General features: G+C 68.1%; 104 protein-coding genes (1 of these 104 cut by a window edge). 64 read left to right on the top strand and 40 right to left on the bottom strand.

Annotated features, from left to right (window positions below):
* On the top strand, positions 1 to 580 hold the 3' portion of the coding sequence (locus FHS97_RS10345) for a glycosyltransferase family 4 protein (RefSeq protein WP_184036848.1). 518 nt of this gene lie to the left of the window's left edge; the window shows 580 of its 1,098 coding nt (coding positions 519-1,098); the start codon falls outside the window, past its left edge; it ends in the stop codon at positions 578 to 580.
* 24 nt (positions 581 to 604) lie between these two features.
* Here the strand turns inward: FHS97_RS10345 and FHS97_RS10340 are convergent, their stop codons facing one another.
* Positions 605 to 1,561, bottom strand: coding sequence for a UDP-glucuronic acid decarboxylase family protein (locus tag FHS97_RS10340; RefSeq protein WP_184036846.1), 957 nt, complete (start codon positions 1,559 to 1,561; stop codon positions 605 to 607).
* Between the two features lie 123 nt (positions 1,562 to 1,684).
* Here FHS97_RS10340 and FHS97_RS10335 point away from each other — a divergent pair, with 123 nt between their 5' ends.
* Entirely contained in the window at positions 1,685 to 2,659 is a 975-nt protein-coding gene (locus FHS97_RS10335) for an acyltransferase family protein (RefSeq protein WP_184036843.1), read from the top strand.
* Here the strand turns inward: FHS97_RS10335 and FHS97_RS10330 are convergent.
* A complete protein-coding gene (locus tag FHS97_RS10330; RefSeq protein WP_184036840.1) occupies positions 2,656 to 3,831 on the bottom strand; it encodes a glycosyltransferase family 2 protein in 1,176 nt (391 codons plus the stop codon). The genes FHS97_RS10335 and FHS97_RS10330 overlap by 4 nt on opposite strands.
* 256 nt (positions 3,832 to 4,087) lie before the next feature.
* On the opposite strand from FHS97_RS10330, the gene xrtV reads away from it, so the two are divergent.
* Both xrtV and epsI read left to right on the top strand, forming a co-directional pair.
* The gene (xrtV, locus tag FHS97_RS10325) at positions 4,088 to 5,014 is read left to right on the top strand and encodes an exosortase V (protein WP_184036836.1); all 927 of its coding nucleotides are present in this window, start codon (positions 4,088 to 4,090) and stop codon (positions 5,012 to 5,014) included.
* Positions 5,001 to 5,702, top strand: coding sequence for an exosortase-associated protein EpsI, V-type (epsI, locus tag FHS97_RS10320; protein WP_184036831.1), 702 nt, complete (start codon positions 5,001 to 5,003; stop codon positions 5,700 to 5,702). Before xrtV ends, epsI begins: the two co-directional genes overlap by 14 nt.
* Before the next feature lie 19 nt (positions 5,703 to 5,721).
* Here epsI and FHS97_RS10315 read toward each other — a convergent pair whose 3' ends face one another.
* On the bottom strand, positions 5,722 to 5,970 hold the full coding sequence (locus FHS97_RS10315; protein ID WP_184036828.1) for an XrtV sorting system accessory protein: 249 nt from the start codon (positions 5,968 to 5,970) through the stop codon (positions 5,722 to 5,724).
* A gap of 93 nt (positions 5,971 to 6,063) precedes the next feature.
* Here FHS97_RS10315 and FHS97_RS10310 point away from each other — a divergent pair, with 93 nt between their 5' ends.
* Entirely contained in the window at positions 6,064 to 6,915 is an 852-nt protein-coding gene (locus tag FHS97_RS10310; protein ID WP_184036825.1) for a SurA N-terminal domain-containing protein, read from the top strand.
* A gap of 98 nt (positions 6,916 to 7,013) precedes the next feature.
* A complete protein-coding gene (locus FHS97_RS10305; RefSeq protein ID WP_246346607.1) occupies positions 7,014 to 8,096 on the top strand; it encodes a DUF5694 domain-containing protein in 1,083 nt (360 codons plus the stop codon).
* A 36-nt stretch (positions 8,097 to 8,132) separates the two neighbouring features.
* Here FHS97_RS10305 and FHS97_RS10300 read toward each other — a convergent pair whose 3' ends face one another.
* Genes FHS97_RS10300 through FHS97_RS10285 form a run of 4 tightly spaced genes read right to left on the bottom strand, consistent with a single transcriptional unit; the run spans position 8,133 to position 12,209 of the window.
* Positions 8,133 to 8,933 (bottom strand): CpsD/CapB family tyrosine-protein kinase, encoded by an 801-nt coding sequence (locus FHS97_RS10300; RefSeq protein ID WP_184036818.1) that lies wholly within the window; start codon positions 8,931 to 8,933, stop codon positions 8,133 to 8,135.
* Entirely contained in the window at positions 8,933 to 10,408 is a 1,476-nt protein-coding gene (locus tag FHS97_RS10295) for a Wzz/FepE/Etk N-terminal domain-containing protein (RefSeq protein ID WP_184036815.1), read from the bottom strand. The genes FHS97_RS10300 and FHS97_RS10295 overlap by 1 nt, the downstream gene beginning before the upstream one ends.
* Complete coding sequence (locus FHS97_RS10290; protein ID WP_184036813.1) at positions 10,405 to 11,613, bottom strand: hypothetical protein; 1,209 nt, start codon at positions 11,611 to 11,613, stop codon at positions 10,405 to 10,407. Before FHS97_RS10290 ends, FHS97_RS10295 begins: the two co-directional genes overlap by 4 nt.
* Before the next feature lie 14 nt (positions 11,614 to 11,627).
* Entirely contained in the window at positions 11,628 to 12,209 is a 582-nt protein-coding gene (locus FHS97_RS10285) for a polysaccharide biosynthesis/export family protein (protein WP_246346588.1), read from the bottom strand.
* Between the two features lie 244 nt (positions 12,210 to 12,453).
* On the opposite strand from FHS97_RS10285, the gene FHS97_RS10280 reads away from it, so the two are divergent.
* The 12 genes from FHS97_RS10280 to FHS97_RS10225 all read left to right on the top strand — a co-directional run bounded on the left by FHS97_RS10280 (position 12,454) and on the right by FHS97_RS10225 (position 24,807).
* Positions 12,454 to 13,869 carry a tetratricopeptide repeat protein gene (locus tag FHS97_RS10280; protein ID WP_184036810.1) on the top strand — a complete coding sequence of 472 codons (1,416 nt, stop codon included), beginning with the start codon at positions 12,454 to 12,456 and terminating at the stop codon, positions 13,867 to 13,869.
* Positions 13,870 to 13,910: 41 nt separating this feature from the next.
* Complete coding sequence (locus FHS97_RS10275) at positions 13,911 to 15,350, top strand: undecaprenyl-phosphate glucose phosphotransferase (protein ID WP_343053426.1); 1,440 nt, start codon at positions 13,911 to 13,913, stop codon at positions 15,348 to 15,350.
* A gap of 13 nt (positions 15,351 to 15,363) precedes the next feature.
* The gene (locus FHS97_RS10270) at positions 15,364 to 16,119 is read left to right on the top strand and encodes a WecB/TagA/CpsF family glycosyltransferase (RefSeq protein WP_343053425.1); all 756 of its coding nucleotides are present in this window, start codon (positions 15,364 to 15,366) and stop codon (positions 16,117 to 16,119) included.
* Between the two features lie 35 nt (positions 16,120 to 16,154).
* Entirely contained in the window at positions 16,155 to 16,673 is a 519-nt protein-coding gene (locus FHS97_RS10265) for a hypothetical protein (RefSeq protein ID WP_184036789.1), read from the top strand.
* 349 nt (positions 16,674 to 17,022) lie between these two features.
* Entirely contained in the window at positions 17,023 to 17,556 is a 534-nt protein-coding gene (locus tag FHS97_RS10260; RefSeq protein ID WP_184036786.1) for an FxDxF family PEP-CTERM protein, read from the top strand.
* A 170-nt stretch (positions 17,557 to 17,726) separates the two neighbouring features.
* Positions 17,727 to 18,683 carry a beta-1,6-N-acetylglucosaminyltransferase gene (locus FHS97_RS10255; protein ID WP_184036783.1) on the top strand — a complete coding sequence of 319 codons (957 nt, stop codon included), beginning with the start codon at positions 17,727 to 17,729 and terminating at the stop codon, positions 18,681 to 18,683.
* A gap of 15 nt (positions 18,684 to 18,698) precedes the next feature.
* Positions 18,699 to 19,469: a metallophosphoesterase gene (locus tag FHS97_RS10250; RefSeq protein ID WP_184036779.1), complete on the top strand. Its 771-nt coding sequence runs from the start codon at positions 18,699 to 18,701 to the stop codon at positions 19,467 to 19,469.
* A 43-nt stretch (positions 19,470 to 19,512) separates the two neighbouring features.
* Positions 19,513 to 19,980: a dihydrofolate reductase gene (locus FHS97_RS10245; RefSeq protein ID WP_184036776.1), complete on the top strand. Its 468-nt coding sequence runs from the start codon at positions 19,513 to 19,515 to the stop codon at positions 19,978 to 19,980.
* 24 nt (positions 19,981 to 20,004) lie between these two features.
* A complete protein-coding gene (locus tag FHS97_RS10240) occupies positions 20,005 to 20,931 on the top strand; it encodes a bifunctional riboflavin kinase/FAD synthetase (RefSeq protein ID WP_184036772.1) in 927 nt (308 codons plus the stop codon).
* A 24-nt stretch (positions 20,932 to 20,955) separates the two neighbouring features.
* Positions 20,956 to 23,829, top strand: coding sequence for an isoleucine--tRNA ligase (gene ileS / locus FHS97_RS10235; RefSeq protein WP_184036769.1), 2,874 nt, complete (start codon positions 20,956 to 20,958; stop codon positions 23,827 to 23,829).
* Positions 23,826 to 24,329, top strand: coding sequence for a signal peptidase II (lspA, locus tag FHS97_RS10230; protein ID WP_343053424.1), 504 nt, complete (start codon positions 23,826 to 23,828; stop codon positions 24,327 to 24,329). Before ileS ends, lspA begins: the two co-directional genes overlap by 4 nt.
* A complete protein-coding gene (locus FHS97_RS10225; RefSeq protein WP_184036764.1) occupies positions 24,322 to 24,807 on the top strand; it encodes a DUF3035 domain-containing protein in 486 nt (161 codons plus the stop codon). Before lspA ends, FHS97_RS10225 begins: the two co-directional genes overlap by 8 nt.
* Before the next feature lie 171 nt (positions 24,808 to 24,978).
* Here the strand turns inward: FHS97_RS10225 and FHS97_RS10220 are convergent, their stop codons facing one another.
* Genes FHS97_RS10220 through FHS97_RS10210 form a run of 3 tightly spaced genes read right to left on the bottom strand, consistent with a single transcriptional unit; the run spans position 24,979 to position 28,288 of the window.
* Positions 24,979 to 26,253, bottom strand: a complete 1,275-nt coding sequence (locus FHS97_RS10220) for a mechanosensitive ion channel family protein (RefSeq protein WP_343053423.1) — start codon at positions 26,251 to 26,253, stop codon at positions 24,979 to 24,981.
* Positions 26,250 to 27,443, bottom strand: a complete 1,194-nt coding sequence (gene metC, locus FHS97_RS10215) for a cystathionine beta-lyase (RefSeq protein ID WP_184036762.1) — start codon at positions 27,441 to 27,443, stop codon at positions 26,250 to 26,252. Before metC ends, FHS97_RS10220 begins: the two co-directional genes overlap by 4 nt.
* Positions 27,440 to 28,288: a sulfurtransferase gene (locus tag FHS97_RS10210; RefSeq protein ID WP_184036760.1), complete on the bottom strand. Its 849-nt coding sequence runs from the start codon at positions 28,286 to 28,288 to the stop codon at positions 27,440 to 27,442. The genes metC and FHS97_RS10210 overlap by 4 nt, the downstream gene beginning before the upstream one ends.
* A 75-nt stretch (positions 28,289 to 28,363) precedes the next feature.
* On the opposite strand from FHS97_RS10210, the gene queF reads away from it, so the two are divergent.
* The 3 genes from queF (at position 28,364) to FHS97_RS10195 (ending at position 32,537) form a co-directional block, all read left to right on the top strand.
* Positions 28,364 to 28,810, top strand: a complete 447-nt coding sequence (gene queF / locus FHS97_RS10205; protein WP_184036758.1) for a preQ(1) synthase — start codon at positions 28,364 to 28,366, stop codon at positions 28,808 to 28,810.
* Between the two features lie 126 nt (positions 28,811 to 28,936).
* A complete protein-coding gene (locus tag FHS97_RS10200; protein ID WP_184036756.1) occupies positions 28,937 to 31,210 on the top strand; it encodes a glycosyltransferase family 4 protein in 2,274 nt (757 codons plus the stop codon).
* 46 nt (positions 31,211 to 31,256) lie between these two features.
* The gene (locus FHS97_RS10195; RefSeq protein WP_184036754.1) at positions 31,257 to 32,537 is read left to right on the top strand and encodes a glycoside hydrolase family 130 protein; all 1,281 of its coding nucleotides are present in this window, start codon (positions 31,257 to 31,259) and stop codon (positions 32,535 to 32,537) included.
* A 234-nt stretch (positions 32,538 to 32,771) separates the two neighbouring features.
* Here FHS97_RS10195 and topA read toward each other — a convergent pair whose 3' ends face one another.
* On the bottom strand, positions 32,772 to 35,339 hold the full coding sequence (topA, locus tag FHS97_RS10190; RefSeq protein ID WP_184036751.1) for a type I DNA topoisomerase: 2,568 nt from the start codon (positions 35,337 to 35,339) through the stop codon (positions 32,772 to 32,774).
* A gap of 84 nt (positions 35,340 to 35,423) precedes the next feature.
* Between topA and FHS97_RS10185 the strand changes: the two genes are divergently transcribed.
* Positions 35,424 to 36,005 carry a hypothetical protein gene (locus FHS97_RS10185; RefSeq protein WP_184036748.1) on the top strand — a complete coding sequence of 194 codons (582 nt, stop codon included), beginning with the start codon at positions 35,424 to 35,426 and terminating at the stop codon, positions 36,003 to 36,005.
* Here the strand turns inward: FHS97_RS10185 and dprA are convergent.
* Positions 36,002 to 37,096, bottom strand: coding sequence for a DNA-processing protein DprA (gene dprA, locus FHS97_RS10180; protein ID WP_184036744.1), 1,095 nt, complete (start codon positions 37,094 to 37,096; stop codon positions 36,002 to 36,004). The genes FHS97_RS10185 and dprA overlap by 4 nt on opposite strands.
* A complete protein-coding gene (gene plsY, locus FHS97_RS10175; protein WP_184036731.1) occupies positions 37,077 to 37,775 on the bottom strand; it encodes a glycerol-3-phosphate 1-O-acyltransferase PlsY in 699 nt (232 codons plus the stop codon). Before plsY ends, dprA begins: the two co-directional genes overlap by 20 nt.
* Before the next feature lie 57 nt (positions 37,776 to 37,832).
* Here plsY and murI point away from each other — a divergent pair, with 57 nt between their 5' ends.
* Entirely contained in the window at positions 37,833 to 38,618 is a 786-nt protein-coding gene (gene murI / locus FHS97_RS10170; RefSeq protein WP_184036728.1) for a glutamate racemase, read from the top strand.
* A gap of 102 nt (positions 38,619 to 38,720) precedes the next feature.
* Entirely contained in the window at positions 38,721 to 39,965 is a 1,245-nt protein-coding gene (hemA, locus tag FHS97_RS10165) for a 5-aminolevulinate synthase (RefSeq protein ID WP_184036725.1), read from the top strand.
* 134 nt (positions 39,966 to 40,099) lie between these two features.
* Here hemA and FHS97_RS10160 read toward each other — a convergent pair whose 3' ends face one another.
* The 3 genes from FHS97_RS10160 to FHS97_RS10150 are packed head-to-tail and all read right to left on the bottom strand — an operon-like array spanning position 40,100 to position 44,108.
* The gene (locus FHS97_RS10160) at positions 40,100 to 41,041 is read right to left on the bottom strand and encodes a M48 family metallopeptidase (protein WP_184036722.1); all 942 of its coding nucleotides are present in this window, start codon (positions 41,039 to 41,041) and stop codon (positions 40,100 to 40,102) included.
* Between the two features lie 8 nt (positions 41,042 to 41,049).
* Entirely contained in the window at positions 41,050 to 42,381 is a 1,332-nt protein-coding gene (locus FHS97_RS10155) for a sigma-54-dependent transcriptional regulator (protein ID WP_184036719.1), read from the bottom strand.
* The gene (locus tag FHS97_RS10150; RefSeq protein ID WP_184036716.1) at positions 42,378 to 44,108 is read right to left on the bottom strand and encodes a sensor histidine kinase; all 1,731 of its coding nucleotides are present in this window, start codon (positions 44,106 to 44,108) and stop codon (positions 42,378 to 42,380) included. Before FHS97_RS10150 ends, FHS97_RS10155 begins: the two co-directional genes overlap by 4 nt.
* A gap of 192 nt (positions 44,109 to 44,300) precedes the next feature.
* Between FHS97_RS10150 and FHS97_RS10145 the strand changes: the two genes are divergently transcribed.
* From FHS97_RS10145 to pal, 11 genes are all read left to right on the top strand, one after another.
* Positions 44,301 to 45,833: an alginate export family protein gene (locus FHS97_RS10145; RefSeq protein ID WP_184036713.1), complete on the top strand. Its 1,533-nt coding sequence runs from the start codon at positions 44,301 to 44,303 to the stop codon at positions 45,831 to 45,833.
* Between the two features lie 19 nt (positions 45,834 to 45,852).
* Positions 45,853 to 47,139: an MFS transporter gene (locus tag FHS97_RS10140; protein WP_184036710.1), complete on the top strand. Its 1,287-nt coding sequence runs from the start codon at positions 45,853 to 45,855 to the stop codon at positions 47,137 to 47,139.
* Between the two features lie 185 nt (positions 47,140 to 47,324).
* Complete coding sequence (locus tag FHS97_RS10135) at positions 47,325 to 49,361, top strand: M3 family metallopeptidase (RefSeq protein ID WP_184036707.1); 2,037 nt, start codon at positions 47,325 to 47,327, stop codon at positions 49,359 to 49,361.
* Entirely contained in the window at positions 49,358 to 49,843 is a 486-nt protein-coding gene (locus FHS97_RS10130) for an asparaginase domain-containing protein (protein ID WP_184036704.1), read from the top strand. Before FHS97_RS10135 ends, FHS97_RS10130 begins: the two co-directional genes overlap by 4 nt.
* Positions 49,840 to 50,889 carry a PLP-dependent cysteine synthase family protein gene (locus FHS97_RS10125; protein WP_184036701.1) on the top strand — a complete coding sequence of 350 codons (1,050 nt, stop codon included), beginning with the start codon at positions 49,840 to 49,842 and terminating at the stop codon, positions 50,887 to 50,889. The genes FHS97_RS10130 and FHS97_RS10125 overlap by 4 nt, the downstream gene beginning before the upstream one ends.
* A 178-nt stretch (positions 50,890 to 51,067) precedes the next feature.
* Complete coding sequence (ybgC, locus tag FHS97_RS10120; RefSeq protein WP_184036698.1) at positions 51,068 to 51,529, top strand: tol-pal system-associated acyl-CoA thioesterase; 462 nt, start codon at positions 51,068 to 51,070, stop codon at positions 51,527 to 51,529.
* A 50-nt stretch (positions 51,530 to 51,579) separates the two neighbouring features.
* Complete coding sequence (gene tolQ / locus FHS97_RS10115) at positions 51,580 to 52,218, top strand: protein TolQ (RefSeq protein WP_184037249.1); 639 nt, start codon at positions 51,580 to 51,582, stop codon at positions 52,216 to 52,218.
* Entirely contained in the window at positions 52,218 to 52,649 is a 432-nt protein-coding gene (gene tolR / locus FHS97_RS10110; RefSeq protein WP_184036695.1) for a protein TolR, read from the top strand. Before tolQ ends, tolR begins: the two co-directional genes overlap by 1 nt.
* Before the next feature lies 1 nt (position 52,650).
* Positions 52,651 to 53,622: a cell envelope biogenesis protein TolA gene (locus tag FHS97_RS10105; protein WP_184036691.1), complete on the top strand. Its 972-nt coding sequence runs from the start codon at positions 52,651 to 52,653 to the stop codon at positions 53,620 to 53,622.
* Positions 53,622 to 55,001, top strand: a complete 1,380-nt coding sequence (tolB, locus tag FHS97_RS10100) for a Tol-Pal system beta propeller repeat protein TolB (protein WP_184037246.1) — start codon at positions 53,622 to 53,624, stop codon at positions 54,999 to 55,001. Before FHS97_RS10105 ends, tolB begins: the two co-directional genes overlap by 1 nt.
* Positions 55,002 to 55,031: 30 nt before the next feature.
* Positions 55,032 to 55,553, top strand: coding sequence for a peptidoglycan-associated lipoprotein Pal (gene pal / locus FHS97_RS10095; protein ID WP_184036688.1), 522 nt, complete (start codon positions 55,032 to 55,034; stop codon positions 55,551 to 55,553).
* 132 nt (positions 55,554 to 55,685) lie between these two features.
* Here the strand turns inward: pal and FHS97_RS10090 are convergent, their stop codons facing one another.
* The 5 genes from FHS97_RS10090 to FHS97_RS10070 form a co-directional block, all read right to left on the bottom strand.
* Positions 55,686 to 57,395, bottom strand: a complete 1,710-nt coding sequence (locus FHS97_RS10090) for an AMP-binding protein (RefSeq protein WP_246346587.1) — start codon at positions 57,393 to 57,395, stop codon at positions 55,686 to 55,688.
* Between the two features lie 40 nt (positions 57,396 to 57,435).
* A complete protein-coding gene (locus tag FHS97_RS10085) occupies positions 57,436 to 57,663 on the bottom strand; it encodes a hypothetical protein (RefSeq protein ID WP_184036685.1) in 228 nt (75 codons plus the stop codon).
* Positions 57,664 to 57,760: 97 nt separating this feature from the next.
* Complete coding sequence (locus FHS97_RS10080) at positions 57,761 to 59,380, bottom strand: diguanylate cyclase domain-containing protein (RefSeq protein WP_184036683.1); 1,620 nt, start codon at positions 59,378 to 59,380, stop codon at positions 57,761 to 57,763.
* A 229-nt stretch (positions 59,381 to 59,609) separates the two neighbouring features.
* Entirely contained in the window at positions 59,610 to 61,931 is a 2,322-nt protein-coding gene (clpA, locus tag FHS97_RS10075; RefSeq protein WP_184036680.1) for an ATP-dependent Clp protease ATP-binding subunit ClpA, read from the bottom strand.
* A 144-nt stretch (positions 61,932 to 62,075) separates the two neighbouring features.
* A complete protein-coding gene (locus FHS97_RS10070) occupies positions 62,076 to 62,273 on the bottom strand; it encodes a DUF1192 domain-containing protein (protein WP_184036678.1) in 198 nt (65 codons plus the stop codon).
* A gap of 73 nt (positions 62,274 to 62,346) precedes the next feature.
* Here FHS97_RS10070 and FHS97_RS10065 point away from each other — a divergent pair, with 73 nt between their 5' ends.
* Positions 62,347 to 63,348: an NAD(P)H-quinone oxidoreductase gene (locus FHS97_RS10065; RefSeq protein ID WP_184037238.1), complete on the top strand. Its 1,002-nt coding sequence runs from the start codon at positions 62,347 to 62,349 to the stop codon at positions 63,346 to 63,348.
* Positions 63,349 to 63,487: 139 nt separating this feature from the next.
* On the opposite strand, the gene FHS97_RS10060 is transcribed toward FHS97_RS10065, so the two are convergent.
* Positions 63,488 to 64,783, bottom strand: coding sequence for an amidohydrolase family protein (locus tag FHS97_RS10060; protein ID WP_184036676.1), 1,296 nt, complete (start codon positions 64,781 to 64,783; stop codon positions 63,488 to 63,490).
* Positions 64,780 to 66,198 (bottom strand): amidohydrolase, encoded by a 1,419-nt coding sequence (locus FHS97_RS10055; RefSeq protein ID WP_184036674.1) that lies wholly within the window; start codon positions 66,196 to 66,198, stop codon positions 64,780 to 64,782. The genes FHS97_RS10060 and FHS97_RS10055 overlap by 4 nt, the downstream gene beginning before the upstream one ends.
* Before the next feature lie 225 nt (positions 66,199 to 66,423).
* On the opposite strand from FHS97_RS10055, the gene FHS97_RS10050 reads away from it, so the two are divergent.
* The 4 genes from FHS97_RS10050 (at position 66,424) to FHS97_RS10035 (ending at position 69,951) form a co-directional block, all read left to right on the top strand.
* Positions 66,424 to 66,930 (top strand): Ros/MucR family transcriptional regulator, encoded by a 507-nt coding sequence (locus FHS97_RS10050; RefSeq protein ID WP_184036672.1) that lies wholly within the window; start codon positions 66,424 to 66,426, stop codon positions 66,928 to 66,930.
* A 29-nt stretch (positions 66,931 to 66,959) separates the two neighbouring features.
* Entirely contained in the window at positions 66,960 to 67,817 is an 858-nt protein-coding gene (locus FHS97_RS10045) for an oxygenase MpaB family protein (protein WP_246346586.1), read from the top strand.
* A 46-nt stretch (positions 67,818 to 67,863) separates the two neighbouring features.
* On the top strand, positions 67,864 to 68,295 hold the full coding sequence (locus FHS97_RS10040; protein ID WP_184036669.1) for a CoA-binding protein: 432 nt from the start codon (positions 67,864 to 67,866) through the stop codon (positions 68,293 to 68,295).
* A 264-nt stretch (positions 68,296 to 68,559) separates the two neighbouring features.
* The gene (locus tag FHS97_RS10035) at positions 68,560 to 69,951 is read left to right on the top strand and encodes an amino acid permease (protein ID WP_184036666.1); all 1,392 of its coding nucleotides are present in this window, start codon (positions 68,560 to 68,562) and stop codon (positions 69,949 to 69,951) included.
* A 120-nt stretch (positions 69,952 to 70,071) separates the two neighbouring features.
* Here FHS97_RS10035 and FHS97_RS10030 read toward each other — a convergent pair whose 3' ends face one another.
* Both FHS97_RS10030 and acnA read right to left on the bottom strand, forming a co-directional pair.
* Positions 70,072 to 70,374 (bottom strand): zinc ribbon domain-containing protein YjdM, encoded by a 303-nt coding sequence (locus tag FHS97_RS10030; RefSeq protein WP_184036663.1) that lies wholly within the window; start codon positions 70,372 to 70,374, stop codon positions 70,072 to 70,074.
* Between the two features lie 67 nt (positions 70,375 to 70,441).
* Complete coding sequence (gene acnA, locus FHS97_RS10025) at positions 70,442 to 73,129, bottom strand: aconitate hydratase AcnA (RefSeq protein WP_184036660.1); 2,688 nt, start codon at positions 73,127 to 73,129, stop codon at positions 70,442 to 70,444.
* A gap of 236 nt (positions 73,130 to 73,365) precedes the next feature.
* Between acnA and FHS97_RS10020 the strand changes: the two genes are divergently transcribed.
* Entirely contained in the window at positions 73,366 to 73,881 is a 516-nt protein-coding gene (locus tag FHS97_RS10020; protein ID WP_184036657.1) for a hypothetical protein, read from the top strand.
* A gap of 341 nt (positions 73,882 to 74,222) precedes the next feature.
* On the opposite strand, the gene FHS97_RS17270 is transcribed toward FHS97_RS10020, so the two are convergent.
* Positions 74,223 to 74,414, bottom strand: coding sequence for a tRNA-specific adenosine deaminase (locus FHS97_RS17270; RefSeq protein ID WP_343053432.1), 192 nt, complete (start codon positions 74,412 to 74,414; stop codon positions 74,223 to 74,225).
* Positions 74,415 to 74,580: 166 nt separating this feature from the next.
* Here FHS97_RS17270 and FHS97_RS10010 point away from each other — a divergent pair, with 166 nt between their 5' ends.
* Positions 74,581 to 75,099 (top strand): hypothetical protein, encoded by a 519-nt coding sequence (locus tag FHS97_RS10010; protein WP_184036654.1) that lies wholly within the window; start codon positions 74,581 to 74,583, stop codon positions 75,097 to 75,099.
* A 148-nt stretch (positions 75,100 to 75,247) separates the two neighbouring features.
* Here the strand turns inward: FHS97_RS10010 and FHS97_RS10005 are convergent, their stop codons facing one another.
* Both FHS97_RS10005 and FHS97_RS10000 read right to left on the bottom strand, forming a co-directional pair.
* Positions 75,248 to 76,369, bottom strand: coding sequence for a M14 family metallopeptidase (locus FHS97_RS10005; protein WP_184036651.1), 1,122 nt, complete (start codon positions 76,367 to 76,369; stop codon positions 75,248 to 75,250).
* On the bottom strand, positions 76,366 to 76,968 hold the full coding sequence (locus FHS97_RS10000) for a DUF4136 domain-containing protein (RefSeq protein WP_184036648.1): 603 nt from the start codon (positions 76,966 to 76,968) through the stop codon (positions 76,366 to 76,368). Before FHS97_RS10000 ends, FHS97_RS10005 begins: the two co-directional genes overlap by 4 nt.
* A gap of 126 nt (positions 76,969 to 77,094) precedes the next feature.
* On the opposite strand from FHS97_RS10000, the gene ykgO reads away from it, so the two are divergent.
* The 3 genes from ykgO (at position 77,095) to FHS97_RS09985 (ending at position 78,276) form a co-directional block, all read left to right on the top strand.
* Positions 77,095 to 77,220 (top strand): type B 50S ribosomal protein L36, encoded by a 126-nt coding sequence (gene ykgO, locus FHS97_RS09995; RefSeq protein ID WP_003046794.1) that lies wholly within the window; start codon positions 77,095 to 77,097, stop codon positions 77,218 to 77,220.
* Between the two features lie 8 nt (positions 77,221 to 77,228).
* Positions 77,229 to 77,840 carry an HAD-IA family hydrolase gene (locus FHS97_RS09990; protein ID WP_184036644.1) on the top strand — a complete coding sequence of 204 codons (612 nt, stop codon included), beginning with the start codon at positions 77,229 to 77,231 and terminating at the stop codon, positions 77,838 to 77,840.
* 61 nt (positions 77,841 to 77,901) lie between these two features.
* Complete coding sequence (locus FHS97_RS09985) at positions 77,902 to 78,276, top strand: DUF4440 domain-containing protein (RefSeq protein ID WP_184036639.1); 375 nt, start codon at positions 77,902 to 77,904, stop codon at positions 78,274 to 78,276.
* Between the two features lie 130 nt (positions 78,277 to 78,406).
* On the opposite strand, the gene FHS97_RS09980 is transcribed toward FHS97_RS09985, so the two are convergent.
* Positions 78,407 to 78,808: a hypothetical protein gene (locus tag FHS97_RS09980; RefSeq protein WP_184036636.1), complete on the bottom strand. Its 402-nt coding sequence runs from the start codon at positions 78,806 to 78,808 to the stop codon at positions 78,407 to 78,409.
* A gap of 164 nt (positions 78,809 to 78,972) precedes the next feature.
* Positions 78,973 to 80,451 (bottom strand): pyruvate kinase, encoded by a 1,479-nt coding sequence (gene pyk / locus FHS97_RS09975; protein WP_184036633.1) that lies wholly within the window; start codon positions 80,449 to 80,451, stop codon positions 78,973 to 78,975.
* Between the two features lie 66 nt (positions 80,452 to 80,517).
* Here pyk and FHS97_RS09970 point away from each other — a divergent pair, with 66 nt between their 5' ends.
* The 3 genes from FHS97_RS09970 (at position 80,518) to FHS97_RS09960 (ending at position 81,845) form a co-directional block, all read left to right on the top strand.
* Positions 80,518 to 80,808 (top strand): DUF1244 domain-containing protein, encoded by a 291-nt coding sequence (locus tag FHS97_RS09970; protein ID WP_184036628.1) that lies wholly within the window; start codon positions 80,518 to 80,520, stop codon positions 80,806 to 80,808.
* Between the two features lie 143 nt (positions 80,809 to 80,951).
* On the top strand, positions 80,952 to 81,218 hold the full coding sequence (locus tag FHS97_RS09965) for a DUF2312 domain-containing protein (RefSeq protein WP_184036625.1): 267 nt from the start codon (positions 80,952 to 80,954) through the stop codon (positions 81,216 to 81,218).
* A 96-nt stretch (positions 81,219 to 81,314) separates the two neighbouring features.
* Positions 81,315 to 81,845 carry a PilZ domain-containing protein gene (locus FHS97_RS09960; RefSeq protein WP_184036622.1) on the top strand — a complete coding sequence of 177 codons (531 nt, stop codon included), beginning with the start codon at positions 81,315 to 81,317 and terminating at the stop codon, positions 81,843 to 81,845.
* 141 nt (positions 81,846 to 81,986) lie between these two features.
* Here the strand turns inward: FHS97_RS09960 and FHS97_RS09955 are convergent, their stop codons facing one another.
* Positions 81,987 to 83,447, bottom strand: coding sequence for an ATP-binding protein (locus FHS97_RS09955; protein WP_184036618.1), 1,461 nt, complete (start codon positions 83,445 to 83,447; stop codon positions 81,987 to 81,989).
* A gap of 97 nt (positions 83,448 to 83,544) precedes the next feature.
* Here FHS97_RS09955 and FHS97_RS09950 point away from each other — a divergent pair, with 97 nt between their 5' ends.
* The 5 genes from FHS97_RS09950 (at position 83,545) to FHS97_RS09930 (ending at position 86,388) form a co-directional block, all read left to right on the top strand.
* Positions 83,545 to 84,087, top strand: a complete 543-nt coding sequence (locus FHS97_RS09950) for a DUF1003 domain-containing protein (protein WP_184036613.1) — start codon at positions 83,545 to 83,547, stop codon at positions 84,085 to 84,087.
* Between the two features lie 29 nt (positions 84,088 to 84,116).
* Entirely contained in the window at positions 84,117 to 84,860 is a 744-nt protein-coding gene (locus tag FHS97_RS09945; protein WP_184036610.1) for a YebC/PmpR family DNA-binding transcriptional regulator, read from the top strand.
* Between the two features lie 47 nt (positions 84,861 to 84,907).
* Positions 84,908 to 85,306, top strand: coding sequence for an endonuclease domain-containing protein (locus FHS97_RS09940; protein ID WP_343053422.1), 399 nt, complete (start codon positions 84,908 to 84,910; stop codon positions 85,304 to 85,306).
* Entirely contained in the window at positions 85,303 to 85,815 is a 513-nt protein-coding gene (gene ruvC / locus FHS97_RS09935) for a crossover junction endodeoxyribonuclease RuvC (protein ID WP_184036607.1), read from the top strand. The genes FHS97_RS09940 and ruvC overlap by 4 nt, the downstream gene beginning before the upstream one ends.
* A gap of 93 nt (positions 85,816 to 85,908) precedes the next feature.
* Positions 85,909 to 86,388 (top strand): hypothetical protein, encoded by a 480-nt coding sequence (locus FHS97_RS09930; RefSeq protein WP_184036604.1) that lies wholly within the window; start codon positions 85,909 to 85,911, stop codon positions 86,386 to 86,388.
* 53 nt (positions 86,389 to 86,441) lie between these two features.
* Here FHS97_RS09930 and FHS97_RS09925 read toward each other — a convergent pair whose 3' ends face one another.
* A complete protein-coding gene (locus tag FHS97_RS09925) occupies positions 86,442 to 88,715 on the bottom strand; it encodes an NADP-dependent malic enzyme (RefSeq protein WP_184036600.1) in 2,274 nt (757 codons plus the stop codon).
* Positions 88,716 to 88,758: 43 nt separating this feature from the next.
* Entirely contained in the window at positions 88,759 to 89,235 is a 477-nt protein-coding gene (locus tag FHS97_RS09920) for a methylated-DNA--[protein]-cysteine S-methyltransferase (protein WP_184036596.1), read from the bottom strand.
* Positions 89,236 to 89,334: 99 nt separating this feature from the next.
* Here FHS97_RS09920 and FHS97_RS09915 point away from each other — a divergent pair, with 99 nt between their 5' ends.
* From FHS97_RS09915 to FHS97_RS09900, 4 genes are all read left to right on the top strand, one after another.
* Positions 89,335 to 89,529, top strand: a complete 195-nt coding sequence (locus FHS97_RS09915; RefSeq protein WP_184036593.1) for an antitoxin — start codon at positions 89,335 to 89,337, stop codon at positions 89,527 to 89,529.
* Positions 89,516 to 89,788, top strand: a complete 273-nt coding sequence (locus FHS97_RS09910; protein WP_184036590.1) for a type II toxin-antitoxin system RelE/ParE family toxin — start codon at positions 89,516 to 89,518, stop codon at positions 89,786 to 89,788. The genes FHS97_RS09915 and FHS97_RS09910 overlap by 14 nt, the downstream gene beginning before the upstream one ends.
* Positions 89,789 to 89,824: 36 nt before the next feature.
* A complete protein-coding gene (gene mutS / locus FHS97_RS09905; RefSeq protein ID WP_184037229.1) occupies positions 89,825 to 92,398 on the top strand; it encodes a DNA mismatch repair protein MutS in 2,574 nt (857 codons plus the stop codon).
* 112 nt (positions 92,399 to 92,510) lie between these two features.
* Positions 92,511 to 93,071 carry a hypothetical protein gene (locus FHS97_RS09900; protein ID WP_184036587.1) on the top strand — a complete coding sequence of 187 codons (561 nt, stop codon included), beginning with the start codon at positions 92,511 to 92,513 and terminating at the stop codon, positions 93,069 to 93,071.
* Positions 93,072 to 93,155: 84 nt separating this feature from the next.
* Here the strand turns inward: FHS97_RS09900 and FHS97_RS09895 are convergent, their stop codons facing one another.
* On the bottom strand, positions 93,156 to 93,839 hold the full coding sequence (locus FHS97_RS09895) for a class I SAM-dependent methyltransferase (protein WP_184036584.1): 684 nt from the start codon (positions 93,837 to 93,839) through the stop codon (positions 93,156 to 93,158).
* 359 nt (positions 93,840 to 94,198) lie between these two features.
* Between FHS97_RS09895 and FHS97_RS09890 the strand changes: the two genes are divergently transcribed.
* Complete coding sequence (locus tag FHS97_RS09890; RefSeq protein ID WP_184036580.1) at positions 94,199 to 96,940, top strand: [protein-PII] uridylyltransferase; 2,742 nt, start codon at positions 94,199 to 94,201, stop codon at positions 96,938 to 96,940.
* Between the two features lie 239 nt (positions 96,941 to 97,179).
* On the top strand, positions 97,180 to 100,074 hold the full coding sequence (locus FHS97_RS09885; RefSeq protein ID WP_184036577.1) for a TonB-dependent receptor: 2,895 nt from the start codon (positions 97,180 to 97,182) through the stop codon (positions 100,072 to 100,074).
* Positions 100,075 to 100,162: 88 nt separating this feature from the next.
* Here the strand turns inward: FHS97_RS09885 and FHS97_RS09880 are convergent, their stop codons facing one another.
* Positions 100,163 to 101,227, bottom strand: coding sequence for a LacI family DNA-binding transcriptional regulator (locus FHS97_RS09880; protein WP_184036574.1), 1,065 nt, complete (start codon positions 101,225 to 101,227; stop codon positions 100,163 to 100,165).
* Between the two features lie 77 nt (positions 101,228 to 101,304).
* Here FHS97_RS09880 and FHS97_RS09875 point away from each other — a divergent pair, with 77 nt between their 5' ends.
* From FHS97_RS09875 to FHS97_RS09865, 3 genes are all read left to right on the top strand, one after another.
* A complete protein-coding gene (locus FHS97_RS09875; protein WP_184036571.1) occupies positions 101,305 to 103,104 on the top strand; it encodes an alpha-amylase family glycosyl hydrolase in 1,800 nt (599 codons plus the stop codon).
* Entirely contained in the window at positions 103,101 to 104,675 is a 1,575-nt protein-coding gene (locus FHS97_RS09870) for an alpha-glucosidase family protein (RefSeq protein WP_184036568.1), read from the top strand. Before FHS97_RS09875 ends, FHS97_RS09870 begins: the two co-directional genes overlap by 4 nt.
* 139 nt (positions 104,676 to 104,814) lie before the next feature.
* Positions 104,815 to 106,305, top strand: a complete 1,491-nt coding sequence (locus FHS97_RS09865; protein ID WP_184036565.1) for an MFS transporter — start codon at positions 104,815 to 104,817, stop codon at positions 106,303 to 106,305.
* 121 nt (positions 106,306 to 106,426) lie between these two features.
* Here FHS97_RS09865 and FHS97_RS09860 read toward each other — a convergent pair whose 3' ends face one another.
* From FHS97_RS09860 to FHS97_RS09845, 4 genes are read right to left on the bottom strand one after another with little or no spacing between them, the layout of a single operon-like run.
* On the bottom strand, positions 106,427 to 107,368 hold the full coding sequence (locus FHS97_RS09860; protein ID WP_184036562.1) for a Gfo/Idh/MocA family oxidoreductase: 942 nt from the start codon (positions 107,366 to 107,368) through the stop codon (positions 106,427 to 106,429).
* A complete protein-coding gene (araD1, locus tag FHS97_RS09855; protein ID WP_184036559.1) occupies positions 107,365 to 108,360 on the bottom strand; it encodes an AraD1 family protein in 996 nt (331 codons plus the stop codon). Before araD1 ends, FHS97_RS09860 begins: the two co-directional genes overlap by 4 nt.
* Positions 108,357 to 108,995: a 2-dehydro-3-deoxy-6-phosphogalactonate aldolase gene (locus tag FHS97_RS09850; RefSeq protein WP_184036556.1), complete on the bottom strand. Its 639-nt coding sequence runs from the start codon at positions 108,993 to 108,995 to the stop codon at positions 108,357 to 108,359. The genes araD1 and FHS97_RS09850 overlap by 4 nt, the downstream gene beginning before the upstream one ends.
* Positions 108,992 to 109,870 carry a 2-dehydro-3-deoxygalactonokinase gene (locus FHS97_RS09845; RefSeq protein ID WP_311770318.1) on the bottom strand — a complete coding sequence of 293 codons (879 nt, stop codon included), beginning with the start codon at positions 109,868 to 109,870 and terminating at the stop codon, positions 108,992 to 108,994. The genes FHS97_RS09850 and FHS97_RS09845 overlap by 4 nt, the downstream gene beginning before the upstream one ends.
* Positions 109,871 to 109,980: 110 nt before the next feature.
* Here FHS97_RS09845 and FHS97_RS09840 point away from each other — a divergent pair, with 110 nt between their 5' ends.
* Complete coding sequence (locus FHS97_RS09840; protein ID WP_184036550.1) at positions 109,981 to 110,853, top strand: SMP-30/gluconolactonase/LRE family protein; 873 nt, start codon at positions 109,981 to 109,983, stop codon at positions 110,851 to 110,853.
* Positions 110,854 to 110,942: 89 nt separating this feature from the next.
* On the opposite strand, the gene FHS97_RS09835 is transcribed toward FHS97_RS09840, so the two are convergent.
* Positions 110,943 to 112,268, bottom strand: coding sequence for a sugar MFS transporter (locus tag FHS97_RS09835; RefSeq protein ID WP_184036547.1), 1,326 nt, complete (start codon positions 112,266 to 112,268; stop codon positions 110,943 to 110,945).
* 154 nt (positions 112,269 to 112,422) lie between these two features.
* Between FHS97_RS09835 and FHS97_RS09830 the strand changes: the two genes are divergently transcribed.
* Positions 112,423 to 113,550, top strand: a complete 1,128-nt coding sequence (locus FHS97_RS09830) for an aldose epimerase family protein (protein WP_184036544.1) — start codon at positions 112,423 to 112,425, stop codon at positions 113,548 to 113,550.
* Positions 113,551 to 113,662 lie beyond the last annotated feature (112 nt).

Genomic DNA, 113,662 nt, shown 5'->3' with positions numbered 1-113,662 from the left:
CGCGACTCGCTTTACGCCGGGCGCGGCGGAACGCGCGCGGCTCGGGCTGCCCGAGCAGGGACCGATCGTGCTGATGGTCAGCGCGCTGATCCCGTCGAAGCGCGTGGAGGACGGCGTGCGCGCGGTCAGCCACATGCCCGGCGCGCAGCTCGTGGTCGCTGGTGACGGACCGGAGCGCGAGGCGGTCGACAAGCTGGCGGGCGAGCTGCTGCCGGGGCGCTTTCGCCGCCTGACGGTCGCGGCGACCGAAATGCCGGCGCTCTATCGCTCGGCGGACGTGTTCCTGCACCTGTCGAAGGAGGAGTCGTTCGGCAACGTCTATATCGAGGCGCTGGGATGCGGTGCGCCGGTGGTCGGGCATGATTCGGCACGGCTGCGCTGGATCGTCGGCGACGATGCGGTGCTGCTCGACACGACCGACCCGGTGGCGGTGGCGCGCGCGCTGGAACAAGCGATCGCGTCGCGCGAGACGCTGGTGCCGCGCGGCGTGGCACGGGCCGCGACGTTCGCGTGGCCGCGGGTCGCCGCGCAATATCGCGCGTTTCTGGCGGAGGTGATCGCCGCCGGGCGGCGGGCATAGCCGTTCGGCCATGCCCGCGCGCGATCAGTTCACGAAGTCGCGGAAATATTCGATCGTCCGCTCCAGACCCTCGCGGAGCTGCACCTTGGGCTCCCAGCCGAGCTTGTCGCGCGCGACGGCGATGTTGGGCTGGCGCTGCATCGGATCGTCCTGCGGCAGCGGGCGATAGTCGAGCGTCGAGCGCGAGCCGGTCAGCCCGATCACCAGCTCGGCCAGTTCGCGGATCGTGAATTCGTTGGGATTGCCGATGTTGACCGGCCCGGCAACGTCCGGCGCGGTATCCATCAGCCGCAGGAACCCTTCGACCAGATCGTCGCGATAGCAGAAGCTGCGCGTCTGCGATCCGTCGCCGTACATCGTGATCGGTTCGTCCCTGAGCGCCTGCATGATGAAATTGGAGACGACGCGCCCGTCGGCCGGATGCATCCGCGGGCCGTAGGTGTTGAAGATGCGCGCGACCTTCACCTCCAGCCCGAGCTGCCGGTGATAGTCGAAGAACAGCGTCTCGGCGCAACGCTTGCCCTCGTCATAGCAGGAGCGGATGCCGATCGGGTTGACGTTGCCCCAATAATCCTCGGTCTGCGGATGGACGTGCGGATCGCCGTAGACCTCGCTGGTCGACGCCTGGAAGATCTTGCACTTCAGCCGCTTCGCCAGCCCGAGCATGTTGATCGCGCCGATCACGCTGGTCTTGGTCGTCTGCACCGGGTCGTGCTGGTAATGGATCGGCGAGGCCGGGCAGGCGAGATTGTAGATCTCGTCGACCTCCACGTAGAGCGGGAAGCATACGTCGTGGCGCATGAACTCGAAGCGCGGGTTGCTGTGCAGATGCTCGATGTTGCGCTTGGCGCCGGTGAACAGATTGTCGACGCACACCACCTCGTCGCCGCGCTCCAGCAGCCGGTCGATCAGGTGCGAGCCGAGGAAACCGGCGCCGCCGGTCACCAGGATACGCTTACGTGACTGATAATTCCGCGCCATCCGGCCCTGATCCCCTGCTTGTCGCCTGTCCGCGAACGCCGGGCGGCGTCGCAGGCAAACCGTTAGTTCCCGGCTACTAAGGAGGCGTTACGCCTTGCGCAAACACTGTTATGGAACTTGGATATGCAGCGGATCCCGATCCTCGACGGCTGGCGCGCGCTCAGCATCCTGCTGGTGCTGGCCGGGCATCTGCTGCCGCTCGGGCCGCATCGCTGGGGTATGAACGCGGCGGTGGCGGGGACCGGGATGGCGCTGTTCTTCACGCTGTCGGGGTTCCTGATCACGCAGTTCATGCTGCATCGTCCCGACGTGCGCGCCTTTCTGATCCGGCGGCTGTTCCGGATCGTGCCGCTGGCGTGGCTGGCGATGCTGATCCTGACGATCGCGACGCGCGCCGACATGCAGACGATGCTCGCCAACCTGCTGTTCGTCGCCAACCTGCCGCCGGTGCGGCTGCTCCACGGCGGCGAGCATCTTTGGAGCCTGTGCGTCGAGGTGCAATTCTACCTGACGGTAGCGCTGATCGTCGCTGTTGGCGGTGCGCGCGGCCTGTGGGCGTTGCCGGTGCTGTGCGTCGCGGTGACGCTGGGGCGCGTCGCGGACGGCGCGTTGATGAGCAATTACACCTGGCAGCGAATCGACGAGATCCTGGCGGGAGCGACGCTGGCGCTGCTGCATGCGCGGCTGGTCGCGGCACCGGTGCGGCGCGCGTTGCCGGTGTGGCTGCCGCTGATGCTGCTGGCGCTGGCGCTGGCGGCGGCGAACGAGACGACCGGGGCGCTCAATTACCTCCGGCCGTATCTGGCCGCGGCGGCGATCGGCACGTCGATCGTCGCGGCGCCGCGCTGGATGCGCGCGCTCTTCGCCTCCCGGCCGGCGCGCTACATCGCCGAAGTGTCCTATGCGGTGTACGTGTTCCACGGGATGCTGTCGGCGACGTGGCTCGGCAGCGGCGACACGCTGGTGCGCTATGCCAAGCGTCCGCTGCTGTTCGCCGCGACCTTCGCCGCCGCGCATCTCTCGACCTTCCGGTTCGAGCATCCGATGATTGCGCTGGGCAAGCGCCTCGAACGGCGGCGTGTGCCGGCGGCGGTCTAGCGCCCGGCGCGCAGCCAGTCGGTCGGCCGCTTGCGCGCAAGCCCGAGGTAGAGCGGGATCTTCCACAGAATGTAGAGCGGCAGCCGCACCGCCGCTGCGCCGGACAGGAACGGCCGCCCGACCCGCGCCCAGGCCGCCACCAGCGCGGCAAGCGCGAGCAGCAGCAACGCGCCGAGCAGCAACGCCGGCCACGCCGCCGCGCCGATCAGCGCCAGGACGCCGAGCGCAATCAGCCCGAGCGCATCGAGCAGCAGCAGCAACGTCAGCGGCGGCACCGCAAGGCTGATCCCCGCCCAAATCGCGCGAAGATCGCCGCGGCGCAGCCCGGCGGCGATCGCGGGCAGCGCGTGGCGACGCGAGGTGGCGATGAAGCCGCCTTCCCAACGCGTGCGTTGCCTGAGCGTACCCTCGGCGCTGCTCGCGGCGCTCCACACGGTCGCGCCGGCGGCGAAGCGTGGCGGCGTGCCGCGCTGCGCGAGGTCGAGGCCGAGCGCGAGGTCCTCGACGATATCGTCGGTCGCCAGCGGCGCGTCGCGGAAGACTGGCCACGGGAACGCCATGCCGGTGCCGGTCAGGTTGACGCGACCGGCCAGCCGCTGGAGCCCGCGCTGGCGGACGAGATTTTTGATGGCGAAGGCGAAGTTCGACACCTGCACCATTGGCGCAGCGTCGCGTTCCGGGCGCATCAGGTAACTGGCCTGCGCGGGCGTGCGGCGCGCGGCGGCGGCCAGCGCGGTCAGCGAGGCGCGGTCGATCGTGCAATCGGCGTCGAGCACGATCGCCACCGCACACGGCGCGGGCTGCGCCGCGAGGTGATCGCGGGCGAAAGCGAGCGCGAAGCCCTTGCCGCGTTGCGAAGGATCGTCGCGCCGCAGCACCGCGGCGCCGGCCTGTTCGGCGAGCGTGGCGGTATCGTCGGTGCAATTGTCCGCCACCACCAGCACGCGAAACCCGTCGGGCAGCTCGGCGGCGAGCAGCGTCAGCGTGCGCGTGATGACCGCCGCCTCGTCGTTGGCGGGCATGACGATGACCACCGGTCCTTCGGCGCCAAGCGTCGCGGCGGGCGCGCGCAGCGTGCGCAGCCCGGCGATCACCTCGATCGCGAACGCCGCCGTCAGCACCACGAGCGGTACGGCGAGCGCCACCGCCACGATCGTCGCGATCACCTCCATTGCCGCACCCCTTCGTCTGCCCCAGATCCGCCGCCTCCGCGTGTAGGCGCTCGGGCGGTTCTCCGCCATGCCACGGCAACAGTTTACCGGACCTTGAGGAAGATAGCGCCATAACCGGGCGTCCCGCGACGGGAGGCGACGTCATGGCCGCCACGTCGCGTCGGTTGCAGCAAGGGGGCGGAATGTCTAGAAGGAGCAGGCCGGAAGGGGCGCCGGTGCCAGCCAGGATTGTGCCCGCGCGTCGGAAGCAGACAAGGTGAACAACGAAGCCGTCGGAACATGGGAGGCTGCGGACCGCAAGCCGTCGCGACGCCGCGCCGCGCCATTGCGGTGGCCGAAGCTGTCGGCGTCCGCCTGGCTGCTGATCGCCGGGATCGTCGCGCTCGGCATTCCCACCATGCTCACCGTCGCGCGCGTCAGCTGGTCCACCGAGCAGGGCGGGCATGGTCCGCTGGTGCTGGCGACCGGGCTGTGGCTGATGTGGCGCGAGGTGCCGGGGGCGCTGCGGCTGCGCGAGGCCGGCAATGCGTGGCTCGGTGGCGGGTTCGTCGCCTTGTGCCTGCTCGCTTATCTGTTCGCGCATATCACCGGCATCATCGAGGTCGAGGCCTTCGCCTTCTACGGCGCGCTGCTGGGGACCGGCTATCTGCTGTTCGGCGGGCCGGTGCTGCGCGAATTGTGGTTCCCGCTCTTCTATCTCGGCTTCGTCTTCCCGCCGCCCGATCAGGCGGTGGCGATCATCACCCAGCCGATCAAGATCGCGATCTCCGAACAGGCGGTGAACCTGCTCTATGCGCTCGGTTATCCGATCGGCAGCTCGGGCGTGTCGATTCAGATCGCGCAATATGACCTGCTGGTCGCGGCGGCCTGCGCGGGGCTGAACTCGATCATCAGCCTGACCGCCATCTGCTTGTTCTACATTTACGTCCGGCACCACGCCAACTGGCGCTACAGCGCGCTGTTGATGCTGACGATCATCCCGATCGCGGTGTTCGCCAATTTCGTCCGCGTGATCCTGTTGATCCTCATCACTTATTATTTCGGCGACGCCGCCGCTCAGGGCTTCGCGCACGATTTCGCGGGGCTGGTGATGTTCCTGATCTCGGTGCTGACGATCTTCGCGATCGACGGGCTGGCCGCGCCGCTGCGCCGCGCTTTGGGGAATGGCCATGACGACGACTGATCACGCGCACGACGCGCCCGTGCTGAGCCGGCGCCAGGCGATCCTCGGCGGTGCATTCCTGGTGACCGCCGGCACCGCGATCGCGCGCGTGCCGCACCACAACATCGACCTGTTGGGCGATCGCAAGATCGACAAGCTGATCCCGCAGAGGATCGGCGCGTGGGAATTCTATTCAAAGAGCGGGCTGGTCGTGCCGCCCGCCGATCAGCTCAAGGACGCGCTCTATTCGCAGCTCATGACGCGCGTCTATGTCGCGGCCGATGAGCTGCCGGTGATGCTGCTGATCGCGCAGAGCGGCGGGCAGACCGGTGTGTTGCAGGTGCACCGGCCGGAATATTGCTATCCCGCCGGCGGCTTCACGCTGGTGGGGCGCGACGTGCTGCCGGTCGCGCTGCCGGGCAGCCGGCTGGAGGCGACCGCGATCACCGCGACGGCCGACGACCGCACCGAGCAATTGCTCTACTGGACGCGGGTCGGCGAGGACATGCCGCTCACCTGGGTGCGGCAGCGCTGGTCGGTGGCGCGCGCCAATCTGAAGGGCGACGTGCCCGACGCGGTGCTGGTGCGCGTGTCGGCGCTGACCGCCGATCGCGAGGCGGGAATGGCGACGCTGACGCGTTTCGTGCAGGCGATGTTCGCCTCCGTCCCGCCCGACGTGCGGCGCTTCCTCGACATCGACGCGCGCTGAAAAGCGCCGCGCCGCGCGGTCAGGACCGGCGCGGCAGCTCGATCGGCTTGAGCACCAGCAGGATGAAGACGAGATTGGCGACGATCAGCAGGCTGGCCAGCAGGTCATGCCCGCCATTGCCAAGATAGTTGGCGAGCGCGCACATCGCGGCGCCGGCGAGATAGGCGATCATCGAATCCTGATGATCGTCCGCCATCGAACGCTGCAGGAACAGCACGACGAGGCCGGCGAAAATGGCCAGGGTGACCCAATCGTAAACCGTTTCCATGCAAGGTTCCCAATTACCGCCAAGAGGCACTACAGGATTTGTCCGGCGGGTGCTAGTAACGCTGCAATACCGAAGTGACACAGGGGGAATCAGATGTTTAAGCGTGGTTCATTGCTGGCCGTGACCGCCCTGGCGCTCGTCACCGCGGCCTGCGATCGCAAGCCGACCGGGCAAAGCGTCGCCGTGGTCAACGGCGAGGAGATTTCGGCCGGCGAGCTGAACGGCGAGTTGCAGATGGCCAACGTTCCGCCGAGCGCCGACCAGAAGCTGGCGCGTCAGCAACTGCTGCAGGGGCTGATCGACCGTCGCCTGCTCGCGCAGGCCGCGCGCAAGAACGGCGTCGACAAGTCGCCGGAGTTCCTGAGCCGTCAGCGCCGCCTGACCGACGAGCTGCTGATCGCGATGAACGCCGAGCGGCAGGCCGGCAGCCAGAAGCTGCCCGATCAGGCCGCGGTCGATGCCTTCATCGCGCAGAACCCGTATCAGTTCGGCCAGCGCCAGATCCTCGCGCTCCAGCAGATCGCGATCGAGGCGCCGTCCGATCCCAAGGCGCTGGCACCGCTGGCGGATGCGCATTCGCTCGACGCGGTGGCGGCGACGCTGACGCGGCTGAAGATCCCGTTCACGCGCACCAGCGGGCGCCTCGATACGGCCAGCGTGCCGGCCGACGCGCTGAAGCGCATCTTCGCGCTGCCCGCGACCGAGCCGTTCGTGCTGCCCGCCAATGGCAAGCTCTACGCCAACGTCATCGTCGGGCGTGAGCCGGTGCAGATGTCGCAGGACGACATGCGCAAGGCGGCGATGGCGGCGCTGCGTCAGCAGAACACCCGCAACGGGCTGGCGGCCGACGTGAAGCAGCTGCGCTCGACTGCGAAGATCGAATATCAGCCGGGCTATGCGCCGGTCGCGAATGCGACCCCGGCGGCGGGCGCGGCGAAGAAGTAAGCGGAACCGGGCCGGCAGCGATGCCGGCCCGTCTTCATGGCGGCTTGCCGCCATGCGTATGATCTGCATAATACACCTTGGATAATCCGGGGGACATGATGCGGATCGTGACGAGACTGACGCGCGGGATCACCGCGCTGGTGGCGGGCAGCGTCCCGATCGCTGCGGCGGCGCAGGATTATGCCCCGACCTTCCACCCGGAGCGGCGCAAGGGCCCGCCGCCCGGTCCGCTCAACCAGGTGCTGGTGCTCGGCACCACGCATCTCTCCTCGTTTCGGACGCTGCGCCGCGAGGCGCTCGTGCCGTTGCTCGACCGGCTCGCGACATGGCGGCCGGAGGTGATCGCGACCGAGGATCTGTCGGGGCTGCAATGCGATTCGCTGCGGCGCTACCCGTCGCGCTATGCCGACAGCGTCGAGACCTATTGTCCCGATCCCGCGGCATGGGGAAAGGCTTTGGGGCTCGACGTGCCGGCGGCCAATGCGGCGGCGGAGCAGATGCTCGCGACATGGCCGGCCACGCCGACCGCGGCGCAACGGCGACGGCTGGCGGCGCTGTTCCTTGCGGCGGGCGAGCCCGCTTCGGCTGCGGTGCAATGGCGGCGGTTGCCGGAGGACGAACGGCGCGCCGGGGACGGACTGGATGCCGCGATGCTCGCCGAACTCGCGCGGCGGTGGGCGCGGCCCGGCGAGACCGAATGGATCGGGGTCGCGCTGGCGGTGCGGCTCGGGCTGGAGCGGATTTACGGCGTCGACGATCACAGCGCCGACGCACCGGATGCACCCGGCTTCGGGGAGGTGATCGCGCGGGCGTGGGATAACCCCGCCGTGCGCGAGCGACAGGCGTTCACCGATCCGCTGGAAAAAGGCGTGGCACAGCCCGGCGGCGTGATGGCGCTGTACCGCGCGTACAATTCACCGCGGGCGCAGGAGCTTGCCTATCGCAGCGATTTCGGGGCGACCTTCCTCGAACCGTCCGCGCAGCGTTTCGGGCGCATGTATCTGGGCTATTGGGAGACGCGCAATCTGCGGATGGTCGCCAATATCCGCGACGTGCTGGGGCGGCAACCGGGCAAACGGCTGCTGGCGATCGTCGGCGCGTCGCACAAGGGCTATTACGAGGCCTATCTGAACCAGATGCACGACGTGCGGCTGGTCGACGCCGAGCAGGTGCTGCGATGAGCGGGGCGGGCGTCGCGCGGACGCCCGCCGACCGGCCTATTTGTTGTAATAGTCGCTATAGCCCGCGCCATAGCCATAGCCGTAATTGTCGGTCAGCAACCCGCCGTCGAAGCGGTTGAGCACGACGCCCGCGCACGGCGCCTGATCGAGGACGTGCAGCGCGTCCTGGATCTGCTTGCGCGTGGTGCGGCCTTCCTCGACGATCAGGATGAACGCATCGAGCTTGGTCGTCACGATCGTCGCATCGTCATTGGCGAACACCGGCGGCAGGTCGCACAGGAAGATGCTGTGCGTCGGGCGCGCACGCATCGCGGCGACCATCGCGTCCATCCGCGGCGACGACAGCAATTCGGCCGAGCGCGCCGGGGCGTTATCGGTCGGCAGGATCACCAGCCGCTCGCCCTCGGGGTGGACCGCGATGTCGCCGAGCGCGGGGATCGTGCCTTCGAGGAAATCGCGCATCCCGCGCTCGACGGTCAGCCCGAAATTGGCCGCGATCGATCCCCGGCGCAGGTCGAGGTCGACCAGCGTCGTGTCGATGCCGGGCGTGCGCGACAGCGCCGCCGAAAGATTGGTCGCGATGAACGACTTGCCCACCGCCGGGGTCGCCGAAACGATCCCGAACAGCCGCCAGCCCTTGTTCCGGTGCAGCTTGAGCAGCCGCGAGCGCAGCAGGTTGAACGGACGCGAGCGCACGTCGCGGCTGTCGAACCCGTAAATGCCGCGCTGCTTCGCCAGCGCAGCCGACCAGGCGAATTGCTGCGCCTCCTGCAAGGTCGGCAGCGGGGTTTCGGGGCGCAGGTCGCTGGCGATCTTGGTCATCACATTCTCGGTCATCACAGCGCCCCCTGCGGTTCGGCGTCGGCGCGCCGCCGCCGGCGCAGCGCCGGCAGGCGGAAGAAACCACGGCGCTTTTTCGCACCGGGCGGCAGGTCGGCGACGAAGGTCGGCACCAGCGCCAGCGGCTCCAGTCCCAGGCTCTGGATCTGCCCGACGCCGCGGATCGGGCGCAGCAGGAATTCGAGCACCAGCGCCAGCACCACGCCGAGCCCGAGACCACCCGCGATCCCGCCGCCGATCAGCAGCAGACGGTTCGGCGACACCGGCTTGTCGGGCGCGGAGGGCGGGTCGATCACCGACAGGCGCTCGCCCTTCTGCTCCTGCGCCATGCGCGCCGAATTCTGCGCGCGCAGCACGTTGCCCGACACCTCGCGAAGCTGGTCGCGCAGCGTCGTGGCGCGGGCCTCGAGCTGCGATACCTGTTCCTGCAACACCGGCGCGCGCGATTGCGCGGCCATCCCGGCCGCGGCACGGGCCTCGTCAGACGCGCGATATTGCTGGAGCTGGCCGATCTGCGCGTTGTTTGCCTGGATCTGGCTCTGGATCAGCGCGCTGTCCGAGCTGCCCCCCTGCGAGGCGGCGATTTCCTTGGCCTGTTGCAGCCGCGCCTTGGCGCGCACCACGTCCGGGTGGCTTTCCGCAAACACCGCACGCGCCGCGACCAGCGCCGATTCGGCCTGCTGGACCATCGGGTCCTTGCCGCCGCTGCGCTGGACCTGCGCCATCAACTGCCGGTTCTCGCCCTGCAACTGTGCGATCTGCGCGCTGTAGCTGCCGGTATTGGCGGGCATCACCATCCCGCCGCTGGCCAGCGTGCTGCCGTTGCGCGCCTTGATCGCGGTGATCTGGCCCTCGATCTGGTTGATCTGATCGGTCAGCTTGCGCGACTGATCCTGAAGGAAGTCGACCGTATTGTTCGCCTGCGCCGCCATGGTGGTGGCGTCGATCTCGAGGAAGCGGCTGACGAAGCTCTGCATCACCGCCTGCGCCTTGGCAGGATCGGCGTAATCGTAGCTCATCGTGAAAGCGATCGTATTGGTGCCGCCCTGTTGCGCGCCGCCGCCGATGTCGCCGCTGACCGCTCCGAGCTTGGTCGCTTCCTGCATCTGCGTCACGATCGACGACAGCGGCTTGGACCGACGCTCCTGCTCGTAGAGGTTGTTCTGCTCGATCAGCGCGATCAGATCGCCACGGCTGAGCACCTGCTCACGGATCTTGGCGATCCGCTGGTCGATGATCGAGTTGATCGGCGAGGTGACGAGCGTCGAGGGCAGTTCCTGCGATTCGACGAGCAGCGTCGCGCTGGACCGATAGATGCGCGGCAGCGCGAAGGCGGTCACGATCCCCGCGACCGACAGCAGCACGAACGGCACGATCACGAACCATTTGCGCTCCCACAGGATTCGCGGGATGTAGTTGATGAACCCGCCGCCGGCGGCGGGCTGGTCGTCGTTGTCTACGCTGTCACTCACCGGATGTCGCCCAGTCTGGTTCGCAGGAAAAGCCGGAATGTCACGTCGGACGGACTGCCGAAGCCGCGCCCGTTGGCGTGGCGGTAGCCCACCGACGCACCGGCGAAGATGCGGCGCGTGAAGCTGCGCTCATAGCTGGCCTGTCCGCTCACGAAGTCGGTCCGCGGCGCCTGCAGGGTGGTGTTGGAGGTGGTGTTCAGCCGCGAATATTCGATCGACGCCCGCACGACGTCGAACTCGCGCAGCTGATAGGAATAATCGGCCGCCGCCCCGTAACGCCGCGACACGTCGCCAAGCCCGGTCGGCTGCGCGTCGCTATAGGCGCGCAGGCATTGCACCGAGCGGCCGCCGTCGCGGCAGCCGTTGAAATTGGCCGACAGGCCGGTGGCGGTGACGGTGCCGGCCGGCGTGGTGGACGAGACGAAGACCGCCCCGAGACCGCCCGAGAGGTTCACCCGCGGGCTGAGCTGGTAGGTCAGCGTCCCCTGCGGCGCGTAAGTGTGGCCCGAATAGCCGGGATTGTCATAGTCGATCCACGTTCCCGACCCTTGCGCGCCGACGCTCAGCCGCTCCGACAGCGAACGGCTGTAGCCGATCGTGGCGGCGGCGGTCCGAGAAGAGAGCAGGAAGGCGTTGCCGCCGTCACCATAGCTGACGCGGTTGATGCTGACCTGCCCGGTGACGGTGTCCCGCGTGCTGAGGCGATAGTCGGCACCGAACGCCGCGGCGACCGCATTCTGGCGCTGGTTGAGCCCGATCAGCGAGATGTCCGGCGTGCCGAGATCGGGGCCGGGGATCGGATTGGGATTGACGGCGCCGACGAGACCCAGACCATTCTGCCCGATGATCGAACTGTCGTAGGAGACGTCCGCGCGCAGATTGAGCCGGGCGCTCATCGCGCGGCGCGCGAGCGCGCTGAAGCCATAGGCCTCCGCCGCGCTGTAGCGCGTCAGATAGTCGCTGCGGCGATAGCGCGCGACCAGCGACGCCTGGTTGCGTTCGTCGACGAAGCTGAGTTGCGGGGTGATCGCCAGCTCGGTCGAGGCCGCGCCCTCACCGCCGTCACGGACCAGAAACGGGTTGGTCGAATAGGCGCCGCCCGCGGTCACGTCGACCGCGACGCGCGTTTCCTGCGCGACCGCGGGCGCGAGCGGCAGCGCGACGGTCGTGGAGGCGAGCAGCAGCGCGGCGGCGCCGCGCGTCATGCTTTTGCCCGACATCACGGAACGATGACCGTGTCGCCGCCGCGCACCAGCGGCAGCGTCTCGTTGGTGACGTCGGCCACCTGTCCCTTCAGGATGTCGCTCAGCCGGACGCGGATCGCCTGTGCGCCGGTCGCGGTCTTGCGGATGATGACGACGTTGCTGAGCTGCGCAAACTCGGCGGGGCCGCCGGCGAAGCTGAGCGCCTCCAGCACGTTGACGTAGCGACCGGGGTTGAACGAGCCGGGGCTGCGCACCTTGCCGAGCACCGAGAATTGCAGGCCGGCGGGCGTCTTCACCGACACCGTGACCTGCGGCACCGCGGTGCGATACTGCGATTCCAGGCCTTTGGTGATGCGCGCTTCGATCTCGCCCGGCAGCGCGTTGAGCGCGTCGACCTTGCCGACCAGCGGGAAGGAGAAGGTGCCGTCGGGCAGCACGCGCTCGGTCCGTTGCAGCCGCTCCTCACCCCAGACGAAGATCTCGAGTTCGTCGCCGGGGTTGATGCGATACGGAACCAGCGCGCCGGGTGCGGCAGCAGCGCGCGCCGAGGCGGCGGCGGGCTGTTGCGCCAGCGCCGGCGTCGCCTGGAGCAGCAACAGCCCGATGCCGCAAAAAAAGCTTGGTCTTCATGTCGTTCCCCCATGCCGACGTGCCGGCGCCCGCGACGCTGCCGTGCACATGGCCGCTTCCATCGTTTGCCAGCCCGTCCCTTATCGGGTAAAGCGCTGACCGTCAGGTGCCTTACAGCATTTTCCTTACGAAGTACGTACGAGATTGTTGGGGATGGGCAGCATTCTTGTGCGGGGGGCATCGGTGAAGCGGACCCCGGTTCGACGGGCAATGAAAAGGCGGGCGATCGTCGCGGCGGCGATGGCGTTGACGCTGCTGGCCGGTTGCCGTTCGCGCGAGGAACGCGCGGCCAAATTCGCCGCGGTCTACGAGGCCGCGATGGCCAACAACGATCCCGTTATGGCACGACTGGCGATGCAGCAGGCGGTCGGCTTCGACGACTCGAACCCCGACTACTGGCAGCAGCTCGGCGGAGTCGAACTGGCGCTGGGCGACTATTCGGGGGCGTTCAACGCCTATCTGCGCGCCAACGAGCTGGACCATAGCCGCCCGGTGGTGTTGCAGGCGCTGGCCGATCTGGCGGTGATCGGCGGCCATGCCGAGGATGCGCAGCGTTATGCCAAGCAGGTGCTGCTGCTGCGCCCCGACGACCCCGCACCGCAAACGACGCTCGGCTTCGTCGCGCTGCGCAACCGCGATTATGATTCCGCGCTCAAACATGCCGATGCGGTGCTGGCGACGCGGGTCGACGATACCAATGCCACGATCCTGAAGGCGCGCGCGCTCGCCGGGCTGGGCAAGCCCGACGCCGCGCTGACGCTGTTGCGCGATTTCGTCACCGGCCATCCCAGCGACGCGACCGCGCTCGACGCGCTCGGCGACATGTCCGGACGGTTCGGCAATCTCGCCGGGCAGAAGGAAGCGCAAAGCCGCGAGCTGGCGATGCGCCCCAAGGACGTGGCGCTGCGCGTCAACTACGCGCGCACGCTTTACCGGCTCGGCGAGCGCGCGGCGGCGCACGAGCTGACCTATGCGCTGGCGAGCGGCGGAGGGCATGAGGGGCGGCTGATCGACATCCTCGGACTCTGGCTCCAGTACGAGCCGCGCGACGCGGCGGTGGCGGAGGTGCGGCAACTGGCGACGCAGGCATCGACCGCCGACAAGATGCGCTATGCCTATTTCCTGATGCTGGCGGGGCAGGCGGGCGAGGCGGAGGCGTTGGTCGCGCCGCTGGTGTCGCTGCCGGTCACCGCCGCCAACGCCGCGCCGCTGGCATTGCTGGCACAGGCGCAGGCGATGCAGGGGCGCGATGCCGAGGCGCTCAAGCTGCTAGACGCGGTGCTGGCGTTCGACGAGGGAAATATCATGGCGCTGCGCGCGCGCACCGATCTCTACCTGCGCACCGGGCGCGGGCGGCAGGCGGTGTTCGATGCGCAACGGCTGGTCGCCAGCAAGCCGCGCTCGGCCGACGATCGCGTGCGGCTCGCACGCGCCTATGCCCTCGCCGGACAGCCGCAACTGGCCGAGAACACCTATCGCGCCGGTATCCAGGCGATCGGAGGCGCGGACCCGGCGCTGTTCGACGGGCTGCGCGCGTTCCTCGTCAAGGCCGGGCGTTCGGACGAACTCGCGGATCTTCAGCAGCAATTTGTTGAGCAAAAGCGGTTAGCGCGGGCGCAATGGTAGCGCGGGGCGGCAACGACCCGAGGGAGTCGGGACGGCAACAGGTGGCGGGTTCGCGAACGGTGCAGGGACGACGCTTCACGTCGAACGTCATCCCCTCGATGGTGGTGGCGGTCGACCTGCTGTGCCTGCTCGTCAGCGCGCCGGTCGCGGTGATCCTCTATACCGTGATCGCTCAGCAGACGGTGGTGCCGGGGGTGCATACCGCGGCGGGCTTCATCGCGGGGGTCGCCTTTTTCCTGATCCGCCAGTCGCGCGGCGTCTACAGCCACTCGTTCGTGATCCTGCAATCCGGCGACACCGCGGTGGCGGTCGATTATCTGATGTCGGCGCTGCTCAGCAGCGCGATCGTCTGGCAATTCGGGCTGGTGGACGAATTTTCGCGCGGGCTGACGCTCGCGTATGTCGGTTCGGTGGTCGCGCTGCTGTTCGTCAGCCGCTTCGTGCTGCGCGCCGCGCTACGCCGGCTCGCCACGAACGGGCGGATCCGGCAGCGCGTCGTCCTGTACGGTGCGGATAAGGAGACGCTGACCCGCACCTGCCGGATGCTCGATCTGCAGGCGCTGCCGCAATTGCTGCTGGTCGGGGTGGCCGACGATTACAACCGCGACGCCGCGCCGGTGGTGGTGGACGACCTGCCGTTCATCGGCGGCTTTCCCGAACTGCTCGCGATGGCGCGCGACGGCGAGGTCGACCAGGTGCTGATCGCGCTGTCCGACATGACGCGCGAGCGGATCGAGCTCATCATCGAGAAGCTCAGCGAAGTGGCGGTCGACGTGTCGCTGATCCCGCGCGAGGCGATCGCGCTGGCGCCCGACTATCGGGTGAATTTCGTCGGGCAGATTCCGGTCCTGACGCTATGGCAGCGCCAGATGCGCGACGGCAATACGATCGTGAAGGACGTCGAGGATTTCATTATCGCGACGCTGGCGCTGGTGTTCCTGTCACCCTTGCTGCTGGTGACCGCCGCGGCGATCAAGCTGACCAGCCGCGGTCCGGTGATCTTCAAGCAGCCGCGCTTCGGGTTTAACAACCGCGAGATCATGGTCTGGAAATTCCGGTCGATGTACACCGACCGGCAGGACGTGAGCGGCGCGGCGCGCACCACCAAGGGCGATCCGCGCGTCACGCCGGTCGGGCGGGTGATCCGCAAGCTGAGCATCGACGAACTGCCGCAGATCTGGAACGTGCTGCGCGGCGAGATGTCGATCGTGGGCCCGCGCCCGCACGCCACGCACATGAAGGTCGGCGACCATTATTATTTCGACGCGGTGCGCGGCTATGCGGCGCGGCACCGCGTCAAGCCGGGGATCACCGGGCTGGCGCAGGTGCGCGGGCTGCGCGGCGAGATCCAGACGATCGATCGCGCCAAGCGCCGCGTCGAGCTGGACCGGTATTACATCGACAATTGGTCGCTGATGCTCGACCTGCGCATCATGGTCGAGACGGTCGTCAATCTGGCGTTCGACAAAAATGCCTATTGAGCCCGCCCCAGCCGTGCGCCGCCCGTTCATCGGCATCGACTTCGATCCGCTCGACACCGACGCCGCGGCGGCATGGCTGGCGCGGATCACGCCCGCGACCCCGTTCAGCTACGTCGTGACCCCGAACGTCGACCATCTCGTCCGGCTGGAGGCGCTCGGCGAGCGGGCGCCGCTCGGGCGCGAATTGTGGCAGGCCTATCGCGGCGCGGCGCTGACGCTGTGCGACAGCCGGGTGCTGGCGCGGCTCGCGCGCTTCTACGGTATCGCGCTGCCGCTCGCGCCGGGTAGCGACCTGACGGTGCGGCTGTTCGACGAGGTGGCGCAGCCGGGTGACCGGATCGCGATCATCGGCGGCGACGCCGCGCTGCTGGCGGCGCTGCGCGCGCGGTTCCCCGCGCTCGACCTCGTCCAGCATGTGCCGCCGATGGGCATGCTGCGCGACCCCACGGCGCTGGCGGCGGCGACGGCGTTCGGGCGCGATTCCGGCGCGCGCTTCCTTCTTCTGGCGGTCGGGTCGCCGCAGCAGGAGGTGCTCGCCGCGCGGATCGCTGCCGATGGCGGCGCGCACGGCTGCGCACTGTGCATCGGGGCGTCGCTCGACTTCATCACCGGGCGCCAACGCCGCGCGCCGCTGGCGGTGCAGAAGCTCGGCCTGGAATGGGCGCACCGCCTTGCGTCACAGCCCGGACGGCTGTGGCGGCGCTATCTGGTCGACGGACCGCGGATCTTCCGACTCGCGCACCGCTGGCACCGCGGTCAGCGGCGGTGAACCCGCGGTGGTCGCCGGGGATCGGTGATCCCAGCGTGATCGGCTGGGTAACGGTCGCGCTTTATCTGATCGCCGCGGCGATCTGCGCGGCGGTGGCGAGTCGCGAACGACGGCAGGCACGTGACGGATGGCGCTTCTGGGCGGGGGTCGCGCTTGCGATGCTGGCGCTGGGCATCAACAAGCAGCTCGACCTCCAGTCGCTGTTCACGCAGGTGATGCGCGACATGTCGCTACGGCTCGGTTGGTTCGCGGAGCGCCGCGTCCTTCAGCTAGCGTTCATCCTGGCCGTCGCCGCCGGTGGACTAATATTGGCCATGATAGCCATGCGCCGCTTGCCCGTGCTGCAACGCAACATGCGGCTTGCCGCTCTGGGTGTTTGCTTGGTCTATACTTACGTCATCATCCGTGCAGCTTCGTTTCATCACATCGACCGCTTCATCAACTCGGCGATACTGGGCGCGCGCTGGAACTGGGTTCTGGAAATCGGTGGGATCGGGATCGTGGCCGTGGGCGCGCTGCGCGTGCTTCTCGCCCGTGACCGCGCGCGGGTTTGAGCCGGAAATCCCTTGTCAAACCCGCCCTCCGGCGCGTTCGGCATTTTTGTTGTCCCATCTGACCCTTACGTCCCAAAAGTGGACTGCGACGCCGATGTTGCGACGCATCCAAAGCGAGTAGAAGCCGGTTTATCGGGTCGTATCGCTTGGTGTCGCCTTTCGGGCAGTGCAAAAGCAGCACAGCGCAAGGAAAGCGGGTCCCGATAAAAAGATGATGGTTTTCGCTTCGTTAAGGTGCGATACATCGAATCATCAGGTGGCCGGTAAAAACGGTTCACTACCGCCTGATCGGGCGGGTCGCGTGAGTGGTACGGACGGACGTCAACAGGGTGCAAGGGGAGTTTCGAGCATGAAGAAGATTTTCGCGGCCGCAATCGTCGCGGCAACGTTTGCAGTGTCGGCGCCGGCGATGGCAGCTGACATCTCGCTGACCGAGAGCAATGGCACGTACACCGGCGCGTTCGCGTCGCCCGCCAAGAGCGGTTCGTTCACCGACAGCTACACCTTCGAAGTCCCGACCTCGGGCTTCGTCGGCGCCAGCCTCATCACGCTGGCGTTCAACATCCCGGGCATGAACCCGATGGTGAACTTCGTTCTCGACAAGGTCACGCTGAACGGTACCGACCTGACGCTGACCACGTCGGGCCTGTACAACTACAAGGCTGAGTCGCTGGCGCCGATCGCGTCGCAGACCAACCCGCAGACGCTGGTCGTCTCGGGCACCGTCACCGGCGGCAGCGCGACCTACAGCGGCAACGTCGCGTTCCGCGCGGCACCGGCCGTGCCGGAGCCGGGCACCTGGGCGCTGATGATCCTGGGCTTCGGCGTCGTCGGTTACGCGATGCGTCGCCGTCCGTCGGTCCGCTTCGCGCAGGCGATCTGATCACGGCATCGCCGTCGGCGCACCGGCGCCGCGGCGATGACGAAAGGAAAGGCGGCGGCGTACCCAGCGGGTGCGCCGCCGTTTTTCTGTCAGGCGCCGGCGCGGCGGCCGATCGCCCGTCGACCGCGATGGTAGGGTTACGTTAGGATGATGGCACTATTTCGCCGTTCGTGACCGGAGTCAGTCCCCTGTCGAACCATCCGACCATCGGCTTCGTGATCCTGTCGCACCGCGATCCCGCGCAATTGCTGCGGCTCGTGGGTGCGCTCAACCGGCTGTACGACGATCCGCCGATCGCCTGTCATCACGACAGCGCGCAATGTCCGATCGATAAGGGGGCATTTCCCGGCAACGTGCGCTTCGTGGAGCCGTCGATCCGCACCGGCTGGGCGAAATGGTCGGTGGTGCGCGGCTTTTTCGCGGCGCTGCGGCTGTTGTACGATCATGCCGCGCCGGACTGGTTCGTGCTGATGAGCGCGTCCGACTATCCGATCCGCCGGGCGGAGGCGGTGCGCGCCGATCTGGCAGCGCTGGGGGCGGATGCACTGATCGACTATCGTCAGATCGGCGACACGGTCGAGAGCGCCGCCGCGCGCTTCGGGCCGCGCAATCCCGAGCTGGACCAGTTCGAGTCGAACGCCAATCGCCGCCTGAAGCGCAGCCATTATGAGGGCGCGGAAATCTGGCTGCCGATGCTGCGCTTCAATGACGGCGGACGGCGGGTGCGGCCGGGACGCTTTACGATCCACCTGCCGTTCGCGACGCCGTTCCGCCCCTTCTCGCGCGACTTCCCATGTTTCTACGGCGACCATTGGTTCACCGGCAACATGCGTGTCGCGCGCTTGCTGCTCAACCCGACGCCGCAGCATTTGAAGCTGCAAAAACATCTGACGATGCGAAGCTGCCCGGACGAGTGTTACTTCCAGACCGTGCTCTGCAACGAGCCGGGGTTGAAGCTGGTGCGCGACAATCATCGTTATGCGCAGTGGAATGGCGGCGGCGCGCATCCGCAATTGCTGACCGACGCCGATCTCGACGCGATCCGCGCCTCGAACGCGCATTTCGCGCGCAAGTTCGCGCAGGGCGCGCCGGTGCTCGACCGGATCGACGCCATGCTGTTCGACTGAGCGACGCGCGCCGCAATGGGACGATTACGCCAGCTGATCGGTTGGCCGCCGGCGCGGCGCGCGGCGGTGCCGGCCGGGATGCGCGTCTATGCGGTCGGCGACGTCCATGGTCGCGCCGATCTGCTCGAACCGCTGCTCGGCTGGATCGCGGAGGATCATGCCAGGCGTGGCGGCGAGGCGGCGCTGCAGATCGTGTTCCTCGGCGACCTGATCGACCGCGGCCCGGCTTCGGCGAAGGTCATCGACTTGGTCGCCAACGCCGGCCCGGCCGGCGCGCAGCAGCATGTCCTGAGCGGCAATCATGAAGAGATGCTGCTGGCGATCCTCGCGGGCGAAACCGAGGGGGTGGCGAGCTGGCTCGACCATGGCGGGGCCGAGACGCTGGAGAGCTATGGTGTCGATCCCGCACGCTTCTGGGCCGATCCCGAGGGCCTGCCGCGGGTGATGCGCGCCGCGATCCCGTCGCGGCACCTCGCCTTGCTGCGTGCGATGCTCGATCAGGTGCGGATCGGCGATTACCTCTTCGTTCATGCCGGCATCCGTCCCGGCGTGCCGATCGAGGACCAGGCGGCGCGCGATCTCCGCTGGATCCGCAAGGACTTCCTGACCAGCACCGCCGATCACGGACCGGTGGTGGTGCATGGCCATACGATCGTCCCGAAGGTCGATCATCGCCACAATCGCATCGCGATCGACACCGGCGCATATCGCACCGGACGGCTGACCGCGCTCGGGCTGGAGGGACAAGCGCGCTGGACGCTGACCAGCCGGCTCGATCAGGCGTGATGCGCGCTTTTCTCGCCGCCCATTCGCGCCTAGCGCGGCGCGGATGATGATCTTCGTTCTCGCGCGCGCCGACAATGGCGTCATCGGCGTCGGCGGTCGGCTGCCGTGGCGGCTGCCGGAGGATCTCAGGCGCTTCAAGGCGCTGACGATGGGCACGCCGATGGTGATGGGGCGCAAGACCTTTGAAAGCTTTCCTGCGCCACTACCCGGGCGGCGGCATATCGTCCTGACGCGCGATCGAACCTGGTCCGCCGCCGGGGCGGAGGTGGCGCATGATGTCGAGGCAGCGCTGGCGCTCACGGCGAATGGTGACGTTACGGTCGTCGGTGGCGCGGAAATCTACGCGTTGCTGCTCGACCGTGCCGACCGGATCGAGCTGACCGAGGTGCATTGCACACCCGACGGCGACGCGGTGGTGCCGGCGTTCACCGGCTGGCGCGAGGTGGCGCGCGAGTCGCGACCGGCCGAGGGCGAGCGGCCGGCCTATGATTTCGTAACGCTGGTACGGTGACGGTGCAGGCGCTAAGGGCGGCCGATGCAGCGGCTTGACGGCGGCGCGGCGGTGCCTGGCGCTTTGGCGGGCGCGATCGTCGCGCTGGGCAATTTCGACGGTTTTCACCTGGGGCATCAGGCGGTCGTCGCGCGGGCGGTCGAGCGCGCGCGCGCGGAGGGGCGGCCGGCATTGGTCGCGACCTTCGATCCGCATCCGGTCCGCCACTTCCGTCCCGAGACCGCGCCCTTCCGGCTGACCACGCTCGACCAGCGCGCGCGGCTGTTCGCGGCGGCGGGGGCGGACGGCATGGTGGTGTTCCAGTTCGACGCCGCGCTTGCCGCGCTGCCCGCCGAGGTGTTCATCGCCGAGCGGCTGATCGGGGCGCTCAAGGTCGGCGGCGTGGTGACGGGGGAGGATTTCACCTTCGGGCACGCCAAGAGCGGGAATATCGCGACGCTGCGCGCGGCGGGCGATCGCGCCGGCTTTTCGGCCGAGACGGTCGGCGCGGTGCTGCTGGACGGCGAGCCGGTCTCGTCGACACGCATCCGCGCGGCGCTGCGGGGCGGCGATCCGCGCGGCGCGGCGCGGTTGCTGACGCGACCGTTCTCGATCGAGGGAATCGTCCAGCACGGCGACAAGCTGGGGCGGACGATCGGCTATCCGACCGCGAACCTCGACATGGGGCCGTATCTGCGGCCGGCGTACGGCATCTATGCGGTGCGCGGGCGGCTGGCGGACGGACGCGTGCTCAAGGGGGCGGCGAACCTGGGCGTTCGCCCCACCTTCGATCCGCCCAAGGAGCTGCTCGAACCCTATTTCTTCGACTTCGCCGGCGACCTGTACGGGCAGCTGGTCGAGGTCGAGCTGATCGAGTGGCTGCGCGCCGAGGCGAAGTTCGACAGCCTCGACGCGCTGGTCGCACAGATGAACCTGGACTGCGCCCGCGCGCGCGAGTTGCTGGCGGGCTGACCCGCCGTTAAGGCTAAGAGACACATGGCCGACGCACCCGACACCCCGCGCGACTGGCGCGACACCGTATTCCTGCCGCAGACCGGCTTCCCGATGAAGGCCGGGCTGGCGCAGAAGGAACCCGCGATCCTCGACCGCTGGAAGCGGATCGGACTCTACCAGCAGCTGCGCCAGCAGCGGCTGGGGCGCGAGCGCTTCATCCTCCACGACGGCCCGCCCTATGCCAATGGCGACATCCATATGGGTCACGCCATGAACAAGGTGCTGAAGGACGTGATCGTCCGCAGCCGCTCGCTGATGGGCTATGACGCGCCCTACGTGCCGGGCTGGGACTGCCACGGGCTGCCGATCGAGTGGAAGGTCGAGGAAGCGTATCGCGCGAAGAAGCTCGACAAGGATCAGGTGCCGGTCGCGCAGTTCCGCGCCGAATGCCGTGCCTATGCCGAGAAGTGGGTGGCGGTGCAGCGCGACGAGTTCGAGCGGCTGGGCGTGATGGGCGATTGGGACGATCCCTATCTGACCATGAAGTTCGAGGCCGAGGCGACGATCGCGGGCGAGCTGCTCAAGTTCGCCGAGAGCGGCCAGCTGTATCGCGGTGCGAAGCCGGTGATGTGGAGCCCGGTCGAGAAGACCGCGCTGGCCGAGGCCGAGGTCGAATATGAGGACGTCGTCTCGACGCAGATCGACGTCGGGTTCGAGGTGATCGACTGCCCCGAATATCCGGGGCTGGCGGGCACGCTGGCGGTGATCTGGACGACGACGCCGTGGACGATCCCGGTCAACCAGGCGCTCGCTTACGGGTCGGCGATCGATTATCTGCAATTCGAGCATGATGGGCGGCGCTATCTGGTCGCCGAGCCGCTGATGCCCGCCTTCACCAAGCGCACCGGTATTCCGATGGGCAAGATCATCGCGCTCATCAAGGGCCCGGTGCTGGAGGGCGCGACCGCGCGGCACCCGATGCACCAGCTCGGCGGCTTCTTCGCGACGCCGCGTCCATTTCTCGAGGGCGCGTTCGTCACCACGGATGCCGGTACGGGGCTGGTCCATATGGCGCCCGACCATGGCGAGGACGATTTCCTGCTGTGCAAGCAGCATGGAATCGAGCCGGTGTTCGCGGTCGATGGCGCGGGGATGTACCGTGCCGACTGGGCGTGGCTCGGCGGGCAGGGCAGCGTCATCAACAAGAAGTTCGTCAGCGCAGAAGGGCCGATCTGTTCGGACCTGCGCGCAGCGGGCGGGCTGCTGGCGGCGAGCGACGATTTCGCACACAGCTATCCGCATTCGTGGCGGTCGAAGGCGAAGGTGATCTTCCGCGCGACCCCGCAATGGTTTATCCCGATGGACAATAAGCCCTCTCCCCTGCGGGGAGAGGGTTTGGGTGAGGGGATGGAGCCTCGCAGAGAGGTCGGTCTCGGTGAGACTTCAGCCCCTCACCCAACCCTCTCCCCCGAGGGGAGAGGGCTAAATGGGGCCACGCTCCGCGAACTCGCGCTCGACGCGATCTCGCGGACGCAATGGGTGCCGACGCGCGCCGAGAACCGCATCCGCGCGATGGTCGAGGGCCGTCCCGACTGGGTTATCAGCCGCCAGCGCGCATGGGGCGTGCCGATCGCGCTCTATGTTCATCGCCAGAGCGGGCAATATCTCAACGACCCGGCGGTCAACGCGCGGATCATCACCGCCTTCCGCGAGAGTGGTGCGGATGCGTGGTACACCGCCGATCATCAGGTGCTGCTCGGCGAGCGCTACGATCTCGCCGATTACGAGCCGGTCAACGACATCCTCGACGTGTGGTTCGACTCCGGGTCGACGCACGCCTTCGTCGTCGAGGCGCGTTATGGCGAGGGCACGCGCGCGAACCTGTACGTCGAGGGCTCGGACCAGCATCGCGGCTGGTTCCAGTCGTCGCTGCTGGAGAGCTGCGGGACGCGGGGACGCGCGCCCTATGACGCGGTGCTGACGCACGGCTTCGCGCTCGACGGGCAGGGCCGCAAGATGTCCAAGTCGCTCGGCAATGTCGTCGATCCGCTCAAGGTGATCGGCGAATCGGGTGCGGACATCCTGCGACTGTGGGCGGTGTCGACCGATTATTTCGACGACGTGCGGATCGGCAAGGAAGTGCTGGCGACCTCGTCGGATGCGTATCGCAAGCTGCGCAACACCTTCCGCTATCTGCTCGGCGCGCTCGACGGCTTCAGCGATGCCGAGCGCGTGCCGGTCGCGGAGATGCCGGAGCTGGAGCGCTATATGCTCCACCTGCTCCACTCGCTCGACCGCGAGCTGAAGGACGCGGCGACGTCCTATGAATTCAACCGCTACGTTCGGCGGCTGACCGACTTCTGCAACGAGGATCTGTCGGCGTTCTTCTTCGACGTGCGCAAGGACTCGCTCTATTGCGACGCGCCGACCGACGTGAAGCGTCGGGCGTATCGCACGATGCTCGACGTGTTGTTCCATGCGCTGGTCCGCTATGCCGCGCCGGTGCTGGTCTTCACCGCCGAGGAAGTGTGGCAGGCACGCTTTCCGGCCGACGACAGTTCGGTGCACTTCCTCGAATGGCCGACCTTGCCCGACGAGGCCGGGGAGGATGTCGCGCAACGCTGGCTGAAGGTGCGGGCGTTGCGCGAGCGCGTGACCGAGGCGATCGAGCCGCTGCGCCGCGAAAAGACGGTGCGCTCGAGCCTTGAGGCGGAGGTGACGGTTCCCGAACTGCCGCTGCCGGCCGAGGCGCTGGCGGAGCTGTTTATCGTCGCGAGGGTCAGCGAGGCGGCCACGGTCGATGTGGCGCGCACCGACTATCACAAATGCGGGCGCTGCTGGCGGCATCTGCCCGAGGTCGCGATCGACGGCGACCTGTGCGGGCGTTGCGCGGCCGTGACGGGGACGGCAGCGTGATCCCGCGCGCCGGATTGCTGCTGGCCGGAATCGTCTTCGCGGTCGACCAGTTCGTCAAATGGTGGGTCACCGGGCCGCTGCGGATCGATTTCCTCGGCGCGTATCGTACGTTGCTGCCGATCTTCGACCTGCGCTTTACCAAGAACGAGGGCGTGTCGCTGGGGATGTTGCGCGCGGAGACCGACACGACGCGCTGGCTGCTGGTCGCGTTCACCGCCGCGATCGCGATCGCGGTGGCGGTGTGGATGTTCCGCGAGCGCAAGCGTGCGGATCAGCTCGCGCTCGGGCTGGTGCTGGGCGGCGCGCTCGGCAATATCGTCGACCGCGTGCGGCTGGGCTATGTGGTCGATTTCGCGGATCTGCATTTCGGCGAATGGCGGCCGTTTCTGGTGTTTAACGTCGCGGATGCCGCGATCACGATCGGCGTGCTGATTCTGCTGGTGCGCGCGCTCCTGATCCGCGAGAAGCGCGACGATGTTTCGGAGAATGTCCATGCGTAAGTCTGTGGTGGTGGTGGCCGGGATGGCGGCGCTGGGGCTGCTCGCTGGCTGCGGCAAGCGCGGCTACGACCGCGCCCGCCCCGACGAGTTCGCGGTCGCGCGGCAGGCGCCGTTGATCATCCCGCCTGATTTCGCCTTGGTCCCGCCGCAGCCGGGTGCCGCGCGGACGCAGGGCAACAACCCGCAGGCGCAGGCCGTCGAGGCGCTGTTCGGCGGACCGGCGGCGCGCAGTGCGGGCGAGGCGGGCGTGGTCGAGCAGGCCGGCGGCGCGAGCGCGTCGACGCCAGGCATCCGCTCGGGGGTCGGCGATCCGGCGACCAACGTCGTCGACAAGGGCCAGACCACCAGCGACATCGTCGCCGCACCGCAGGGCGACGGGCAGGATGCGCGCGCTTCGGTGGGTGGGGCGGCTGCGACCGTGCCTGCACAGCCTGCTCCCGCACAGCCCGCTCCCGTGCAGCCGACGCCGCAGCAATAAGTCCAGCCGTCGCCCCTGCGAAGGCAGGGGCCTATGTCTGCTTCGTCCTGTCGGGCCATCTGACACAAACGCGTTGCGCCGTGTGTCAGATGGCCCTTTTGCATTCGACAGACATGGGTCCCTGCCTGCGCAGGGACGACGGTGATCCCGGGATCAACTCCGATGCGATGGTCAAGGCGTCGACGCATCCTGTCCCGGCCAGCTCCGCACATAGATGTCGCGTTGCGCGAACGGCATTCCGATCCCGGCATCGCGGAACATCGTCCACAAGCGATTGAGCACGTCCGACCGGACGTTGCCGACGCCGCTCTCGGGGTCGCTGATCCACGCCAGAATCTCATGTTCCGCGCCATCGGTGCCGAAGCCGGTGAGCCAGACGTTCGGCTTGGGGGTGTCGAGCACGCGCGGTGATTCGCGCGCGGCGCGCAGCATCAGCGCCTGCGCCGCCTGCAGGTCGCAATCATAAGGGACGCGCACCGGGATGCGGACGCGGACATTGCGGTCGGAATAGGACCAGTTCTCGACCTCGCGGGTCATCAGATCCTCGTTCGGGATCAGATGCTCCTTGCCGTCGCGCGTCACCACTGACACCGCGCGGACGCCGATCTTGTTGACCCAGCCGAAGCTGGTGCCGACCGCGATCACGTCGCCGGGCTTGATCGAGCGGTCCATCAGCAGGATGATCCCGGCGATCAGATTGCCGATCGTCTTCTGCATGCCAAAGCCGACCGCGAGCCCGAACGCGCCCGAGAAGACCGCGAAGGCGGTGAGGTCGATCCCGAGCAGGTCGATCCCGAACAGGAAGGCGAAGACCACGACGACGATCCCGGCGATCTTCTGCGCCAGCACCTTCTGCGTCGGGTCGAGCGCGCGGGCATGGGCGATGGTGTGCGCGGTCAGGCGGTTGGCGACGCGCACCGCCGCCATCAGCGCGACGACGATGACCAGCACCTCGATCAGCGAGAGCAAAGACAGGCGGCGGCTGCCGACCCGCACCCCGATCGCATCGAGCGTGGTGGTGATCGGCTCCAACCCGCCGACCGCATGGCTGAAAATGCCGGTGAAGACGACCAGCTCGACGACATAGGCCGCCCAGCGCGGGATGCCGACGCCGCGCATCAGCTGGTGCGCGGTCAGCGTCCCAGCCGCCGCCATCGCAAAGCCGATCGCCGCCGCCGCCAGCGGACCCCACGGCCAGACGGCGTAGATCAAGGCGAGCAGCAGCACGGCGGCGCCGTGGCGGATGATCGTCGCGATGCGCGGGCTCAGCCCCTCGACATGCGCGCCGACGCGCGCGCGCCACCAGGCGGCGGTGCGCGCGCCGACGATCCGCTGCGCCATGACGCCCAGCGCCAGCGCCGCGATTACCAGCGCGCCGGCCGCCGCCAGCTCGATCAGGTCGGCCTGCGCCGGCACCATCTCGAGCAGGGCGCCGACATCGGTCACGCCTGCGCCGCGCGCCACGCCGCCAGCCCGCGTTCGAGGTCGGCGATCAGGTCCTCGGGGTCTTCGAGCCCGATCTGCAACCGCACCAGCGGCCCGGCGAAGTCGGGGGTGGTGGCGGTGCGGTGGCGCTGCGGATCGACCGGCACCGCGAGGCTCTCGAATCCTCCCCAGCTATAGCCGATCCCGAACAGGTCGAGCGTGTCGATCAAGGCGCAGCGCGCCGCGTCGCCGCCGCCCGCGAGCACGAACGCGAACAAGCCTGCGGCGCCCTTGAAGTCGCGCTGCCACAGGTCGTGGCCGGGACAAGAGGGGAGCGCGGGATGGAGGACGCGCGCGACTTCGGGGCGGGCCGCGAGCCATTCGGCGATCCGCAGTGCGCTCGCCTCATGGCGCTCCAGCCGCACCCCCATGGTGCGCAGCCCGCGTGCGGCGAGATAGGCGTCGTCCGCGCCGATGACCTGCCCGAGCTGGAAGCTGGTATCGCGCAGCGCCGCGAACCGGCCCGGTCCGGCGGTCACCGAGCCCATCATCACGTCGGAATGGCCGGCGATATACTTGGTGCAGGCGAGGATCGAATAATCGACGCCCAGTTCAATCACCGGGAACAGCAACGGCGTCGCCCAGGTGTTGTCGATGACCGTCGCGACCCCGCGCGCCTGCGCGGCAGCGACGATCGCGGGGACGTCCTGCACCTCGAAGGTCAGGCTGCCGGGGCTTTCCATGAAGATCACGCGGGTGCGCTCGCCGATCAGTTCGGCGATGCCCGCGCCGATCAGCGGGTCGTAATAGCGGGTCGTCACCCCCATCCGCGCCAGCAATTTGTCGGCGAGCGCGCGGGTCGGGTCATAGGCGCTGTCGACCAGCAGCAGCTCGTCGCCGGGCGACAGCAGCGTCAGCAGGCACGCAGAGACCGCGGCGACGCCCGAGGGATAGAGGAACGTCCCCTCCGCGCCCGGCTCCAGCTCGGTCAGCGCATCGGCGAGGCTCCAGTGCGTCGGCGTACCGCGGCGACCGTAGAACAGCCGGTGGTGGGTGTCGCGCGCGCCGGTCGCGCGCAAATGCGCGACATCGTCGTAGAGGATCGTCGAGGCGCGCCAGACCGGCGTGTTGACCACCCCGCCGGTCCACTCCTTGCGCCGTCCGCCGGTGACCAGCCGCGTCGCCGGTCGGATGTCGTCGCGTGCGCTCATGCGTTCCCCGTCGCCTTGGGGGTGGCGGGATCGCCGCCCCATTCGGTCCAGCTGCCGTCATAGACCGCTGCCTCGCGCTCGAGCAGATGAGCGCCGAACGCGAGCACGCTGGCGGTGATCCCCGAGCCGCAGGTCATCGCCAGCGGGCGGTCGAGATCGACACCCGCGGTGGTAAAGGCGGCGGCGAGCGCCTCGCCCTGTTTCCACGTGCCGTCGGCGTTGAAGAGCTGCGGATAGGGCAGGTTGCGCGCGCCCGGTATATGTCCGGGCGCGACGCCGGGACGGGGATCGGGTTCCGCGCCGGTGAAGCGCGCCGTCGAGCGGGCGTCGACGATCTGCGCGCTGCCGTCCTGCTGGAGCGCGTGCATCGCGGCGAGATCGAGCAGGCCGATACCGGAAGCGGGCACCTCGACGATGGTCGGCGCGACCGGCGCTGCGCCTTGTTCAAGCGGACGTCCCTCGGCCTTCCATTTCGCCAGGCCGCCGTCGAGCAGCGCGACATCGGTGAAGCCGAACGCGCGCAGCATCACCCAGGCGCGCGCCGCGGTGCGGTGCGGTGCGTCGTCGTAGAGCACGATCCGGTCGTCCCTGCGCAACCCGAGCCGCCCCGCCCGCGCCGCGAAATGCGCGGCGTCCGGCATGGTGGAGGGCAGCGGTGCATCCGGCGCGTTGAAGCCGGCAAGGTCCATAAAGGTCGCGCCCGGGACGTGGCCGGCGGCGAACTCGGCGGCGGCGTCGCGTGGCGGTTCGCCGGGCAGGCCGACGTGATAGCTGGCGTCGAGGAGGCGCAGCCCCGGCGTGCCCGCGTGCGCGGCGAGCCATTCGGTGGAGACGAGAGCGGTCATGCGCCTCTCCATAGCGCCAGCGTGACGGCTTCGAACAGGTCGCAATTGCCCGCGTCACGCCTTATGTGCGCGCGCATGACTCCGATGCATCTTGGCCAGACCAGCACCTTGCCCGCTTCTCCCGAGGAAGCGGTGCTCGATTACGTCCCCAATCCGCGCCCGGCGCAGACCTATCTGGTGCGCTTCACCCAGCCCGAATTCACCTCGCTGTGCCCGGTGACCGGGCAGCCGGACTTTGCGCATCTGGTGATCGACTATGCGCCGGCCGAGACGATCGTCGAGTCCAAGTCGCTGAAACTGTTCCTTGGCTCCTTCCGCAACCATGCGGCGTTCCACGAGGATTGTACGGTCGGAATCGGCGAGCGGCTGTTCCGCGAGATGCAGCCGCAATGGTTGCGGATCGGCGGTTACTGGTATCCGCGCGGCGGGATGCCGATCGACGTCTTCTGGCAATCGGGGGCGGCACCCGCCGGGTTGTGGCTGCCGGATCAGGGCGTCGCACCTTACCGCGGGCGCGGGTAATTGACTTGGATCAGCCCGATGCGCCATGCTGCACTGCGGAATTCGGGCAACCTTTCGCCTAAATAACGGTTCATCATTGCGAACACGCGCGCATCGGGCGCCGTATCCATCGGCAAAGGTAAGGGGATGAAGCAGTCGACCGGAGCGCTGGACGTCGGACATATCGCGCTGATCGGTAATTTCCTGCCGCGAAAGTGCGGGATCGCGACCTTCACCACCGACACCTATCAGGCACTGCGGGCCCGCTTCCCCGAGATGCAGGTCGACGTCTATGCGATGGACGACCATCCCGGCCGCTACGATTATCCTGCGGCGGTGGTCGGCACGATCCCGCAGCACGATCGCGACGCCTATGTCTCGACCGCGCGCGCGATCGAGAACAGCGGTGCGCAGGTGCTGTGGCTCCAGCACGAATATGGCATCTTCGGCGGCGAGGCGGGCGGGCATATCCTTGCGCTGCTCGATCGTGTGTCGCTGCCGCTGATCGTGACGCTGCATACTGTGCTTGAAAAGCCGAGCACCGCCGAGCGGACGGTGCTCGAAGGGCTGTTGCGCCGCGCCGCCAAGGTGATCGTGATGGCCGAGCGCGGACGCGAGATCCTCGAGCGCGTTTATGGCGCCAACCCGAAGCAGATCGCGACGATCCCGCACGGCGTGCCCGACCGGCCGTTCGCCGAGCCAGACACGTTCAAGGCGCGTTTCGGCTGGGATGGCCGCCGCGTGATCCTGACCTTCGGGCTGCTCGCGCCGGGCAAGGGGATCGAGACGATCATCGAGGCGATGCCGTCGGTGGTCGAGCGGCACCCCGAGGCGATGTACGTCGTGCTCGGCGCGACCCATCCCAATCTGGTTGCGCATGAGGGCGAGAAGTATCGCGACTCGCTCAAGGCGCGTGCCGAAGAGCTGGGGGTCGGGGCGAACGTCGCGTTCATCGACGCCTTCGTCGATCACGACGACCTGATCGATTACCTGCAGGCGGCCGACATTTACGCGACACCGTATCTGAACCCCGCGCAGATCACGAGCGGGACGCTCAGCTATGCGGTCGGCGTCGGCAAGGCGGTGGTATCCACCCCGTACGTCCATGCCACCGAAATCCTTGCCGATGGACACGGCGTTCTGGTCGATTTCCGCGACCCCGCCGCGTTCGCACGCGAGATCAACGACCTGCTCGGCAGCGCGCGCAATCTCGCGCGGCTGTCGGCCCGGGCTTATGCGCGGGGCCGGACGATGATCTGGCCGCGCGTTGTGGAGAAGGCAATGGACGAACTGATGGCCAGCCTGTCGACCCGGACGCAGCGGCTTCCGCATTCCGGCAAGGCTGACAAACAGGTGTTGGCTCCCGATATCGCGGCCGTCGAGCGGATGAGCGATGCGACCGGGATGCTCCAGCATTCGATCTTCTCGGTCCCCGATCGTCGCCACGGCTATTGCATCGACGACAATGCGCGCGCGCTGATGCTGATGAGCGCTATTGACGACCTCGACGCCGAGACGCGTGACAAGTGGACGACGATCTATGCGTCGTTCGTGCAGTTCGCGTGGAACGCCGAGGCGCGGCGCTTCCGCAACTTCATGAACTTCGACCGGACGTGGTGCGAGGACGTCGGATCCGAGGATTCGAATGGGCGCGCGCTCTGGGCGCTGGGCGTGACGGCGCGCGACGCGCACGAGCCCAAGCACCGCGACTGGGCGACCGCGATGTTCGACAACACCGCCAGCCTCGCGCTCGAGCTCGGCAGCCCACGCGCGCAGGCGTTTGCGATGCTCGGCGCGGCGGCGATGCTGGAAGCGTCGCCGGGTCATGAGATGGCGTTGCAGATCCTGCGCCGCTTCCCCGACGAGCATCTCGCCTTGCTCGACGCGGCGCGTCGGCCGGAATGGTGCTGGTTCGAGATCGTGCTCGCCTATGACAATGCGCGGCTCCCCGAGGCGATGCTGCGCGCCGGGCTGGCGCTCAACCGTGCCGATCTGATCGCGTGCGGGCTCGATACGCTCGACTGGATCGTCGCACGCCAGACTGCGCCGGAGGGGCATTTCCGTGCGGTCGGGTCGGAGAGTTTCGGGCGCGTCTACGAGGATCCGTTGCCGTTCGACCAGCAGCCGCTGGAGGCACAGGCGACGATCGACGCCTGCGCCGCGGCGTTCGACGCGACCGGCGACGCGCGCTGGTATGCCGAGGCGAAGCGCGCCTATGACTGGTATCTCGGCGTCAACGACCTCGACCTGCCGCTGGCGACGCAGCGTGACGGCGGCTGTTTCGACGGGCTGATGCCGACCGGGCTCAACCGCAATCAAGGTGCCGAGTCGATCCTCGCGTTACAAATGGCGTCCTGTGCGATTTCGGGGCTTTCAAAGCGCGTCGGAAAAGTGGCAGGGACGGTGCGTGTCTCCGCCTGACGGCGGCGACGCTCGCGTTCGACGTCCCTAAAGACGAGGCTGGTCCTTGGAGCTGTTCAACCACCGGCTGCGTTTGCATGCCGACCCGTCGCGCGTCGTGGTGCGACCCTTCCACATCGGCTGGATCGCCAATGCCAACGGCGTCAGCCGTTCGCAGCGGCTCATCAGCGAGGTCATGGACATGTCTCCGCAAGAGGCGCGTGACCAGCTCGATCTGGTGCTGAAGGATTTCGAGGCGCGCCACTGGCAGACGCGGCGCGTGTTCATGACCCGCTATGACGAGATCGCGGCGGCGCACGATCTCGACGGCAGCTGCATCTCCGATGAGAAGCGGCAGTTGATCGGTGCCTATTTCTGCCACGAGTACAGTTATGCCGCCGCCGCGCTGATGAACCCCAGCGCGGTGCCGCATCCCGATCAGTCGGGGATGGAGGACGGGGCGCAGCGCATCGTCATGTCGCTGCGCGCGGTCGGCGAGGGGCATATCTCTTCGGTGGCGTTCCGCGAGGGGATCATCACCAGCGAGAACGAGCTGAAGCTGGCCCCTGAGCCGCCGTTCGCGACCGCGACCGACGCGACCGGCACCGACGAGGAAGCGCCGCCGAGCGGGCCGGTGACGGTCTACCGCCACCGCGACAGCACCCTGTCGGGCACGGTGATCTTCCCGATCACCGATGCGCAGTCCAAGGGGCTGGAGGATTTGCGGCTCGTGCACTTCACGCACGATGACGGGACGCAGGAATGGCTGGGCACCTATACCGCCTATAATGGTGCGACGATCCAGTCGGAGCTGTTGCGGACGCGCGATTTCCGGGCGTTCGACCTGATCCCGATGACCGGCAGCGCGGCGCGCAACAAGGGCATTGCGCTGTTCCCGCGCAAGGTCGGCGGCGAATATCTGTCGATCGGGCGGCAGGACGGCGAGAACCTCTACCTGCTGCGCAGTGACGATCTGACGCATTGGGACGATGGCGAGCTGATCCTCAAGCCGGTGTTTCCTTGGGAGTTCGTCCAGATCGGCAATTGCGGACCGCCGATCGAGATCGACGAAGGCTGGCTGCTGCTGACGCATGGCGTCGGCGCGATGCGCAAGTATTCGATCGGCGCGGCGTTGCTCGACAAGGACAATCCGGCACGGATCATCGGGCGCACGCGCTCGCCAATCCTCGCGGCGGCGGATCAGGACCGCGAGGGCTATGTGCCGAACGTCGTCTATACGTGCGGCGCGATGAAGCACGGCGATAAGCTTTTCATGCCCTACGGCATTGCTGATAGTTCGGTCGGGTTTGCGTTCGTGTCGATTAAGGAATTGCTGGCGAAGATGTGACCGGTCGCCGCCGCGGCTACGCCCGCGGCGGTGTGCGACCAAGCGGCCGCGCAGCGACCGGTCCGGCCGGCGGGTCGGCCTCGCCGAACCCGTCCGACGTGAGGCCGGCGGCTTTGCCGTCGGACTTTGTCCCTCCGTCATTGCGAGCGTAGCGAAGCAATCCAGCGACGGACCAGGACGCCCTGGATTGCTTCGCTACACTCGCAATGACGGTATGGGGCGACGAGTTGACGTCTACGCCTTTGCCGCGGCTTTCTTGGTAGGTGCCTTCTTTGCCGCGGGTTTCTTCTCCGTGGCGGGCTTCTTCGCCGCCGCCTTCTTTGCCGGCGCCTTCTTCTTCGCTTTCGACGGCCCTGCCGCCGCGCGGTCGTCGAGCAGTTGCGCGGCTTCCTCCAGCGTCAGCTGGTCCGGGGCGATCGTCTTCGGCAGCGTGGCATTGGTCGTGCCGTCCGTGACATAGGGACCGTAGCGGCCCTCCATCAGCTTGATCTCCGCCTCGGTGCGTGGGTGAGCCCCCAGCACCTTGAGCGGCGCCCGCGCCGCGCCACGGGCCGGGCGACCGCCCCCCGCCGCCGCCTCGGCCAGCTTGACCACCGCGGCGTTCATGCCGGTTTCGAACACCTCCGATGTTGACGAAAGTCGCGCATATTTGCCGTCGTGCACGAGGTACGGCCCATAGCGGCCGATGCTGGCATTGATGAGCAGACCCGTCTCCGGATGTTGCCCGATCGTGCGCGGAAGGTTCAACAAACGCAGCGCCATCTCGAAATCGAGTTCGCCGATGTCCTTGGGGATCGACGCGCGCTTCGCCTCCTTGCCCTCACCAAGCTGGATGTACGGGCCGAAACGCCCGCTCTTGCGCTCGACCGGCAGCCCGGTGTCGGGATCCTGCCCGAGCGTCTCCGGCCCGGCATCCTCCGCCGCCGCATCGCCGCCCTGCGCGAAGCGGCGCGTGAACTTGCAGTCGGGATAGTTGCTGCACGCGATGAACGCGCCGAACTTGCCGCCGCGCAACGCAAGCTGCCCGGCATGGCACGCCGGGCACAGCCGCGGGTCGCTGCCATCGGCCTTTTCGGGGAACAGGTATGGCGCGAGGAACTGGTCGAGCGCGGCGGTGACCTCGCTCGGCTTCTGCTCCATCACCTCGGCGGTGCGCGGCTTGAAGTCGCGCCAGAACGCCTCCAGCACCGCCTGCCATTGCGCGCGGCCGCCGGACACGTCGTCCAGCTCCTCCTCCAGCTCGGCGGTGAAGTCGAAGCCGACATATTTCTCGAAGAACCGCTCGAGGAACGCCGTCACCAGTCGCCCGCTCTCCTCGGCGAAGAAGCGGTTCTTCTCGACACGCACATAGGCGCGGTCCTTGAGCGTCTTGATGATCGAGGCATAGGTCGACGGGCGACCGATCCCCAATTCTTCCATCCGCTTGACCAGCGACGCTTCGGAAAAGCGCGGCGGCGGCTGGGTGAAATGCTGCTCGGCTACGATGTCCTTCTTGGCCGGGCTGTCGCCCTCGCGCATCCGCGGCAGGCGCTTGGCGTCCTCATCCTGCGAATCGTCCTGCCCTTCCTCGTAAAGCGCGAGATAGCCGGGGAAGAGCACGACCTGACCGGTCGCGCGCAGCACGTTGCGCCCGGTGCCGTCGGCCAGCTCGATCGTGGTGCGCTCCATCCGCGCCGAGGCCATCTGCGACGCGAGCGCGCGCTTCCACACCAGATCGTAGAGCCGGGCATGGTCGCCCGAGCCGACGCGGTCCTTCGAAAAATCGGTCGGGCGGATCGCCTCGTGCGCTTCCTGCGCATTCTTGGCCTTGGTCTGATACTGGCGCGGCTTGTCCGGCACATAGCCGCCGTCGTAGCGATCCGCGATCGCGGCACGCGCGGCGGAGATGGCGCTGCCGTCCATCTGCACGCCGTCGGTCCGCATATAGGTGATCGCGCCATCCTCGTAGAGCTGCTGCGCGATCCGCATCGTGTGATCGGCGGAGAAGCCGAGCTTGCGCGCCGCCTCCTGCTGGAGCGTCGAGGTGGTGAAGGGCGGCGGCGGGTTGCGCGTCGCGGGCTTGGTCTCGACCGACTGGACCGAGAAATTGCCGGCCTCGACATCGGCCTTGGCCTTGAGGGCGTCGCCCTCGTTGCCGATCGACAGGCGGTCGAGCTTCTTGCCCTGCCATTGCACCAGCCGCGCGGCGAACGGCGTGCCGTCCTGCTCCATGCTCGCGATGACCGACCAATATTCCTGCGCGCGGAACGCCTCGATCTCGCGTTCGCGATCGACGATCAGCCGCAGCGCCACCGACTGGACGCGCCCCGCCGACTTGGCGCCGGGCAGCTTGCGCCACAGCACCGGCGAGAGCGTGAAGCCGACCAGATAGTCGAGCGCGCGGCGCGCCCGGTATGCGTCGATCAGGTCGGTATCGAGATCGCGCGGCGCCTGCATCGCCTGCGTCACCGCCTGTTTGGTGATCGCGTTGAAGGTGACGCGCTGGACGTCCTTGGGCAGCGCCTTGCGCTTGGCGAGCACCTCCTGGACGTGCCACGAAATCGCCTCGCCCTCGCGATCGGGGTCGGTGGCGAGGATCAGGCGGTCGGCGGTCTTGGCGAGATCGGCGATCGCCTTGAGCTGCTTGGTCTTGTCGGCGTAGTTTTCCCACTCCATCGCGAACCCCTCGTCGGGGTTCACGGAGCCGTCGCGTGGCGGCAGGTCGCGGACGTGGCCGTAGCTGGCGAGGACGCGATAGTCCGAGCCGAGATACTTCTCGATGGTTTTGGCCTTGGCGGGCGATTCGACGATGACGAGCTGCATTGTGCCTAACTAGGAAGCCTCATACGTACGCACGAGGGTGGTTGGCGTTCGACGAAGCGTCAAGCGCTTCGGCAAGGGGGGAACATGTTCAGGATAGTGGCGGCCGTCGCGCTGATGACAGGCAGTGTCGCGATGTCGCAGGCAAGCAGCACGGAATGGCAGGGCGAATTTCTTGCGCCGACGGCCAACGCTGGAATGGTATTGGGGTGGATCAACCCGCGCGACCCAACCATGCGCGAATTCGTCCCGCGCGGAGAGAACGTCCAGAGCTGGACCCGGATGTTGACCGTGCAGACCTTGCCGTGGCGGATGGGACTCACGCCGACGGGCGTTTTGCGGATGCTCGCGAACGGGATGGAAGGCGCCTGCGCTGGAGCAACGTCCTCGCCGATCGAAGCGACACCTCTGGACGGACGTGACGGTGCGACGATTCGGGTCGATTGCCCCCGCAACCCGCAGACCGGCAAGGCGGAGACGATGTTCGCGCGCGCCGTGCAGGGGGATCGCTCGATCACGATGGTGCAGGCAGCGATGCGGCGGGTACCGGCCGCGGACGACATCGCATGGGCGACGAAGGCGCTGTCGTCGCTCTCCTTTTGCGGCGAAACCGATCAAAGCGGACGCTGTGGAACGCTGCGGGGCGGAGCGGTCGGCAAGCCTCTCTAGCGGCACGGCAGACTCACCCGTCCGCCCGCGTGGCGTTCGAGTCGGCCCGCGAGTTCGAGTTCCAGCAGCACCATCTGCACCACCGCCGGGGCGCAGCCGGACTGGCGGACCAGTTCGTCGACCGCGACCGGGACCGGGCCGAGCAGCGAATCGATGCGGGCGCGGTCCATATCGCTGGCGTCCTCGGGCGGGGGAGCGCCCCATGCCGGCGTATGCGCGCGAACCGCGGCGCGGGCGTCGATCGGGCGGAGCTGTTCGAGCACATCGGCGGCGTTCTGGATCAGCGTCGCGCCATCGCGGATCAATGCGTTGCAGCCCTGCGCGCGCGGATCGGACGGATGGCCCGGCACCGCCATCACCTCGCGACCTTGTTCGCCCGCCAGCCGCGCCGTGATGAGCGACCCCGATTGCGGCGCGGCCTCGACCACCACCGTCCCCAGCGCCAGTCCGGCGATGATGCGGTTGCGGTGTGGGAAGTGGCGTGCGCGCGGCTCGGTGCCGGGCGGCATTTCGGCGATCAGCAGCGCCTCGGTGGCGATTCGCTGCTGCAGCGCTTCGTTTTCCGGCGGATAGACGACGTCGATCCCGCCCGCGATCACCGCGATCGTCGCCGTGCCCGCGCCCTCGTGCGCCGCGGTGTCGATCCCGCGCGCCAGCCCGGAGACGACGCTTGCCCCCTCGCCGGCGAGGTCCTGCGCGAGCCCGCGCGCAAAGCGGCACGCCGCGGCCGAAGCGTTGCGCGCGCCGACCAACGCCACTGCCGTGCGCCGCACCAGCGACAGGTCGCCGCGCACGGTCAGCACCGCGGGGGCGTTGTCGACCTCGGCGAGCAGGGCGGGATAATCGGGGTCGCCGAGGAACAGCAGCCGCGCGCCGAGCCGCTCGACCAATTGCCGCTCGCGTTCGACCGCGGCAAGCGGCGGGGGGGGCGGCACGCGGCCGCCGCCACGCCGCGCGAGATCGGGCAAGGCATCGAGCGCCGCCGCCGCGCTGCCAAAGCGCGCGAGCAACTGGCGATAGCTGACCGGCCCGATCGACGGCGTGCGGATCAGCCGCAGCCGCGCGATCGTGTCATCCACCGATGCCGTCATCCACCGGCGTCCCCGCCGCATCGGCGTCGGCCGGTGCGGGCTTCGCGCCGCCGACGCGCGGCTCGGTACCGTCGACCAGCCGTGCGATATTGGCGCGGTGCTTCCACAGCACGATCGCGGCGAGCGCGAGCAGCAGCGGCACGAGATCGAAATCGCCGAGGATCGCGGCGGTGACCGGGGTGCTGATCGCCGCTGCCATCCCGGCCAGCGACGAAACGCGCGTCGCCGCGAGCAGCCCGAGCCACAGGATCGCGAACACCAGCCCGAGCGGCCAGCCGAGCCCGAGCGCGACGCCCATCAGCGTCGCGACGCCCTTGCCGCCGCGGAAGCGCAGCCAGACGGGATAACAATGGCCGATCAGCGCGCCGGCCGCCGCCAGCGGTTGTTCGCCGGGCCACAGCCACGCGACCAGCAGCACCGCCACCAGCCCCTTGGCGAGATCGAGCAGCAACGTCGCCGCCGCCAGCCCCTTGCGCCCGGTGCGCAGCACGTTGGTGGCGCCGATATTGCCCGAGCCGATCTGGCGCAGGTCGCCCGCACCGGTCAGCCGCGTCAGCACGACGCCGAACGGGATCGACCCCAGCAGATAGCCGATCAGCAAGGCCGCGGCCGGCGCAATCCAGATGATCTCGGTCGGCAGTGTTCGATTCCCCTCGAACTCGAGCTTTAGCCGAAACATTTCGGGTACGCCACCGGCAGCGTTGCCGTGCATCATCGATACGGACTAAGTGGCGGTGTGATTGAAACCGCACCGATCCTGTTCTTCGATTCCGGCGTCGGCGGGCTGTCGGTGGTCGCGCCGACGCGCGCGCTGCTGCCGGATGCGCCGATCGTCTACGCCGCCGATTCGGCCGGCTTCCCGTACGGCACGCGCAGCGAGGCGGAGATCGCGGCGCGGGTGCCGGCGCTGCTCGGGCGGCTGGTCGAGCGTTATCGACCGCGGCTGGTGGTGATCGCGTGCAACACCGCGTCGACGATCGCGCTGGCGGCGGTGCGCGCCGCCCTCGACGTCGGCGTGGTCGGCACGGTGCCGGCGATCAAGCCGGCGGCGGCGATGAGCCGGTCGCGGGTGATCGGCGTGCTGGGGACGGCGGCGACGGTGCGCCAGCCGTATGTCGACGATCTGGCGGCGCGGTTCGCTAGCGACTGCACGGTGCTGCGCCATGGCTCGGCGGCGCTGGTCGAGATCGCGGAGGCGAAGCTGGCGGGGACGCCGCCCGATCCGGCGGCGCTGGCGCGCGAGCTGGACGGGCTGTTCGCGCAGCCGCGCGGGGCGGCGATCGACGTGATCGTCAATGCCTGCACGCACTTCCCGTTGCTGGAGGCGGAGCTGGCGGCGGTCGCGCCGGACGGGGTGCGGTTCGTCGATGGCGGGCCCGGGATCGCGCGGCGGATCGTGCATCTCACCGAGGGACAGGCGTGGCCGGCGCAGGCGGACGACGTGCTGGTGTTCACGCGCCTCAGCGACGCCGAGCGGCGGCTGGCGGCAGGTCTGGGGTTCGCGGGGGTCGAGGCGCTGTAGGCACGAGGGCAAGGGGTGGGGCAATTTGTCCACCCTTTTCGATCAGAGAGAATGCGGTTCTGCGCTGGCCATCGCCGGTCGGAGGGAGTAATCGCGGGCACCATGAAGACGGAGAGCATCGAAGCGCGCGGCGTCGATTATTCGCGCGTGTTCACTCAGGCGATCGACCGGCTTCATGCCGAAGGCCGGTATCGCGTGTTCATCGACATCCTGCGCAACAAGGGCATGTTCCCCAATGCGCGGTGCTTCGCCGGGCATAACGGGCCGAAGCCGATCACCGTCTGGTGCTCGAACGACTATCTCGCGATGGGCCAGCATCCCAAGGTGATCGCGGCGATGGAGGAGGCGCTCCACGACGTCGGCGCGGGCTCGGGCGGGACGCGCAACATCGGCGGCAACACGCATTATCACGTCGATCTCGAGGGCGAGCTGGCCGATCTGCACGGCAAGCAGGCGGCGCTGCTGTTCACCTCCGGCTATGTCTCGAACGAGGCGACGCTGTCGACGCTCGCCAAGGTGCTGCCGAACTGCATCATCTATTCCGACGAGCTGAACCACGCCTCGATGATCGCGGGGATCCGCAACTCGGGGTGCGAGAAGCGCGTGTTCCGGCACAACGACCTCGCGCATCTCGAGGAACTGCTCGCCGCCGACGATGCGGCCGCGCCGAAGCTGATCGCGTTCGAGAGCGTCTATTCGATGGAGGGCGACATCGCGCCGATCGCGGCGATCTGCGACCTGGCGGACAAGTATAACGCGCTGACCTATCTCGACGAGGTCCATGCGGTCGGCATGTACGGCCCGCGCGGCGGCGGTATCTCGGAGCGCGACGGGGTCGCGCACCGGCTGACGATCATCGAGGGGACGCTGGGCAAGGCGTTCGGGGTGATGGGCGGCTATATCGCGGCCGACCGCACGATCGTCGACGTGATCCGCTCCTATGCGCCGGGGTTCATCTTCACGACCTCGCTGTCGCCGGTGCTGGTCGCGGGCGTGCTGGCGAGCGTGCGGCACCTCAAGCAGTCGAGCGCCGAGCGCGACGGGCAGCAGGCGGCGGCGGCGACGCTGAAGGCGATGCTGCGCGACGCGGGACTGCCGGTGATGGCGGGCGAGACGCATATCGTGCCGGTGATGGTCGGCGACCCGGTGAAGGCCAAGAAGATCAGCGACATCCTGCTCGCCGAATATGGCGTGTACGTGCAGCCGATCAATTACCCGACCGTGCCGCGCGGCGCCGAGCGGCTGCGCTTCACGCCGGGGCCGGCGCATAGCGAGGCGATGATGCGCGAACTGACCGACGCGTTGGTCGAGATCTGGGACCGGCTGGAATTGCGCGCGGCGGCGTGAGGGCCACACGTCATTGCTTCGCTGCGCTCGCAATGACGGCTTCATCGTCGCCCCGGACTTGATCCGGGGCCCCGCTTTCTTGTCGCGGGTCGAGGAAGAAGGGACGAGGCCCCGGATCAAGTCCGGCGCGACGGTTAGTTGAGGCCTTCGTCCCTTCGCGCCAACAGCGGCGGCTGGTACGGCAAGGGCGCATTCGCCGGCATCGTCGCCAGCTCGCGTTCGATCGCCGCCGCGCGATCCTTGGCGGACGGGTGGGTGCGGCTGTGGAACATGCCGCCGTCGATCTTGCTGCCGTATTCGCGCCAGAAACGTACCGCGAGATGCGGGTCCCAGCCGGCATTGCGGAGCAGGTAGGCGCCGAGCAGATCGGCCTCGGTCTCGGTCTGGCGAAACAGCCGCGCGTTGCGGCCGAATTCGGCCAGCAGCCCCCATTTGACCCCCGCCGCCTCCAGCCGGATGCGGTGGCGAAGGATCGCATGCGCCAGTTCGTGCGCGACGACGACCGCGATCTGGTCGTCGGCAAAGCGCTCGAACAGCGCCCCGCCGACCTGCACGACATGGCCGTCGGAGGACGCGCCGAGCTTGGCGCCGGTCAGCACCTCGAACTCGACGCGGCAGCCGGCATGCGGCTGGATCGTCACCTGTTTGACCGCACCGTCGCGCCGCACGGTCAGCGCGATCGGTGCGGCGACCGGCAGCGCCGCGATCCTCGCCTGCGCGGCGTCGCGGGTCGCACTGGTCATCGCGTCGCCCGTCGTCGCCGGTGGCAGCGGCTGCGCGTCGATCGCGACGACGCCGTCGTTGGCGAGCACCCCGGCCTGTGCGGCGGGCGCGCCGGGCACGACCAGCTCGATCGCGACCGGCGCGGCAAAGGCGCTGCGCAGCTCGGTCGGATATTGGTCGGCGGCGTGGAGCGTCGCGCCGATCACCGGCTGTTGCTCGCGGCACAGGGGCGCATTGGCGGTGGTCAGCCGCCACGCGATCGCCGCGAGTCGCTGGTCGACCTCCAGCAGGCTCGGCGCGGCGGCGGCGGGCAGCGCGACGAGCGCCAGCAGAACGGCCAGAAAACGGAACATCATACGCATCACTCGGGCGGGCGGGCAGTCGGGCGGAAGGCCGCGGGCTCGATGCCGTGGCGCTGCATGCGGTCGTACAGGCTGCGACGGGGCAACTGCAACTCCGCCGCCGCCGCGCCGACATCGCCGCGCACGCGCTCCAATGTGGCGCGGATCGCCGCCGCCTCAAAACGGTCGACGCGTTCCGACAGCGGGAGCTGATCGGCGGCCTCCGTCGCGCCGCCGTCGACGCCGAGCACCACACGCGCGGCGAAGTTGCGCAGCTCGCGGACGTTGCCCGCCCAGTCGTCGCTGACCAGCCGCGCCTCGACCGCGGCGTCGATCATCGGCCGCTCGCGTCCGAAGCGTTCGGCGGCTTCGCCGAGAAACCAGGCGAACAGCAGCGGCACGTCGGCGCGACGCTCGCGCAGCGGCGGGATGCGCAGTCGCACCGTCTCCAGCCGGTAGAGCAGATCGGCGCGGAAGCGGCCCTCTGCGGCGGCGGCGGACAGGTCGGTCTTGGCGGCGGCGACGACGCGCAGGTTGACGACCCGCGGTGCCGCGCCTGCTTGCGGCAGTTCGCGCTCCTCGACGACGCGCAGCAACTTGCCCTGCAAGGCCGGGGACATGCTGTCGATCTCGTCGAGGAACAGCGTCCCGCGATCGGCGTCGGCGATCCGCCCGGCCTGCGTGCGGGTGCCGAACAGCGCCTCGTCGGCGATCGCATCGGGAAGCGCCGCGCAATCGACCGCGACGAACTGCCGGGAGCGGCGGTGGCTCCAGCGGTGGAGCAGCAGCGCGACCAGTTCCTTGCCGGTGCCGGTCTCGCCCTCGATCAGCACGTCGACATCGACATCGGCCAATTGCCGGATCGTCTCGCGCAGCCGCACCATCACCGGCGTCTCGCCGATCAGCGGATAGTGGGTCTCGGCCTCGGCAGCGGCGACGCGCAGCCGGCGGTTTTCGAGCACCAGCCGCCGCACCTCCAAAGCGCGGCGGACGCTGGCGATCAGATGGTCGGCGGCGAAGGGCTTGGCGATGAAGTCCCACGCGCCTTTCTTGAGCGCGGCGACCGCGGTGGCGATGTCGCCATGGCCGGTCATCAAAATCACCGGCAATTCGGAGTCGCGCGCCGCGACCGCCTCGGCGAGCGCATGGCCGTCCATGCGCGGCATCCGGATGTCGCTGACCACCACGCCGGGAAAGTCGACGCCGAGCTGCGCCAGCGCGGCGCGCGCGTCGGCGAACGGCTCGACCGCGATCCCGGCGATCGCGAAACTGTCGGCGAGCGCGGTGCGCAGCCCGTCGTCATCGTCGATCAACAGCACGCGCAGCGCGGCGGTGGCGGGCGACTCGCTCATGCGCGTTTCACCGACGCCATGAACGCCGCGCCGCCGAGCGGCGACGGCACGATCCGCAGCGTGCCGTCGAACTGCGCCATGATGTCGCGCGCGATCCCCAGCCCGAGCCCGAGCCCGTCGGGCTTGCCGGTGACGAACGGGCTGAACACCTCCTCGCCGAGCGCGGGGTCGATCCCGCTGCCGTTATCGGCCACGATCAGGTCCACGCATGTCTCACGCTCCTCCACCAGCACAGCGATGCGCGGATCATCGCGCCCCGCCACCGCATCGACCGCATTGTTGAGCAGGTTGACGAGCACCTGCTCGAGCCGCACCCGCCCGGCGATCACCGCCGGCTGACCGCGCGTCGGCCAGTCGACCGCGACGTTCGCGCCGCGCAGCCGATCCCCGACCAGCAGCAAGGTGCCGTCGAGCACCGCGTCGAGCGCGACCGGCTCGATCCGCCCGCTGCCACGCCGCGCGAAGCGGCGCATCTCCTGCGTGATCGAGCCGATCCGCGCGGTCAGCGCCACCGCGCTGTCCAGCGTCGCGGCGACCCGATCGTTCCGCCCGGCGGCGAGATGGTGCTGCGCATTCTCGGCGAGCGTGCGGATCGTCGCGACCGGCTGGTTGATCTCATGCGCCAGCCCGGCGGTGATCGAACCCAGCGAGGCGAGGCGATTGGCCTGCGCCAGTTCCTCGCGCGCGGCGCGGAAGCGCTGGTCGGCATCGGCGCGGCGCTCCATTTCGGCGCTCAGCGCGGCGGTGCGCTCCGTCACGGCGGCCTGCAATTGCGTGCGCACCGCCGCGGCGCGGGTCAGCCGGGTGATGCGCCACAGCACCAGCGCCGCGAACAGCGTCAGCACCAGCGCGAAGGTCGCAGTCGCCAGCCGCGCCACGCCGGCCGCCTCGCGCAGCGCCCGCGCGATCGGCACGACCCGCACCAACTGCCAGCCGGGAACGTCGAGCGGGGTCGCGACGGTGAGCCGGGTCGGATCGCCGCCCGGACGGACATGGGTGAGCGGCAGCGGCTGCGCACCGAATTGCCCGCTGGCGCGGATCGCGGCGCGGGCGGCGGGCGAGAGCGGCCGCAGCGTGCGCAGCGCCTCCCGCGGGTCGGTGGTGGCGAGGACGATGCCGCGCCCGTCGACCAGCAAGGTGGTGCCGGGATCGTTGGCCCAGACGCGCGTCACCGCGTCGAACTCGACCTTCACCACCACCACGCCCGCCGGGCCGCGCGGACCGTCGATGCGGCGGCTGAGGAACAGTCCCGGCCGCCCGCTGACATTGCCGAGCGCGAAATATTCGGCGCTGCCGTTGCGCATCGCCAGCCGGTAATAGGGGCGGAAGCGGTAGAGGTGGCCGACGAAACTGTCCGGCTGCGCGGCGTTCGAGGCGGCGACGGTCATGCCGCGCGCGTCGATGGCGTAGATCACCGCCGCGCCGGTCCGCTGCGCGAGCGGGGCGAGCTTGCGGTCGAGCCGCTGCGCCGCCCCTGCCGCGGTCCCGCCCGCCAGTGCGTCGCGCAGGTCGCTGTATTCGCTGAGCACGATCGGCAGCAGCCGGTATTTGTTGAGCTCGCTGTCGAGCAGCCGCGCCTGCTGGCGCGCGGTGCCGAGCGCGGTGGCCCGCGCCTCGTCGCGCGCCCGCGCCGCGGTCCACGGCGCGACGAGCAAATAGAAGAGGAGCGTCAGCGCGAGCACGACCGCCGGCACGGTCAGCCGCAGGGAAAGACGCGCGGACGACATACGTGCAGGATATTGCAACGCCGGCAGGGAAGTCACGCGGGATTTCGCCAGCGGTGCACTGATCTGTCGCAAGGTTGCCGAAAAGTTACGAGTGTTTTCATGTTTTTAGCATACCGCCTCGCTGATTTTTGCGATTTCGCCTGCGCACGTCATGCTGTGCGCAAGCCGGGAAAGACGGCGAGAGAGGACCGAATGTACAGCAATTTCAATGGCGCACGGGCGAAGGTGACGCGTGGGGCAGCCATCCGTGGACTGCTGATCGGCGCATCGGCGCTACTCGCGACTCCCGCGCTCGCCGATCCTGCTGCCACGGCGCAGGTCACCGGCACAAAGGAGTCGCCCGCCACGCCGTCGGTGGTCGGCTATCCGGCGATCGGCAACGGCGAGGGCACCGTCTCGGGCAAGTACAACGTGTCGCGCTGGGCCGAGGACTGGCGGTCGATGCGCGACCCGGCGAAGCGCGACGACCCGCTCGACCGGCTAAAGTTCCTGCCGCTGACCACCGACGGCGACGTCTATCTGACGCTGTCGGGCGAGTTCCGCTTCCGGGTGCAGGAAACCACCAACCCCGATCTGCGCGACCGCCCGGCCCAGCGGCAGGACCGGACACGCGTCTATGCCGGCGCCGATCTGCATCTGGGCGAGCATGTCCGCTTCTACGGCGAGCTGGCGCATGCCGGGGTGAGCGGGGTCAACATCGGCACCCCGGCGGCGAACATCACCAACCAGCTGACGCTGCAACAGGGGTTCGGCGAGGTGAAGGGCCGGATCGGCGGCGCCGAGGTCGGCGTGCGCGGCGGGCGGCAGGAGTTCTCGGACGGTCCGAACCTGCTGACCTCGGTCCGCGACGACCCGACGCTGCACTTCGTGCTGGACGGCGTGCGCGGCTATGTGCGCGGCAAGCGCGTCCGCGCCGACCTGTTCGACCTGCGCTACGTCAATTACGGGCGCGAGGGGCTGGGCGACGATCGTACCGACGGGTCGCGGCGGTTCAGCGGCGTGACGTTCGGCTATGCGATCCCGAGCGACTTCCTCGGCACCTCCAAGCTGTTCTTCGATCCGTTCATCTGGCGGCTGCGCACCCGCGCCGCGGCCTGGGGCCGCCAGACCGGGCGCGAGGAGCGGATGTTCTACGGCCTGCACCTGTACGGCGACGTGGATCGCGCGACGATCGACTGGACGGTCAACCATCAGGGCGGCGACTTCAACGACCGCAAGATCGACGCATGGCAGGCGTTCCTCGCGCAGACGTGGAAAGTCGGAAAGTCGGCGACCGCACCGCGCGTCGGCGTCCATGTCGATTATGGCAGCGGCGGCGGCGGGGTGAGCGGGCAGGGTGACCTGCGCACCGCCAGCGGGCTGTACGGCAACAACATCTACTACAGCTACCAGCTATTCCTGACCCCGACCAACCTCTTGGCGATCTCGCCCAACATCACGGTGCAGCCGGTCAAGAATCTGCGCGTCACCGGCGAATATACGATGGCCTATCGCCCGAACGAGAATGAAGCGGTCTATCGCGCTTCGGGGGCGGCGTTCGCCAATACGCAGAATGTCGCCGGCAAGCATATCGCCGACCTGATCCGCCTGCAGGCGGTGTGGGCGCTGACCCCGCGCATTTCGCTGACCGGGCGCTACGAGCATCTGATGGTCAAGGATGCGCTGGCCAATGCCGGCTACCGGAACTCTGACTTCCTGGCGGGCTGGGCCAGCTTCCGCTTCTGACACAACAAGGAGAGACGCGATGGCGGAAACGCCGACGACCGACAATCGACTGAAATCCATTATCGGAGGATCGACCGGCAACCTGGTCGAATGGTTCGATTGGTACGTCTATTCGGCGTTCACGCTGTATTTCGCGCCGCATTTCTTCCCGTCGGGCGACCAGACCGCGCAATTGCTGAGCGCCGCCGCGGTGTTCGCGGTCGGCTTCGTCATGCGGCCGATCGGCGCGTGGATCATGGGCATCTATGCCGATCGCAAGGGGCGCAAGGCCGGGCTGACGCTGTCGGTGACGCTGATGTGCGCGGGATCGCTCATCATCGCCTGTACGCCGGGTTATGAGACGATCGGGATCGCCGCGCCGGCGCTGCTGGTGCTCGCGCGGCTGATGCAGGGGCTGTCGGTCGGCGGCGAATATGGCGCGAGCGCGACCTATCTCTCGGAGATGGCGGGCAAGGAGCGGCGCGGGTTCTTCTCGGCGTTCCAGTATGTCACGCTGATCTCCGGGCAATTGCTCGCGATCATGGTGCTGCTGATCCTGCAATCGGTGATGCCCAAGACCGAGCTGGAGGCATGGGGCTGGCGCATTCCGTTCGTAGTCGGTGCGTTCCTCGCGATCGTCGTCTTCTACCTGCGCCGCGGGCTGGCCGAGACGCAGAGCTTCAAGAACGCCCATGCCAACGCGGCGCCCAAGTCCGGCTTCGTCGCGCTGCTGAAGAACCATCCGCGCGAAACCGCTTTGGTGATGCTGCTGACCGCCGGGGGCACGCTCGCCTTCTACGCCTATTCGATTTACATGCAGAAGTTCCTGGTCAACACCTCGGGCTTCTCCAAGGAAGTCGCGACGCAGATCAACGCGGTCACGCTGTTCGTCTTCATGCTGCTCCAGCCGGTCGCGGGCGGACTGTCGGACCGGATCGGGCGCAAGCCGCTGATGGTTGCGTTCGGCATCGCGGGGGTGCTGTTCACCTATCCGATCTTCTCGGCGCTGGAAGCGACGCGCAATCCAGTCACCGCCGGGCTGCTGGTGATGGCGTCGCTGATCATCGTCACCGGCTATACGTCGATCAACGCGGTGGTGAAGGCGGAGCTGTTCCCCGCACACATCCGCGCTTTGGGCGTCGCCCTCCCGTACGCCTTGGCCAATACGCTGTTCGGCGGGACCGCCGAATATGTCGCGCTCAGCTTCAAAAGTCATGGGTGGGAGCAGGGCTTCTACTGGTATGTCACGGTGATGATCGGCATCTCGCTGCTGGTCTACCTGCGGATGCGCGACACCGGGCGCAACAGCCTGATCAGCGAGGATTGAGAGCCAGCCGTCGCTCCTGCGCAGGCAGGAGCCTATGTCTGTCGAATGTTGCGACACGCCTGACACACGGTCGTCGTCACTGTGTCAGCCGCGCCGACGCACGAGACAGACATGGGTCCCTGCCTGCGCAGGGACGACGGTGTCGGTGGTTCCCCTTCCGCCAGCGGATCGCTACATCGGCGCGCATGACCGATACGCTGCTCGACCCGCTCGTCCTCCCCGATTTCGCCGCCCTGACGCCGGAGGCGATCGCGCCGGCGCTCGACGCCGCGATCGCGCGCCATGCCGAGGCGGTCGAGATCGTCACGCGCGACCGGCCGACGACCTTCGAACAGGCGTGGCTGCCGCTTGAACGCGCCGAGGCGGGGGTGGACGCGCTCTGGTCGGCGGTGTCGCACCTGCGTGGGGTGGCGGACACGCCCGAGCTGCGCGCCGCGCACGCTGCGGGCCAAGAAAAACTTGTCCAGCATTTCATGGCGGTGGCGCAGAACCGCGACCTGTACGACGTGCTGACCGCGTTGGAGGCGTCGCCGGGCTTCGCCGAATTGCCGCAGGCCGATCGCGTCGCGGTGGAACATGCGATCCGCGACTTCCGGCTCGCGGGTGTCGCGCTGGACGATGCGGAGCGCGAGCGGTTCGCGGCGGTGTCGGTGGAATTGTCGGCGCTGTCGACCGAGTTCGGCAGCGCGGTGCTCGACGCGACGGACGCCTGGACCTGCCACATCTCCGACGAGGCGCGGCTGGCGGGGATCTCCGCGCCGGACAAGGCGATGTTCGCCGCCGCGGCGCAGGCCAAGGGGCTGGACGGCTGGCTGGTCACGCTCCAGCAGCCGAGCGTCAATGCGGTGCTGACCTTCGCCGAGGATCGTGACCTGCGCGCCGACGTGTACCGTGCTTACGGTACGCGCGCCTCGGATCAGGGGCCGAACGCCGGCACGCACGACAACGGCCCGCGGATCGCGCGCATCCTCGAACTTCGGCGCAAGGCGGCGGCGTTGCTCGGCTTCACCGATCCGGTCGCCTTGTCGCTGGAAACCAAGATGGCGCCGAACGCGGGCGAAGTGCTCGCCTTCCTGCGCGACCTCGGCCAGCGTGCGAAGCCGGCGGCGCAGCGCGACCTCGATGCATTGCGGGCGTTCGCGGCGGAGGAGCTGGGGATCGCCGACCTTCAGCCGTGGGATGCGGGGTTCGCCGCCAACCGGCTGCGGCAGGCGCACTATGCGGTCGATGAGCAGGAGGTGCGCGGCTACTTCCCGGTTGAGCGCGTCACCGCCGGTTGGCAGACGTTGCTCGGGCAGTTGTTCGGGCTGCGGCTCACGCGGCGCGACGACGTGCCCCTCTATCACCCCGACGCGCATTACTACGACGTCGCCGACGACAGCGGCGAGGTGTTCGCGGGCCTGTATCTCGACCTCCACGCGCGCCCCGGCAAGCGCGGCGGCGCGTGGATGGCGCAGGCGCGGCCGCGGTTGCGTGACGGCAACAACGTGCGGGTGCCGGTCGCCTATCTGGTCTGCAATTTCGCGCCGAAGGGCGAGGGGCAGCCGTCGCTGCTCAGCCACAGCGATGTCGTGACGCTGCTCCACGAAACCGGCCATTGCCTCCACCATCTGTTCACGCGCGTCGACCGGCCGTCGATCGCGGGGACGAGCGGGTTCGAATGGGACGCGGTCGAGCTGCCCAGCCAGCTGATGGAGGATTTCGCCTGGGACCGCGCGGTGCTGACCGCGATGTCGGGGCATTACGAAAGCGGCGCGCCGCTGCCGGCCGACCTGTTCGACCGGATGGTCGCGGCGCGGCGCTTCCAGTCGGGGATGTTCATCGTCCGCCAGCTCGAATTCGCGCTGTTCGACCTGCTGCTCCACCTCGGCACGATGGGCAGCGACCCGATGGAGGTGATCGAGGCGGTGCGCGACGAAGTGTCGGTGTTGCGTCCGCCCGAGTGGCATCGCTTCCCGCACGCGTTCAGCCATATCTTCGCGGGCGGCTATGCCTCGGGCTATTACAGCTATCTGTGGGCCGAGGTGCTCGCCGCCGACGGGTTCGGTCGGTTTGCCGAGAACGGGCTGGTCGATCGCGCCACCGGCACCGCGCTGCGCGAGGAAGTATTGTCCCGCGGCGCAACGCGCCCGGCGGCGGAGAGCTTCCGCGCGTTCCGCGGGCGTGACGCCGATCCGGTCGCGATGCTGGTCCGCCACGGCCTGCTGGAGGATGCGCAGTGAGCGTGCTGATCCTCACCACCGGCGGGACGATCGACAAGCTCTATTTCGACGCGCTCAGCGAATATCAGATCGGCGACAGCGTCGTGGACCGGCTGCTGAAGACCGCGCGCGTCGCGCTGCCGTTCCGCGTGCAGGAGCTGCTGCGCAAGGACAGTCTGGAGCTTACCGACGATGATCGCGCGGCAATCGCGCAGGCGGTGGCGGACGCGCCGGAGCGACGGATCGTCATCACGCACGGCACCGATACGATGACCGATACCGCAAAGGTGCTGGCGGGCCGGACCGACAAGACGATTGTGCTGGTCGGCGCGCTCGCCCCGGCGCGGTTCGCGGAGAGCGACGCCAGCTTCAATCTCGGCATGGCCTTCGCCACCGCGCAGGTTGCGGCACCGGGGGTGTGGATCGCGATGAACGGGACGATCTTCGACGGGACCAGGGTGCGCAAGGATCGCGCGATCAACAGCTTCGTCGCCGCGGAATGACGCGCGCGTGGCTGGCGGAGGCGGTCCGCCGGATCGAGGCGGATTACAACCGCAGCGCCGACACGCATCTGATCCAGGTCGACCTGCCGCATCACGACGGCATCCAGCTGTACCTGAAGGACGAGAGCAGCCACCCGACCGGCAGCCTCAAGCACCGGCTGGCGCGCTCGCTGTTCCTCTACGCGCTGTGCAACGAGTGGATTGGACCGGACACGTGCGTGATCGAGGCGTCGTCGGGGTCGACCGCGGTCAGCGAGGCCTATTTCGCGAAGATGCTGGGCCTGCGCTTCATCGCGGTCGTCCCCGCGGCCACCGCCGCGCCCAAGCTCGATGCGATCCGCTTCCATGGCGGCGAGATCCACGCGGTCGACGATCCGCGCACCGTCTATGATGTCGCGCAGCGGCTCGCGCGCGAGACCGGCGGGCATTATCTCGACCAGTTCACTTATGCCGAGCGCGCCACCGACTGGCGCGGCAACAACAATATCGCCGAGAGCATCTTCGCGCAGATGGCGGAGGAGGAGCATCCGGTGCCGGCGTGGATCGTCTGCGGCGCAGGGACCGGCGGCACCTCGGCGACGATCGGGCGCTTCATCCGCTATCGCCGTTACGCGACGCAATTGTGCGTCGCCGATCCGGTCAATTCGATCTTTCATCGCCATTATGCGGATCGCGCGGCGGTGGCGCTGCCCGAGGGCTGCGCGTCGCGGATCGAGGGGATCGGGCGGCCGCGCGTCGAGCCGAGCTTCGTGCCGGGCGTGATCGACCGCATGATCCCGGTCGAGGACGGTGACAGCCTGGGTGCGATGCGCGCGCTGGGGCAGGTGCTAGGGCGGCGCGTCGGCGGGTCGACGGGGACCAACCTGTGGGCGTGCGCGCAGCTGATCCGCGAGATGGCGGCGCGCGGCGAGCGCGGGAGCATCGTGACGTTGCTGTGCGACGGGGGCGACCGCTACGGCTGTACGTACCACGATCCGGCATGGCTGGCGGAAAGCGGGCTGGCGTGGGCGCGGGGCGAGGCGGAGATGGCAGGGCTTCTCGGCTAACTCGGTCATTCCCGCGCAGGCGGGAATCCAGAACCTCTGACGTTGCGACCCTTGCGAAGACCTGCGCGTCTGGATTCCCGCTCGCGCGGGAATGACGAAAGGGGCGACACCCCGACCCACATCAACCGGAGGCCATTACCGCTTCCCCGCGCCCGCCCCATCGGTTAACAGCCCTGCCATGACGGCGGTGGATCAACCCGCGCAGGGACGTTTCGAGGGGAACAGCCACCTCTTCGCGCTGCGCGTCTATTTCGAGGATACCGACCTGTCGGGCGTGGTCTATCACGCCAATTACCTGCGCTATCTGGAGCGCGCGCGGTCGGACATGCTGCGCGTCGGCGGGATCGACCAGCGCGCCACCTTCGAAAGCGGCGGCGGCGCATACGCCATCACCGATCTGGCGATCAAATATCGCGCGCCCGCAAGGCTGGACGATGCGCTGCTGATCGAAAGCCGCGTGACCAGCATCCGCGCGGCCAGCGTCGTCATTCATCAGACAGTCAGGCGCGGGGCGGAAATGCTGGCGGACGCCACGGTGACCGCGGCGCTGGTCGGCCCCGACGGGCGCCCGCGTCGTCAACCCGCCGCCTGGGTCGATACGTTCCGGCGCCTCGCGTCATTGGGGGAAGAGACACCGTGAATCCGATTTTGCAGACCGAGGCGGCCACGCTGTCGCCGATCGCGCTGTTCATGGAAGCCGATTGGGTGGTCAAGGCGGTGATGCTGGGGCTGCTGCTCGCCAGCATCTGGACCTGGGCGATCATCATCGGCTTCTGGCTGAAGCTGGGCCGCACGCGCCAGCGCACCGAGGCGTTCGAGCGCGATTTCTGGAAGGCCGAAGACATCGACGCCTTCTACAAGTCGCAGACGCATACCGATCTGCCCTCCGCGCGCGTGCTGAACGCAGGCGTCACCGAATGGCGGCGCTCGACACAGGGGCAGAAGATCGACCGCGAGGGCACGCGCGACCGGCTGGCGACCGTCATGGGCTCGGCGGTGGCGCGGGAGATCGACCAGCTGTCGGACCGGCTCAACGTGCTGGCGACGGTCGGCTCGGTCGCGCCGTTCGTCGGGCTGTTCGGCACCGTCTGGGGGATCATGCGCAGCTTCACCGCGATCGCCAGCCAGCAGAACACCAGCCTGTCGGTCGTCGCCCCCGGCATCGCCGAGGCGCTGTTCGCGACCGCGATCGGGCTGTTCGCGGCGATCCCGGCGGTGATCGCGTACAATCGCTTCAGCCATGCCATCAACCGCATCGAGGCGCGGCTGAACCGCTTCGCCGACGGTTTCCACGCCACGCTGTCGCGGCAGCTCGACGGCGAACGCTGATGGCGATGCATTTGCCTTCCGCGCGGGGCAAGGGGCGGCGCGCGCCGATGGCGGAGATCAACGTCACGCCGCTGGTCGACGTGATGCTGGTGCTGCTCATCATCTTCATGGTCACCGCGCCGCTGTTGACGCAGGGCGTGCCGGTGAACCTGCCCGACAGCCGCGCCAAGCCGCTCGACCAGGAGCAGCAGCCGACCGAGATATCGCTCGACGAACAGGGCCGGATCTTCATCGCCAAGGAAGAAGTCGCGTCCGACGCGCTGCCCGCGCGGCTCGCCACGATCGCCGAAACCGCAAAAGGCAACGCGCCGCCGCAGGTGTTCCTGCGCGCCGATCGCGGGCTGGATTACGGGCGCGTGATGCGCGTGATGGGCGAGCTGAACCGGGCGGGCCTGAACCGCGTCGCGCTGGTGACGGTCGGCGAGGAATAAGGTGGAGCGTGGCGAGAAGATCGGGCTGGGGCTGGCCGTTGCGGGACACGTCCTGCTGTTCGGCGTGCTGTCGGTCGGGTTCCTCGCCACGCCCAACCCGGTCAAGCTGAAGCAGAATCCGGTCGAGGTCAGCCTCGTCAAGGATGTTGCGCTGGAGGCGGCGGCCCCGCAGCAGACCGAAGCCCCGTCGCAGGCGGTCGCGCCCGATGTCGGCGAGCCCGAGGAAGCGCCGCCGCCCGCCGAGGCGCCGCCGCAGCCGGTGCCCGCACCGGTCCCCGAGCCGGCACCGCAGCCCGAGCCCAAGCCGGTCGCCAAGCCCGCGCCCCCCAAGCCGGCCCCGCCGAAGCCGGCGCCCAAGCCTGCCCCCGCACCGAAGCCGGTCCCGAAGCCGCAACCGAACCCCAAGCCGGCACCCCCGGCGGCGGAGAAGGCTGCCGCCAAGCCGGCGCCGAAGAAGCAGGAGAGCGCCGCGGCGTCGAGCAAGTCCTCGGCCGCGCCCGCCGCTTCGAAGGGCAAGGGCAAGACCGAGACCGCCAAGGGCGAGAAGCCGCGCGGCAGCCGGCTGGGTAGCGACTTCCTCAAGGGCCTGACCGCCGAGAAGAGCAACGCCCAGCCCAATGACGCGCCGCCGTCCGCCGCGCGCGTCGATGGCAGGGCGCTGGCGGCGATCCAGCAGGCGATCGCGCGGCAGATCCAGCCGTGCGCCGACCGGCAGGTCGATCCCGGCCCCGGCGCGAACCAGATCGTCACGACGCTGAACCTGCGGCTCAACCGCGACGGCACGCTGTCGGCGACGCCGACCGTGGTGCGCCAGAACGGCGTCGACGACGACAACCGCCGCTACGCCCGGCGCGTCGTCGATCTCGGAATTGCGGCATTCAAGGGCTGTTCGCCGTTGAAATTGCCGGCAGAATATTATTCCACCGCCAATGGGGGGTGGAGCAACATCAACTATAATTGGAAACTGCGGTGATGCGACTCCGGCTGCTCCTCCTCGCCACGCTCGTCTCCACCCCTGCGCTCGCGCAGCAGGTGCCGCCCGCGGCGACCCCGCTCGGCACGGGCGCGGCCCCGGCCGGGCAGACCCCGCCACCGCTGGAGGTCGACGTTACCGGCGGCATCTCCGCGCCGATGCCGATCGCGATTCCGCCGATGCCGACGCAGGCGGTGGTGCAGACCGCGGCGGGCTCGACCGACCAGCTCGGGCGGCAGCTGGCGGAGATCGTCAGCAACGACCTGCGCAGTTCCGGGCTGTTCAACCCGCTCGCGCCCGGCCGAACGCGCGCGATCGCCTTCCCAGAGGTAACCGCGCCGGCGTTCGATTACTGGGCGGGTTCGGGCGCGCAGGCTTTGGTGCAGGGCTATATCCGCGCCAATGGCGACGGGACGCTGACGGTCGGTTGCTACCTGTACGACGTGTCGGCGCAGACGCAGCTGACGCGACAGGGGTTCGTGGTCCCGCCGTCCGACTGGCGGCGTGCCGGGCATAAATGCGCCGACATGGTCTACACCCGGCTGACCGGCGAGGGTGCGTATTTCGACAGCCGCGTCGTCTATGTCAGCGAAACCGGGCCGAAGGCGAACCGCATCAAGCGGCTGGCGATCATGGACCAGGACGGCGCGAACAGCCGCTTCCTGACCACCGGCTCGTCGATCGTGCTGACCCCGCGCTTCGCGCCGAACCAGCAGTCGATCGTCTACATGAGCTATGTCGGCAAGACCCCGGCGATCTACGTCTACGATCTCGGCTCGGGGCGGCAGCGGCTGGTGGTGCAGAATGTCGCGACCACCTTTGCGCCGCGCTTCTCGCCGGATGGCCGCTACATCCTGTTCTCGATGGCGCAGGCAGGGAACACGGATCTGTATCGCGTCCCGGCATCGGGCGGCACGCCGCAGCGGCTGACCACCTCGCCGGGGATCGACACCGGCGGCAGCTATTCGCCCGACGGCTCGAAGATCGTGTTCGAAAGCGACCGCTCGGGCGGGCAGCAGCTGTATGTGATGAACGCCGACGGATCGAACCAGCAGCGGATCAGCTTCGGCGGCGGGCGCTACGCCACCCCGGTGTGGAGCCCGCGCGGCGACCTGATCGCCTTCACCAAGATCCAGGGCGCGTTCCGGATCGGCGTCATGAGCCCGAGCGGGCAGGGCGAGAAGCTGCTCACCAACAGCTGGCAGGACGAAGGTCCCTCTTGGAGCCCGAACGGGCGGGTGCTGATGTTCTTCCGCCAGGGGCGCGGCAACGCCGGCAAGGCCGATCTGTGGTCGGTCGACCTCACCGGGGTCAACGAACGCCGCGTGCCCACCCCGCTCGACGGATCGGACCCCGCCTGGGGACCGCTTCGCCCGTAATATCGTGAACGATCATAGAGGAGACACTCGATGGCCCGTCTGACCACCACCCTGTTGATGGCGACCGCGCTGGTCGCGACCGCCGCCTGTTCCAAGAAGCGTCCCGAGGTGCTGCCGCCGGCGCCGGGCGTGGCGCCGACACAGGGCACCGCGACCGGTCCGGTCGATCCCAATGGCGGCGTCACCCCCGGTTCGGCGGCCGATTTCAAGCGCTCGACGCAGGGCGACACCGTGCTGTTCGGGCTCGATCAATATGACATCGACGCCACCGCGCGCGGCATTCTCGATTCGCAGGCCGAGTGGCTGCAGCGCTACAACAACGTGACGATCACGATCGAAGGCCATGCCGACGAGCGCGGGACGCGCGAATATAATCTGGCGCTGGGCGATCGTCGCGCCAATGCCGCGAAGAACTATCTCGCCGCGCGCGGGATCGCGCCGTCGCGGATCAGCGTGATCAGCTATGGCAAGGAACGCCCGGTCGCGCTGGGCTCGGACGAGCAGAGCTGGGCGCAGAACCGCCGCGCGGTGACGGTGGTCGTCGGCGGGTGATTGCTGCTTCTCCCGCTCCCCTCTGGGGAGAGGGCGGGGTGAGGGGCTGGGGCCTCGCAGAGAGGTTCGTCTCGGTGAGACACCGGCCCCTCACCCAACCCTCTCCCCATGGGGGAGAGGGCTTATCGAAACTCACGCCGGCGTGATCGGCGGGTTTTCCATTTCGGCCTTGATCTCGGCGATCAGGTCCTTGCGGCTCAGCTTGCCGATCATCGTCTTGGGCATGGTCGCGCGCACCACCACGCGGTCGACGCGCTCGTGCTTGCCGAGTTGTGGATTGAGCCATGCGGCCAGTGCCGCACCCTCCGCGTCCATCCCCTCGTTCAGGGTGACATAGGCGCGCGGCACCTCGCCGCGATATGGATCCGGCAGGCCGATCACCAGCGCTTCGCGCACCGCTTCGTGATGGTACAGGATCGCCTCGATCTGGCTGGGGAAGACCTTGAACCCGCCGACCGAGATCATGTCCTTGAGCCGGTCGACGATCGCGATGAAGCCGTCGTCGTCGATCGTTCCGACATCGCCGGTCCGCAGCCATTTGCGTCCCTCCGCATCGACCGCGAAGGTCGTCTCGTCGGCGTCCGGGCGGTTCCAATAGCCGGCCATGATCTGCGGCCCGAGCGCGACGATCTCGCCGGGCTGGCCGTCCGGAGCCGGCAGCGTGGCATCCTCCTTGTCAACCAGCCGCAGCCGTGTCGCGGGAAGCGGCTGCCCGATCGTCCCGGCCTTCTGCCCGCCCTCATAAGGGTTGGTGGTCAGCACGCCGGTGCTCTCCGAGAGGCCATAGCCCTCGATCAGCATCGAATGAGTCGCCGCTTCCCAGCGCGTCTTCAGTTCGGCATTGAGCGGCGCGCCACCCGAGATGCAGACACGCAGCGACGCGAAATCGGTCTGCGCCAGCTTCGGGTGATCGAGCAGCGCCTGGTACATGGTCGGGACGCCGGGGAGCGAGGTCGGCTTGGTGCGCGTGATCGTCGCCAGCGCCTGCGCAGCGTCGAAGCGCGGCAGCAGCACCATCTCGCCGCCGGTGACGATCGTGCGGTTCATCACGCAGGTATTGGCGAAGACGTGGAACAGCGGCAGCACCCCGAGGATGCGGTCGCCCGCCTCCGGATGCGGATCGAGCTGCGCGACCTGCCGCGCGTTGGCGCTGACATTGGCGTGGGTGAGCATCGCGCCCTTCGGCACGCCGGTGGTGCCGCCGGTGTACTGGATTAGCGCGATGTCGTGTTGCGGGTCGATTGTGGGCGGTGACAGCGCACCGTCGTTGGCGATCAGCTGCGAGAAGGCGAGGACGCGCGGATCGTCGGGGCGCGGCATGGTCTCGGCGCGTTTGAACAGGCGATAGGCGATCGATTTGGCGGGGGGCAGGACGCCGGCGACCGATCCGACCACCAGCCGTTCGAGCCCGCTTTTCTCCAGCACCTTGAGCGCGGTCGGCAGCAGTGCGCTGGCCGAGACGGTGAACAGCACGCGCGTCCCCGAATCCTCGACCTGATGGCACAATTCCTCGACTGAATAGAGCGGCGAGAAATTGACCACCGTCGCCCCGAGCCGCAGCGCGCCGTGATAGGCGGCGAGATAATGCGGGACGTTGGGGAGGAACAGCCCGATGCGGTCACCCTTGCCATAGCCGAGCGCCGCCAGCCCGGTCGCGACGCGGCGCACGCCGTCGGCCAGCTCGGCATAGCTATACCGGCGCCCGAGAAAGTCGATCGCGGGCCGGTCGGCATGGCGCGCCGCGGCTGCGTCGAACAAGGCCGGCATCGACAGCGGCGGGTAATCGGAATCCCATGGCACGGGATGGCGATAGGCGGTGCGCCAGGCATGCTCTCCAGTCATTGACACGATTGTAAGCAACAAACCGCGGCGTGCAAGCGGATCAGCGCTGGAACAGCGTCCCGATCACGGCCCCGGCCTGCCCCGCCCCGGCGATCGCTTGCGCCACCGGCGGCGTCCAGTCGGCGTCGACCTGCGCGGTCAGCCGGTCGTCGATCGAGATCGACAGCGTGCCGATCATCGGGGTGCGATGCCCCGCGCAGACCAGCATCAGCGCACCCAGCGCGACGACGGCGGCGCGGCGACGGCGATAATCAGGCGGTTGCGGCATGACGGCGTCCCTCTTCAAACCACGGTGATCGTAGCAGAAACGAAGACGCGGCGACAGCGGGTGGCCGCACAGCGCGCGGCGTTCGTCGGCGGCTGCGCTACGCGGCTTCGGCCCAGCGGAGCCGGTCGCGTCCGGCGCGCTTGGCGGCGAACAAGGCGTCGTCGGCGCGGCGGTAGAGCAGCTTCCAGTCCGCCTCGCTGGCGATCGCCCCGCATTCGCTGCCCAGCGACGCGGTGACCGCGAGATCGAACGGCATCGTCGCGGCGCGGATCTGCATCAGGATCGTCTCGGGCAAGGCGATCGCCGCGGCGGGGGCGAGCACCGCGAACTCCTCGCCGCCGAACCGTGCAAGCAACGCCTCGGGCGGGACCGAGTGGCGCAAGGCGTCGGCGAAGACCCGCAGGACCTGATCGCCGCCATCGTGGCCGAGCGTTTCGTTGACGCGCTTGAAATGGTCGATGTCGACCAGCACCAGCACATGCGGCTCGGACCGGCCGATCGCCTCACGCAGGAAGCTGCGCCGGTTCATGAGCCCGGTTAGCGGATCGCTGTCGGCCAGCAGCCGCGCGCGTAGCTCCTGCTCGCGCGCCTGATCGCAATCCTCGTTCAGTTGCTTGATCCGCCACGCGATCGCCAGCGCGCTGCACCCGGCTTCCAGCGCCATCGCGATCAGCGTCGAATTGTCGATCCAGAAGCTCCAGTCGAGCAGGTTCAGCGCCTGCAGCACGCGTGCGGTGGCGGTGAGCAGCGGCAGCCCCCAGGCGAAGGCGAAGACGCGTGCATAGCGATCCTCGGCATGCCAGCCGCGCCACAACAACGGCAGCGTGAGCAGCAGCGTGGCGAAGAAGGCGAGCGTCATCACCCGGTCGAGCAGCCGCGCCAGATGCGGCATGAACAGCACATAGGCGAGCGAGGCGGCGAGCAGCGCGGCAATGGCGGTATCGATCGCGGGGCGCAGCCAGCCGCGGGTCACTCGCGGCGCGAAGAAGCGCCGCGCGAACAGCATGGCGCTGCACAGGGTCGCGGCGAGCAGCAGCACGTTGATCCGCAGCCGCAGATTGTTGTCGAGCCCGGCGACCTGCCCCAACAGCCCCGAGCTGCTCGCGGCATAGCCGATCAGGAACACCACCATCGCGCAATAGGGCAGGTGGAAGCGCTGCCGCAGCGCTGCCCCCAGCGCGATGTTGAAGATCAGCAGCGCGCCGGCTAACCCGACGAAGCCGGCGTAAAAGGCAGTCAGTTGCAAGGCGTGGCGCTGCGCCACGTCGGGCGAGAGCAATTGCGGCTGCAAGACCAGCCCGCGCAGGTTTGCGGCGCCGCGGACGTGCCACAGCAACTGGACGGGCGGCGCAGCGGCAGCGGGCAGCGGCATCTCGAAGGCGGCGCCGAGTTGCAGATAGCGCCACGCACTCGCGCTGCTGAAGCCGACCGAGCGCAGCGTGCCATCGGCGTAGCGGACGTAGAGCGTGACGCGCTCCTGCCACAGGCTGCCCGATCGCACGACGATGTCGGGGCCGACCGCGGGCAGGGGCGACGAGCGGACCCAGTAATCGCCGGGCGGCGCGCTACGTTGCGTATGCGTGCAGTCGAACCCGCCGCCGCTCCCGAACAATCGCTCCGGCCGATCGCCGGCCGACGCGGCGCGGAAGCAGGTGCGCAGGACCAGGTCGGTGCTGGCCGATGCCGTCGGCGCCAGCAGCAGCGCGCTAAGGATCACGACCCAAGCCGCTACAACCCGACTGATGATCCTCCCCGCCATGCGGCAAAGCTAAAAAAGAATAGCAAACAGAAGGTTAATGCACGCCGAAAAATCGTAAACGCCGTTACTCCGGTATAGCGGGTCGGACCGGCGGCAATCGGGGCGATTTCCGCGCGATGCGCACGGCCGCAGGCGTCGCAGGAAAGGTTAACGGGTCGGGCGCGGTCAGGCCCGACCCGTCGCCCGGTCAGTCGGCAGCGGCCGGCGCCGCCTTGCCCTTCTTGCCCGACTTCTTGGGTGCGGCGGGCTCGATTGCGAAGGTCAGCGCATTGTCCTTCAGATTGACGGTGACCTCGCCGCCATGGACCAGCTTGCCGAACAGCAACTCCTCGGCGAGCGGCTGCTTGATCTTCTCCTGGATCAGCCGGCCCATCGGGCGCGCGCCATAGAGCTTGTCATAGCCCTTCTCGGTCAGCCACTTCTTCGACTCATCGCTCAGCTTGATATGCACGTCGCGGTCGGCGAGCTGCAGTTCGAGCTGGAGGATGAACTTGTCGACGACGCGCGCCACCACCTCGGTCGGCAGATAACCGAACGGCACGATCGCATCGAGCCGGTTACGGAATTCCGGCGTGAACATCTTCTGCACCGCCTGCTCGTCCTCGCCCTCGCGGGTGAGATTGCCGAAGCCGACCGTCTCGCGCGCCATGTCAGACGCGCCCGCATTGGTCGTCATGATGAGGATGACGTTGCGGAAGTCGACGGTCTTGCCGTGCTGGTCGGTCAGGCGGCCGTTGTCCATGACCTGCAACAGGATGTTGAACAGGTCCGGATGCGCCTTCTCGATCTCATCGAGCAACAGCACACAATGCGGGTTCTGGTCGACCGCATCGGTCAGCAGCCCGCCCTGATCGAACCCGACATAGCCGGGCGGCGCACCAATCAGCCGGCTGACCGAATGGCGCTCCATATATTCGCTCATGTCGAAGCGCTGGAGCGGAATGCCGAGGATCGTCGAGAGTTGCTTGGCGACCTCGGTCTTGCCGACGCCGGTCGGGCCGGTGAACAGGTAGTTGCCGATCGGCTTCTCTGGTTCGCGCAACCCCGCGCGCGCCAGCTTGATCGCCGACGACAGCTTCTCGATCGCCGCATTCTGCCCGAAGACGACGCGCTTCAGATCGGTTTCGAGCGTTTCGAGCTGCTTCTTGTCGTCGCTCGACACGCTCTTCGGCGGAATGCGCGCCATCGTCGCGATCACCGCCTCGATCTCCTTGGCGGTGATCGTCTTCTTGCGCTTGTTCGGCGCCACCAGCATCTGCATCGCGCCGACCTCGTCGATCACGTCGATCGCCTTGTCGGGCAGCTTGCGGTCGTTGATGTAGCGTGCCGACAGCTCGACCGCCGACTTGATCGCCTCGGGCGTGTACTTGACCGAGTGATGCTCCTCGAACGCCGAACGCAGCCCGGCGAGGATCTTGATCGTGTCCTCGATCGTCGGCTCGTTGACGTCGATCTTCTGGAAGCGCCGCAGCAAGGCGCGGTCCTTCTCGAAGTGGTTGCGGAATTCCTTGTAGGTGGTCGAGCCGATGCAGCGGATCGTGCCGCCCGACAATGCCGGCTTGAGCAGGTTCGACGCGTCCATCGCGCCGCCGCTGGTCGCGCCGGCACCGATCACGGTGTGGATCTCGTCGATGAACAGCACCGCGTCGGGCAGCTTTTCCAGCTCGTTGACGACCGCCTTCAGCCGCTCCTCGAAGTCGCCGCGATAGCGGGTGCCGGCGAGCAGCGCGCCCATGTCGAGCGAATAGATCACCGCGGGCTTGAGGACGTCGGGCACGTCGCCCTCGACGATCTTGCGCGCCAGCCCCTCGGCGATCGCGGTCTTGCCGACGCCGGGATCACCGACGTACAGCGGATTGTTCTTCGAACGGCGGCACAGGATCTGGACGGTGCGATCGACCTCGGCCGACCGCCCGATCAGCGGGTCGACCTTGCCGATCTTGGCCTTTTCGTTGAGGTCGACCGTGAACTGCTTGAGCGCGCTCTCGCCCTTCTTGCCCGGCGCCTCGGCCTTTTCCTTCTTCTCTTCCTCGGGCGCGCCCTTGGCGCTGGTCGCCTCGGGCGTGGCTGCGCCCTTGCCGACGCCGTGGCTGATGAAGCTCACCGCATCCAGACGGCTCATGTCCTGCTGCTGGAGGAAATAGACCGCATAGCTCTCGCGTTCGGAGAAGAGCGCGACCAGCACGTTGGCGCCGGTCACCTCGTCGCGGCCCGACGACTGGACGTGCAGGATCGCACGCTGCACGACGCGCTGGAACCCGCTGGTAGGGGAGGGATCGGTCGCGGCATCGACCTTGAGCGCGCCCAGCTCGGTGTCGAGATAGTGCGCGACGGTGGTTTTCAGGTCGCCCAGCTCGACGCCGCACGCGGACATCACCTGTCCGGCATGTTCGTCGTCGATCAGCGCGAGCAGCAGATGTTCGAGCGTCGCATATTCGTGGCGGCGCGACGACGCGGCCTCGAGTGCCTTGTGCAGCGTGGTCTCGAGGGCGCTGGCAAATGACGGCATCAGGTTACTCCTTGCAGGCCGCGTGAAGCCACGCGACCCCTTGCCACGAATGTCGTGATGATGGGGCGCCGCATCAAGCGTCCGCCGTCATCACCCTCTCGACCCTGCACGCATAACCCTGTCACCCACGCTAAGGTGCCGGTCTTATTTTCTGAATATCGCGTCGGCACTTGCACGATGGTTAACGGCGCCTTCGATCTTTTTGCGCGTCCGGGCAATCTCGCCCTCCAGCGCCGCGACGCGCGCTTCCAGCTCCGCGACCGACAGCCGATCAAGGTCCTCGCGCAGCAGCGCGGTCAGCGGGTCGTCGGGGCGGGCGCCAAGGATGTCGTCGAGGTCCACGGGCAGCATCGTTGACGCTGGGGAAGACGGAGTCAATATGGTCGCCGACCGCAAGACAGGGTTCCCCGACACGATGACAGACGTCCCCGATACGATGCTGGCGATCGACCCTGCCGAGGCCGGTGGGCCCGAGGTGCTGGTACCCGTGCCGCGCACCGTCCCTGTGCCGGGCGACGGCGAGGTGCTGGTGCGCGTCGCCGCGGCGGGGGTGAACCGTCCCGACGTCATGCAGCGGCAGGGGTTGTACCCGCCGCCGCCCGGCGCGCCCTCGACGCTGGGGCTGGAGATCGCGGGTGAGGTGGTCGCGCTGGGCGAGGGCGTCGATCCCGACCTGCTCGGCCGCCGGGTCTGCGCGTTGATCGCGGGGGGCGGCTATGCCGATTATGCGGTCGCGCCGGCCGCGCAATGCCTGCCGGTTCCCGACGCGCTGACGCTGGAGGAGGCGGCGGCGCTGCCCGAGACGCTGTTCACCGTCTGGACGAACCTCTTCGAGCGCGCCTTTGCGGTCGAGGGTGATACCGTGTTGGTGCATGGCGGGACCAGCGGGATCGGGACGATGGCGATTACGCTGGGCAATCTGTTCGGGCTGGAGGTGATCGTGACGGTCGGCTCGCCCGAGAAGCAGGCCGCGGCGCTGCGGCTCGGCGCGGATCACGCAATCGACTATAAGGCGGAGGATTTCGTCGCACGGGTCAAGGAGATCACCAAGGGGCGTGGCTGCGCGGCGGTGCTCGACATGGTCGGAGGCGATTATGTCCCGCGCAACCTGCAATGCCTGGCCGACGACGGCCGCCACGTCTCGATCGCAGTGCAGCGCGGCGCGTCGGCAACGGTGCCTTTGTTCGAGATCATGAAGCGGCGGCTAACGCTGACCGGCTCGACGCTGCGCGCGCGCGACGCGGGGTTCAAGGCGCTGGTGACCGAGGAGATCGCGCGGACGGTGTGGCCGTTCGCCGAAGCGGGGAAGCTCAGGCCGGTGATGGACCGCAGCTTTCCGTTCGCGCGAGCCGCGGACGCGCACCGGCGGATGGAAGAGGGCAGCCATGTGGGGAAGATCGTGCTGACGATGGGGTGAGGGCGTTCGCCGCGCCGGCTCCCGTCGTGATTCCCGCACCGACGGGACTCCAGAACCTCGGACGTCTCGCCTCGATCGACGGACCTGCGTGTCTGGATCCCCGCCTGCGCGGGGATGACGAGGGGAGCAGCGACGTGAGTCAGCGCCGCTCGTAGGCTTTGGGCAACGCACCCTCCGTGGGAGCCAAATACCGATCCCGCAACTCGGTCTGACGCGAGCGCATCGGTTGCGACACTCCGTCGATCCACGTCGCGACCGGCACCGACGACAGCTCCAGCGGATCGCCATCCCAGATCACCACATCGGCGCGGCGCCCGGCGCGCAGCGAGCCGATCTCGCCGCCCATGCCGATCGCCTCGGCCGGACCGCTAGTGATCGACGCGAACGCCTGTCCCCAGTCGAGCCCGGTCGCGCCCGGTATGCGCGCGATCGCGACGAGGTTGCCCGCGAACTGCCGCAGCACATGGTCGCCGCCCGACGCGCCGGTCGAGGCGAGCGCCACCGGCACCCCGGCGGCGCGCAACCGCCCGACGTTCGACTCGGTCGCAGCAAGATTCTCGAACTGCGCGGGCAGGTCGGCGAGCGCCGCTGCGATCACCGGAACCTTGGCGGCGGCGATCTCGCGCGCGACCAGCCAGCCCTCGGTCACGCCGACCAGCACCAGCCGGAGCTTCGGATACTCGCGCGGCAGCGCCAGCACGTTGCGGATATCCGCCGCGCGCTCGACATGCGCCAGCAACGGCACCTGCCCGTCGAGCACGCGCAGCAGCGCTTCGGCGTCGGCGCGCGTCACCAAGGCGTCGCGCGAGCGGCCGTCGAACGCGGCGGGGTTGCGGCGGAAGTCCTGCGCCTGCGCAAAGGCGTCGCGGAGCAAAGCATAGGCCGCCGGGCGGCTGCCGCCCGCCAGCTTGCCGCCGCCTTCGCCCAGCTCGACGAACTGGAACGCGCGCGGCCGCGTCACCGCATCCGGGTCCGCGCCGAGATCGATGATCGCGCCCTGCCCGGCGAAGATCGAGCTTTCGGCGCTCGGCGTCACGATCGCGCGGGTCACGCCGAACAGCCGCTCGTTGGCGATCTTCACCGCCGCGGGATTGACCGCCAGCGACACGTCGATCGCAGCCTTGAACGGCGAGTTGCGCGCGCCGGCGTCATTGCTTTCCTGTACGCCATCGGCATCGACCAGCGACAGGTCGGTCAGCGCCGAGACGACGCCCGCCGACACCCATTTGCCCGCCGCGTCGATCACCTGCGCGCCGGCCGGGACCGCGACGCCGCGCCCGGCGGCGACGATCCGCCCGTTGGCGATCACCACCGTGCCACCCTCGATCGGCGCGGAGCCGTCGCCGATCGCGACCGTGCCGCCGGTGATCGCGACGGTCTGCGCGGCAGCGGGAGTCGCCAGCATCGTGGCGAGGAGGAGCAGCGCGCGCTTCACTTGACGTCTCCCGAGCCGGGCTGGCCGAGTTCGAAGTCGCTCACTGGGCGACGTTTCGGATCATTGGCATCGTAGAGCAAAGCACCATCGACCCAGACCTTTTCCGGTCGCGTGTAGACGCTGAACGGATTGCCATTCCACAGCACCACGTCGGCCATCTTGCCCGGCTTCAGGCTGCCGGTCTGCGCGTCGATGCCAAGCGCCTTGGCCGGCGCGAGCGACAGCCATTTCCACGCCGCCGCATCGCTGATTTGGATCCCCGAATGGCGTGCCGACGACAGCACCTTGGCGACTTCCTGGTTGAGCCGCTGGATGCCGTTTTCGTCGTCGGAATGGATCATCGCGCAGGCGCCGGCATTTTCGAGGATCGCCAGGTTCTCGCCGATCCCGTCATAGCTTTCCATCTTGAAGCCGTACCAGTCGGCCCACACCGCCGCGCAGGTGCCGCTCGACTTGAGCAGATCGGCGATCTTGTACGCCTCGACCGCGTGGTGGAAGGCGGTGACGTGGTAGCCGAACTCCTTGGCCATATCGAGGACGATCGCCATCTCGTCGGCGCGGTAGCAATGGTTCTGGACCATGATCTCGCCCGACAGCACGCCACGCAGCGTGTCCATGCCGATGTCGCGATCGGGGGCGTCGCCGCCCTCGGCCTCGTATTTGTCCCACTTGCGCTTGTAGGCGACCGCCTTCGCCCAGGTCTGGCGATCGACCGCGACGTTGCCCATCCGCGTCGAGGGCTCTCGGTTCTTGCTGCCGTAGACGCGCTTGGGGTTCTCGCCGCACGCCATCTTCAGGCCGTAAGGCGCGCCGGGGAACTTCATCGCCTGCATCGTGCGCGCATAGACGTTCTTGAGCACCACGCTGCGTCCGCCCATCAGGTTGGCTGAACCTGGCAGGATCTGCAGCGTCGTCACCCCGCCGTTCGCCAGCGCGCGGCCGAAGCCGGGGTCCTGCGGCCAGACGCTGTGTTCGGCCCAGACGTCGGCGGTGATCGGCGCGGTCGCCTCGTTGCCGTCCGAATGCGCCTGCACCGACGGGGTCGGATAGTCGCCGAGGTGGCTGTGGATGTCGACGACGCCGGGGGTGACGTATTTGCCCTGTCCGTCGATCACCGTCGCGCCGGCCGGCGCGTCGAGCGTCTGCCCGACCGCAACCACCTTGCCATCGGCGAACAGCACCGCGCCGCCATCGATCCGCCCGCCCTCGCCGTCGAAGACGGTGACGTTGCGGACCAGCGTCGGCGTGCCAGGATAGCCGTGGTAGGTCGAAGGATAGGGGTTGCGGGCGTAACGAACCGGCGGCGCCTTCTTCGCGGTCGTTGCGGGCTTATCCTTGGCGGTGGCGCAGGCCGAGAGCGGCAGCGCCAGCAACGCGGCCGACAGCAACACGCGCCGCGTGCGGATCGAATTCATGGCGAGGCCCCTTTTTATTCATTCTTGATTGTCCCGATCATGGACGCGGTCTTGCGCTGCGGTCAAGCGACACCGGCGTGATACGTGTTGCAAAGCGCAAGCCCCCGAAGGTTCCCGGCCGATATTTGATGATGCAAATAGATACATGTTGATTTCATTTGGGTGACGCGTTGACCTGTCGCTAAACGCTGTCTAGGGCGAGCCATGTAAATAAGGGAGCCCCCCATGTCCGAAGATACCATGACCGCCAACGCGGTTGAGCTTGCCACCGAACTGACCATCGCGTGGCTCGCCAATCCCAACACCCGCGCCTCGGGTGAGGATGTGCCGGCATTTCTGCGCACGATGCATGACGCGGTGACGAACCTATCGTCCTCGACTGCGCCGTCGGCGCCGGAAGAGCCCGCCGCCGAATATACGCCTGCGGTGTCGGTGCGGAAGTCGCTTGCGTCGAAGGATCATCTGATCTCGCTGATCGACGGCAAGCCTTACAAGACGCTGCGTCGCCATCTGGCCGGTCATGGTCTTACCCCGGACGACTATCGTCAGCGTTATGGCCTGAAGCCCGACTATCCGATGGTCGCCGAAAGCTATTCGGAAGCGCGTCGCGACATGGCCAAGAAGATCGGCCTCGGCCGCAAGCCCGGCGCGCGTCGTGGCGAAGCTGCTCCGGCCGCCGAGCCGGCGACCGGCGGGCGTGGTCGCCGCAAGGCTGCGCAGGCGGAGGGCTGATCCCTCGCAGCGCATGGGGCGGGACGCCGATGTCGATCGTCGATCCGATGATCGCACCGGCGGTCGACCGTGCCCGTGCGTCGCTCGCGCAGGCCCTGCGCGAGATGGTGGGCAGTGGCGAGCTGGACCTCGCCCGCCCGCCCGGCGACCCCGGACTGATCGCCGACACCTCGCCCGCATGGCGGGTGCACGGCGACTTCTCCGCGATGATGATCGGCGGTATATCCGCCTTGCTGCTCCAGATGTTGTATCCCGGTGCCTTGGCGGGGGTGTGGGATCATAGCGACTTCCGGCGCGACCGGCTCGGGCGGCTGCGTCGCACCGCACAGTTCATCGCCGTCACCACGTACGGGCCGACCGCGCTGGCGGAGCGCACGATCGCGCATGTCCGCGCGATTCACGACCGCATCCACGGCCATTTGCCCGACGGAACGCCATATGACGCGAACGACTCCGCGCTGCTGACCTGGGTGCATGTTGCCGAGACCGACAGCTTTCTGCGCGGCTATCTGCGTTATCGCGATGCGGCGCTGACGCCCGAAGATCAGGACCGCTACGTCGCCGATGTCGCGATCGTCGCCGAGCGGCTCGGCGCGCGTGACGTGCCGCGCTCGCGCGCCGATATCACCGCTTATTACCGCGCCGTCCGCGCGCATCTGCGCAGCGATCACCGCGTGCGCGAGGTCGCCGACGCGCTGCTCGCCCCCGGCCCGGATCGCGCGCAGGCCGCGGGGCTGGCGGTGGCGGGCGCGGCGGCGCTCGATCTGCTCCCCGACTGGGCGGCAGCGCTGCATGACCGCCGCGCGCCGCCGCTTGCGCGTCCTGCGATCCGCGCGGGCGCGGACGGGATGAGCCGCGTGCTGCGCTGGGCGTTGCGCGCGCCCTGAACCGTTCGGCAGCATGGCTCGTTCTGTCGGCGAAGGAGCCCGGACCATGCCGCTGACCACCGATGCCGAGATCAGGACGCTGCTCGAAGAGGTGCGCACGATCGCGCTGGTTGGCGCGTCGGACCGTCCGACGCGTCCCTCCAACGGCGTGATGGCGGCGCTGCAGGCGCATGGCTGTCGCGTGATCCCGGTCAATCCGCAGATCACGGGCGCGCATGTGCATGGCGAATTCGTGTTTCGCGATCTCGACCAGCTCGGCGATCCGATCGACATGGTCGATATCTTCCGCCGCTCCTCGGAGGCCGGCGCGGTGATCGATCAGGCGATTGCGATCGGAGCGAAGGCGGTGTGGCTGCAACTCGGCGTGATCGACGAGGCCGCCGCCGCGCGCGCCGAGGCGGCGGGGCTGAAGGTCGTCATGGATCGCTGTCCGGCAATCGAAATCCCGCGTCTGGGGGTCGAGCCGGTGACGGGCTAGAGTTAGATCCACTCACGTCGAAGCGGCGCGGTGCCACCGCATCCAGCTCTGCTGGATCAAACTCCATGGACTTTGCGTCCTCCTCGCGCAGCGAAATTTCGGACGAGCGGGTATTTGCTGGAGTCGCGCGCCTTCGGTTTTCTGGATTTCCCGCGTCGCGGGCGGGCGAACATGGTGGATGGTCGGCCACGGCGTCCTTTACACACCCTCCCCAACATTGGTCGCAACTGTTACATCTCCTTCAACACCAGATGAGGGGAGTGCATGTCCAGTCTGTTCCGGCGCAAGCCGATTGCGATCGACCATGGCGACGGTCCGGTCCTCGCCCGTACGCTGTCGTGGCCGCATCTCGTCGCGCTGGGCGTGGGCGCGATCGTCGGGACCGGGATCCTGACGCTGATCGGCGTTGGCGCGGATCGTGCCGGGCCGGCGGTGATGCTGAGCTTCGCGATCGCCGGCGCGATCTGTGCCTGCGCCGCGCTCGCTTATGCCGAGATGTCGACGATGATCCCCGCGTCGGGCAGCGCCTATACGTACAGCTATGTCGTGCTCGGCGAGGTGATTGCCTGGGTGATCGGCTGGTCACTGATCCTCGAATATTCGCTCGTCGTCTCGACGGTGGCGGTCGGCTGGTCGGGCTATGCCTCGGCGCTGCTGACGCCGCTCGGCTTTCCGGTCGCGCTGACCAACGGGCCGGAGCTGGGCGGGATCGTCAACATGCCGGCGGTGTTCATCATCGCGGTCGTCGCCGGGTTGCTGTGCTTCGGCACCAAGGAGAGCGCGACGCTCAACGCGGTGCTGGTGGCGGTGAAGCTGGTCGCGCTGACCGTGTTCGTGATCGTCGCGCTGCCGCATTTCGACCCCGCCAACCTCCACCCGTTCATGCCGCACGGCTTCACCGCCTCGGTCGATCCGGACGGCAAGGAGCGCGGGGTGATGGCCGCGGCGGCGATCATCTTCTTCGCTTTCTATGGCTTCGACGCGATCTCGACCGCGGCGGAGGAAACCAAGAACCCCGGCCGCGACCTGTCGATCGGGATCATCGGCTCGATGTTCGGGTGCATCATCATCTATGTCGGCGTCGCGGTCGCGGCGGTCGGCGCACTCAGCTACACGCGGTTCGCGGGATCGCCCGAGCCGCTGGCGCTGATCCTGCGCGACATCGGGCGACCGGGGTTCGCGACCTTCCTCGCCGCCAGCGCGGTGATCGCGCTGCCGACGGTGCTGCTCGGCTTTCTCTTTGGACAAAGCCGGATTTTCTTCGTGATGGCGCGTGACGGGCTGCTGCCCGCGGGACTGGCGAAGGTGTCGCGGCGCGGCGCGCCGGTGCGGATCACGCTGATGACCGCCGCGCTGGTCGCGGTGATCGCGGGGGTGATGCCGATCGACGCGATCGCCGCGCTCGCCAATGCCGGCACGCTGGCGGCGTTCGTCGCGGTGTGCGTGTGCATGATGGTGATGCGCCGTCGCGCGCCGGATGCCGAGCGCACGTTCCGCGCCCCGCTGGCGCCGGTGGTCGGGACGCTGGGCGTGCTGGGGTGCGCGTACCTGTTCTTCAGCCTGCCGACAAAGACGCAGGGATATTTCCTGCTGTGGAACGTCGTCGGGCTCGGGCTCTACTTCGTCTACGGGCGCAACCGCGCGGCGGTGGCCTGACCTCGCCAAACCTGTCATTCCCGCGGAGGCGGCAATCCAGAACCTCTGACCTCGCGCTTTTACCGAGGAACCTGTGCGTCTGGATTCCCGCCTGCGCGGGGATGACGGGCAGGAGCGACCTCAGCGCTTCTTCACGAACTCCGCGCGCAGAACCAGGCCCTTGATCCCGTCGAAGCGGCAATCGATTTCCTGCGGGTCGCCGGTCAGGCGGATCGACTTGATCGCGGTGCCGCGCTTGAGCGTCTGGCTGGTGCCCTTGACCTTCAGATCCTTGATGAGCGTCACCGCATCGCCGTCCGCCAGCAGGTTGCCGACCGCATCGCGGACCTCGACGCCATCCGCCGGCGCCGTGGCGCTGACTTCACCGGCCGGCACCCATTCGCCGGTCGCTTCGTCGTAGACGTATTCCTCGCTCAACTTCATCACCCCCAAAAGCAGAAAGGGAGGACCAGCGGCCCTCCCTTCCCGAAATCACCCTGATCGTCGTCGCTTACGCAGCGAGGTTCCGCAGCACGTACTGCAGGATGCCGCCGTTCAGGAAGTATTCCAGCTCGTTGACCGTATCGATCCGGCAACGGGTCTGGAACTGCTCGGTCGACCCATCCTGGCGCTTCAGCGTGACGGTCACGTCCTGACGCGGACGCAGGTCGGCGACGTGGTGGATCGTGAAGGTCTCGTCGCCGGTCAGCTTGAGCGTCTCGCGGGTCACGCCGTCGGCGAACTGGAGCGGGAGGACGCCCATGCCGACGAGGTTCGAGCGGTGGATGCGCTCGAAGCTCTCGGTGATAACCGCCCGCACGCCCAACAGGTTAGTGCCCTTCGCCGCCCAGTCGCGCGACGAGCCGGTGCCATATTCCTTGCCGGCGATGATGACGAGCGGGGTGCCGTCGGCCTTGTGACGCATCGCGGCGTCGTAGATCGGCATCACCTGACCCTCGTAGCGGCTCATGCCGCCCTCAACCCCCGGCACCATCTCGTTTTTGATACGGATGTTGGCGAAGGTGCCGCGCATCATGACCTCGTGATGGCCACGGCGCGCGCCATAGCTGTTGAAGTCGGCGCGGCTGACCTGATGCTCCTGCAACCACGACCCCGCCGGGCTGTCGGCCTTGATGCTGCCGGCCGGCGAAATGTGGTCGGTGGTGATCGAATCGCCGAGGATCGCCAAGGGCTTGGCCTCGATGATGTCGGTCACTGGCGCCGGGGTCATGCCCATGCCCTCGAAATAGGGCGGGTTGGCGACATAGGTCGAGCCGGCGCGCCACGCATAGGTGTCCGAACCGGTCACGTCGATCGCCTGCCACTTGCTGTCGCCGGCATAGACGTTGCCGTAGCGGGCGCGGAACATACCGTCGTCGATGTTGGCGGCCATGAGGTCGGAGACCTCCTGGTTGGTCGGCCAGATGTCGCGCAAGTACACATCCGCGCCGTCCGTGCCCTGACCGATCGGCGTCTCGTTCATGTCGGTCGTCACGGTGCCCTTCAGCGCGAACGCGACGACCAGCGGCGGCGAGGCGAGGAAGTTCGCGCGCACGTCGGGCGACACGCGACCCTCGAAGTTGCGGTTGCCCGACAGCACCGAGGCGGCGACGAGATCGTTCTCGTTGATCGCCTTGCTGATCGGCGCGGCGAGCGGCCCCGAATTGCCGATGCAGGTGGTGCAGCCATAGCCGACGAGGTTGAAGCCGATCGCGTCGAGATCCGCGGACAGCCCGGCCTTGTCGAGATAGTCGGTGACGACTTGGCTACCCGGCGCGAGCGAGGTCTTCACCCACGGCTTCGGCTTGAGCCCGAGCGCATTCGCCTTGCGCGCGACCAGACCGGCGGCGACCAGCACCGACGGGTTCGAGGTGTTGGTGCAGCTGGTGATCGCGGCGATCACGACGTCGCCGTCGCCGATGTCATGCCCGCGCTCGTCGACCGCGACGCGCGCCGGCTTTTCCTTGTGGTACAGCTTGAACAGGTCGCCGTTGAACACCTCGTCGACGGTGTCGAGGCTGACCTTGTCCTGCGGGCGCTTCGGGCCGGCGAGCGACGGCACGACACTGCCCATGTTCAGCTCCAGCGTGTCGGTGAACACGGGATCGGGCGCGTCGGCGTAGCGCCACATGCCCTGCGCCTTGGCATAGGCCTCGGTCAGCGCGACGACCTCGTCGGGGCGGCCGGTAAGGCGCATGTAATCGAGCGTCTTGTCGTCGACCGGGAAGAAGCCGCAGGTCGCGCCGTATTCGGGCGCCATGTTGGCGATCGTCGCGCGATCGGCGAGCGTCATCTGGTCGAGACCCGGGCCGTAGAATTCGACGAAGCGGCCGACCACGCCCTTGGCGCGCAGCATCTGCGTGACGGTGAGCACGAGATCGGTGGCGGTGATGCCTTCACGCAGCGCGCCGGTCAGCTTGAAGCCGACGACCTCGGGGATCAGCATCGAGACCGGCTGGCCGAGCATCGCCGCCTCGGCCTCGATCCCGCCGACGCCCCAGCCGAGCACGCCGAGACCGTTGATCATCGTCGTGTGGCTGTCGGTGCCGACCAAGGTATCCGGATAGGCGATCGTCGCGCCACGCTTGGCGTGATCGCCGGTCTCTTCGGACGACCAGACCGCATGGCCGATATATTCGAGGTTCACCTGGTGGCAGATGCCGGTGCCCGGCGGCACGACCTTGAAATTGTCGAGCGCCTTGCTGCCCCACTTCAGGAACTCGTAGCGCTCCGCATTGCGGGCATATTCGAGATCGACGTTATCCTCGAACGCCTTGGGCGTGCCGAATTCGTCGACCATCACCGAGTGATCGATGACGAGATGGACGGGGACCTGCGGATTGATCTTCGCCGCGTCGCCGCCGAGCTTGGTGATCGCGTCGCGCATCGCGGCGAGATCGACCACGCACGGCACGCCGGTGAAGTCCTGCATCAGCACGCGCGCGGGGCGATACTGGATCTCGCGGTCCGAACGACGCTCCTGCTGCCAGTCGACGATCGCCTTCACGTCGGCCTCGGTGACGGTCACGCCGTCCTCGAAGCGGAGCATGTTTTCGAGCAGCACCTTCATCGAGAAGGGCAGGCGGCTGATGTCGCCGAACTTTTCCTCGGCGGTCTTCAGCGAGAAATAGTCGTAGGACTGGCCCCCGGCCTGCAGCGTCTGGCGGGCGTTGAGCGTATCCTGGCCGATGGCCGTCATGGGCAAAGTCCTTTCTTCAAGGGCCGTCGTCCGCCCCGGCGCGCAGCGGGCACCGAAAGCGGCGACGGGAGCGAAACTCTCGGTCGCCGCGGGCGATAGCAGCGGTGCCGCATGTGCGAAAGGGGGGCGCGTGAGCGAGCGGGTAAGCGAGGGGGGCCTGGACGCGCGTGCGGCTGAACCACGCGAGCGCCGGACGGTTGGGACGCGAGTCGCAGCGGAGAAGGAGGGACGAGGCGATGCCGCGCAAGCTGAAGGTCTTTCGCACGCCCGCCGGCTTCCACGACGCCTATGTCGCGGCGCCGAGTCGCAAGGCTGCGCTGGCGGCTTGGGGCGCCAGCGCCGATCTGTTCGCGCGCGGCGCGGCAGAGGAGGTCACCGATCCGGCGCTGATGGAAGCGCCACTTGCCGCGCCGGGGCAGGTGGTGAAGAGGTCGCGTGGGAGTGCGGCGGAGCAGCTTGCCGCCGCACCCGCGCCGCGCCGGGCCGGCAAGCCCGCGCCGCGCAGGAAGAAGGCCGCTGCGCCCGTGCCGCGGCCGAGCCGCACGGCGCTGGACGCGGCGGAGGCGGCGCTCGACGCGGCTGCCGCGGCGGCGGCGGCGGAACGCAAGGAGCTGGCGAAACGTCGCGCCGCGCTGGAGCGCGAGGAAAAGACCGCCGAACAGCGTTGGCGCACCGAGCAGCGCACGCTGGAGGAGGCACGCGACCATGCGCGCGCGCTTTACGACACGGCGCTGGCCAAGTGGCGGGAGTGAGGGGCTGCTCGCGCTGGTGGCGCGTGCGAGAAGGCACCGGCCGTCCTGTCGTGCGGCGCCTAAGTATAACCTCCGCGCACGTCCGCCACGAATCCGCGTGCGGCGCCGCGCACCCGGAACGGCTCCGCCGTCGCTTTGAGAAACCGGCGGAAGAGCGCGCGTGCTTCCAGTTGCCGGACGCCGGCGACGACTGCCACCGGTCGCGCGCGGTGGCGGGGCGGGGACGGCACCAGATCGGCCGCCGCACAGCCGCCATCGGCATCGGGCATCGCATAGACGAGGCGGCTGACCGGCAAGTGTCGCAAGGTGCCCCAGCACATGACACAGGGTTCGAGGGTCGTTTAGAGGGTGAAGACATGCCGAATGGCGATCATCTCGGCATGGTCCAGATGATTTGACCCCATCGATTTGCGCCCACGCCCGATGATCGTCGCGGAAAACGTCAGGATCGCGCCGACCGGGAAGATGCCGTCGGCGAGCGCCGGACGCGCCTCGTGCAGCGCTTCGTCCATCATGGCACGATCATGCTCGATGCCGGCCGATCAACATGACCCCGCACCAATGTCGTTATCGATCCGAAACATCTTCGATGGCGGGGCTCCTTACTACGTCTGGCTGACGGGTGAGGATGTGGGACGAGGGCTGTCCTACACGCATGCCGCTGCGCTATTTGCTCTGTCGGCAGCGTGGGGAAGCGGGATGAGCGACGGCGGTGAGGCAGCGTTCCGGCATCGGCATGACGGATGGACGCCGCTGCGGCAGACGGTCTTTCTGCGCGCGCTGCGCGAGACGGGGTGCGTGCGCTCGGCCTGTGACCGGGTCGGGCTGAGTTCGACCTCCGCCTATCGCGTCAAGCGGCGTATTCCTGCGTTCGGCGCGGCGTGGGATGCGGCGCTCGCGTACCGATTGCCGGCGTTGGAGCGCGCCGCCTATGAACGCGCGGTCGAGGGCTGGCTGGAGCCGATCGTCTACAAGGGCGAGGTGGTGGCGCACCGGCGGCGCTATTCGGACGCGATGCTGCGGCTGTTGTTGCAGCGCGAGGACGCGCGCCCGGTTCCGGACGTGGCGAAGGGGAGTGGTGGACGGCTGGTGACCTCGGCGCGGGCGCGGGCCGAGGCGGAATTGCTCCAGCGGCTGGCCGCGATGGCGAAGCGGCAGCGGGCGCGTGGCGAGAGCGCGGCGGGGGCGTCGGGGCAGGAAGCGTCCGCAGAGCGATGAGCGGCGGGCGGCGACCTTCGTCGCCTGTCCGTTTCCTTCCGTAGCGCGAAGCAGCGAGGCCCCGGATCAAGTCCGGGGCGACGAACAAGCCGATGTCTGGCGCGAACCGTCCGCGACGCTGCAGCGACGGGCGGCGGGTCGATTCGGCCTACAGCGTCGCGATCATCTCGGTCAGCACCTCGAGGCAGGCGACGCCCAGCGCGCGCGACCGTTCGGCGCTCCATCCGAATGCCGGGTCGGGGTTGGCGTCATGGTCCTTGAACGGCATCTCCAGCGTCACCGACACCGCGCCGAACCGCTCGGCGAGCTGGTTGGTCGACATCGAAAGATTTGCGGTGCCGGGCGCGGCTTTCTCATAGCCGAGCTGGGTCTGGAAGTCGGGGGTGTGCGCCGCCAGCCGCCGGCCGAACTCGGTAAAGCGGTCGCCGCGCGCGCTGTTCCACGACGGGATGCCCTCGAACCCGGCGATGAAATTGGCGGCGATCGCCTCGTCGCCGTGGACGTCGATCGCGAAGGTGACGCCGGTCGCGTCCATTTCGCGCAGCACGCACAGCACTTCGGGGCTGCGCTCGGCGGTGGGCGCATGCCATTCTCGGTTGAGGTTCACCCCCGCCGCATTGGTGCGCAGATGGCCGCGGCGCGTGCCGTCGGGGTTCATGTTGGGCACGACATGGACGGTCGCCTCGCGGAGCAGCGGCGCGGCGGCGGGGCTGGTCAGCCAGTCGAGCGCGCCCTCCATCCAATATTCGGTCATCGATTCGCCGGGATGCTGACGCGCGTAGAGCCACACCTGCTTTTCGCCGGTGCCGAGGCGGAAATAGTCGATCGCCTGCCCGTCGAGCGTCTCGCCGAGCTGGCGATGCGTGACGCCCGCGCGCGCCGCGATCCGTGCGACCAGTCGCGCGTGCATCTCCATCGTATAGGGCGCAAAATAGGCGAACCACGCCAGATCGGCTTGCCCGGTCCAGTCGAAGCCGAGCACGCCGCCGTCGTAGCGTGTGTCGATCATCCGCCACTGGTCGAGGTCGGTCGAGGCGCGCGTCTTGTAGCCCGGCCAGCCGAACGGATAGGCCGAGTCGCCGGCATTGAGGATGCGGAAGGCGACGCGCTTGCCGCGCAGCCCGGCGGCGCGGAAATAGAACCACTGGAAGAAGTCGGACTGGTGATCGCGGACGATCTCCAGATCGCAGCGCCAGTCGTTGCCTTCGCCCTCTACCGCGACGAGCCTGATGTTGCCGCCGTCGAAGGCGGCGTTGATGTCCAGTGTCATTTTACCTCGACCGTCCGTCCCGAGTCACCGGGGAAATTCTTGAAGAGCGCGCCGGCGAGCCGTCCCGCCACCGAGGCGGCGTCGGCGTCGGGGGCGCTGGTGTCGGTCAGCGATTGTGCCTGCCCCTCCCAGATCGCGTCGGCGCCGTGGCGAATGCGCACCGCCAGTTCGGTGACGAGCCCGAGCCGGCCGCCCGAATCGCCGCCTACGGGGAAGCTCACGCCGCCACCCAGCCCGCTGCCGCCGCGCCAGCCGCCCGAATAGCCGCCGCCGCCGATCCCGATCTGGATCGGCGAGCGCTTCGGCGGCAGCCCGCGTTCGGCGCGGGTGAAGCCGACCGTGGCGATGAAGTCGGGCTTGCTGCCCGGTGCCGCGCTGGTGAAGCCGTTGCGGAGCAGCTCGGCCTCGACCGCGGCGGCATAGGTCTTGTATTCAAGGCTGGCGGACGAGGGACCAGGCAGCGGCTCGACCGCGATCGTCCCGCGTTCCGCCACCGCATCGTAATGGAAGCGCGTCGCCTGAACCGGAAAACGCTGCGGCCCGGTGGTGCAGGCCGCCAGCGGCGCCAGCGAAAGAGCCAGAAGAATCGCGCGACGCATGACACACCCTCGATAAGATCGTTGCGACATAGCAACGCACACTTCGGGTGCAAGCTCCCGCTCGGTTGACTTTCGGGCCTGCGCTCTCTAGGCGGCGCGCTTCCCAGTTTTCGAAGAAGCGCAGCCATGAAGATCCGCAACAGCCTGAAGTCGCTCAAGGACCGTCATCGCGACAATCGCGTGATCCGCCGTCGCGGCCGGACCTATGTCATCAACAAGACGAATCGCCGGTTCAAGGCCCGCCAGGGCTGATTTCCGGCGTGAAACCGACGTCGGTCATCTTCGACGTCGGGCACGTCCTGTACGACTGGAACCCTAGGGTTCTGTACGAGCGCCTGTTCGATGACGAACGGGCGCTCGACGTGTTCCTGAACGAGGTCGCCACGCGCGAGTGGCATTTCCAGCACGACGCCGGTCGCCCGTTTGCGGAGACCAGCGCGGAGCTTGGCGCGCGTTTTCCGGACCATGCCGCGATGATCGCGCATTGGGGCCCGCGTTTCGGCGAGCAGATCCCGGGACCGATCCCCGGGATGATCGCGATCGTCGAGGAACTGGACGCCGCGGGGGTGCCGCTGTTCGCGATCACCAATTTCAGCCACGAATTCTTTCCGCCGTTCCGCGCGCGCGAGGCGGCGGTGTTCGATCGCTTTCGCGACATCGTCGTGTCGGGCGAGGAACGGCTGGTGAAGCCCGATGCGGCGATCTACCGGCTCGCGCTCGATCGCTTCGGGCTGGCCGCCGGCGAGTCGTTCTTCATCGACGACAATGCCGCCAACGTCGCCGGCGCGCGGGCGCTGGGCATCCACGCGCATCTGTTCACCGACGCCGCGACGCTGCGCCCCGCGCTGGTCGCGGCCGGCCTGCTGCGCTGACGCACGGGGAACGTTCGGGCGTACCGCGGCTTTCTGGCTCCGACAGCAGTCGGAGAGAATCATGGAAGACGATCGCGTTTGGGCGTTCGAGGAAAGCCTGTGGACCGGCGACGCGGCGCATTACCGCGAGTCGATCGACGAATCGGCGCTGATGGTCGTACCGCAGCCGCCCTATGTTCTCGAAAGCCAGGCCGCGGTCGATGCGGTGTCGCAGACCCCGCGCTGGGAACGCGTCACGATCAGCGACGGCCGGATCGTGCGCCCGCAGGAAGGGCTGATCGTGATTGCCTATGGCATCGAGGCGACCAAGGGCGACGAGCGCTATGTCGCGCATTGCACCTCGACCTACCGTCGGCTGGAGCATGAGGTCTGGAAGGTCGTCCAGCACCAGCAGACTCCGCCGCTGACCGCCGAGATGCGCGCGGACGGCGGGTGATGGTTCATCGTGACGGGAGCGGCATTTGTCGCTCCCGGTCGTGATCGCTCCGGACCCGATCGGGTGCCTCGCGTCTTGCCCGCACCAGGGATGACAGAAGAGGGCGGACGATCCCTGGCCGTCGGTCGGCCTAGACGGTGGCGTGCGGGGTCAGCGCCGGAACGGGAACGAGGAAGCGGGTGTCGCTACCGTACAATTGCTCTTCCAGCTCGGCGATATAATCTTCAAGCGTCCGCAGCGATGCCGGATCGGACATCATGCCCTGCGCGCGACGTGCTGCCGCAAGGTCATGTCGCAATCTCTTGTTCCGCACCACGCGCTTCATCGCCGTCGTCGCTCCTAATACCCCCGGAGCGGCGCAGATGGCGGATGGTCGGGCGTCCCGCTTGTACAAAAGCGCCATCGCAGGCGTCGTTAGTTGCAATTGCGCGGCATTTGCGACGAGCGGCGGATGGGCGGGACGAGCCGTGACGATGACTCGCGGCAAAGGGCTTCGGCCGGGGTCCGTCAGCGCTCGGAAGGTGCGCGCCATCGCCGCCGCATGGAAACCGGAGGCTGATCCAGCGATGCTGGATCAGCGGTGGCACCGGCCCGCTCTCCCCCCCGCCCTCCCACTCAGCACATGTTCCGGGAGGCGGCGTGGGGAGCAGGCCGGGTGCCAATCAAAGCCGCGCGCAGCGGCGGCGGCGCGGCGGATCAGTTCGCGGCCGGCGCGCGATAGTCCTTCAGCTCGTCACCGACGATCTGCACGACGTGCAGCACGTTGGTCGAGCCGGGGGTGCGGAACGGCACGCCCGCCATCACGATCACGCGGTCGCCGGCCTTGGCGATCCCCTGGCGCAGCGCGATGCGCTTTGCCTTGGCGACCATTTCCTCGAACGATTCGACGTCGCGGGTGTTGACGTTGTGCGTGCCCCACAACAGCCCGAGCCGCCGCGCGGTGTCGGTGCTGGGTGTCAGCACGAGGATCGGCACCGACGGGCGCTCGCGCGCGATGCGGCGCGCGGTCGACCCCGACATGGTGAAGCAGATGATCGCCGAGGCCGAGACGGTGTCGGCGATGTTCTTCGCCGCCTCGGCGAGCGCGTCGGCGGTGGTCGGATCGGGGCGGGTCACGGTGAAGTGGATGCGGTCGCCGTGCATCGGGTCGCGCTCCACCGCGTCGCCGATCGCGTTCATCATCGCGACCGACTCGACCGGCCACTGGCCCGCGGCGCTTTCCGCCGAGAGCATGATCGCATCGGCGCCATCGTAGATCGCGGTCGCGACGTCGGAGACTTCGGCGCGGGTCGGCGACGGGCTCTGGATCATCGACTCGAGCATCTGCGTCGCGACGACCACCGGACGGCCCATGCGGCGCGCGGTCTCGACGATCCGCTTCTGGAGCGGCGGCACCGACTGCGGCGGCAGTTCGACGCCGAGATCGCCGCGCGCGACCATCACGCCGTCGCACGCCTCGACGATTTCCTCGAGCCGCTCGATCGCGGCAGGCTTCTCGATCTTGGCGAGCAATGCCGCCTTGCCGCCGATCAGCTTGCGTGCCTCCCACAGATCCTCGGGGCGTTGCACGAACGACAGCGCGATCCAGTCGACCCCCTGATCGATCGCGAAGGCGAGGTCGGAGCGGTCTTTCTCGGTCAGCGCCGCCATCGGGATTACGACATCGGGGACGTTGAGCCCCTTGTTGTCCGAAAGCGGGCCGCCGACCTCGACGGTGGTGACGATGCGGTCGGCATCATGATCGGTGACGCGCAGCACCAGCTTGCCGTCGTCGAGCAACAGGCGTGCGCCCGGTTCGATCGCGGCGAAAATTTCCTTGTGCGGCAAGCGCACGCGCGACGCATTGCCCGGCGCCGGATCATGGTCGAGCACGAAGGTGCTGCCGTGTTCGAGCGTGACGCGGCCGCCGTCGAACTTGCCGACGCGCAGCTTCGGCCCCTGAAGATCGGCAAGGATCGTCGTCGGGCGCTTGAAGCGCTCCTCCATCGAGCGGATCGCCTGGATGACCGCGATCTTCGATTGCTGGTCGCCGTGGCTCATGTTGACGCGGAACGCATCCGCGCCCGCCTGGAAAAGGGTGGTGATCATCTCCAGCGTGTTGCTGGCCGGGCCGAGCGTCGCGAGCACGCGAACCTTGCGCGAACGCGGAGCGATTTGATTCGGGTTCAGGGTCATGCGCCTTCCTGCTTTGCCGGCACGGCCTTAGCGAGTAACGCCGCAGGATCAAATGACGGAGACAACATGGATCGGCTCGATACGCTCGACGATGCCGTAGCGGCGGCGGCTTTCCGGCGGCTGGTCAGGCATTTGCGCCACCGCACCGACGCGCAGAACGTCGATCTGATGGGGCTGGCGGGATTTTGCCGCAACTGCCTGTCCGACTGGGTTGGCGAGGCCGGCGGGCTCGACCGGGAAACTGCGCGGGAGGCGATCTACGGCATGCCCTATGCCCAGTGGAAGGCGCAGCATCAGGGCGAGGCGACCCCCGAGCAGCTCGCGCGGATGGCGGAGAGCGTCAAGAAGAACGCCTGAGCCGGTTCGCGCGCGCCCTTGAGCATCGGCGCGTGCGGGCGTAGACGCGCCGCCGCACCCAATCAGGGTATCCACCACGCCGTCCCCGCCCGCGCGATTCGCGCCGGCGTTGCGGGCGGCGTCGTTTTTTCTGGGGAAGTATGATGGCGGAAGAGCGTGGCGAAGGCATGGGCGGCGGTTCGGTGGCAGCCGACGAACTGCGGCTGCTGATCGAGCGGGCCGAGCGGCTGGAGGAAGAGAAGAAGGGCATCGCCGACGACATCAAGGACGTGATGGCCGAGGCGAAGAGCCGCGGCTACGATGCCAAGGCGATCCGCAAGATCCTGCAGATCCGCAAGAAGAAGCGCGAAGAATATCAGGAGGAGCAGTCGATCCTCGAAGTCTATATGCAGGCGCTCGGCATGATCTAGATCATTGACGGCGGTCATTGCGGCAGCCGTTAAGATTATCTTCGTTTCCCGCACCGTATACATTTGTGCGATCGACGGTGTGGGGGAATACGACCGGTGCTAGCTGCTCTACAGACCGGCTTCCGGCCACGGGAGGAGCGGGTCACCGTGCTCATCCCGTCGCGGATGCGGCTGGAGTCGCGCTGGCTGGACGTCGTGATCCACAATGTCTCGTCGCGCGGGCTGATGGCGGGATGCGATCAGCCGCCGGCGGTCGGCAGCTATGTCGAGATCCGGCGCGGGACGATCGTCATCGTCGGGCGCGTGCAATGGAACAAGGGGCGGTTCTTCGGGATGCGCTCGCAGGACCGGTTGTCGGTCAAGGCGCTGGTCGACGAACCGCGCCTCGCCAGCCGCCCGGTGCGCGCAAATGCGACCCCCGAGCACGACCGTCGCGCCGAACGCCGGCTCGCGCACGAGGCGCAGATGGCGCGCAAGGTGGAACGGTCGCGGAGCTTCGCGTCGCTGTTCCAGTTCCTCGTGCTGGTGGCGGTCGGGGTGACGATGGCCGGCATCGCCGCGCATACGGTCTATACGATGCTGTCCGCACCGGCCGCGCAGATCGAGGACGCGCTGAAGGTGAAGTGAGGGCGATTTTCGCGTGACGAAGGTCGGCGACTAAATGACCGCTTGCCTTCTGTTCGCATAACGGATCGAGAGATGCCACTCCCGTCGGCCCGGACTTGATCCGGGGCGACGGCGGATCGGCAGGGCAACAGGGACGGGGCGCTACGCCGCCTCGGCCGGTGCGGTCGTCCATCCCAGATGCGGAATCGTGATCGAGCGCTTGCCGCCCATGTCGGTGCGCGTCACGAACAGGTCGCGGCCCTCGATATAGCCGATCAGCCGCTTCACCCGCCCGATCGAGCTGGTGCCGTAGGTGTTTGCGATCGCGATGTCCGACGGGCAGGGCGCGCCGTCGCGCGCCGCCTTGGCGACGAGCAGGAACGCGCCGAGCATGTCGTCGGGCAGTCCGCCGGCCAGCGCGAGCACGCTCGCCCATTCCTCCGCGTGCGGATCGAAGATGCCGGCGCGCGCGCACGACAGGCGGCGGCTGAACGCGGCAAGGTCGAGCGCGGGCCTGGCGATCCCCGCCATCCGGCAGCGCACCTGAAAATCCTGAAACAGCACCGCCGCGGGACGGCCGCTGCTTTCGTCGTCGGTGACGATCGCGCGCAGCACCTCGGCATAGACCGCCTCGACCTCTTCCTCGTTGCGGTCGGGCAGCGATGGCGCGGGGGTGGTCTGCGCGGGGGCTTCGATGTCCGACAGCAATTCGTCGGCGGGGACGCGGCGCGGCCGCGGGTCGAAGGTCATCGGCAGCGTCGGCGCGGCGTCGGGGGTGACGTCGAGCAGCGATTGCAGGTCGACCGAATCGGCCTGCGGCAGCGGGACCAGCTTGGGGCTGCCGCTGCGCGCCTGCGTCTCGACCGTGCCGATCCGCACCGTGATCGGCCGCCGCGACACCGCCGGCCCCAGCGCCATGAAGGTGCCGCGCGCCAGATCGCGGATCGACTCGGCCTGTCGCCGCTCCATCCCGAGCAGATCGGCGGCGCGCGCCATGTCGATGTCGAGGAAGGTGCGCCCCATCAGGAAGTTGCTCGCCTCGGCGGCGACGTTCTTGGCGAGCTTCGCCAGCCGCTGCGTCGCGATCACGCCGGCGAGGCCGCGCTTGCGCCCGCGGCACATCAGGTTGGTCATCGCCGACAGCGAGGCGCGGCGCACCTCCTCGGCGACTTCGCCCCCGGTGGTCGGCGCGAACAATTGCGCCTCGTCGACCACCACCAGCGCGGGATACCAATGTTCGCGCGGCGCATCGAACAGCGCATTGAGGAAGCCGGCGGCGCAGCGCATCTGCCCCTCCGCCTCCAGCCCCTCGAGGCTCAGCACGACGCTGGCGCGGTGCTCGCGCAGCCGCGCGGCGATTCGCGCCAGCTCGCGCTCGGCATAATCCGCGCCCTCGATCACGACATGGCCGTAGCGTTCGGAGAGCGTGACGAAATCGCCCTCGGGGTCGATCACCACCTGTTGCACCTGCCCGGCGCTGCGTTCGAGCAGCCGGCGCAGCAGGTGCGACTTGCCGGACCCGGAATTGCCCTGGACGAGCAATCGGGTGGCGAGCAGTTCTTCGAGGTCCATGGTCACGGGCGCGCCGCGCTCGTCGCTGCCCATGTCTACGCTGACGGTCATGATCGCGCCCCGTTTGGCCGATCATGCCCCGGTTGGGCAAGCGCTTTGCGTGCCCGCCGCACGCGGCTACGGGGACGCGTCACGAAGGGGAACATTGATGGCGCACCGTCCACCGATCGCCGATCTCGCGCTGCGCATCATCGGCAAGCCGCGCCATTCGCTGGATGCCGAGGAGCGCCGGGTCCTCGACAGCATGGACGCGGGAACGTTGGTCAGCCGCGACGCCGCCGACGAGGCCGATCTGCGCGCCAGCTTCGGTGATCGCCTCGCCGACCGGGTCGCGGCGGTCGGCGGGTCGTGGGGGTTCATCATCGCGTTCACGGTGGTGCTGGTCGGCTGGATGCTGCTCAACACCGACGTGCTCCGATATTTCGGGATGCAGTTCGACCCCTATCCCTACATCTTCCTCAACCTGATGCTGTCGACGCTCGCCGCGGTGCAGGCGCCCGTCATCATGATGAGCCAGAACCGGCAGGCGGCGAAGGACCGGCTCGCCGCCGGGCTGGATTACGAGACCAATTTGCGCGCCGAGCTGGAGATCCTGCGGCTCCACGAAAAGATCGACGGGCTGGTGATCGAGCGGCTGGCGGCGCTGGAGGCGAAGATAGACGGGTTGGCGAATGGGGCTCCGCGCGCGTAAAGGCACGGGATTATCCGTCAGAGGCGACCATGGCAGGCCATTCCAAGTTCAAGAACATCATGCACCGCAAGGGCGCGCAGGATAAGAAGCGCTCCGGCATGTTCTCCAAGCTCAGCCGCGAAATCACCGTCGCGGCGAAGATGGGGCTGCCCGATCCCGACATGAACCCGCGGCTGCGCGCCGCGATCAACGCCGCCAAGGCGCAGTCGATGCCCAAGGACAATATCCAGCGCGCCATCGACAAGGCGAGCAAGGGCGACACCGAGAATTACGAGGAAATCCGTTACGAGGGCTTCGGTCCCGGCGGCGTGAGCCTGATCATCGAGGCGCTGTCCGACAACCGCAACCGCACCGCGACCAACGTGCGCACCGCGGTGTCGAAGAACGGCGGCAATCTGGGCGCGAGCGGTTCGGTGAGCCATGGCTTCGACCGGATGGGGCTCATCAACTATCCCGCGAGCGCGGGCGACGCCGAGAAGGTGTTCGAGGCGGCGCTGGAGGCCGGGGCCGAGGACGTCACCTCGTCCGAGGAAGGGCACGAGATCTGGACCGAGCAGGGCTCGCTTCACGAGGTCGCCAAGGCGCTGGAGCCGGTGCTCGGCGAGGCCGAGGGCGCGAAGCTGGCGTGGCGGCCGCAGACGATGGTCGAGGTGACCGAGGCGGATGCGGCGACGCTGTTCAAGCTGATCGACGCGCTGGACGACGACGACGACGTGCAGACGGTGTGGGGCAATTACGAGGTGTCCGACGAGGTGATGGCGAAGCTGGGGTGACCTAAAAGCCCCTCCCCTTCAGGGGAGGGGTTGGGGTGGGGGACGTAGTGACGGAAGCGGAGTTGCTGGTTCGGGCCGCCGAGATGCGCCGCAATCCCACTGAGTGGGAGAAGCGTTTGTGGCGCGAACTGTCGGGCACCAAGCTCGGCCACAAGTTCCGACGCCAGCACGTCATTGCGCCGTACATCGCTGACTTCTTCTGCCCGGCGAAGGGACTGATCGTGGAGGTTGATGGCGATACCCACGATCCGGCAGCGGACTCCGCGCGTGACCGCTTTATCGCCAGCAAAGGCTTTCACACCTTGCGCTTCTCCAACCAGGACGTTCGCGAGAACATGGACGGCGTCCTCCTCACGATCGTAGCCGCCCTGCAAGCCCGTCCCGACCGCTGGTCCGGCGTTCCCCACCCCAACCCCTCCCCTAAAGGGGAGGGGCTTAGGCGATGATCATCCTCGGTCTCGATCCGGGGCTCGGCACGACCGGCTGGGGGGTGATCCGCGCCGAGGGGAACCGGCTGAGCCATGTCGGCAACGGGCAGATCCGCACCGACCCGTCGATGCCGCTGCCGCGCCGGCTCGCGAACCTCTATTCGGCGCTGATCGACGTGATCCGCGCCGAGCGGCCCGATGAGGCGGCGGTCGAGGAAGTGCTCGGCAACACCAATGCGCAATCGACGCTCAAGCTGGGGCAGGCGCGCGGGGTGGTGCTGCTCGCCGCGAGCGGCGCGGGGCTGACGATCGGGGAATATCATCCCTCGACGGTCAAGAAGGCGGTGGTCGGCACGGGCGGCGCGGAGAAGCGGCAGATCCAGGCGATGATGGCGGTGCTGCTGCCCGGCGCGAAGCTGGCCGGGCCGGATGCCGCCGACGCGCTGGCGGTCGCGATCTGTCACGCGCATCATGTCGCGAGCGCGCAGGGCATGATGCGGCGGGCGCGGGCGGGTGCGCGCGCGTAGCGCCGCCGCTCCGTCATTCCCGCCTGCGCGGGAATGACGCGCTCGTTGAACGTGGGCGTTGACCCGAACTCAGTTTGTGCTGAGATGCCGATTATGACCATCCAAACCGTGACCGTCTCGGTCACAATTTTGCTCTCGGTAGCGACGCTGGTGACGGCGCAGCAGCTCCCACCGCCGGCGAATGGGGGAAGCGCGATGGCCGAGGTGCGGGCGAGCCATGTTGCCGCAAATGCACCGTTGGACGCCGAATTCGGCAAGTTGCTCGAGCGCGATGTCCGAGCCTATCTGGCGGCGCAGGGGCTGCCGTCGCGCGTTGTCGAGATTGATCTGCTTCGGAAAGGCGCAACCCAGAGCGGGGTGTCGCTGCCGAAATATTATCTCTGGGTGCGCGCGTCGGATGGCGCACGGCAGCGCGTCGAGGGAGCGATGCGTGTGGCCGCCATGGAACGGCGCAGCTTCGAGATCACCCATTTCACGCCCGCCGCTGCCATACGGGCGGACCCTGCACTGCTCGCTGCGATTTACCCGGCGCTGCTCATTCCGGCGATCCGACAACATGCCGGAACGCCTTAGGCCCATGCCGCCAAATGGGGGGGGCAACATCAATCCGCTGCCCCCCCATTACCCTACCGCGCAATCCCCCCGGCGGCGAGCACCGCCAGCGTCACCAGATCGCCGGCGGTCGAGGTCATCGGCGCGATCTGGACCGGCTTTTCCATGCCGACCAGCATCGGTCCGATCATGTCGTCGCCGCCCAGCTCGCGCAGCAGCTTCGCCGAAATGTTCGCCGATTGCAGCCCCGGCATCACCAGCACATTCGCCGGTCCCGACAGGCGCGCGAACGGGAAGTTCTTGAGCTGGCGCGGGTTGAGCGCGACGTCCGGGGCCATTTCGCCCTCGTACTCGAAGCTCACCTTGCGGTCGTCGAGCACCTTTACCGCGCCGCGGATGTTGTCGAGCCACTGGCCGTTCGGGTTGCCGAAGGTCGAATAGCTGAGGAACGCGACGCGCGGTTCCTGCCCGAGCCGGCGCGCGACCGCGGCGGTCTGCTCGGCGATGTCGGCGAGTTCCTCGGCGGTCGGGCGCTCGTTGACCGTCGTGTCGGCGATGAAGACGGTGTGCGACTGGCCGACCAGCACGTGGATGCCGAAGGCGGTGCGGCCGGGCGCGGGATCGATCACGCGCTTGATCTCGCGCATCGACTGCGCGAACGGGCGCGTCACGCCGGTGATCATCGCATCCGCCTCGCCAAGCTGGAGCAGCACCGAGCCGAAGATGTTACGATCCTGGTTGATCATCCGCTCGACCTCGCGGCGCAGGAAGCCGCGGCGTTGCAGGCGCGCGTAGAGGAAGTCGACCATCTTCGGCACCAGCGGCGAAACGCGGCTGTTGTGCAGCTCGTACTCTTCCGGATTGGCGATGCCGAGCGCGCGCAGCCGGTCGTAGACGTCCTCGCGCCCGACCAGCACCGGCGTGCCGTAGCCGCCTTCCTTGAAGGCGATCGCCGCGCGCAGCACGACTTCCTCCTCGCCCTCCGCGAACAGCACGCGCTTGGGGTTCGCCTTCGCGCCCTCATAAGCGAGGCTGAGCACCGAGGTGGTCGGGTTGAGCCGCGCACGCAGCGCCGCGGCATAGGCGGCCATGTCGAGGATCGGCTTGGTCGCGACGCCCGAGTCCATCGCCGCCTTGGCGACCGCGGCGGGGACGATCTCCATCAACCGCGGATCGAACGGCGACGGGATGATATATTCGGGACCGAAGCTGTGCTGGACGCCGTAAGCGATCGCGACTTCCTCGGGCACGCGTTGCCGCGCCAGTTCGGCGATCGCATTGGCGGCGGCGATCTTCATCGCGTCGTTGATGCCGGTGGCGCGCACGTCGAGCGCGCCGCGGAAGATGAACGGGAAGCAGATCACGTTGTTGACCTGGTTCGGGTAATCCGAGCGCCCGGTCGCGACGATCGCGTCGGGGCGCGCCGCCTTGGCGAGTTCGGGGCGGATCTCCGGCTCCGGGTTGGCCATCGCGAAGATGATCGGCGCGGGGGCCATGTCGACCACCATTTCCGGCTTGAGCGCGCCCGCCGCCGACAGGCCGAGGAACACGTCCGCGCCGCGCAGCGCCTCGGTCAGCGTGCGGCGATCGGTGTTGGCGGCATGCGCCGACTGCCACTGGTTCACGTCGTCGCGACCCTGATAGATCACGCCGGTCCGGTCGCAGATCAGCACGTTGTCGTGGCGCACGCCCATCGCCTTGATGAGTTCGGTGCAGGCGATCGCCGCGGCGCCCGCGCCGTTGACGACGACCTTGATCTCGGACAGCTGGCGCCCGGTCAGCAGACAGGCGTTGATGACGCCAGCGGCGCAGATGATCGCAGTGCCGTGCTGGTCGTCATGGAAGACCGGGATGTTCATCCGCTCGCGCAGCGTCTGCTCGATGATGAAGCACTCGGGAGCCTTGATGTCCTCGAGGTTGATCCCGCCGAAGGTCGGCTCCATCAGCTCGACCGCGTCGATGATCCGGTCGACGTCCTCGCTCTTCAGCTCGATATCGATCGAATCGACATCGGCGAAGCGCTTGAACAGCACCGCCTTGCCTTCCATCACCGGCTTGGAGGCCAGCGCGCCGAGATTGCCCATGCCGAGGATCGCGGTGCCGTTCGAGATCACCGCGACCAGATTGCCCTTGGCGGTATAGTCATAGGCGGTCGAGGGATCGTCGGCGATCGCCTGCACCGGGATCGCGACACCGGGCGAATAGGCGAGCGCGAGGTCGCGCTGCGACGCCATCGGCTTCGACGGCACGATCTCGATCTTGCCGGGGCGTCCCTCCGAGTGAAACAATAATGCTTCGCGCTCGAACTGGACGTTGCGCTCGTCGGCCTGGGTGCGATCGTCGGTCATGACGACAGCCCTTACGGAATGCGCGCGGCGATGGGAATATCTCCTAGCGTTGCTCGTGCGCGAGCAGATGTTGCTTTGCGGCCAGCCCGCCCGCGAAGCCGGTCAGCGCGCCCGATCGACCGATCACGCGGTGGCACGGGGTGACGATCGAGATCGGATTGCGCCCGTTCGCCGCGCCGACCGCGCGGGTGGCGGTGGGGCGGCCGATCGCGCGGGCGATATCGGCGTAGCTGCGCGTCTCGCCATAAGGGATGGCGTCGAGCGCGCGCCAGACGTCGCGCTGGAACGCGGTGCCCCGCGGGCTGAGCGGGAGGTCGAAGGTGGTGCGCGTGCCGGCGAAATAGTCGGCGAGCTGCGTCGCGGCGGCGGCGAGCACCGGATGGTCGGGATTGTCGGCGGTTGCCTCCAGCGGCACGCGTCCCGTTCTGTCGTCGGGCCACAGGATCGCGACGAGCGCGGTCTCGTCGGCGACCAGCGTCAGGGCGCCGACGGGAGAGGCGAGGGTGGTGCGGTGGAGCATGGCTGTGGTTGTACCGGCTTCCGCCCGCGGTCGCATCCCGTTGCTTGCGGTCAAAAGTGGCGGGTGGTCTTCGGACAGGCACGCAGGTATGATCGCGACATGAAGCACGAGCCCGGCATTTTCGAGCAACGCGATCGTGAAGCAGAGGCCGCGGCGATCGCGCGTGCGCGGGCCGATGTCGCGGCAGGACGGGTTCACTCGCACGAGGTCGTCAAGGAGTGGCTGAGGACGTGGGGAAAGCCCGGTCGCCTGCCGTTCCATGAGTGGCTTGCCGCGCGCAATGGCGAGAGTTGACTGGACCGATGAGGCGCTGCGCGAAATCGACGAGATCGTCTTCTACATCGAACGCTTCGACCCTGCCGCTGCGACCCGGATTTCGACACGATTGTTCGCGCTCGGCGATAGCCTGAGTGAGTTTCCGCGTCGCGGGCGGCCCGTCGAAGATGGGCTACGCGAGCTGACCACTGTGCCGCCGTATATCATGCTCTACGAAACCGATGGCGAGATCGTGTCGATCATCTCCATCCGCCACGGCGCCCGCCGCCCGGACTGAAGCTTTTCCATGACCACCACCCCCGCCCCGACGCCGATGATGGCGCAATATCTCGCGCTCAAGGCGGAGTCCGAGGATTGCCTGCTCTTCTACCGGATGGGCGATTTCTTCGAGCTGTTCTTCGACGATGCGCGGGTCGCGGCGCAGGTGCTCGACATCGCGCTGACGTCGCGCGGCGAACATGCCGGCGAGAAGATCCCGATGTGCGGCGTGCCGGTCCATGCCGCGACCGCCTATCTGCAACGGCTCATCAAGGCCGGGCACCGCGTCGCGATCGCCGAGCAGACCGAGAGCCCGGAGGCGGCCCGCAAGGCGCGTGGGTCGAAGGCGCTGGTCAACCGCGCGATCGTCCGCGTCGTCACCGCGGGGACGCTGACCGAGGAGACGCTGCTCGACGCGCGCGCCGCCAATTGGTGCGTCGCAATCGGCGAGGCCGGCAGCGAGGTCGCGGTAGCGGCGGCAGATGTGTCGACCGGGCGGTTCGAGGTGATCGCCTGCGACCGCGCGTCGCTGGGGGCCGAGCTGGCGCGGCTCGGCGCGGCGGAGGTGGTCGCGGCCGAGGGTGGCGACGCGCCCGCGACCGTGTGGCGCCCACGCGCCGAGTTCGACAGCGCGCGCGCCGAGGAGCGGCTCAAGCGGCTGTTCGCGGTCGCGACGCTCGACGGCTTCGGGCAGTTCGGGCGCGCCGGGCTGGCGGCGGCGGGCGGGCTGGTCGCGTATCTCGACCATACCGCCAAGGGGCAATTGCCGTTCCTGCGCCCGCCGGTGCTGGCCGCCGCGCGCGACACGATGGCGATCGACGCCGCGACGCGCGAGAGCCTGGAGATCACCTGCACCGCGCAGGGGCAGCGCAAGGGCAGCCTGCTCGATGCGGTCGACCGGACGGTGACGGGCGCGGGCGCGCGGCTGCTCGCCGCCGATCTCGGCGCGCCGCTGATGGACCGTGCGGACATCGAGGCGCGGCTCGATCTGGTGCGGCTGTTCCACGACGATGCGGGGTTGCGCGATCGTATCCGCGCGGCGTTGCGTGCATTGCCGGACATCGGCCGCGCGCTCGGGCGGCTCGCGGCGGGGCGTGGGAGCCCGCGCGATCTCGGGCAGTTGCGCGACGGGCTCGATGGCGCATGGGCGATCGGCGATCGCCTCGGCAAGCTGAGCGAGACGCCCACTTTGCTTGCGCAGCTCGCGCCGCGGTTGCGCGGACATGGCGAACTGATCGACCTGCTCAAGCGCGCGCTCGTCCCGTCGCCGCCGATCGAGGCGAGTGACGGCGGCTATATCGCGGCGGGCTACGACCCGGCGCTTGACGCATTGCGCGACACCGGCAGCGGCGGGCGGCGCGCGATCGCCGCGCTGGAGGCGACGTTCCGCGCCAAGACCGGGATCGCCGCGCTCAAGATCCGCCACAATGGCGTGCTCGGCTATCATATCGAGGTGCCCGCGCGCGCCGCCGATCCGTTGATGGCGGCGGACTCGGGGTTTACGCATCGCCAGACGCTGGCGGGGGTGGTGCGCTTCAACGCGCCCGAGCTGCACGAGGTCGCCGCGAGCGTGACGCAGGCCGGCGCGCACGCGCTCGCCGCCGAGGCCGCGCATCTGGAGGACCTCACTGCGCAGGCGCTGGCCGGACGCTTGGCGATCGCCGCGACCGCCGATGCGCTGGCACGGCTCGACGTCGCCGCCGCGCTGGCCAAGCGCGCGATCGAGGGCGGCTGGTCGCGCCCGGCGTTCGTCGATCACGCCTGTTTCGATGTCAGCGGCGGGCGGCATCCGGTGGTCGAGGCGGCGCTGGCAAAGAGCGGCGACCGGTTCGTCGCCAATGACTGCGTGCTGGGCGAGCGGTCGCGGCTGTGGCTGGTGACGGGGCCGAACATGGGCGGCAAGTCGACGTTCCTGCGCCAGAATGCGCTGATCGCGGTGCTGGCGCAGGCGGGGGCCTATGTGCCCGCGGCGGCGGCGCGGCTCGGGCTGGTCGACCGTTTGTTCAGCCGCGTCGGCGCGTCGGACAATCTCGCGCGCGGGCGCTCGACCTTCATGGTCGAGATGGTCGAGACCGCCGCGATCCTCGCGCAAGCGACCGAGCGCAGCTTCGTGATCCTCGACGAGGTCGGGCGCGGCACCTCGACCTATGACGGTCTCGCGATCGCTTGGGCGGTGGTCGAGGCGATCCACGAGGACAATCGCTGCCGCTGCCTCTTCGCGACGCATTACCACGAGCTGACGCGGCTGGCGGAGCGCTGCGACGCGCTGTCGCTCCACCACGTCCGCGCGCGCGAGTGGAAGGGCGAGCTGGTGCTGCTCCACGAACTCGCCGACGGGCCGGCGGATCGCAGCTATGGCTTGGCGGTCGCGCGGCTGGCGGGGATGCCGCCCGCGACGGTGTCGCGCGCCAAGGCGGTGCTCGCGAAGCTGGAGGCGGGGCGCGCCAAGACCGGCGGGCTGGCGGCGGGGCTCGACGACCTGCCGCTGTTCGCCGCCGCCATGCAGGCCGAGGAGGAGAAATGCGACGCCATCCGCGCCGAGGTCGAGGCGCTGGATGTCGACGCGCTGACGCCGCGCGAGGCGCTGGATACGCTGTACCGGCTGAAGGCGCTGGCGCGGGAAGGGTGAGGGTGAGGGTGAGGGTGAGGGTTTCTCAATTTCGTCGGTAAATTAGGAAGGGCTTTGAAGCGTTGAGGGCTGCGCTGGTAGTAGCGGGAAATCAAAGCTGACTGGATCGCTTATGCCTCTTATCGACCGCTACGTTGCCGCCCCCGATTTTTGGGAGCGCCACGCAACGAACGTCAATGCGGATGCGGAAACTGCATTGGCAACTGCCAGCGCCTACAGGACGGAAGATGATCCTTTTTTCAGGGGAATGATAGGCCTTCGGGAACTTCCCATGCGCGTAATCCGCAAAACGGTCGGTGGATCCAGCGGCAGTCAACGGCCGTTCGGCATCGACAACTTTACACTGCTGGAAGCAAATGAGAGCGAGATTGTTTATGGTCTGGCAGGTCGGTTCTGGTCTTTGGACTATGGCTTAGAAAGATTTTCCGATTCGGAAGAATTTCTGGCTATCAAAACCCCCGGGAGCGCAAAACTGGCGCTTAATTTCGCAGTCGGCTCAGACGGTGCCGGAAAAACGATCCTCTCGACAGAAACACGCATAGCTTGCGCCGATGCAGCGGCGCGACGACGCTTCGCGCCCTATTGGTATTTGATTCGCCCGGTAAGTGGACTGATACGCCGTAGAACCTTGAATGCCATCCGTAGATCGAGCGAGGCGAAAAGCTACTGTTAACAATACGGCATCCCAAACCTTTCCCGAAGACGAACAGCCCGTATCACGCCGTTTGCGTTGGAACCGACTTTCGAGATACTGCGGCTAAGGCTTGCGAGCGACGACGGTCTGCATACGGCCAATGGGTGCATCGACTTCGACAGAATAGCCAGCTTGACACAGCATGTCCGCGACCCACGACGGCGCGAGCCGGAGCTTTCGGTAACTACTTTTTTGAAGCTGCCATTCCGCGTCGGTTCGTAGATAGATGAGGTCTGTCACAACGACATGATCGGCTTCGTAATCCAGCACGCATGTCATAATACGCTGATCGTCAGACCGCACCGGAATAAATCGATCGGTTCCGGTCAACGCCAACGAGAAATCACGGTAGGTCAGCGCGAGCCGACCTCCGGAGCGCAAAGCGCGATATGCATCGCCCAGCAACTTCGATACGTCATTGCGGTGCTGAAGATGCGTGATCGTGTCTCCCATACACACGATTGCATCTGCCGTTCCCTCACCGACATGGTCCGCAATGTCACGAAGATCGGCAAGCACGGTGTTGATCGACTCGTCTTGGCTGGCAGCACGCAACTCGCCAAGCAGGGCTTCGCTGGTATCGATCGCAATAACTTTGCCGTAGCCAACCTCGCTTAGCGCCAGTGCCTGATAGCCCGGTCCACATCCCAAATCGACCGCACACCCCCGACCGTCACTCGTAAATCCGAGATCAATCAGAAGGTTACGCTGCTCAGCCGCCTTCTCCGCGAAGGTGGTCCCGCTCATCCACGAGTAATGAGCTGCTAATAGCGTATCGTAATGCTGCTAAACGTCGCTCACAATTACTGCCTCCTCAGAAGCGACCTTTTATTCGTCAGTTCCCTTTTGCGCCAGAACCATCGCCAGCATCCGCTACCCTTCCCGATTAGGAACCAGTGCCGGGAAAGCCGGCCGCGGCGATCACGCTGAAGGAAGCCTGCATGTACGTTTTTTTGGAACTTGCTCCCGGAAGCGTTTTCCCGAGATTCACGCGTAGCGACGAGGAAACGGGAAAGCTCGCGTCCAGCGAACGCGGTCCATCGGCGCTGACCCGATCGCCACCAAAACACGCGACGCGTTAACCCCGACCCGCTATCTCGCCCCACATGACCGGCCGTTTCGACCACCTCCCCAATCGCCGCGCGATCGTCGACCGGCGCCTGCTCGCCGAGCAGGTCGCCGCCGCGACCGGCAAGGACACTTCAGCGCTGCGCCATCAGGTCAGCCTGTTGCTCAAGAGTGCGCTCGAGGCCGGGCGCGCCGAGATCGCGCGGCGGCTGACCGCCAATCCCTCGCGCGGGATCGAGGCGGCGAACGCGCAGGCGTATCTGGTCGACCAGCTGCTGCGCGTGCTGGCCGACTTCACGACGCAGCGGCTCTACCCGCTCGCCAACCCGACCACCGGCGAGCGGCTGCTGCTGCTCGCGGTCGGCGGCTACGGGCGCGGCGAGATGGCGCCGTTCTCCGACGTCGACATCGGCTTCCTCACCCCCGGCAAACAGACGGCGTGGGCCGAGCAGGTCATCGAATCCATGCTCTATGCGCTATGGGATCTCGGGTTGAAGATCGGCCATTCGAGCCGCTCGCTCGACGAGATGGTGCGGCAGGCGAAGGCCGACGTGACGGTGCGCACCGCGCTGCTCGAAGGGCGCTACGTCTGGGGTGACGAGGATCTGTACGGTGAGGCGTCGCGGCGCTTTCACGACGACGTGCGGCGCGGCACCGAGCGGCAGTTCGCCGCCGACAAGCTCGCCGAGCGCAACGCGCGGCACGTGCGGATGGGCGACACGCGCTATGTCGTCGAACCCAACATCAAGGAGGGCAAGGGCGGCCTGCGCGATCTCCACGCGCTGTTCTGGATCGGCAAATATACCTATCAGGTGCAGCGCTCGAACGAGCTGGTCGCCGTCGGGCTGTTCACGCGTGAGGAATTTCGGCTCTTTCACCGCGCCGACAACTTCCTGTGGGCGGTGCGCTGCCATCTGCATCTGATCGCGGGGCGGGCCGAGGACCGACTGACCTTCGACTATCAGCGCGAGATCGCGCAGCGGATGAATTACGCCGACCGGCCGGGCAAGTCGGCGGTCGAGCGCTTCATGCAATTCTATTTCCTGCAGGCGCGCACGGTCGGGTCGCTGACCGGGCTGTTCCTCGCGCATATGGACGAGCGCTTCTCGCGCCGCCGCCGATTGGGGCTCAAGATGGCGCGGACGCCGCGCAAGCTCGACGGCTTCGCCAACGACGGTGGGCGGATCGCGCTGCCGTCGAACGATTTCTTCCAGCAGGACCCGCGCCGGCTGGTCGAGATCTTCGCGCTCGCCGCCGAGCAGGGGATGGAGATCCACCCGCTCGCCTTGCGCTGCGCGACGCGTGACGCGCGACTGGTCACGGAGGTGCGACGCGACGCGCGCGCCAATGCGCGCTTCCTCGACCTGCTTGCGGGGGCGCACGATCCCGAATTGCCGCTGCGCTGGATGAACGAGACCGGCGTGCTCGGGCGGTTCGTGCCGGACTGGGCGCGGATCGTCGCGCAGATGCAGTTCGACATGTATCATCACTACACCGTCGACGAGCACACGATCCGCGCGCTCGGGCTGCTCGCGCGGATGGAGGCGGGGGCGCTCGTCGACGATCACCCGCTGCCCAGCGAGATCATGGCGCAGATCGTGTCGCGGCGCGTGCTGTATGTCGCGGTGCTGCTCCACGACATCGCCAAGGGGCGCGGCGGCGATCATTCGATCCTCGGCGCGGAGGTTGCGGAGCGGCTGTGCCCGCGCTTCGGGCTGACCCCGGCCGAGACCGAGACGGTCGCGTGGCTGGTGCGGCATCATCTGCTGATGAGCGCGACTGCGTTCCGCCGCGACCTGACCGATTTCAAGACGATCCTCGACTTCACCGAAGTGGTGCAGAGCCCGGAGCGGCTGCGGCTGCTGCTGGTGCTGACCGTCGTCGACATCCGCGCGGTCGGGCCGGGGACGTGGAACGGCTGGAAGGGGCAGTTGCTCGGCGACCTCTACGACCGCGCCGAGGAGGTGCTGCGGCTCGGGCACAAGCAGAAGGGGCGCGGCGAGCGCGTGTTCGCCAAGCAGGAGACGCTGCGCGCCGCGTTGCATTGGGATGCCGGGACGCTGGCGGCCTATGTTCGCCGGCTGCCCGAGCCGTACTGGATCGCCGAGCCCGACGACGTGCTGGCGCACAATGCGGCGTTCGTGACGCAGACCGGCGACGTGCAACTCGCGATCGACGCGCAGGTCTATCCCGAGCGCGGGGCGACGCTGGTGACGGTCTATGCCGCCGACCATCCGGGGCTGTTCAGCCGCATCGCGGGTGCGATCCATGTCGCGGGCGGCAACATCATCGACGCACGCATCCACACCACGCGCGACGGCATGGCGCTCGACAATTTCCTCGTTCAGGATCCGCTCGGGCGGCCGTTCGACGAGGCGGGGCAGCTGACGCGGCTCAAGACCGCGATCGAGGATGCGCTGGCCGGGCGCGGCAAGCTGACCGACCGGCTCAAGGCCAAGCCGCTGCCGCGTGCGCGCGCCGATGCGTTCCGTATCGAGACCAACGTGCTGGTCGACAACAAGGCGTCGAACCGCTTCACCGTGGTCGAGGTCGCGGCGCGCGACCGCCCGGCGTTGCTCAACCAGCTCGCCTATGCGCTGTTCCTGTCGAAGGTGACGATCCATTCGGCGCATGTCGCCACCTATGGCGAGCGCGCGGTCGACGTTTTCTATCTGACCGATCTGACGGGGGACAAGATCGCCTCGACCACGCGCGTGCGCGCGCTGGAGAAACGGCTGCTCGCCGCGGCATCGGGGGCGCCGCAGGAAGAGGCGACGTGACCCCGCCGTCATTGCGAGCGTAGCGAAGCAATCCAGAGCCGGACCAGGACGCCTTGGATTGCTGCGCTACGCTCGCAATGACGAGCGGAACCCAAGTAGCATAACGCTGAATACGTATGTGGCTTCCTTGGCGGCACGGCCGGTGCGGGCCTAGTCGGCTCCCATGACACCCGAGGATTGTCCGCATCAACGCGGATGCCGGGAGCAGGGGAGGAATTCACATGTACCGTCCATCACTTATGCCCGCAGCGCGCCGCTGGGCCGGTGTCAGCGCGCTCGCGCTGCTGGTCGCCACCCCGGCGCTGGCGCAGGAAGCGACGCCGCAGGCGGATGCGCCGACCGGCAACCCGACCGCGAAGGTCACCGCCACGCAGCCGGCACCCGTCGCCGATCCCACTCCCGACGCCAACGCCAATCCCGATCCGACTGCAATCGGCGCGGACGAGATCGTCGTCACCGGCATCCGCGCCAGCCTCGCCAAGTCGGCGGACATCAAGCGCCGCTCGACGCTGATCGTCGACTCGGTGTCGGCCGAGGATGTCGGCAAGCTGCCGGACGTGTCGATCGCCGACTCGCTCGCGCGGCTGCCGGGCGTCACCGCGCAGCGCGTCGAGGGGCGTGACCAGAGCCTGTCGATCCGCGGGCTCGGCCCCGATTTCTCGACCACCTTGCTCAACGGTCGCGAGCAGGTGACGGTCGGCGACAACCGTGGCGTCGAGTTCGACCAGTACCCGTCTGAATTCTTCAGCAACGTCAACGTCTACAAGTCCGCCGACGCCTCGCTGATCGCGGCGGGCGTGTCGGGCACGGTCGACCTCAGGATGCTGCGTCCGCTCGACCAGAAGGACCGGCTGTTCATCGTCTCGGCGCGCGGGCAGCTCAACGGGATCGGCAAGCGCAACCCGGACGGCGAGCGCTGGGGCTATCGCGCCACCGCCACCTATGTCGACAAGTTCGCCGACGACACGCTCGGCATCGCGCTGGGCGTCGCGGCGCAGGAATCGCCGACCAATTACGACCGCTACGAGGCATGGGGCTATCCCAACCTCAACAACCTCTCGCAGAATTGCACCGGCGACGCGGCCGGGCCGTGCGTGCTGGGCGGTGCCAAGCCCTATGTGCAGTCGAACATGCTCAAGCGCTATGGCGGCGTTGGCACGCTCGAATGGGCACCGAGCGATGCGTTCCACTCGACCTTCGACGCGCTCTACACGCATTTCACCGAGACGCAGAAGCTGCGCGGGATCGAGTTCCCGCTCGCCTATAACGTCGCGCCGACCGCGGGGACGGCGACCGTCACCGACGGCTTCGTCGACAAGGCGACGTTCAGCCCGCAATATACGGTGCAGCGCAACGACCTGAACGACCGCAAGTCGGACATGTTCTCGCTCGGCTGGAACAACAATGTCCGGCTGAACGACGCGATCCAGCTCAACGTCGACGCCGCCTGGTCGCGCGCGACACGGCAGGACGAGCTGATCGAGACCTATTCGGGCACCGGCTATGCCGGCTCCGGGCAGCGCGACACGATCACGATCACGCGCCAGAACAACGGCACCTACCAGATCGTCCCGACGCTGGACTATGCCGACACCAACGTCATCCGCATCACCGATCCGGGCGGCTGGGGTTATAACGGCACCAACGCCGTCGTGCAGGCCGGCTTCCAGAACCGCCCGAAGTTCAGCGACGACCTGAAGTCGCTGCGCGCGAACCTGACCGGCGATTTCCAAGGCGCGCTGGGCGTCATCAAGGGCTGGGAAGTCGGCGGCAATTACACGCAGCGCGAGAAGAAGGCGCGCTTCACGTCGTACTTCTATTGCCCGCCGGGCGGCGGCACCAACTGCACCGTCGCGAGCGGCACGACGACGTCGATCGCGGTGCCCAGCGACGTGGTGCTCGACGAGCAGGTCTCGCTCGCCTTCCTCGGCGTGCCGCGGATGCTGACGCTCGACCCGCGTGGCGTGCTCGGGCTGCTGACGCCGGTGTTCGACAACCGTCCGGAGTCGCTCGCCAAGGTGTGGGGCGTGAAGGAGAAGGTGACGACCGGCTATGCCAAGCTGGTGATCGACGGCGAGGCCGGCGGCAAGGCGGTCAAGGGCTCGATCGGCGTGCAGGTGGTGCATACCGACCAGAGTTCGGATGGCCGCATCGCCGGGCTCAACGGCGGCGTGGTGGCGCTGTCCGACGTGTCGGGCGGCGACAAATATACCAACGTCCTGCCCAGCGCGACCTTCTCGGTCGAGCTGATCCCGAACGGCTTTATCAAGATGGGCGCGTCGCAGACGATGGTGCGCCCGCGGCTCGATCAGGAGCGCATCTCGCAGAATGTCGCGATCAATCCCGGCAATGTCGGGGCCGGGTCCGATCCGCTGCGCAGCCCGTTTTCGTCGGACGGCGGCAATGCGGAGCTGCGCCCGTACAAGTCGACCAACATCGACCTGTCGCTGGAGAAATATTTCCGCGCCGGCGGCTATGTCGCGCTGTCGGGCTATTTCAAGCACCTGACCGACTATGTCGATCCGAACAACAACGTGCTGTACGACTTCTCGCCGCTGATTTCGTCGCTGACGCCCGCGCAGCAGGCGATCGTGCAGGCGCAGAATGCGCAGTTCGGGCTGTTCAAGAACCCGGCCAATTCGGGTCGTGGCGAGATCATGGGCGCGGAAGCGACCGCATCGCTGCCGCTGCGGATGTTCACCACCGCGCTCGACGGCTTCGGGCTGTTCGGCAGCGGCAGCTACACGCATTCGGCGGTCCGCTACGACAGCGCGCCCGCAACCGTGCAGACGGTGCCCGGTCTGTCGAAATGGGTGCTGAACGGCACCGCCTATTTCGAGAAGAACGGCTTCCAGGCGCGCGCGACCTATCGCTATCGCTCGAGCTTCCTGGCCGAAGTGCGCGGGCTGTCGGCGACGCCCGAGCTGAACACTGCCAAGGGCGAGACGATCCTCGACGCGCAGATCGGCTATGAATTCCAGAGCGGCGCGCTGCAGGGGCTGACAATCCTCGCGCAAGCCAAGAACCTGACCGATCAGGAGTTCTTCCAGTACACCAACAACGATCCGCGGCAGGTGCGGCGTTACCAGCGGTATGGGACGGACTATTACCTCGGGCTGACCTACCGGTTCTGATCTCGAGCCGTCATTGCGAGCGGAGCGAAGCAATCCAGGGCGTCACGCGAAACCCTGGATTGCCGCGCTTCGCTGGCAATGACGAATATCAGGCGGACACGCGCACCATCAGGGTCGCGGGGAGCATGACGTTCTCGGTCGTCTCGCCCGCGATCTGGCGGACGAGCGTATCGACCAGCAGCGCCCCGGCGCGGGCATAATCCTGCGCCACGGTCGTCAGCGGCGGGCGCGACAGGCGCGCGGCGGGGATGTCGTCGAACCCCGCCACCGCGACATCCTCGGGCACGCGCCGCCCCGCCTCGTCGAGCGCGCGCAACGCCCCCAGCGCGATGAGGTCCGAAGCGGCGAACAGCGCGTCGAAGGGGATATCGCGCGCGAGCAGCCGGCGGGTCGCGTCATAGCCGACCTGTTCCGACGACAGCGCATCGACATGCAGGCCGGGATCGACCGGCAGCCCCGCGCTGCGCAGCACGTCGCACAGGCCGCGGTAGCGGTCGCGGAATTCGGGATAATGGTCGCTCGCGGTGCCGACGAAGGCGACGTTCTTCCGCCCGCGGTTCAGCAGGTGGCGCGCCACGTCGCGCCCGCCGCCGATATTGTCGCAGCCAAGCACCAGCCCCAGCCCGTTGGGTTCGACCGACCCCCAGCGCACGTAGCGCGTCTTCTGCCCCACCAATTGCTCCAGCCGGACGCGATAGGTCTCCCAGTCGCCATAGCCGAGCAGGATCAGCCCGTCGGCCTTGCGGCTGTCCTCATAATCCTTGTGCCAGTCCGCCGAAAGCTGCTGGAACGAGGTGAGCAGGTCGTAGCCGCGCAGCGCGCAGGTCTTCAGGATCGAGCCGAGCATCGACAGGAAGAACGGGTTGATCGCGGTCGCGTCGGGCAGCGGGTCCTCGAAGAACAGCAGCGCGAGCGTCTTGGCCTCGCCACGGCGCAGCGACGAGGCGGCGCGGTCGACCTTGTAGCCGAGCTGCTCGGCGATCGCCGCGATCCGCAGCCGCGTCGCGGCGCTGACCGTACGGTCGCCGCGCAGCGCGCGCGACACCGTCGGCTGCGAGACGCCCGCGGCGGCGGCGATGTCGAAGGAGGTGACGCGGTCGGACAGCGGCGGCGGCTCATGCGAGGGAAAGGCGCATCCTATCCTGCGGTGCATGGGCTGTGAATACGTATGCTGCGCGCTTGGCAAAGCGGCGACCGGCTGCGCATCACGCGGCGATCGGGAGAGAGAGCATGAAAAGCATCATCGCGGGCGCGCTGGCGGCGCTGTCGCTGGCCGGCGCTGCGTCGGCGCAGGAGTATCGCGCGCGCCTGCCGCAGGACGAGGTGATCTATTTCGCGCTCCCCGATCGCTTCGACAACGGCGATCCCGCCAACGATCGTGGCGGGCTGAGCGGCGATCGGCTGCGCACCGGCTATGATCCGACCGCGAAGGGCTTCTATCACGGCGGCGACCTCAAGGGTCTGACGCGCCGGCTCGACTATATCGCGGCGCTGGGCGCGACCGCGATCTGGGTCGGTCCGATCTTCCGCAACAAGCCCGTGCAGGGGCCGAAGGGGCAGGAGAGCGCCGGCTATCACGGTTACTGGATCACCGACTTTGAACATGTCGATCCGCATTTCGGCACCGACGCCGATTTCGCGGCGCTGGTAGCGGCGGCGCATGCGCGGGGGATGAAGGTCTATATGGACATCATCGTCAACCACACCGCCGACGTGATCCGCTACCGCGAGTGCGGCGACTGCGCGTATCGGTCGCGCGCCGATTACCCGTATCGGCGGCGCGGCGGGGTGAACGGTTCCGCGATCAACCCCGGCTTTGCGGGCGATCAGGTGCAGACCGCGGCCAATTTCGCCAAGCTGACCGATCCGACCTATGCCTACACGCCTTACATTCCGAAAGGTGAGGAGCGCGCCAAGTCGCCGACGTGGCTCAACGACGTCCTGCTCTATCACAATCGCGGCAACACCACGTTCCGCAACGAGAATTCGGAGATGGGCGATTTCGTCGGGCTCGACGATCTGATGACCGAGAACCCGCGCGTCGTGACGGGGATGATCGATATTTTCGGGGGCTGGGTCGACCGCTTCGGCGTCGACGGGTTCCGCATCGACACCGCGCGCCACGTCAATCCCGAGTTCTGGCAGGCGTTCGTCCCCGCGATCCAGGCGCGCGCCGCGGCAAAGGGCATCCCGAACTTCCACATCTTCGGCGAGGTCGCCGCCGACCAGCTCGATCCCGGTCCGCTCGCGGTGCATACGCGCGTCGACAGGCTGCCCGCGGTGCTCGACTTCGCGTTCCGCCGCGCGGTGCTCGATACCGTCGCGGGGACGCGCGGGACCGATGCGTTCGAAACGCTGATCGCGGGCGATGCGCTCTACGAGGGCGGCGCGGCGGCGGCGGAGCGACTGCCGACCTTCGTCAGCAATCACGACAATGGCCGCTTCGCGTTCTTCGTGCGGCAGGCGTTTCCCAAGGCCGATGACGCCGAGGTGCTGAAGCGCACGATGCTCGCCAACGCGATGCTGCTGACGCTGCGCGGCGTGCCGACGATCTATTCGGGCGACGAACAGGGCTTCACCGGCGACGGCGGCGATCAGGATGCGCGTGAGGACATGTTCGCCAGCCGCGTCGCCAGCTACAACGACAATCGCCTGCTCGGCACCGACACGACCACCGCCACCGCGCATTTCGGGGAGGACAATCCGCTGTTCCGGCAGATCGCGATGCTGGCGCGCGTGCGGCGCGCGCAACCGGCGCTGACGCGTGGCCGCACGCTGCTGCGCGCGCGCGAGGAGACGCCGGGGCTGCTGGCGGTGTCGCGGGTCGATCCGGCGACCGGGCGCGAGATCCTGCTCGCGTTCAACACCGCCACCACCCCGCTCGACCGGCTGGTCGAGGTGACCGGCGCGGGCAGCGCGACGACGCTGGCCGGGGAGGGCTGCGCCGCGCAGACCGCCGCGCCGGGATCGTTGCGCGTCCGCCTTCCTGCTTTAGGCTATGCCGTCTGCGCGATCGGAGCGACACGATGACCTATCCGTGGTGGCAGGGTGCCGCCGTCTACCAGATCTATCCGCGCAGCTTCGCCGATGCGAACGGCGACGGGGTCGGCGACCTGCGCGGGATCACCGCGCATCTGGGTCATGTCGCCTCGCTGGGGGTCGACGCGATCTGGATCTCGCCCTTCTACACCTCGCCGATGGCCGACTTCGGTTACGACGTCGCCGATTATTGCGACGTCGATCCGGTGTTCGGGACGCTCGCCGATTTCGACGCGCTGATCGCGCGCGCGCACGATGTGGGTTTGCGCGTCATCACCGATCAGGTGTGGTCGCACACCTCGGATCGCCACCCGTGGTTCGTGCAGAGCCGCGCTACGCGCGACGGCGACAAGGCCGACTGGTACGTCTGGGCCGATGCGAAGCCGGACGGCTCCCCGCCCAACAACTGGCAATCGGTGTTCGGTGGCCCGGCGTGGACGTGGGACGCGCGCCGCCAGCAATATTATCTCCACACCTTCCTCAAGGAACAGCCGCAGCTCAACGTCCGCAATCCGGCGGTGCAGGAGGCGCTGCTCGGTGTGGGGCGCTTCTGGCTTGATCGCGGCGTCGACGGCTTCCGGCTCGATGCGATCAACCATGCGATGGGGGCGGCCGATCTGCGCGACAATCCGCCCGCGCCGCCCTCGAACAAGCCGCGCACGCGCTCGTTCGATTTCCAGCAGAAGACGCACAGCCAGGACCAGCCCGACATGCTGCCGTTCGTCGAACGCATCCGCGCGCTGACCGACGAATATGAGGCGCGCTTCTCGGTCGCCGAGATCGGCGGCGACGAGAGCGACTGGGTGCGCAAGGCCTATACGCAGCCGGGGCGGCTGGAGACCGCCTATGGCTTCGACTTCCTCTACGCCGATCACCTGACCCCGGCGGCGGTACGCGCGGCGTTGTCGCAATGGCCGGGGGCGGCGGGCGAGGGCTGGCCGAGCTGGGCGTTCGAGAATCACGACGCGCCGCGCGCGGTGTCGCGCTGGGCGCTCCCTGAGCATCGCGATGCCTTCGCGCGTGCCAAGATGGTGCTGCTGGCGGGGCTGCGCGGCAACATCTTCCTCTATCAGGGTGAGGAGCTGGGGCTGACGCAGACCGCGGTGCCGTTCGAGAAATTGCGCGATCCCGAGGCGATCGCCAACTGGCCGCTGACGCTCAGCCGCGACGGCGCGCGGACGCCGATGCCGTGGTCGGCCGAGGGGGCGGGGCATGGCTTCACCAGCGGCGAGCCGTGGCTGCCGTTCGGGAGCGATCATGCCGCGATGGCGGTCGATGTGCAGGAGGCGGAGGCGGCGTCGCTGCTGCACTGGACGAGGTCCGTTCTGGCGATGCGGCGGGCGCAGCCGGCGTTGCGCTGGGGGACGCTGCGGTTCGTGGAGGCGCCGGCCGATGTGGTCGCGTTCGAGCGCGCGCATGACGGCGAGCGATTGCTGTGCGTGGTGAACCTGTCGCCGGAGCCGATCGAGGTGGCGGTGAGATATGGCGAGGTGCTCTTGTCGTGTGGCGTCGAGGGCGCGCGCTTTGCGGGCTATGGCGCGCTGATCGCGAGGGTTGCATGAACCGCACCCCCACCACCACCCGTCACCCCGGCGCAGGCCGGGGTCCAGTTGGGGGACGTTCCCGCATTTCACGAGCGGTCCGCTATTGGACTCCGGCTTTCGCCGGAGTGACGGTTTATTGCGTTACTGGAGTGGTCGCATGACCGCCCCGCGCCGCCGTCACCAATCGCTCGCCGGGCTCGCGAACATCTCATTCGGCTTCTTCGGCATCCAGATCGGGTTCGCGCTCCAGAACGCGAACATGAGCCGGATCTTCCAGTCGCTCGGCACCTCGCTCGACGACCTCCCGGCGCTGTGGGTCGCCGCGCCGCTCACCGGGTTGCTCGTCCAACCGGTGATCGGGCATTTCAGCGACCGGACGTGGCTCGGCCGCTTCGGGCGACGGCGGCCGTACTTCCTCGCCGGTGCGCTGCTCGCCGCGCTGTCGCTGGTGGTGATGCCGCTCAGCCCGACGCTGCTCGTCGCGGCGCTGATGCTGTGGGTGCTCGACGCGTCGCTCAACATTTCGATGGAGCCGTTCCGCGCGTTCGTCGGCGACATGCTCGACCGCGACCAGCACGCTGCCGGCTATGGCGTGCAGACCGCCTTCATCGGCGCGGGCGCGGTGTTCGGGTCGATCTTCCCGTGGCTGCTCGAACAGGGCGGCGTGTCGAACGTCGCCGCGCCGGGACAGATCCCCGACTCGGTCAGGTTCGCCTTCTGGTTCGGCGGCGCGGCGCTGCTCGCCAGCGTGCTCTGGACGGTGGTGACGACCCGCGAATATTCGCCCGCCGAAATGGCGGCGTTCGACGGGGCGGCGGAGGTCGACGACGGCAGCACCGCGCGGGTGCTCGCCGAACGGCGTTCGATCGCGCCGCTGCTGTGGATCGCGGCGGGGGCGGCGGTGGTCGTGCTGGTCGCGCTCGCCGGGCTCGAAAAGGAGATGTACCTGCTCGGCGCACTGCTCGCCGGGTACGGCATGGCGAGCCTCGTCGCGATCCGTGCGGCGCGGGCAGGGCGCTCGCCGGGGCTGCTCGGGCATATCGTCGGCGATTTCGCAGGCATGCCGCCGCTGATGAAGCGGCTGGCGGTCGTGCAGTTCTTCAGCTGGTCGGCGCTGTTCATCATGTGGATCAACACCACGCCGGTCGTCACGCAGGTGTTCTTCGCCGCACCCGACGCCGCCAGCCCGGCGTATCAGCGCGGCGCGAACTGGGTCGACGTGCTGTTCGCGACCTATAACGGCGTCGCGGCGGTGTCGGCGCTGGTGCTGCTGCCGTGGTTGTCGGCGCGGATCGGCAAGGCGCGGACGCATGTCGTCGGGTTGCTGTGCGGCGCGGCGGGGTTCGCTAGCATCTTCGTGATGCCCGATGCGCGCTGGCTGCTGGTCAGCGAGGTCGGGATCGGCATCGCCTGGTCGACGATCCTCGCGATGCCCTATGCGATCCTCGCCTCGGCGCTGCCGCAGCGCAAGCTCGGCATCTATATGGGGTTGTTCAATGTCTTCGTCGTGACGCCGCAATTGCTGGTCGCGACGGTGATGGGGTCGATCACCCGCCACTTCTTCCCGACCGAGCCGATCTGGACGATGGCCTTCGCCGCGGTGACGATGGCCGGCTCAGCGGTCGCGATGCTGCGGGTACGGAAATAGGGCGCGATCCGCTTGCCCTGAAGCCGTCGCCCCGGACCTGATCCGGGCCCCGCTTTCTTCTTCGCGATCGGGCAAGAAGCGGGGCCCCGGGTCAAGCCAGGGGCGACGAAGGAATGTGGTGTTATTCCACGAATGGCTCGACGCTGATGTGCCGCCCGCGGAGGAATACATCCGCCACCGCGCGCAGCGGCGAGACATCGACGTCCGACACCCCCGCGCGCACGATCGCGCCGAAGCGGTGGTAGAGCCCCGGATATTCGCCGTGCAGGTCGGCGTCGTGCGCCAGCGCTTCCTTGCCGTCGATCGTCAGCACCGAGCCGCCCTTCGACAGCAGCAGCGTGCCGTCGTCGGTCTCGACTTCGATATCCCAATGCTGCGGGCCTTCCTGGCGGAAGTCGAGGTCCATCGCGATCTCGGCCCCGGCGGTGTCGCGGAACGACACGCGCGCCGCGATCGGTGCCGCGCGGTTCGACGGCACGTCCAGCTCGGCGGTTTCGACGAAGAACGGGCGCGGCAGGATGCGTGTCGCGATCGACAGCGCGTTGATGCCCGGATCGAACACGCCGAAGCCGCCCGGCTCCCAGATCCAGTCCTGCCCCGGATGCCAGACGCGCACGTCCTCGCGCCACGTGATCTTGGCGCGCTTTACCTCACGCTCGGCCAGCCATGCGCGCGCCGGCTCGACGCCATCGGCATAGCGCGAGTGCCAGCTCGCGAACAGGCTGACGCCTTTCGCCGCAGCGGCGTCGCGCAGCGCGATCACCTCCGCGAGCGTCGCGCCCGGCGGCTTTTCGAGAAAGACGTGCCAGCCCTGCCCGATGCAATATTGCGCGATCGCGCGGCGGACCTGCGGCGGGGTGCACAGCGATACCGCATCGACCTCGAGGCCGCTGGCGGCGAGTTCGTAGACGTCGCGGAAGAACGGCAGGCCGCCCACGCTCTCGCCGCTGCGGCTGACGGTCGCGACGAGGTCGAAGCTCTGCCCGGCGGCGATCGCGGGCAAATGCTGGTCGTGGGCGATCTTGCCCATGCCGACCAGCGCGAGACGGATCGGCGCGGTCACAGCGCGCGCACCACAACCGGCGCGGCGGCCGCATCGGTCAGCGTGTTGCGGAGCGGCAGCGCGAACGGTGCGGCGGCGATCTCGAACACGTCACCGGTCTGCGTCTTCACGCCATCGGCGACCGACAGCGTCGCGGTGCCGAAGAAGTGGACGTGGACGTCGCCCGGCCGGCGGAACCCCGCGTATTTGAAGTGGTGATGTTCCAGATTGGCGAGGTGGTGCGACATATTGTCCTCGCCGGTCAGGAACGGCTTTTCCCACAAGGTCTGACCGTCGCGGACGATCTTGCTGGTGCCGCGGATGTCGGCCGGCGGCGTGCCGAGCAGCAATTCCGCGCCGAGCGACGCCTGCCGCAGCTTGGAATGCGCGAGCCACAGGTAATTGTGCTTCTCGGTCACATGGTCGCTGAACTCGTTGGCGAGCGCGACGCCGAGCCGGTACGGCGTGCCGTCGTCACCGATCAGGTAGATGCCGGCCAGCTCGGGCTCCTCGCCGCCGTCCTGCGCGAACGCGGGCGACGCGAACGGCGCTTCCGGCGCGACCAGCGACTGGCCGTCGCCCTTGTAGAACCATTCCGGCTGCTGCCCGACCGCGCCCTCAGCCGGCTTGCCGCCCTCGACGCCTTCGAGGAACATCCGCATCGAATCGGTCTGGTGCTCGCCCGACGACGCCGCCTTGTGCATCGCGTCGCGTCCCGACGCCGAACCGAGATGGGTCAGCCCGGTGCCCGCCAGCATCAGCCGCGCGCTGTCCTCATGATCGATCGCGGGAAGCAGGTGTCCGGCGTCCAGCTCGGCGGCGATGTCGACCGACTCGTCGCTGCGGCGCTGTGCCGCGGCCTCGGCGAGCGTCGTGCCCGCGGCGATCGCCGCCAGCGCCAGTTCGCGGGTCGTCTCGACACCGGTCAGGAAGACCGCGCGGTCGCCCTCGGCGAGGATCACGCGGCGACGCCCGTCGTCACCGCGATGTTGAAGCAGACGGGTATCGGTCATGCGAGGTCCTTGAGCGCGGAAAGATAGCGGCGCGCCTCGGCGGCGACCGCGTCGGCAGACGTGCCGGGACGATAGAGGTTGGAGCCGAGCCCGAAGCCATCGGCGCCGGCGGCGCGCCATTCGGCGACATTCTCGGGCACGATCCCGCCGACCGCGAGCATCCGGGTCGTCTTGGGCAGCACCGCGCGCTGCGCCTTGAGGTACGCGGGGGTGGTGCCGTCGGCGGGGAACAGCTTCAGCGCGGTCGCGCCGGCGGCGAGCGCGGCGAAGCCCTCGCTCGGTGTGAAATAGCCGGGCATCGAGATCATGCCGCGCGCCGCGGTTGCCGCGATCACGTCGGTGTTGGTGTTGGGCGAGACGATCAGCGTCCCGCCGACGTCCTGCACGCGCGCGACGTCCTCTACCGTCAGCACCGTGCCCGCGCCGATCAGCGCGCGGTCGCCGACGCGCTCCACGAGTAGCTTGATGCTGTCGAACGGATCGGGCGAGTTGAGCGGCACCTCGATCAGCGTGAAGCCGGCGTCGACCAGCGCATCGCCGACCGCGGGCGCCTCGGCCGGGGTCAGCCCGCGCAGGATCGCGACGAGCGGCGCGGCGGCGAACGCCGCGTCGAAGCGCGTATGTGTCTCGGTCATCGTGTCAATTCCCAGAGGCGGTGGATACCGGCGGCGAAGGCGCGCTCGCTGTCGAGCGTCACCGGCGTGCCGCCGCATTGCCGGATCGCAGCGGCATAGAGATCGGCGAGCGCGCCGCCCGCGAGCAATTGCACGGTGCGCCCGGCGAGATCGTCGCGCGCGCCGACATCCGCCCCGATCAGCACCCCGCTCGCGAACGCCGCCGCATCGTCGGGGGCGAGTCGCCCGAGCAGCACGCGCGCGCGCACCTCGAACAATGCCACCGTCAGGTCGCGCGCGCCCGCGCCGCGCGCCAGCCCGTCCTGGAACGCCGCGCCGTCCGCGACCGCGCCGTCGAGCATTCCGGCAAGAATGCCGTGCCCGCGCAGCAACGCGAACAACTCGCCGGTCAGCGCCGTGGCGATGTCAGTGACGCGCCCATCTTCGGTCGCAATCCATTTGTTGTGCGTGCCCGGCTGGCAGAACAAGGCGTCGGCGGGGGCGAGCCCGGCGGCAATCGCGCCGAGCACCTGAACCTCCTCGCCGCGCATAACGTCGGCGCGCGCGGCACCGCGCAGCGCGACGCCCGGCACCAGCACCGCCGCGGCGTGCTTGATCGTCACGCAGCCTGCCGCCAGCGCGTCTACGCCGGCCGGCGCATCGACATAGGGCACCTCGCGCCAGCCGCGGTTCGATCCGACCATGCCCGCGGCGATCACCGGCAGCGCGCCGAGCTGCGCGCGGATTGCGCTGATTTCCGCAGGATAGGCGTCGGGAGTCAGCGAAAGGATGCCGCGACCGTCCTTGAGCGACGCCTCCGCCTCGCCCGCGGCGGACATCCGCCACGCACGCCGGTTCGTCGTTCCCCAATCGATGGCGATGTAGCCGCCTGACACGTCATCCTCCCATTTATTTGTAGGACATAAAGCCTTCCACGACGAGGTCAAGGCTGTGCGCCGCGCCCGCGATCCTGTACGCCGACCCATTCGGGACAATGGAGAGACAGATGACCGAAGTGCGGACGTTGTGGCGCGGCGCGGCGACGCTGGGCGAGGGCCCGGCATGGGATCCGGTGCAGAAGGTCCTGTGGTTCGTCGACATCAAGCAACAGCGCGTCCATCGCTACGATCCGGTTTCCGGTGAGGTCTCCGCCTGGAGCGCCCCGGCGCAGGTCGGCTGGGTGCTGCCCGGCGCGGGCGGGCTGTTGCTGGCTGGATTGCAGACCGGGCTCGCGCGGTTCGACCCCGATTCCGGCGAGTTCTCGCATCTCGTGACGGTCGAGCCCGACCTGCCCGGCAACCGCCTAAACGACGCGACCGTGGCGCAGGACGGATCGGTCTATTTCGGGTCGATGGACGACGGCGAAAGCGCGATCACCGGGCGCGTTCACCGCTGGGACGGGCAGCAGGTCACCACCACCGCGATCGACGCGGTCGCGATCACCAATGGTCCCGGCCTCTCGCCCGACGGTGCGACGCTCTACCATGTCGATACGCTCGGCGGGGTGATCCATGCCGTCGCGCTGGCGCCGGACGGCACGACCGGCGTGGCGCGCGTGTTCGCGACGATCGACCCGGCCGATGGCTGGCCGGACGGCGTGACGGTGGACTCGGGCGGCAACGTCTGGGTCGGGCTGTGGGGCGGCTGGTGCGCGCGCTGCTATGCGCCCGACGGCACGCTGCGGCAGGAGGTGAGGCTGCCCGCCGCCAATGTCACCAAGATCGCGCTCGGCGGCCCTGACCTGAAGACGGCTTTCGCCACCACCGCGCGCAAGGGGCTCGACGAGGACGCGCTCGCCGGTCAGCCCGATGCGGGCGGGCTGTTCGCGTTCGCGGTCGAGGTGCCCGGTCAATCGCTCGCCCCCGCACGGCTGAGCTGACATGAAAAGCCCGGCGGCTCGTGGGAGCCGCCGGGCGTTCACCCGTCCGAGCGGATCAGGTCCGGGAAGACGAAGGCTGGCGGTGGCGTTTAGTGCACCGTCTCTTCGACCGGCACGTCGGGCAGCGCGTTGGTCGCCTTGGCCCCCCACAGCGCATAGAACAGGATGTACAGCTCGCACGCCGCGGTCAGCAGGAACGACGGCTGCAAGCCATAGGCATCGGCCAGCTTGCCCTGCACCACGACCAGCGCACCGCCGGCGATCGCCATGATCAGCAGCCCCGAGCCTTCCTCGGTCAGCGGCCCCAGCCCCTTGATGCCGAGCGTGAAGATCGTCGGGAACATGATCGAGTGGAACAGCCCGACCGAGATCAGCGCCCACATCGCGACCGGCCCGGTCGTGAACACGGTGATGAGCATCACGACGAATGCGCCGATCGAGAAGGCGGCAAGCACCGTTTCCGCCGGGATGCGTTGCATGATCGCCGAGCCCGCAAAGCGCCCGATCATCATCCCGCCCCACAGGAACGTCAGATAGCGCCCGGCCTGTTCGGCGGTTATGTTGGCGATCTGCGGCTGGCTGACGAAATTCACGAACAGGTTGGCAACGCCGATTTCCGCGATCAGGTAGATGAAGATCGCCGGGATGCCGAACACCAGATTGCGGTGCTTCCACAGCGAATGATTCTTGCGGTCCTCCTTGGCGACCCGGCTCGTGGAGGAGCCCATCGCGGGCAGCGGGAAGCGCGCGATGACGACGGCGAGCACGACCAGCACGATCGCGACCAGCACGTAGGGCAGGACCACCGACTGTGCGTCGGCGAGCCGCTCGGCCTCGGTCAGCACCGTGCCCGTCGCCGCGGTGCCGCCCTTCGAGCGACCCAGAATGAGATACGCCCCGAACAGCGGCGCGAGCATCGTCCCCGCCGAGTTGAGCGCCTGTACCAGATTGAGTCGCGACGAGGCGGTCTCCGCCGGGCCGATCACCGCGACATAGGGGTTGGCGGCGACCTGCAGCAGCGTGATCCCGCTGGCGATCACGAACAGCATGACCAGCGTCACGCCATAGCTCGGCAGGCTGGCGGCGAGCACCATGCCCAATGCACCGGCGGCCATGATGAGCAGCCCGATCACCAGCGACTTCTGATAACCGATCCGCTCGATCAGCTTGGCGGCGGGGATCGAGGCGAAGAAATAGGCGATGAACCAGACGCTTTCGATCAGCGTCGTCTGGGTGTAGTTCAGGTCGAACACGCTGCGCAGGTGGGGCAGCAGCGTGTTGTTGATGACGGTGATGAACCCCCACATGAAGAACAGGCTGGCGAGCAGCGTCAGCGCGCGGCCATAGCCCGGCATCGCGCCGCCTGTGCTGCCGCCCGCGCGCGCCGCGCCCGGTGAAATGGGGGGTCCGGCCATCATCCTCTCCTCAACCTGGTCATGTTCGCGCGGCGGGGTTGCGCCGCAGAGATATGTCTGACTATATTCGCCGCGAAGAAGCGGTCAATGCGGCAAACGCCATTGGCTGGCAAGTGCGGGAGGGGTGTCGGTGAGCATTTCGGTAGCGCGTTGGATGGTGGGCGCAGGCATGGCGCTGGCAGGTATTTTGGCGGCCTCCTCGGCGTCGGCGGCGACCGCCGAGCGCGCCGCGTTCGGGACGCTGCCCGACGGGACCGCGATCGAGGCGGTGACGCTCAAGGGCAGCAACGGCGTCAGCGCGCGGATCATGACGCTCGGCGCGACGCTCCAGTCGTTCAACGCCCCCGATCGCAACGGCAAGGTCGCCGACATCACGCTCGGCTATGACGACGCCGCCAGCTACGTCACCAACCCCAATTTCTGGGGCCAGACCGTCGGCCGCTACGCCAACCGCATCGCGGGCGGCAAGTTCACGATCGACGGCAAGGCCTATCAGCTGCCGCTCAACGACAAGACCAACTCGCTGCACGGGGGGACCAAGGGCTTCGACAAATATATCTGGCGGATCGCGTCGGTGAAGTCGGGCCCGCAGGCGAGCGTGACGATGGTCATCACCAGCCCGGCGGGCGACCAGGGCTATCCCGGCACGCTCCAGGTCTCGGCGACCTACAGCCTCGACGACAAGGGCGCGCTGACGATCGATCTCGACGCCAAGACCGATGCCGCGACGGTCGTCAACCTGACCAACCATGCTTTGTTCGATCTGGCCGGCGAGGGGTCGACGGCGGGCATCTACCCGCAATTGCTGACGGTCCCGGCGGCGCGCTACACCCCTGTCAACGCCGCGCTGATCCCGACCGGCGAGCTGGCGCCGGTCGCGGGGACCGTTTTCGACTTCACCAAACCGCGCGCGATCGGGCAGAGCGTCCGCGACGGTAATGACGCCCAGATTGTGATCGGGCGCGGCTATGACCACAATTTCGTGCTCGACAAGGGCGCGACCAAGGAGCCCGGGCTGGCGGCGCGCGTCGAGGACCCCGCGTCGGGGCGCGTGCTCGAAGTGCTGACCACCGAGCCGGGCGTGCAATTCTATTCCGGCAACTTCATCGACGGCTCGTTCGTCGGCAAGCAGCGTCATGTGTACCGCATGGGCGACGGCTTCGCGCTGGAACCGCAGAAATTCCCGAACACCCCCAACCAGCCGTCGTTCGGCTCGGCGCGGGTCGATCCGGGCAAGCCCTATCATCACCGCATGGTGTATCGCGTCTCGGTGGCGCGCTGATCCCCGGAGTTTGCTGACATGACCGCCCCCCACGATCCGACGAAGCTGCGCAGCCGTGCGTGGTTCGACAATCCGGCGAACATCGACATGACGGCGCTGTATCTGGAGCGCT

It is taken from the genome of Sphingomonas endophytica, from assembly GCF_014199415.1.
GTDB lineage: Bacteria > Pseudomonadota > Alphaproteobacteria > Sphingomonadales > Sphingomonadaceae > Sphingomonas > Sphingomonas endophytica.
Note: the sequence above shows the minus strand (reverse complement) of the source record. Positions and strands in the feature narration are given on the sequence as shown.

Excerpts from the sequence above, each read along its gene's own strand:
- FHS97_RS10340 (WP_184036846.1), bottom strand. The coding sequence starts at position 1,561 with ATGGCGCGGAATTATCAGTCACGTAAGCGTATCCTGGTGACCGGCGGC.
- FHS97_RS10335 (WP_184036843.1), top strand. The coding sequence starts at position 1,685 with ATGCAGCGGATCCCGATCCTCGACGGCTGGCGCGCGCTCAGCATCCTG.
- FHS97_RS10330 (WP_184036840.1), bottom strand. The coding sequence starts at position 3,831 with ATGGAGGTGATCGCGACGATCGTGGCGGTGGCGCTCGCCGTACCGCTC.
- epsI (WP_184036831.1), top strand. The coding sequence starts at position 5,001 with ATGACGACGACTGATCACGCGCACGACGCGCCCGTGCTGAGCCGGCGC.
- FHS97_RS10315 (WP_184036828.1), bottom strand. The coding sequence starts at position 5,970 with ATGGAAACGGTTTACGATTGGGTCACCCTGGCCATTTTCGCCGGCCTC.
- FHS97_RS10310 (WP_184036825.1), top strand. The coding sequence starts at position 6,064 with ATGTTTAAGCGTGGTTCATTGCTGGCCGTGACCGCCCTGGCGCTCGTC.
- FHS97_RS10305 (WP_246346607.1), top strand. The coding sequence starts at position 7,014 with ATGCGGATCGTGACGAGACTGACGCGCGGGATCACCGCGCTGGTGGCG.
- FHS97_RS10300 (WP_184036818.1), bottom strand. The coding sequence starts at position 8,933 with ATGACCGAGAATGTGATGACCAAGATCGCCAGCGACCTGCGCCCCGAA.
- FHS97_RS10290 (WP_184036813.1), bottom strand. The coding sequence starts at position 11,613 with ATGACGCGCGGCGCCGCCGCGCTGCTGCTCGCCTCCACGACCGTCGCG.
- FHS97_RS10280 (WP_184036810.1), top strand. The coding sequence starts at position 12,454 with ATGAAAAGGCGGGCGATCGTCGCGGCGGCGATGGCGTTGACGCTGCTG.
- FHS97_RS10260 (WP_184036786.1), top strand. The coding sequence starts at position 17,023 with ATGAAGAAGATTTTCGCGGCCGCAATCGTCGCGGCAACGTTTGCAGTG.
- FHS97_RS10250 (WP_184036779.1), top strand. The coding sequence starts at position 18,699 with ATGGGACGATTACGCCAGCTGATCGGTTGGCCGCCGGCGCGGCGCGCG.
- FHS97_RS10245 (WP_184036776.1), top strand. The coding sequence starts at position 19,513 with ATGATGATCTTCGTTCTCGCGCGCGCCGACAATGGCGTCATCGGCGTC.
- FHS97_RS10240 (WP_184036772.1), top strand. The coding sequence starts at position 20,005 with ATGCAGCGGCTTGACGGCGGCGCGGCGGTGCCTGGCGCTTTGGCGGGC.
- ileS (WP_184036769.1), top strand. The coding sequence starts at position 20,956 with ATGGCCGACGCACCCGACACCCCGCGCGACTGGCGCGACACCGTATTC.
- FHS97_RS10225 (WP_184036764.1), top strand. The coding sequence starts at position 24,322 with ATGCGTAAGTCTGTGGTGGTGGTGGCCGGGATGGCGGCGCTGGGGCTG.
- metC (WP_184036762.1), bottom strand. The coding sequence starts at position 27,443 with ATGAGCGCACGCGACGACATCCGACCGGCGACGCGGCTGGTCACCGGC.
- FHS97_RS10210 (WP_184036760.1), bottom strand. The coding sequence starts at position 28,288 with ATGACCGCTCTCGTCTCCACCGAATGGCTCGCCGCGCACGCGGGCACG.
- queF (WP_184036758.1), top strand. The coding sequence starts at position 28,364 with ATGACTCCGATGCATCTTGGCCAGACCAGCACCTTGCCCGCTTCTCCC.
- FHS97_RS10200 (WP_184036756.1), top strand. The coding sequence starts at position 28,937 with ATGAAGCAGTCGACCGGAGCGCTGGACGTCGGACATATCGCGCTGATC.
- topA (WP_184036751.1), bottom strand. The coding sequence starts at position 35,339 with ATGCAGCTCGTCATCGTCGAATCGCCCGCCAAGGCCAAAACCATCGAG.
- FHS97_RS10185 (WP_184036748.1), top strand. The coding sequence starts at position 35,424 with ATGTTCAGGATAGTGGCGGCCGTCGCGCTGATGACAGGCAGTGTCGCG.
- dprA (WP_184036744.1), bottom strand. The coding sequence starts at position 37,096 with ATGACGGCATCGGTGGATGACACGATCGCGCGGCTGCGGCTGATCCGC.
- plsY (WP_184036731.1), bottom strand. The coding sequence starts at position 37,775 with ATGTTTCGGCTAAAGCTCGAGTTCGAGGGGAATCGAACACTGCCGACC.
- hemA (WP_184036725.1), top strand. The coding sequence starts at position 38,721 with ATGAAGACGGAGAGCATCGAAGCGCGCGGCGTCGATTATTCGCGCGTG.
- FHS97_RS10160 (WP_184036722.1), bottom strand. The coding sequence starts at position 41,041 with ATGTTCCGTTTTCTGGCCGTTCTGCTGGCGCTCGTCGCGCTGCCCGCC.
- FHS97_RS10155 (WP_184036719.1), bottom strand. The coding sequence starts at position 42,381 with ATGAGCGAGTCGCCCGCCACCGCCGCGCTGCGCGTGCTGTTGATCGAC.
- FHS97_RS10150 (WP_184036716.1), bottom strand. The coding sequence starts at position 44,108 with ATGTCGTCCGCGCGTCTTTCCCTGCGGCTGACCGTGCCGGCGGTCGTG.
- FHS97_RS10145 (WP_184036713.1), top strand. The coding sequence starts at position 44,301 with ATGTACAGCAATTTCAATGGCGCACGGGCGAAGGTGACGCGTGGGGCA.
- FHS97_RS10140 (WP_184036710.1), top strand. The coding sequence starts at position 45,853 with ATGGCGGAAACGCCGACGACCGACAATCGACTGAAATCCATTATCGGA.
- FHS97_RS10135 (WP_184036707.1), top strand. The coding sequence starts at position 47,325 with ATGACCGATACGCTGCTCGACCCGCTCGTCCTCCCCGATTTCGCCGCC.
- FHS97_RS10125 (WP_184036701.1), top strand. The coding sequence starts at position 49,840 with ATGACGCGCGCGTGGCTGGCGGAGGCGGTCCGCCGGATCGAGGCGGAT.
- ybgC (WP_184036698.1), top strand. The coding sequence starts at position 51,068 with ATGACGGCGGTGGATCAACCCGCGCAGGGACGTTTCGAGGGGAACAGC.
- tolQ (WP_184037249.1), top strand. The coding sequence starts at position 51,580 with ATGGAAGCCGATTGGGTGGTCAAGGCGGTGATGCTGGGGCTGCTGCTC.
- tolR (WP_184036695.1), top strand. The coding sequence starts at position 52,218 with ATGGCGATGCATTTGCCTTCCGCGCGGGGCAAGGGGCGGCGCGCGCCG.
- tolB (WP_184037246.1), top strand. The coding sequence starts at position 53,622 with ATGCGACTCCGGCTGCTCCTCCTCGCCACGCTCGTCTCCACCCCTGCG.
- pal (WP_184036688.1), top strand. The coding sequence starts at position 55,032 with ATGGCCCGTCTGACCACCACCCTGTTGATGGCGACCGCGCTGGTCGCG.
- FHS97_RS10090 (WP_246346587.1), bottom strand. The coding sequence starts at position 57,395 with ATGACTGGAGAGCATGCCTGGCGCACCGCCTATCGCCATCCCGTGCCA.
- FHS97_RS10085 (WP_184036685.1), bottom strand. The coding sequence starts at position 57,663 with ATGCCGCAACCGCCTGATTATCGCCGTCGCCGCGCCGCCGTCGTCGCG.
- clpA (WP_184036680.1), bottom strand. The coding sequence starts at position 61,931 with ATGCCGTCATTTGCCAGCGCCCTCGAGACCACGCTGCACAAGGCACTC.
- FHS97_RS10065 (WP_184037238.1), top strand. The coding sequence starts at position 62,347 with ATGACAGACGTCCCCGATACGATGCTGGCGATCGACCCTGCCGAGGCC.
- FHS97_RS10055 (WP_184036674.1), bottom strand. The coding sequence starts at position 66,198 with ATGAATTCGATCCGCACGCGGCGCGTGTTGCTGTCGGCCGCGTTGCTG.
- FHS97_RS10050 (WP_184036672.1), top strand. The coding sequence starts at position 66,424 with ATGTCCGAAGATACCATGACCGCCAACGCGGTTGAGCTTGCCACCGAA.
- FHS97_RS10045 (WP_246346586.1), top strand. The coding sequence starts at position 66,960 with ATGTCGATCGTCGATCCGATGATCGCACCGGCGGTCGACCGTGCCCGT.
- FHS97_RS10040 (WP_184036669.1), top strand. The coding sequence starts at position 67,864 with ATGCCGCTGACCACCGATGCCGAGATCAGGACGCTGCTCGAAGAGGTG.
- FHS97_RS10035 (WP_184036666.1), top strand. The coding sequence starts at position 68,560 with ATGTCCAGTCTGTTCCGGCGCAAGCCGATTGCGATCGACCATGGCGAC.
- FHS97_RS10030 (WP_184036663.1), bottom strand. The coding sequence starts at position 70,374 with ATGAAGTTGAGCGAGGAATACGTCTACGACGAAGCGACCGGCGAATGG.
- acnA (WP_184036660.1), bottom strand. The coding sequence starts at position 73,129 with ATGACGGCCATCGGCCAGGATACGCTCAACGCCCGCCAGACGCTGCAG.
- FHS97_RS10020 (WP_184036657.1), top strand. The coding sequence starts at position 73,366 with ATGCCGCGCAAGCTGAAGGTCTTTCGCACGCCCGCCGGCTTCCACGAC.
- FHS97_RS10010 (WP_184036654.1), top strand. The coding sequence starts at position 74,581 with ATGAGCGACGGCGGTGAGGCAGCGTTCCGGCATCGGCATGACGGATGG.
- FHS97_RS10005 (WP_184036651.1), bottom strand. The coding sequence starts at position 76,369 with ATGACACTGGACATCAACGCCGCCTTCGACGGCGGCAACATCAGGCTC.
- FHS97_RS10000 (WP_184036648.1), bottom strand. The coding sequence starts at position 76,968 with ATGCGTCGCGCGATTCTTCTGGCTCTTTCGCTGGCGCCGCTGGCGGCC.
- ykgO (WP_003046794.1), top strand. The coding sequence starts at position 77,095 with ATGAAGATCCGCAACAGCCTGAAGTCGCTCAAGGACCGTCATCGCGAC.
- FHS97_RS09985 (WP_184036639.1), top strand. The coding sequence starts at position 77,902 with ATGGAAGACGATCGCGTTTGGGCGTTCGAGGAAAGCCTGTGGACCGGC.
- FHS97_RS09980 (WP_184036636.1), bottom strand. The coding sequence starts at position 78,808 with ATGGCGCGCACCTTCCGAGCGCTGACGGACCCCGGCCGAAGCCCTTTG.
- pyk (WP_184036633.1), bottom strand. The coding sequence starts at position 80,451 with ATGACCCTGAACCCGAATCAAATCGCTCCGCGTTCGCGCAAGGTTCGC.
- FHS97_RS09970 (WP_184036628.1), top strand. The coding sequence starts at position 80,518 with ATGGATCGGCTCGATACGCTCGACGATGCCGTAGCGGCGGCGGCTTTC.
- FHS97_RS09965 (WP_184036625.1), top strand. The coding sequence starts at position 80,952 with ATGGCGGAAGAGCGTGGCGAAGGCATGGGCGGCGGTTCGGTGGCAGCC.
- FHS97_RS09955 (WP_184036618.1), bottom strand. The coding sequence starts at position 83,447 with ATGACCGTCAGCGTAGACATGGGCAGCGACGAGCGCGGCGCGCCCGTG.
- FHS97_RS09950 (WP_184036613.1), top strand. The coding sequence starts at position 83,545 with ATGGCGCACCGTCCACCGATCGCCGATCTCGCGCTGCGCATCATCGGC.
- FHS97_RS09945 (WP_184036610.1), top strand. The coding sequence starts at position 84,117 with ATGGCAGGCCATTCCAAGTTCAAGAACATCATGCACCGCAAGGGCGCG.
- ruvC (WP_184036607.1), top strand. The coding sequence starts at position 85,303 with ATGATCATCCTCGGTCTCGATCCGGGGCTCGGCACGACCGGCTGGGGG.
- FHS97_RS09930 (WP_184036604.1), top strand. The coding sequence starts at position 85,909 with ATGACCATCCAAACCGTGACCGTCTCGGTCACAATTTTGCTCTCGGTA.
- FHS97_RS09925 (WP_184036600.1), bottom strand. The coding sequence starts at position 88,715 with ATGACCGACGATCGCACCCAGGCCGACGAGCGCAACGTCCAGTTCGAG.
- FHS97_RS09920 (WP_184036596.1), bottom strand. The coding sequence starts at position 89,235 with ATGCTCCACCGCACCACCCTCGCCTCTCCCGTCGGCGCCCTGACGCTG.
- FHS97_RS09915 (WP_184036593.1), top strand. The coding sequence starts at position 89,335 with ATGAAGCACGAGCCCGGCATTTTCGAGCAACGCGATCGTGAAGCAGAG.
- FHS97_RS09910 (WP_184036590.1), top strand. The coding sequence starts at position 89,516 with ATGGCGAGAGTTGACTGGACCGATGAGGCGCTGCGCGAAATCGACGAG.
- mutS (WP_184037229.1), top strand. The coding sequence starts at position 89,825 with ATGATGGCGCAATATCTCGCGCTCAAGGCGGAGTCCGAGGATTGCCTG.
- FHS97_RS09900 (WP_184036587.1), top strand. The coding sequence starts at position 92,511 with ATGCCTCTTATCGACCGCTACGTTGCCGCCCCCGATTTTTGGGAGCGC.
- FHS97_RS09895 (WP_184036584.1), bottom strand. The coding sequence starts at position 93,839 with ATGAGCGGGACCACCTTCGCGGAGAAGGCGGCTGAGCAGCGTAACCTT.
- FHS97_RS09890 (WP_184036580.1), top strand. The coding sequence starts at position 94,199 with ATGACCGGCCGTTTCGACCACCTCCCCAATCGCCGCGCGATCGTCGAC.
- FHS97_RS09885 (WP_184036577.1), top strand. The coding sequence starts at position 97,180 with ATGCCCGCAGCGCGCCGCTGGGCCGGTGTCAGCGCGCTCGCGCTGCTG.
- FHS97_RS09880 (WP_184036574.1), bottom strand. The coding sequence starts at position 101,227 with ATGCACCGCAGGATAGGATGCGCCTTTCCCTCGCATGAGCCGCCGCCG.
- FHS97_RS09875 (WP_184036571.1), top strand. The coding sequence starts at position 101,305 with ATGAAAAGCATCATCGCGGGCGCGCTGGCGGCGCTGTCGCTGGCCGGC.
- FHS97_RS09870 (WP_184036568.1), top strand. The coding sequence starts at position 103,101 with ATGACCTATCCGTGGTGGCAGGGTGCCGCCGTCTACCAGATCTATCCG.
- FHS97_RS09865 (WP_184036565.1), top strand. The coding sequence starts at position 104,815 with ATGACCGCCCCGCGCCGCCGTCACCAATCGCTCGCCGGGCTCGCGAAC.
- araD1 (WP_184036559.1), bottom strand. The coding sequence starts at position 108,360 with ATGACCGATACCCGTCTGCTTCAACATCGCGGTGACGACGGGCGTCGC.
- FHS97_RS09850 (WP_184036556.1), bottom strand. The coding sequence starts at position 108,995 with ATGACCGAGACACATACGCGCTTCGACGCGGCGTTCGCCGCCGCGCCG.
- FHS97_RS09840 (WP_184036550.1), top strand. The coding sequence starts at position 109,981 with ATGACCGAAGTGCGGACGTTGTGGCGCGGCGCGGCGACGCTGGGCGAG.
- FHS97_RS09835 (WP_184036547.1), bottom strand. The coding sequence starts at position 112,268 with ATGGCCGGACCCCCCATTTCACCGGGCGCGGCGCGCGCGGGCGGCAGC.
- FHS97_RS09830 (WP_184036544.1), top strand. The coding sequence starts at position 112,423 with ATGGTGGGCGCAGGCATGGCGCTGGCAGGTATTTTGGCGGCCTCCTCG.